This window comes from Bacillus sp. NEB1478, from assembly GCF_031582965.1.
Lineage (GTDB): Bacteria > Bacillota > Bacilli > Bacillales > Fictibacillaceae > Fictibacillus.
In genome coordinates this window covers 576,716-692,058 of sequence record NZ_CP134049.1, presented here as the reverse complement: position 1 = coordinate 692,058, position 115,343 = coordinate 576,716, and the positions used below count along the sequence as shown (strand labels likewise).

At 38.9% G+C, this 115,343-nt stretch carries 87 protein-coding genes (2 of these 87 running past the window's edge); 19 read left to right on the top strand and 68 right to left on the bottom strand.

Annotated elements, in window-relative coordinates; all coding sequences use genetic code 11:
- From RGB74_RS03200 to RGB74_RS03185, 4 genes are all read right to left on the bottom strand, one after another.
- A protein-coding gene (locus RGB74_RS03200) for a nucleotide sugar dehydrogenase (RefSeq protein ID WP_310761555.1) crosses the window boundary here: on the bottom strand, positions 1-1,061 show its 5' portion. The gene continues 277 nt to the left of window position 1, outside the view; 1,061 of the gene's 1,338 nt are visible here — the first part of the coding sequence; the start codon lies at positions 1,059-1,061; its stop codon lies off the left edge, out of view.
- A gap of 31 nt (positions 1,062-1,092) precedes the next feature.
- The gene (locus RGB74_RS03195; RefSeq protein WP_310761554.1) at positions 1,093-2,106 is read right to left on the bottom strand and encodes a Gfo/Idh/MocA family protein; all 1,014 of its coding nucleotides are present in this window, start codon (positions 2,104-2,106) and stop codon (positions 1,093-1,095) included.
- Positions 2,107-2,330: 224 nt separating this feature from the next.
- Complete coding sequence (locus RGB74_RS03190) at positions 2,331-3,656, bottom strand: flippase (protein WP_310761553.1); 1,326 nt, start codon at positions 3,654-3,656, stop codon at positions 2,331-2,333.
- The gene (locus tag RGB74_RS03185; RefSeq protein ID WP_310761552.1) at positions 3,649-4,932 is read right to left on the bottom strand and encodes a glycosyltransferase; all 1,284 of its coding nucleotides are present in this window, start codon (positions 4,930-4,932) and stop codon (positions 3,649-3,651) included. Before RGB74_RS03185 ends, RGB74_RS03190 begins: the two co-directional genes overlap by 8 nt.
- Positions 4,933-5,225: 293 nt before the next feature.
- Between RGB74_RS03185 and RGB74_RS03180 the strand changes: the two genes are divergently transcribed.
- Positions 5,226-6,698, top strand: coding sequence for an N-acetylmuramoyl-L-alanine amidase (locus RGB74_RS03180; RefSeq protein ID WP_310761551.1), 1,473 nt, complete (start codon positions 5,226-5,228; stop codon positions 6,696-6,698).
- Positions 6,699-6,749: 51 nt separating this feature from the next.
- Here RGB74_RS03180 and RGB74_RS03175 read toward each other — a convergent pair whose 3' ends face one another.
- The 8 genes from RGB74_RS03175 to RGB74_RS03140 all read right to left on the bottom strand — a co-directional run bounded on the left by RGB74_RS03175 (position 6,750) and on the right by RGB74_RS03140 (position 17,199).
- Complete coding sequence (locus RGB74_RS03175) at positions 6,750-8,468, bottom strand: cell wall-binding repeat-containing protein (RefSeq protein ID WP_310761550.1); 1,719 nt, start codon at positions 8,466-8,468, stop codon at positions 6,750-6,752.
- 204 nt (positions 8,469-8,672) lie between these two features.
- The gene (locus RGB74_RS03170) at positions 8,673-9,914 is read right to left on the bottom strand and encodes an O-antigen ligase family protein (RefSeq protein ID WP_310761549.1); all 1,242 of its coding nucleotides are present in this window, start codon (positions 9,912-9,914) and stop codon (positions 8,673-8,675) included.
- 131 nt (positions 9,915-10,045) lie between these two features.
- Positions 10,046-11,368 (bottom strand): UDP-glucose dehydrogenase family protein, encoded by a 1,323-nt coding sequence (locus tag RGB74_RS03165; protein WP_310761548.1) that lies wholly within the window; start codon positions 11,366-11,368, stop codon positions 10,046-10,048.
- A 53-nt stretch (positions 11,369-11,421) separates the two neighbouring features.
- The gene (locus tag RGB74_RS03160; RefSeq protein WP_310761547.1) at positions 11,422-12,555 is read right to left on the bottom strand and encodes a glycosyltransferase; all 1,134 of its coding nucleotides are present in this window, start codon (positions 12,553-12,555) and stop codon (positions 11,422-11,424) included.
- 27 nt (positions 12,556-12,582) lie between these two features.
- Positions 12,583-13,689 carry a hypothetical protein gene (locus RGB74_RS03155; protein WP_310761546.1) on the bottom strand — a complete coding sequence of 369 codons (1,107 nt, stop codon included), beginning with the start codon at positions 13,687-13,689 and terminating at the stop codon, positions 12,583-12,585.
- Positions 13,667-15,148 carry a lipopolysaccharide biosynthesis protein gene (locus tag RGB74_RS03150; RefSeq protein WP_310761545.1) on the bottom strand — a complete coding sequence of 494 codons (1,482 nt, stop codon included), beginning with the start codon at positions 15,146-15,148 and terminating at the stop codon, positions 13,667-13,669. Before RGB74_RS03150 ends, RGB74_RS03155 begins: the two co-directional genes overlap by 23 nt.
- Positions 15,149-15,162: 14 nt before the next feature.
- Complete coding sequence (locus RGB74_RS03145) at positions 15,163-16,410, bottom strand: glycosyltransferase family 4 protein (protein ID WP_310761544.1); 1,248 nt, start codon at positions 16,408-16,410, stop codon at positions 15,163-15,165.
- 21 nt (positions 16,411-16,431) lie between these two features.
- Positions 16,432-17,199: a glycosyltransferase family 2 protein gene (locus tag RGB74_RS03140; protein ID WP_310761542.1), complete on the bottom strand. Its 768-nt coding sequence runs from the start codon at positions 17,197-17,199 to the stop codon at positions 16,432-16,434.
- A gap of 502 nt (positions 17,200-17,701) precedes the next feature.
- Here RGB74_RS03140 and RGB74_RS03135 point away from each other — a divergent pair.
- Positions 17,702-18,643: a polyisoprenyl-teichoic acid--peptidoglycan teichoic acid transferase TagU gene (locus RGB74_RS03135; RefSeq protein ID WP_310761541.1), complete on the top strand. Its 942-nt coding sequence runs from the start codon at positions 17,702-17,704 to the stop codon at positions 18,641-18,643.
- Between the two features lie 47 nt (positions 18,644-18,690).
- Here the strand turns inward: RGB74_RS03135 and galU are convergent, their stop codons facing one another.
- The 3 genes from galU to RGB74_RS03120 form a co-directional block, all read right to left on the bottom strand.
- Positions 18,691-19,581: a UTP--glucose-1-phosphate uridylyltransferase GalU gene (gene galU, locus RGB74_RS03130; RefSeq protein WP_310761540.1), complete on the bottom strand. Its 891-nt coding sequence runs from the start codon at positions 19,579-19,581 to the stop codon at positions 18,691-18,693.
- A 167-nt stretch (positions 19,582-19,748) separates the two neighbouring features.
- Positions 19,749-21,161: a N,N-dimethylformamidase beta subunit family domain-containing protein gene (locus RGB74_RS03125; protein ID WP_310761539.1), complete on the bottom strand. Its 1,413-nt coding sequence runs from the start codon at positions 21,159-21,161 to the stop codon at positions 19,749-19,751.
- A 125-nt stretch (positions 21,162-21,286) separates the two neighbouring features.
- Positions 21,287-24,748, bottom strand: a complete 3,462-nt coding sequence (locus tag RGB74_RS03120) for a S8 family peptidase (RefSeq protein ID WP_310761538.1) — start codon at positions 24,746-24,748, stop codon at positions 21,287-21,289.
- A 299-nt stretch (positions 24,749-25,047) separates the two neighbouring features.
- Here RGB74_RS03120 and RGB74_RS03115 point away from each other — a divergent pair, with 299 nt between their 5' ends.
- Positions 25,048-26,685: a cell wall-binding repeat-containing protein gene (locus tag RGB74_RS03115; protein WP_310761537.1), complete on the top strand. Its 1,638-nt coding sequence runs from the start codon at positions 25,048-25,050 to the stop codon at positions 26,683-26,685.
- Positions 26,686-26,738: 53 nt separating this feature from the next.
- Here the strand turns inward: RGB74_RS03115 and RGB74_RS03110 are convergent, their stop codons facing one another.
- The 8 genes from RGB74_RS03110 to RGB74_RS03075 all read right to left on the bottom strand — a co-directional run bounded on the left by RGB74_RS03110 (position 26,739) and on the right by RGB74_RS03075 (position 40,998).
- Positions 26,739-28,949, bottom strand: coding sequence for a N,N-dimethylformamidase beta subunit family domain-containing protein (locus tag RGB74_RS03110; protein WP_310761536.1), 2,211 nt, complete (start codon positions 28,947-28,949; stop codon positions 26,739-26,741).
- Between the two features lie 149 nt (positions 28,950-29,098).
- Positions 29,099-30,769, bottom strand: a complete 1,671-nt coding sequence (locus RGB74_RS03105) for an N-acetylmuramoyl-L-alanine amidase (RefSeq protein ID WP_310761534.1) — start codon at positions 30,767-30,769, stop codon at positions 29,099-29,101.
- A gap of 194 nt (positions 30,770-30,963) precedes the next feature.
- The gene (locus tag RGB74_RS03100; RefSeq protein WP_310761533.1) at positions 30,964-32,829 is read right to left on the bottom strand and encodes an LTA synthase family protein; all 1,866 of its coding nucleotides are present in this window, start codon (positions 32,827-32,829) and stop codon (positions 30,964-30,966) included.
- A 111-nt stretch (positions 32,830-32,940) separates the two neighbouring features.
- Positions 32,941-33,954, bottom strand: a complete 1,014-nt coding sequence (galE, locus tag RGB74_RS03095) for a UDP-glucose 4-epimerase GalE (protein ID WP_310761532.1) — start codon at positions 33,952-33,954, stop codon at positions 32,941-32,943.
- 167 nt (positions 33,955-34,121) lie between these two features.
- Positions 34,122-34,994, bottom strand: coding sequence for a C40 family peptidase (locus RGB74_RS03090; RefSeq protein WP_310761531.1), 873 nt, complete (start codon positions 34,992-34,994; stop codon positions 34,122-34,124).
- A 257-nt stretch (positions 34,995-35,251) separates the two neighbouring features.
- A complete protein-coding gene (locus tag RGB74_RS03085; protein WP_310761530.1) occupies positions 35,252-37,234 on the bottom strand; it encodes a cell wall-binding repeat-containing protein in 1,983 nt (660 codons plus the stop codon).
- A gap of 153 nt (positions 37,235-37,387) precedes the next feature.
- On the bottom strand, positions 37,388-39,397 hold the full coding sequence (locus tag RGB74_RS03080) for a penicillin-binding transpeptidase domain-containing protein (protein ID WP_310761529.1): 2,010 nt from the start codon (positions 39,395-39,397) through the stop codon (positions 37,388-37,390).
- A 302-nt stretch (positions 39,398-39,699) separates the two neighbouring features.
- Complete coding sequence (locus RGB74_RS03075; RefSeq protein WP_310761528.1) at positions 39,700-40,998, bottom strand: C40 family peptidase; 1,299 nt, start codon at positions 40,996-40,998, stop codon at positions 39,700-39,702.
- Positions 40,999-41,192: 194 nt separating this feature from the next.
- On the opposite strand from RGB74_RS03075, the gene RGB74_RS03070 reads away from it, so the two are divergent.
- Complete coding sequence (locus RGB74_RS03070) at positions 41,193-41,957, top strand: C39 family peptidase (RefSeq protein WP_310761527.1); 765 nt, start codon at positions 41,193-41,195, stop codon at positions 41,955-41,957.
- A 14-nt stretch (positions 41,958-41,971) separates the two neighbouring features.
- Positions 41,972-42,154, top strand: a complete 183-nt coding sequence (locus RGB74_RS03065; RefSeq protein WP_310761526.1) for a hypothetical protein — start codon at positions 41,972-41,974, stop codon at positions 42,152-42,154.
- 182 nt (positions 42,155-42,336) lie between these two features.
- Here the strand turns inward: RGB74_RS03065 and RGB74_RS03060 are convergent, their stop codons facing one another.
- The 3 genes from RGB74_RS03060 to RGB74_RS03050 form a co-directional block, all read right to left on the bottom strand.
- On the bottom strand, positions 42,337-42,579 hold the full coding sequence (locus tag RGB74_RS03060; protein WP_310761525.1) for a DUF2584 family protein: 243 nt from the start codon (positions 42,577-42,579) through the stop codon (positions 42,337-42,339).
- Positions 42,580-42,628: 49 nt separating this feature from the next.
- A complete protein-coding gene (locus RGB74_RS03055) occupies positions 42,629-43,120 on the bottom strand; it encodes a VanZ family protein (protein WP_310761524.1) in 492 nt (163 codons plus the stop codon).
- A 106-nt stretch (positions 43,121-43,226) separates the two neighbouring features.
- Positions 43,227-44,012, bottom strand: a complete 786-nt coding sequence (locus tag RGB74_RS03050; protein ID WP_310761523.1) for an SGNH/GDSL hydrolase family protein — start codon at positions 44,010-44,012, stop codon at positions 43,227-43,229.
- Positions 44,013-44,184: 172 nt separating this feature from the next.
- Here RGB74_RS03050 and RGB74_RS03045 point away from each other — a divergent pair, with 172 nt between their 5' ends.
- A complete protein-coding gene (locus RGB74_RS03045) occupies positions 44,185-44,604 on the top strand; it encodes an organic hydroperoxide resistance protein (protein WP_310761522.1) in 420 nt (139 codons plus the stop codon).
- Between the two features lie 35 nt (positions 44,605-44,639).
- Here RGB74_RS03045 and argH read toward each other — a convergent pair whose 3' ends face one another.
- From argH to mtnK, 6 genes are all read right to left on the bottom strand, one after another.
- A complete protein-coding gene (gene argH / locus RGB74_RS03040) occupies positions 44,640-46,154 on the bottom strand; it encodes an argininosuccinate lyase (RefSeq protein ID WP_310762778.1) in 1,515 nt (504 codons plus the stop codon).
- A gap of 277 nt (positions 46,155-46,431) precedes the next feature.
- On the bottom strand, positions 46,432-46,956 hold the full coding sequence (locus RGB74_RS03035) for a type 1 glutamine amidotransferase domain-containing protein (protein ID WP_310761521.1): 525 nt from the start codon (positions 46,954-46,956) through the stop codon (positions 46,432-46,434).
- A gap of 241 nt (positions 46,957-47,197) precedes the next feature.
- Positions 47,198-47,404 (bottom strand): hypothetical protein, encoded by a 207-nt coding sequence (locus tag RGB74_RS03030; RefSeq protein WP_310761520.1) that lies wholly within the window; start codon positions 47,402-47,404, stop codon positions 47,198-47,200.
- Between the two features lie 306 nt (positions 47,405-47,710).
- The gene (locus tag RGB74_RS03025; RefSeq protein WP_310761519.1) at positions 47,711-48,361 is read right to left on the bottom strand and encodes an L-fuculose-phosphate aldolase; all 651 of its coding nucleotides are present in this window, start codon (positions 48,359-48,361) and stop codon (positions 47,711-47,713) included.
- On the bottom strand, positions 48,345-49,412 hold the full coding sequence (gene mtnA, locus RGB74_RS03020) for an S-methyl-5-thioribose-1-phosphate isomerase (RefSeq protein ID WP_310761518.1): 1,068 nt from the start codon (positions 49,410-49,412) through the stop codon (positions 48,345-48,347). Before mtnA ends, RGB74_RS03025 begins: the two co-directional genes overlap by 17 nt.
- Positions 49,413-50,639 (bottom strand): S-methyl-5-thioribose kinase, encoded by a 1,227-nt coding sequence (gene mtnK / locus RGB74_RS03015; RefSeq protein WP_310761517.1) that lies wholly within the window; start codon positions 50,637-50,639, stop codon positions 49,413-49,415.
- Positions 50,640-50,866: 227 nt separating this feature from the next.
- Between mtnK and RGB74_RS03010 the strand changes: the two genes are divergently transcribed.
- On the top strand, positions 50,867-52,075 hold the full coding sequence (locus RGB74_RS03010; protein WP_310761516.1) for an MFS transporter: 1,209 nt from the start codon (positions 50,867-50,869) through the stop codon (positions 52,073-52,075).
- An 18-nt stretch (positions 52,076-52,093) separates the two neighbouring features.
- A complete protein-coding gene (locus RGB74_RS03005) occupies positions 52,094-52,318 on the top strand; it encodes a hypothetical protein (protein ID WP_310761514.1) in 225 nt (74 codons plus the stop codon).
- Between the two features lie 264 nt (positions 52,319-52,582).
- Here the strand turns inward: RGB74_RS03005 and RGB74_RS03000 are convergent, their stop codons facing one another.
- Complete coding sequence (locus RGB74_RS03000) at positions 52,583-59,353, bottom strand: DUF4350 domain-containing protein (RefSeq protein ID WP_310761513.1); 6,771 nt, start codon at positions 59,351-59,353, stop codon at positions 52,583-52,585.
- Positions 59,354-59,540: 187 nt separating this feature from the next.
- Between RGB74_RS03000 and RGB74_RS02995 the strand changes: the two genes are divergently transcribed.
- Positions 59,541-60,692, top strand: a complete 1,152-nt coding sequence (locus RGB74_RS02995) for a HupE/UreJ family protein (protein WP_310761512.1) — start codon at positions 59,541-59,543, stop codon at positions 60,690-60,692.
- 509 nt (positions 60,693-61,201) lie between these two features.
- On the opposite strand, the gene mngB is transcribed toward RGB74_RS02995, so the two are convergent.
- From mngB to RGB74_RS02875, 24 genes are all read right to left on the bottom strand, one after another.
- On the bottom strand, positions 61,202-63,832 hold the full coding sequence (mngB, locus tag RGB74_RS02990) for a mannosylglycerate hydrolase (RefSeq protein WP_310761511.1): 2,631 nt from the start codon (positions 63,830-63,832) through the stop codon (positions 61,202-61,204).
- Between the two features lie 20 nt (positions 63,833-63,852).
- A complete protein-coding gene (mngA, locus tag RGB74_RS02985; RefSeq protein ID WP_310761510.1) occupies positions 63,853-65,766 on the bottom strand; it encodes a PTS 2-O-a-mannosyl-D-glycerate transporter subunit IIABC in 1,914 nt (637 codons plus the stop codon).
- Positions 65,767-65,880: 114 nt separating this feature from the next.
- Positions 65,881-66,585 carry a GntR family transcriptional regulator gene (locus tag RGB74_RS02980; RefSeq protein WP_310761509.1) on the bottom strand — a complete coding sequence of 235 codons (705 nt, stop codon included), beginning with the start codon at positions 66,583-66,585 and terminating at the stop codon, positions 65,881-65,883.
- A gap of 194 nt (positions 66,586-66,779) precedes the next feature.
- Positions 66,780-69,209, bottom strand: coding sequence for a beta-galactosidase (locus tag RGB74_RS02975; RefSeq protein ID WP_310761508.1), 2,430 nt, complete (start codon positions 69,207-69,209; stop codon positions 66,780-66,782).
- Complete coding sequence (locus RGB74_RS02970; protein ID WP_310761507.1) at positions 69,209-70,426, bottom strand: glucoamylase family protein; 1,218 nt, start codon at positions 70,424-70,426, stop codon at positions 69,209-69,211. Before RGB74_RS02970 ends, RGB74_RS02975 begins: the two co-directional genes overlap by 1 nt.
- Before the next feature lie 24 nt (positions 70,427-70,450).
- The gene (locus RGB74_RS02965) at positions 70,451-71,398 is read right to left on the bottom strand and encodes a carbohydrate ABC transporter permease (protein ID WP_310761506.1); all 948 of its coding nucleotides are present in this window, start codon (positions 71,396-71,398) and stop codon (positions 70,451-70,453) included.
- Between the two features lie 15 nt (positions 71,399-71,413).
- Positions 71,414-72,274, bottom strand: coding sequence for a carbohydrate ABC transporter permease (locus tag RGB74_RS02960; protein WP_310761505.1), 861 nt, complete (start codon positions 72,272-72,274; stop codon positions 71,414-71,416).
- Positions 72,255-74,546 (bottom strand): DUF5696 domain-containing protein, encoded by a 2,292-nt coding sequence (locus RGB74_RS02955; protein WP_310761504.1) that lies wholly within the window; start codon positions 74,544-74,546, stop codon positions 72,255-72,257. Before RGB74_RS02955 ends, RGB74_RS02960 begins: the two co-directional genes overlap by 20 nt.
- The gene (locus RGB74_RS02950; protein WP_310761503.1) at positions 74,539-76,557 is read right to left on the bottom strand and encodes a YIP1 family protein; all 2,019 of its coding nucleotides are present in this window, start codon (positions 76,555-76,557) and stop codon (positions 74,539-74,541) included. The genes RGB74_RS02955 and RGB74_RS02950 overlap by 8 nt, the downstream gene beginning before the upstream one ends.
- A 21-nt stretch (positions 76,558-76,578) precedes the next feature.
- Complete coding sequence (locus RGB74_RS02945) at positions 76,579-77,457, bottom strand: carbohydrate ABC transporter permease (RefSeq protein ID WP_310761502.1); 879 nt, start codon at positions 77,455-77,457, stop codon at positions 76,579-76,581.
- Positions 77,458-77,475: 18 nt separating this feature from the next.
- Positions 77,476-78,366, bottom strand: coding sequence for a carbohydrate ABC transporter permease (locus tag RGB74_RS02940; protein ID WP_310761501.1), 891 nt, complete (start codon positions 78,364-78,366; stop codon positions 77,476-77,478).
- Positions 78,356-81,304, bottom strand: coding sequence for an extracellular solute-binding protein (locus RGB74_RS02935; protein WP_310761500.1), 2,949 nt, complete (start codon positions 81,302-81,304; stop codon positions 78,356-78,358). The genes RGB74_RS02940 and RGB74_RS02935 overlap by 11 nt, the downstream gene beginning before the upstream one ends.
- 29 nt (positions 81,305-81,333) lie before the next feature.
- The gene (locus RGB74_RS02930; RefSeq protein ID WP_310761499.1) at positions 81,334-82,704 is read right to left on the bottom strand and encodes an ABC transporter substrate-binding protein; all 1,371 of its coding nucleotides are present in this window, start codon (positions 82,702-82,704) and stop codon (positions 81,334-81,336) included.
- A gap of 57 nt (positions 82,705-82,761) precedes the next feature.
- Positions 82,762-83,736 (bottom strand): LacI family DNA-binding transcriptional regulator, encoded by a 975-nt coding sequence (locus RGB74_RS02925; protein WP_310761498.1) that lies wholly within the window; start codon positions 83,734-83,736, stop codon positions 82,762-82,764.
- A 506-nt stretch (positions 83,737-84,242) separates the two neighbouring features.
- The gene (locus RGB74_RS02920; RefSeq protein ID WP_310761497.1) at positions 84,243-84,995 is read right to left on the bottom strand and encodes a sugar phosphate isomerase/epimerase family protein; all 753 of its coding nucleotides are present in this window, start codon (positions 84,993-84,995) and stop codon (positions 84,243-84,245) included.
- 18 nt (positions 84,996-85,013) lie between these two features.
- The gene (locus tag RGB74_RS02915; RefSeq protein WP_310761496.1) at positions 85,014-86,072 is read right to left on the bottom strand and encodes a Gfo/Idh/MocA family protein; all 1,059 of its coding nucleotides are present in this window, start codon (positions 86,070-86,072) and stop codon (positions 85,014-85,016) included.
- 14 nt (positions 86,073-86,086) lie between these two features.
- Positions 86,087-86,905 (bottom strand): sugar phosphate isomerase/epimerase family protein, encoded by an 819-nt coding sequence (locus tag RGB74_RS02910; protein ID WP_310761495.1) that lies wholly within the window; start codon positions 86,903-86,905, stop codon positions 86,087-86,089.
- Positions 86,906-87,382: 477 nt separating this feature from the next.
- Complete coding sequence (locus RGB74_RS02905; RefSeq protein ID WP_310761494.1) at positions 87,383-88,450, bottom strand: hypothetical protein; 1,068 nt, start codon at positions 88,448-88,450, stop codon at positions 87,383-87,385.
- Positions 88,451-88,574: 124 nt separating this feature from the next.
- A complete protein-coding gene (locus RGB74_RS02900; protein ID WP_310761493.1) occupies positions 88,575-89,450 on the bottom strand; it encodes an ROK family protein in 876 nt (291 codons plus the stop codon).
- A gap of 202 nt (positions 89,451-89,652) precedes the next feature.
- The gene (locus RGB74_RS02895; RefSeq protein WP_310761492.1) at positions 89,653-90,714 is read right to left on the bottom strand and encodes a BtaManbiosPhlase; all 1,062 of its coding nucleotides are present in this window, start codon (positions 90,712-90,714) and stop codon (positions 89,653-89,655) included.
- A 13-nt stretch (positions 90,715-90,727) separates the two neighbouring features.
- On the bottom strand, positions 90,728-91,651 hold the full coding sequence (locus tag RGB74_RS02890; protein WP_310761491.1) for an MTP-1 family protein: 924 nt from the start codon (positions 91,649-91,651) through the stop codon (positions 90,728-90,730).
- Between the two features lie 17 nt (positions 91,652-91,668).
- Positions 91,669-92,496, bottom strand: a complete 828-nt coding sequence (locus RGB74_RS02885) for a carbohydrate ABC transporter permease (RefSeq protein WP_310761490.1) — start codon at positions 92,494-92,496, stop codon at positions 91,669-91,671.
- Positions 92,483-93,355 (bottom strand): carbohydrate ABC transporter permease, encoded by an 873-nt coding sequence (locus RGB74_RS02880; RefSeq protein WP_310761489.1) that lies wholly within the window; start codon positions 93,353-93,355, stop codon positions 92,483-92,485. The genes RGB74_RS02885 and RGB74_RS02880 overlap by 14 nt, the downstream gene beginning before the upstream one ends.
- Positions 93,352-94,665, bottom strand: coding sequence for an ABC transporter substrate-binding protein (locus RGB74_RS02875; protein ID WP_310761488.1), 1,314 nt, complete (start codon positions 94,663-94,665; stop codon positions 93,352-93,354). Before RGB74_RS02875 ends, RGB74_RS02880 begins: the two co-directional genes overlap by 4 nt.
- 345 nt (positions 94,666-95,010) lie before the next feature.
- On the opposite strand from RGB74_RS02875, the gene RGB74_RS02870 reads away from it, so the two are divergent.
- Both RGB74_RS02870 and RGB74_RS02865 read left to right on the top strand, forming a co-directional pair.
- On the top strand, positions 95,011-96,024 hold the full coding sequence (locus RGB74_RS02870) for a substrate-binding domain-containing protein (RefSeq protein WP_310761487.1): 1,014 nt from the start codon (positions 95,011-95,013) through the stop codon (positions 96,022-96,024).
- 381 nt (positions 96,025-96,405) lie between these two features.
- The gene (locus tag RGB74_RS02865; protein ID WP_310761486.1) at positions 96,406-96,573 is read left to right on the top strand and encodes a hypothetical protein; all 168 of its coding nucleotides are present in this window, start codon (positions 96,406-96,408) and stop codon (positions 96,571-96,573) included.
- On the opposite strand, the gene manA is transcribed toward RGB74_RS02865, so the two are convergent.
- Positions 96,570-97,526 (bottom strand): mannose-6-phosphate isomerase, class I, encoded by a 957-nt coding sequence (gene manA, locus RGB74_RS02860; protein ID WP_310761485.1) that lies wholly within the window; start codon positions 97,524-97,526, stop codon positions 96,570-96,572. The two genes, RGB74_RS02865 and manA, sit on opposite strands and share 4 nt — an antisense overlap.
- Positions 97,527-97,927: 401 nt before the next feature.
- Here manA and pxpB point away from each other — a divergent pair, with 401 nt between their 5' ends.
- From pxpB to RGB74_RS02840, 4 genes are read left to right on the top strand one after another with little or no spacing between them, the layout of a single operon-like run.
- Positions 97,928-98,632 carry a 5-oxoprolinase subunit PxpB gene (gene pxpB / locus RGB74_RS02855; RefSeq protein WP_310761484.1) on the top strand — a complete coding sequence of 235 codons (705 nt, stop codon included), beginning with the start codon at positions 97,928-97,930 and terminating at the stop codon, positions 98,630-98,632.
- Positions 98,625-99,638 carry a 5-oxoprolinase subunit C family protein gene (locus tag RGB74_RS02850; RefSeq protein ID WP_310761483.1) on the top strand — a complete coding sequence of 338 codons (1,014 nt, stop codon included), beginning with the start codon at positions 98,625-98,627 and terminating at the stop codon, positions 99,636-99,638. Before pxpB ends, RGB74_RS02850 begins: the two co-directional genes overlap by 8 nt.
- 24 nt (positions 99,639-99,662) lie before the next feature.
- Positions 99,663-100,853 (top strand): NRAMP family divalent metal transporter, encoded by a 1,191-nt coding sequence (locus tag RGB74_RS02845; protein ID WP_310761482.1) that lies wholly within the window; start codon positions 99,663-99,665, stop codon positions 100,851-100,853.
- Positions 100,854-100,871: 18 nt separating this feature from the next.
- Positions 100,872-101,663, top strand: coding sequence for a putative hydro-lyase (locus tag RGB74_RS02840; protein ID WP_310761481.1), 792 nt, complete (start codon positions 100,872-100,874; stop codon positions 101,661-101,663).
- Positions 101,664-101,864: 201 nt separating this feature from the next.
- On the opposite strand, the gene RGB74_RS02835 is transcribed toward RGB74_RS02840, so the two are convergent.
- The 5 genes from RGB74_RS02835 to RGB74_RS02815 all read right to left on the bottom strand — a co-directional run bounded on the left by RGB74_RS02835 (position 101,865) and on the right by RGB74_RS02815 (position 104,826).
- Positions 101,865-102,563, bottom strand: a complete 699-nt coding sequence (locus RGB74_RS02835) for an LrgB family protein (protein WP_310761480.1) — start codon at positions 102,561-102,563, stop codon at positions 101,865-101,867.
- Entirely contained in the window at positions 102,538-102,927 is a 390-nt protein-coding gene (locus RGB74_RS02830; protein WP_310761479.1) for a CidA/LrgA family holin-like protein, read from the bottom strand. Before RGB74_RS02830 ends, RGB74_RS02835 begins: the two co-directional genes overlap by 26 nt.
- 347 nt (positions 102,928-103,274) lie before the next feature.
- Positions 103,275-103,439 carry a hypothetical protein gene (locus RGB74_RS02825; protein ID WP_310761478.1) on the bottom strand — a complete coding sequence of 55 codons (165 nt, stop codon included), beginning with the start codon at positions 103,437-103,439 and terminating at the stop codon, positions 103,275-103,277.
- A gap of 208 nt (positions 103,440-103,647) precedes the next feature.
- Positions 103,648-104,178 carry an AAA family ATPase gene (locus tag RGB74_RS02820; RefSeq protein WP_310761477.1) on the bottom strand — a complete coding sequence of 177 codons (531 nt, stop codon included), beginning with the start codon at positions 104,176-104,178 and terminating at the stop codon, positions 103,648-103,650.
- A gap of 252 nt (positions 104,179-104,430) precedes the next feature.
- Positions 104,431-104,826 carry a hypothetical protein gene (locus RGB74_RS02815; protein ID WP_310761476.1) on the bottom strand — a complete coding sequence of 132 codons (396 nt, stop codon included), beginning with the start codon at positions 104,824-104,826 and terminating at the stop codon, positions 104,431-104,433.
- A 110-nt stretch (positions 104,827-104,936) separates the two neighbouring features.
- Here RGB74_RS02815 and RGB74_RS02810 point away from each other — a divergent pair, with 110 nt between their 5' ends.
- The 3 genes from RGB74_RS02810 to RGB74_RS02800 all read left to right on the top strand — a co-directional run bounded on the left by RGB74_RS02810 (position 104,937) and on the right by RGB74_RS02800 (position 107,311).
- Positions 104,937-105,290 carry a hypothetical protein gene (locus tag RGB74_RS02810; protein ID WP_310761475.1) on the top strand — a complete coding sequence of 118 codons (354 nt, stop codon included), beginning with the start codon at positions 104,937-104,939 and terminating at the stop codon, positions 105,288-105,290.
- Positions 105,291-105,300: 10 nt separating this feature from the next.
- On the top strand, positions 105,301-105,609 hold the full coding sequence (locus RGB74_RS02805; RefSeq protein ID WP_310761474.1) for a hypothetical protein: 309 nt from the start codon (positions 105,301-105,303) through the stop codon (positions 105,607-105,609).
- 277 nt (positions 105,610-105,886) lie between these two features.
- A complete protein-coding gene (locus RGB74_RS02800) occupies positions 105,887-107,311 on the top strand; it encodes a DHA2 family efflux MFS transporter permease subunit (RefSeq protein WP_310761473.1) in 1,425 nt (474 codons plus the stop codon).
- A gap of 86 nt (positions 107,312-107,397) precedes the next feature.
- Here RGB74_RS02800 and RGB74_RS02795 read toward each other — a convergent pair whose 3' ends face one another.
- Both RGB74_RS02795 and RGB74_RS02790 read right to left on the bottom strand, forming a co-directional pair.
- Positions 107,398-107,994, bottom strand: a complete 597-nt coding sequence (locus tag RGB74_RS02795; protein ID WP_310761472.1) for a hypothetical protein — start codon at positions 107,992-107,994, stop codon at positions 107,398-107,400.
- Between the two features lie 244 nt (positions 107,995-108,238).
- On the bottom strand, positions 108,239-109,006 hold the full coding sequence (locus RGB74_RS02790; RefSeq protein ID WP_310761471.1) for a LamB/YcsF family protein: 768 nt from the start codon (positions 109,004-109,006) through the stop codon (positions 108,239-108,241).
- A 105-nt stretch (positions 109,007-109,111) separates the two neighbouring features.
- Here RGB74_RS02790 and RGB74_RS02785 point away from each other — a divergent pair, with 105 nt between their 5' ends.
- Positions 109,112-109,408, top strand: a complete 297-nt coding sequence (locus RGB74_RS02785; RefSeq protein WP_310761470.1) for a hypothetical protein — start codon at positions 109,112-109,114, stop codon at positions 109,406-109,408.
- Between the two features lie 94 nt (positions 109,409-109,502).
- On the opposite strand, the gene RGB74_RS02780 is transcribed toward RGB74_RS02785, so the two are convergent.
- From RGB74_RS02780 to RGB74_RS02770, 3 genes are all read right to left on the bottom strand, one after another.
- Positions 109,503-110,369 (bottom strand): carbon-nitrogen hydrolase family protein, encoded by an 867-nt coding sequence (locus RGB74_RS02780; RefSeq protein ID WP_310761469.1) that lies wholly within the window; start codon positions 110,367-110,369, stop codon positions 109,503-109,505.
- 32 nt (positions 110,370-110,401) lie between these two features.
- The gene (locus RGB74_RS02775) at positions 110,402-112,381 is read right to left on the bottom strand and encodes a BglG family transcription antiterminator (RefSeq protein ID WP_310761468.1); all 1,980 of its coding nucleotides are present in this window, start codon (positions 112,379-112,381) and stop codon (positions 110,402-110,404) included.
- 329 nt (positions 112,382-112,710) lie between these two features.
- A protein-coding gene (locus RGB74_RS02770) for a glycoside hydrolase family 38 N-terminal domain-containing protein (protein ID WP_310761467.1) crosses the window boundary here: on the bottom strand, positions 112,711-115,343 show its 3' portion. Its footprint extends 7 nt past the window's final position; only the last 2,633 of its 2,640 coding nucleotides appear in the window; its start codon lies off the right edge, out of view; the stop codon is at positions 112,711-112,713.

Below are 115,343 nucleotides of genomic sequence, written 5' to 3'. Positions count from 1 at the left end.
TCACGCATATCGTCGATGTCTTTCTTATAAGCTACTCCAAGTAATACAACTCGAGCTCCATTCAATGCTTTTTTGTCTTCGTTTAGGATTTTCATTGTACGCTCTAGTACAAAATCAGGCATTGAGTTGTTGATTTCACCTGCTGTTTCAATCAAGCGTGTGTGGTAATCGTATTCACGAGCTTTCCATGTTAGGTAGAATGGATCGATTGGGATACAGTGTCCGCCAAGTCCAGGACCAGGATAGAACGCCATGAATCCATAAGGCTTTGTTGCAGCAGCATCGATTACTTCCCACACATTGATGTTCATCTTATTACATAGAATTGCCATTTCGTTCGCAAGTCCGATGTTAATGTTACGGAATGTATTTTCAAGAATTTTTTCCATTTCAGCAACACGAGGGCTTGATACTTCGTGAACGTCGCCTTCTAGTACTGAACGGTACATAGCTGCTGCGATTGAAGTACATTGTTCTGTGATTCCACCTACAACTTTAGGTGTATTTTTCGTGTTATAAACTTTATTCCCTGGATCGACACGCTCTGGTGAATATGCTAAATGAAAGTCTTTCCCTGCTACCAAGCCTGTTTTTTCTAGAATCGGCTGCAATACTTCTTCAGTTGTTCCAGGGTAAGTCGTGCTCTCAAGAACGATAAGCATACCTGGGTGAATGAATTTTGCAATTTCTTTCGCTGAACTTTCAACATATGATGTATCAGGCTGTTGGTACTTGTCCAATGGTGTTGGAACACAGATTGCAACTGCATCCACTTCTTTAATATAAGAATAATCTGTTGTAGCAAAAATTTGTTTTGAAGAAGTTAGTTCAGCCAACTCTTCATCAACAACGTCACCAATGTAGTTAATACCGTCATTAACCAACTGAGTTCTTTTTTCTTGAACATCAAATCCGATAACTTTATAGCCAGCTTTAGCTTTTTCTACTGCTAAAGGCAAACCAACATATCCAAGCCCTACAACACCAATTGTAGCTGTTTTTGATTCGATTTTTCCTAATAATTCTTTTGAAACTGAACTAAATTCTAACTTGTTAGACATTCTTATTCCTCTCTTTCAGGGGGAGATTGATTTATAGTTTAACTGGTTTATTTGTGTCAGCAGATTCGTATAAAGCAAGAACTAGGCTCAATGCACGTTTTCCATCTTCTCCAGTTACGATAGGTTCACGGTCTTCTTTAATAGCTATTACCATATCCTCAATGATGCATTGATGACCTGGCTTACCAAATGGATCAGCTTTTACTGATTCCATAATGTCCGTAACCTGAGCTTCATCCATCTCTTTAACATCCCAGTGCTGGATATAATTAGCTGTTTTTCCGCCAATCTTAATTGTACCCGTTTCACCGAAAATACTCAAAGATTCTTCATAATTTGATGGGTAAATAGTCGTAGCTGCCTCAATTACACCTAAAGAGCCGTTCTTAAAGCGAACAACGCCTGTTGAAACATCTTCAGCTTCAATGTTGCGCAATCTTGTTGCTGCCATACTATATACTTCTTCAACTTCGCCCATCGTCCATAAAAGTAAGTCCAAATTATGGATTGCTTGATTCATTAATACTCCGCCATCGAGTGACTTTGTGCCTCTCCAAGGAGCTTGATCGTAATATTCTTGATTACGATTCCAGCGAACCGTTGCGTTCGCATGGCTCAGTTTTCCAACTAAGTCTCCATCCAACGCTTTTCTTAATTCCATGATTGCAGGACGGAAACGATTTGGATGGACAACAGAAAGCTTAACGTCGTTTTCTTTACAAGCATTAATGATTGCATCCGTGTCTTCTAATGTAAGTGCAATAGGCTTCTCAACAACCACATGTTTCTTTGCATTCGCAATCTGAATAGCAAGAGGTGCATGATAGCCGCTTGGTGTACAAATATTGACAACATCCAGTTCTTCTAATTTGAGAAGCTCAGCTAGATCTGTATATGCTGCTACTCCATATTTTTCTGTGTAATACTCCATGCTCTCCGGAATCATATCGCATACTGCGATAAGTTCGGCGCCTTCAGCCTTTTCAATAGCCTCAGCATGTTTTTTTGCGATGTGACCGCAACCGACAATGGCGAACTTAGTCATTTAGGTAACTCTCCTTTTAACTAAATGTGTGTTAACTAGTTTATTCCAAAACTTATTTTAAACTAATCAACCATAATATCAATAATATTCACTCTCTATCTAATACTACTAAACATGATTTCGTTCAACATTTCACATTTTTGACTTTATTAGTGTACCCGATTTAAAGGTATTTCCTTCCTCTTTTGAATAATTTTTAAATGAAAGGGCTTAATCCTATATTTTTATCTCGATCGAATCTTTTGAAGAAGTGATTTGTAAAAGAGAAAATCACTTTTCTTAACGATAAGGAAGTTCAAGTAATGTTCACCGGTAAGCCTTTTGAATATCCCGATTTTTAATAAAAAGCTGAATAAATAAGTGATTGTTGTCGAGATCGCAGCACCCGTAACACCATATTTAGGGACCATAAACAAGTTTAGAATTACATTGAAAACAACGTTATAAATAGACAGCCACATGTTTAAATCTGGCCTGCCTCTTCCTGCAATATCATTAGAAAGAACCTTCTCAACTGCGAGTAACGCAAAGCCTGGAAGCATAATTTTTAATAATAATGGAGTCTCTTTATATTCTGTAGAAAAGATTGTGTATACAATGAAATCTGATAAAACAAATGCCACTAAAGCCATTAAAATCGTAATCAGAAATACATTTCGGCTAACGATAGATGTAATACGATTACGATCTGCTTCTGAATTAGTCGAGCTGATCTTAGGATAAAGGACGCTTGAAAATGAAACTGCAAAAATAGATAATCTTTCACCTAGGTTCATTGCGGCACTATAGATCCCAACAGCACCCCCTGTTGTGAAATAACCTAAAATAAACACAACAGTTCTATAGTTTAGAAAGCTCGCAAAATTACTGACATGTGCCTTTAATCCATATTTAACGGATGTCTTAAAATACGGCCACGAAAAACTATTCCACCTAAATGATACAGAATGATGCCTCATCAGTTTATAAATCATCGTGATAACCGTGACTGCGTTTCCTAATATAAATGCCGAAAGAGCTCCGCGCAGACCATAATCCAAAACAATAACAAACAAAACAGCTAAACTAAGAATTGATAACTGATTCTGGACCATGAGCGCATTAAAAGTTTTAAAATCTTGAAGACCTTGAAAGACGGTCTGAAAGTATTCTCGTAAAAATAAAAACGGAACAGACAACAAACTCAAATACAATAAGGAAGTTGGCGTATCCTTAAAAAGCTGTTCAGAAAAGAAGAAAACAGCAATTAAACCAACTAGGATACTAAGGAAACTTAACAAAGTACCAATAATAATATTGTTATTAAACACTGTGTTTAGATCCACTTCTTTACGGCTTACGTAGTAAATCGTAGAGGTGTTTACCCCTAATGTCAGAAAGGTAAGCAGTACTGTTGGGAATAAAGTTAATAATGTATACGCTCCGAATCCTTCCTTACCTAAATACCTCCCCAAGACAGAAAGTAAGATCATACCTACAACAATGTTGGAAACTTGCCGCGTAAAAGTTATAAAACTGTTTTTAATAAAACTGCGATCTGTATTACTCATTGTATTTTCCCTCAAATTCTTTTAACTTCTTAGCAAAAAGAGAATAATTTGTTTCTGAATAAAAAGAGTCTTCCCATTTTTTATAAGCTGCTCTACGATAGTTTTCTCTTTCCTCTTGACTTAATGCTGCAAAATGATCAATTTCTTTTGCTAATTCCACAATGTCGAAATCTTTATCTATTAATTTGCCGTTCGTTTCATCCACTAATTCTTTCGTTCCTCCAACATCTGTCGCAAAGGAAGGAATTCCAAAACTATAAGCTTCCATAATAGAAACCGGTATTCCCTCGCTCGAACTTACATTAATAAAAAGATCGACAGGGTGACTTTGATAATATGCTAAAACCTCAGCGTTCTTCTTTCGGCCAAGGAATTCGCATTTAACATTTGCCGGTAATTCTTCTTTAACCTTCTTCTCCAACTCTTCTTTAAGTGGTCCTTCTCCAATATGTGACCAAATGATGGTTTCCTTACAGTGCTTTAAAGTATCTATTAGTAAATCTAGTCTTTTTACCGGAAGCATATTGGAACAAGAGAAGATTCGTAAAATACCATCTTCAGAAGGGGAAGATTTCCCTTCCGTTTTTTTCGTACCTAATCGGCTTACAGAAAACTTCGAAGAAACTTCTGGATATAAGTCACTTAAGTAGTTCCTGCCATCCTGGGATATAACGAAAACTTGATTTAATCTTTTTACAGTTTCCTTCTGTGTCGGCATAAAAGGAGTACTGTGGCGATATGCATAAAGATCGCCTCCATGAGCCCTGCTGACAACTTTTATAGAAGGTTCAATTTCTTTCATCATAGCCAATGCGGTTGCAGATGGACCAAGCCAGTAGGAATAAAAGATGGTGTCAGAAAAATCGAATTGATTTTCTTCAATAATGGATAGCAGATTTTTACGTATTTCCACAGCTAATCCTACCCAGTTAGCAGTTTTAAAAAAGGCAGATAGATAATTTGGAAACAAATATTTGCTCTCTCTCAAAAACCATTGTTTCCCTTGAGAATCTAAGAGCATCTTCTTTATAAGATCTGTTTTTTTAATAGAAGGAAGTTCTGGCTGTAAACCATGGACATGAACATTTTGAGGTATGTCTCGTGGCTGATTAGAATCATCCCGCTTCACATTAACCGGAATGATATGGATCTCTTGAAACTCATTACTTAAATACTTGATTTCCGTCTCAAAGAATTCCTCACCAGGAGGAAAAGGAAATCTGCTTGTTAATACAACTAACTTTTTATTTTTAGTAAGTAATTCATTTGAACTCATTCATTAAAACTCCTATATCAATCAATATAATTTCAAATATCATAACATACTCAAAGAATTTATTCGTTTTTCATCTAAACAATTTGACATGTGTAACGCAAATTTTAATTAACTGAAAACATAGAATTCTGTCTAAATAGAACGAATTGACTATAAAAATGTAGAAATAAGTGCCGATATCATTATTATCGTAGAAAAAATATGTCTTATTTATAAGAGAGGAGCGTAAATTCAAACAGTTACCTAGAGTGTGTAACTAGTTGTGTCGGAATAAATAAACAGGAGTGTACCACATGTTACGTAAATGTATTCTAACTCTCTTTCTGGGTGGAATCTTCCTACTGTTCAATCAGCCTCAAGCGGAAGCTGCTACTCCTCGTATAGATGGAAAAGACAGATTTGAAGTTGCGGTTAATGTTTCAAAAAAAGGATGGTCAACTTCCAATACCGTAGTACTTACCAATTATCTTGCGTATGCTGATGCTCTATCAGCATCACCATTGGCATATAAGAAGAATGCTCCCATATTATTAACTCAAAATCAATTCCTTACCCCATCTACAAAAAATGAAATTTACAGACTGAGAGCAAAAGAAGCTGTGATTATCGGGGGAACCGGCAGTATTTCAAATAACGTCGTGAATGAACTAAAATCGATGGGTCTGAGTGTTACAAGAATAGATGGTAAAGACCGATTTGTTGTTGCTCAAAACATTTCTAAACATTTAACAAATAAAGGTGTAGCGGTTGTTGCCTACGGATTGAACTTTCCGGATGCTCTTGCAATCGCACCATATGCAGCAAGAAACGAATTCCCTATTCTCCTAACTGGAAATGGGACTTTACCTGCACCTACAAAAGCTGCGTTACAAGAAAAGAATATTTCAAAAACGTATATCATAGGTGGAGAAGCGAGCGTAAGCAATTCAGTGAAAAGCCAACTCCCTTCACCGACTAGAATTGGCGGTGCAAACAGATTCGAAGTAGCAGAAAACGTTATTCGCCAGTTAAACCTTCCTACTACTTCGACATACTTAACATCTGGAATGAATTTTGCAGATGCATTAACAGGATCGGTCTTAGCTGCGAAAAACAATTCTCCATTGCTCCTGACAACACCAACATACCTGCCAAATGAAACGAAAAGCATCATACAAGATAAAACAATCAAGTATTTCACAATCTTAGGCGGTACAGGTTCGGTGAACAACAACAGTACGTTACTTCTAGGAAAATCGCTTGTTCTTGATCCTGGACACGGGGGCGATGACCCTGGGGCTCTTGGTAGTGGTGATTTTAATGAAGAGGATGTTGTCCTTGATGTAGGATTGCGTACTCGATCAAAAATGGTAAATGCAGGCGCTAAAATCATTATGACTAGAAGCAATGACACGTTTATTCCATTAACGACCCGAGCTGAAATAGCTAATAATTCTGGTGCGAATGTATTCATCAGTATTCACGCCAACTCAGCTGGAAGTACTGCGAGCGGAACTGAGACTTATTACAACACTGCCTACAATGGTGCAGCTAGTAAAGAGCTTGCCGTTGAAATTCAAAAAGAGATAGTTAAACGTTTAGGGACTAGAGATCGCGGCGTTAAAGAAGCTGATTTTTATGTCATTAAATACACGAAAATCCCAAGTATTCTCGTAGAGCTTGGTTTTATCACAAACTCTTCAGATGCTGCAAAACTAGGTTCATCCACTTATCGTCAAAAATATGCAGATGCTATTTTTTATGGGTCTGTAAATTATTTTAATTAAAAAGGGTTGATCCAAAAAATTTTGGATCAACCTTTTTATTTTTCTCAAATATTAATAATGATACCTTGTGTACAAACTGTTTTCCAATGAATTAAATTGAGAGGCTACAGAATGGAATCCTACGGCATATCTCCCTTGTGTTGGTGAATATTCTTTATAAGAGTTTATAGAATTTAAGATGTATCTTTTGTTATACTCTTTCTCTATTAAACTAGTATACCTTTGAAATGGTATATTAACCTTTGCAAATCGATCTGTGTAAATTGAAACAAAATATAAAGTTTTAAAGGGACTAATAACATCTTCATTTTCCAGTGATTTTAATGATTTCCCTATCTCAGCATGTGGAACATGTGCATCATACATCGACATAGTCCGAAATTCTGCTTTTGGATATTTATTCAAATATTTTTTTATCACTGGCTTGATATTCTTCTGTTTAAATTGATAAAGAGGTACAATATCGGTAAAAATCTGATTTTGTGGAATACCCAATGCTTTAGTTGCATAATTGAAATCTCTGACTCTGACTTCTCCAAAGACTTTCTCAGTCAAATAACCATCTAAAAATTTTTCTTCAATCGGGTTGTGATAGGTATGATGAATACCGCAATGTGCTTTTTGTCCAGTTAGAAGATGCGGTGCAGGATCAGCATCATATACACCATTTAATATCTCTCTTGCACCAGAATCTTCTCCCTTTGATAATAAAACGAGGATTACTTTTCTTCCTCTAGAAATTTGATTCCTAATATCAATCGCATAAGTTAACACTTCATCATCTGCGTGTGGAACTAGATACACGACTGGGTTTGTTAGATTAACGGTAGAAAGTGATGTCTCTATTTTTTCTTGGATGGAGCCTATACCACCCAATATCACAAATTCCTTTACTTGTTTATCTTTAATCACTTTACTTACTGTCGATGGTAAAACATTAGGTTTTGATAGCAGTAATGGTGCATTCTCTTTAGCTGCAAGGACAGATCCTGTTAAGGCATCAGCGAAAGATAATCCTGTGGCTAAATAGGTACCCTCTACATTTGAATATAACTGACGAGTAATATTAGCAGAAACTTCAAATCTATCAATTCCGCCAATACGTTTTGGGTTAGGTAAATGATTAAATACTTCTTTACCAACACTTCCCTCGCCACCAACAACTAACGTATTCTTTTTTCCGACTAAAGCTTTTTGTGTGCTTAATGGTGTTTGTGCAACAGTTGTTAGTAATATAGGATAACCATTCTTTGCAGCATAGGGGGCAATTGATAACGCGTCAGGAAATGTAAGTCCATTTGTTATAATGGCGGTTTGAGTGTTGCCCATGATATCTGAAATGTTTTCTGCAACTTCAAATCTATCTTTTCCACCTATTCGGATTACATCCTTCACCATCTTATTTACTTCACGATATACACTATCTGAAACACTTCCATTTCCCCCTATGATGTAGGCTTTTTTAGGACGAAGTCGAAGAATTTCATTTTTGGTGGCTGCTTGTATTTCATCATTTAGTGTTAAGAGAATTGGTCCATTTACTTTATAGGCTAATGGTGAAGCTGATAAAGCATCCGCAAAAGAGTTATGGTTCGCTATAAGAATAGTTTCAGATCCCTCTGGCCAACCTTTTTTAGAAACGTTGACCGCTACCTCAAATCGATTTTTACCCGCCAGCCTTTCATTTGGATTCCCTGCAGCACTTGGAGTAACAACTAAACACAACCAGATTGTGATGGTTAAAAACAGGATAGCAGACAACCTTAACAAATTTTAGAAACCCCTTCCCATTCTTTTTTTCTTTATTTTTACTTAATTACCATTTTTAAACATTATACCAGAAAAAATAAAAATAATTACTCATGTTAAGGGGATTTATCAGAAATATTACATTCATTACCATGCAATGTATTACTACAATTCCAACACTTTAGATAGCACTAAAAAAAGCCCTCCATAAGAAGGGCTTTTTACTTAAAATTCATTTTCTTTTTGCTTTTTAAATAAAACTAACGCTATTCCCGTATATAACATAATTAACATAGGATAGTTCCAACCACTTAATGTTTCAACTTGATAGCCAACTAGAAAAGAAAAAGCTACGTACTGTAAACCTAGTATACTAAAATTTTTATCTTTTAATCTTACAAAATAATAGGCAATTACGATATATAAAACAATCATTTCTGTAGTTCCTAATATTCCATAATTAACAAGGGAATAAAGGAGATCTTTATCGAGTACGGTTATGGAACCAGGACCTAATCCAAAAACCCATGCCCATATACTGTCTCTTTCACTGATCTTTGCTAAGGCATTTTCCCACATTTCCGTTCTTAAACTGAATGAGTTTACACTTGATAATGATCCAGTTTTGACTACCAATATCAATTGTCTTAAATAAGGGAGCATATGACCAAATTTTAATATTAACCAATAAGCAGCTAATAACGCTAATCCAAGACCAGCAATGAATAATGGTACTTTTACTGTAAAAAACTTTTTATCTTTCTTACTTCGAAATAGTTCGATAAAGATAAAAACACATGGAAACATAAGTAATACTGACCGAGACCCTGAAAGAATCATTAGAATAAAACCGATAAAAAGCCATATCCATTTTATGCGGTTATTCTTTTCAAAAAGATAGATAATTACCGTCATTTGCGTAATAATCCACCCGAACATATTAGGGTTAGCCATAGTACCTGTCGTTCTGACAAGCTTCCAAATCGGATAAGACTTGCTATCATCATATATATATTTAAATATTGATATGTCTAAAAGTTGTGTTATTCCTACTATTATCTGCACAATTATGATGATATAAGCACTTTTTAGCAATCCTTTTTTCAATGTTTCCGAATCTGTTTTTAAAGCTACTAAATAGCCGTATGAAAGTACCATAATGAACAAGATCGGCTTAAAAAAATGCGGAATAGCATTAAAAGAAAGTTGATGAATATTACTTATATAAGAAATAGCCATTAAACCTATATAAATCAGTAAAAGAGTGGCTACAATCCGGAAGTTCTTGTCAAATAAATTTCTTTCAAATTTTCCTTCTTTTATCAGTAAATACCCTGCACCAATTAACACTAGTCCTAAGATTGGAAACGTTATGAATTGGCTTCCTTCAAACCTTGGCATGAGTATAAAAATTAAAGGCAACAGCATTATATATCTTATTAAATTTTTATTTTCAGTTTCATGCATTTAATTAAATCACCCTTCTCTGCTAGTATTATGGACTGCAGTTATGTGATATCGTATTATAAAGCAAATTCTCTTCATACAAAAACTTGCAGAAAATTATCTGCAAGCTTGTAACTATTTGAAGAAAAAATTTAGACTAAAACGTACGGAGATAAAATTTCAGGACGGCCAATTGAATGATATTCAACAGAATGTTTCATTACATTTTCCAACGCGAAGCAATTTCTGCCATCAAATACAATAGGGGTTTTCATCAATTTTCCAAATAAAGACAAATCAATATTTTTGATTTCATCCCACTCAGTAAGAATAAATGCTACGTCTGCATTTTCAAGAGCATTTTCAATGCAATCTGTATAAATCACCTTTGAATTCAATTCTTTTTTTGCATTTTTAGTAGCAATTGGATCATAAGCTAAAACAGTAGCTCCCATTTTAATTAAAGAGTCAGAAACAACAATAGATGGAGCTTCTCTCATATCATCAGTGTTCGGTTTAAATGCTAGTCCAAGTAAAGCAACTTGTTTACCTTTTAAATCTTTTAATCGATTAACAGCTTTTTCTACTAAAAGCTGCTGCTGTTTATTATTAACTGTAATTACAGATTTCAATAGGTCGAATTCATGTTCATAGTTCCCTGCGATTTGTACCAAAGCATGAGTGTCCTTAGGGAAACAAGAACCCCCATAGCCTATACCAGCATTAAGGAATTGGCTGCCAATTCTCTTATCCTGCCCCATTCCTTTCGCTACATCTTCAATATTTGCGCCTACTTTTTCACAAATATTCGAAATTTCATTAATGAAACTGATTTTTGTAGCTAAGAAAGCATTTGATGCATACTTTATCATTTCTGCACTATGAATATCCGTTTTAAAGATTTCAATTCCAAAAGGCTCATAGACTTTAACTAAAGCTTCAACAGCAGTATCATTCTCTGCTCCAATAACAATTCTGTCTCCTTCAAAAGTATCTTTAACTGCTGATCCTTCACGTAAAAATTCAGGATTAGATACGATATCGACCTCAACAGCATTTATTAAATATTTTTTAATAATTTCTTTTATATAAGCATTAGTGCCTACTGGAACTGTACTTTTTGTTACTACAATTGCATCTCTTTCTATATTTTGTGCAATATCTTTCGCTACTTGTTCGATAAATCTCAAATCTGCAGAACCATCAGCCTTCTGTGGGGTTCCTACAGCTATATAGATAATGTCTGAATTCCCAAAACCCTCTTGGTGATTCGTGGTAAAATGTAATCTATCTTCATTGATATTTTTTATCATCAATTCTTCTAAACCTGGCTCATAAATAGGTGAGATACCAAGTCTCATCTTTCTTACTTTATCATCATCAATATCAATACAAGTTACGCTATGACCAACCTCTGACAGACAAACACCAGTAACTAACCCAACATAGCCAGTACCCACTACTGAAATATTCATTGTAATCCCCCATTATAAATTTTAGAAATGTTTATATTTAAATCAACGTCTGATTAATTTATTACTGACTTATAAAGATTAATAAGCTTTAAAGATTGGCTATTCCAGCTTAGGTCTTTTTGAACTGCTTCTTGACCTCTTAACCCCATTTCCCTTGCTTGAGCAGGATTTTCGGCTAAATAAGTAATAGCTTTTTTTATCTCTTCTTTATTAAAAGGATCCACCGCAATACCGCAACCATATTTCTCTACAAAAGATTTCCAAACCGGGAAATCAGAGCAGATAATGGGTAATCCAACATTCATATATTCAAAAAACTTCGTTAGCTCTTTCTTTGTATAGTGTTCAGTAGGTGGGAATAGTGCTAATCCAGCTAACCATTTACCTTCTTGATATTTTTCATTAATTATTTCTCTAGGGACAAAACTATTTATCCCATCTATTACAATGTTTTCTTTCGCATTCCCCGCTGTTGTATAAATTTCTTCAGCTAGTTCACCTGAACATTTGCCAACAAAATTCACGTGTATCTTCTTATCAATTAGAGGTAAACTTCCATGTATTAAGGCTCCTCTATCTTTTGTAACATTCCCTGTATAAATCAACTCATATTTATCTGTAGTTGTCTGTGTTTTAATTTCGTTTTGAAAATCATTATTTTCAATAATAGGGTAATTTAAAATATGTACCCCATTAGGAAACTTTTCTGAATAATATTTTTCAGCTAAAACAATTTCAAAAGATTTAGTAAAACGTTTTTCAATAAAACGGTATATCTTAGACATGATTTTTGCTAATGGTTTAGACAAATATGTCTTCTGTCTAATGCTTGTTTCATAATCTTCATGGATATCATAAATTACAGTATTCTTATTATTTTTGAGAAGGTTGCCTATTATAATTAATTCTGGATCATGAAAGTGATATACATCTGCTTCTAATCTCTTTGCTTGTTTATAAGCAAGAAAACTAGATTTAAAAATTCTTGTAAATCTATTCTTAACTTTAGGTAAGGTGATAATTTTAAATGGATAATAAGCCTTTTCCGTTAAATCAGGATGTTCAGTAATTATTAATGTTACATCAAATCCTTCGTCATGAAGGGATCTACATTCTTTGTGAAAAATCCTTGGATCAAAAGGATGATGAACAGTTGAAATATGCACTATTTTTTTACTTTTATTCATGTTATTACCTACTTTTTAAATTAAATATTATCCATCGATATTATCTAAATAAACTTTTAAAAGATCATTTGGATTACAGTTCTTAGGAACAAGAATTCTTCTAATATCAGCTGATTCAACGGCTTTCTTTAATACTTCTTTAGTCTTTTCTCTTGTTGAAAAAACACTATCTTCATTAGGTACAAATGTATCAAGAGCAAGCATTTGTGATGTGAAAGGCTGAAACTCGTATAACAGGATTTGAGAGTGAGTTAGTGCAAAATCTTCTGATGAAATTTTTTGTACAGATGCAATGTCATCTGTCGATCTTCTAACATCCAACACTCTTTTAATAGTTATTGGATTGTTATTTTCCACTGAATTTCCAATAAAGCTGAGCGGAACTCTTCTTCGGACTTTTGTAGGGCCAAGAAGACTTTCACGTATTTTCCATACAATTTTTCTAGACAATGGGAGTGTTCCAAAAATACGGTCTTTCAACTGCTTATTGCCTACTAAGTTATAAGCATAAACTTGCGCACGTTTTGGATAAGAAAATGCTTTTCCGTCTTCATTTACAACTAATAAATCATCGCTGCCCATAGACCATCCATTTTTTAATAATTGGGTTCCAAGAGAGCTTTTTCCACTTCCACCCCAGCCTGTAACAAGTAATCCTTCATTTTTATCATTTACTAAAAGTGCACCATGCACAAAAGATTGTCCTTTTTTAACTTGTACTTGTTGCAAAGTAGGTTCAAATACATTATATACAAAGTCTTTTATGGCAGTTTCGTTAAATGAAAGATAGTCTCTTGAATATAATCTGTATAGCTCATTTAAGAGTTTGTATGGCCTTGTAAAATAAAAAGTAGTTTTATTTTTTTCTTTCTCAATTGAAACTTTTCTTTTACGAGCAATTAAACCTGACGTAGAAATACTTAATATTTTTTTATCATAGGTAAAATTTGATCCTAGCATTTCTTTATTGTTATGATTTGCAGGTTCTTTTGCATCTGTAATTAAATAACTTGCATCAATATTATTTTTATCACCTTTACTAAAATAGGAAAACTCTTCATTAAAATATTCGTCTCCTAATTTTGATGAAATAGCTAGCTCCACATTTAGTTTACCTACTTTTATATATTTCATCGTTAACCCCTCTAAATTGCTTTTTTCTCTTAAATGATGCTGCTTTATCGATAACCCAATAAAGCATTTGTTTATTAAAAATGTAAGTTGCAAACAGATAAAACATAAAACCGAGCAGAACGAGTATGATAAGTGTTAGTGTAAAGTTAAACTCATTTGATATCATTGGTTTTATTAAATATAGAAGCACACTCATTAATATCGTAGAATAAAATGCATTTTTAAGTGACTTTATAAAAACATTAAACTTTAAATTGATTATTTTAAAAAGTGTCGTTGTCATAACAATATTAAAAATGATAGTGTTAATTAATACAGCATACGCTACTCCAATTAATCCATAAGCGTTCCCTAATATTAATATTAGAATAATAAAACTGATTAGTGAATAAACATTCACTTTTAATTCTATGTCTGGGCGCCCTATACCTTTATATACTGATCCCACGACTGTCCCAATCGATGTAATCATTCCTGCTAGCATTAATACTTGAAGCACAGGAATCACTTCCAACCAACGATCTCCATATAAAACCATAATGAATTCATCAGCTACACAGGCTATTCCCATACATAAGGGAAAAGTTATAAATGAAATTTTCCTTATTATATTTGTATATATAATTCCTACTTTATTAAAATCATTTTGATTTCTAGCGATTTCAGGAAAAGCTACATTTGCAATTGCCTGTGAAAAGTAAAATCTAGCAACCGTACTCCATTGAAAAGCAATTGTATAGATTCCTAGGCTACTGCTGCCAAGTATTTTCCCAATAATTAAATAATCTACATTATTTCTAGCAAAGTTTATTATTCTTGTACCTTGGACGTTTAAACTATATGGCAATATATCTTTTGCTAACTTGAAATCTGGTTTTCCCTTTACATTGTTAAATCCAGCTACTAGGAATAGGCTTAATGATTGTATTGCTGGTCTAAATAAGATACTTAAACCTACTGCAAGCATCCAATAGCCTAATAATGCGAGTATGATTGAAAAGAGGCTGGTAGTAACTTCTGCAACTAAATCAATACTGGTCAACTTTTTAAACTTTTTATCTCTAGTTAACAACCCTCGTTCGGTAATCCCTAAAGCGCCTATAAAAATACCAATAGATGAAAAATATAAAAGTGTTTTAACTGCAGACTGTTTATAAAAATCTGCTATAAACGGTGCGAGAATAATTAAAAGAACAATTAATAACAACGAAAAGATTATGTTCATGTAAAACGTTGTTACTACAAGCGTTTTATTGATTGATTTTCTCTGAATAAGAACGGAGCTAAGTCCGGCTTCCTGAACCACATAGATGAAGCCGACAATAACCATTGCCATCCCAACAATTCCAAAGATTTCAGGTGTAAGCAGTCTAGCCAATAAAATAGAAGTTAATAATCCTATAATTCTTACTCCTATGGTTCCACTTAATGACCAAATTACATTATTAAAAAAACTCATTATTTATCCTATCCTTAGCTAACTAATTGTTTTTTCATTAATTCTGCTAATCTCTCGACATTACTTTCTAATAAAAATTCTTGTTTCAAGTGTTCTGCAGCTTTCTTTGTTAAATCTGTTTTTATTTCAGGATGTTTTATTAAAGAACTAATTTTTTCATATAGACTTATTGAATCATTTGGCTTGGCTAATAATCCTGTTTGTTGATCAATAATAAGTTCTGGTATTCCAGATAGTTCCGTTGTAACTACTGGAACATAATTAGCAATAGCTTCCATAAGAACTACAGGTATTCCATCCATGTCTCCATTTTCAGCTTCTTTACATGGTAGAACAAACATATCAGCTCTTTTAAATTCATTTTGAATATCACTTGAAGGAAGAGCACCTAAGAAATTGACATGATCTAATAGATGACTATCTCTAACTCTTTTTACAAGTTCATCATTTAGTCCGCCATCTCCAACAATATTGCATGTGAAATTATATCCATTGTCTTTAAGCAGTTTTAATGCATCGACAAGAATATCAAATCCTTTTTTCTCTACCATCCGTCCAATGGTCAAAATCGAAATAGGCTGATCTGGTTTGTTTAATGAGTTATTAACTTGTTCATTTACTAGGTTCTTCTCAATTCCGCATCGAATTACATGTAAGTTTTCTACACTTTGTTTTCCATAAGTTTTTTCAAGCAAATTATAATTAAATTTTGAAATAGTCACGGCAAACTTACTTCGTTCTAACTTTTCTTTAATTAACTGCGGATTTACAAAAATGTCAACTGCATGAGACGTGAAACTAATACTATTGTCATTAAGCAAACTTATGAAATAGGCCACGTTCGTAGGATTATGAGCAAATTGTGCATGAAGATGAATATTCTTATCCAATTTCAAATGCTGTACAGCCCAACCAGCTTTTAATAAATCTAATAAAATTTTAAAGTTTCCAGATGATAAGGCCTTAATTACTGCTTTTAAATATTTGGCAGGTCGTTTTAAACCTAACAAAAGATTGGTTGTTAATAAGGAAAATAATTTTGTTTTATCACTTGCAACATCGGGGATATAATTAACTGCATCCATAAATGCTTCAGTACCATGTTGTTTTATTTCTTGAGAGCTGCTTTTTAATGCACAAATCTTTAATTGGAATCCCAGTGATTTCAGATGGGTAATTTCTCTTAAAACAAATGTTTGACTTGTCGATGGGAAATAAGAAACAACATACATAATTGTTTTGTTTTTATTATTTTGATTCATGTTTTTACCATAATCCTAACTTTAATTTTTTTTATATGCGTTCCATGCATAGTTAAAAAAACACCATGCAGATTTAGGTAACGATAATTTCTCTATATTTCTATACACACGCCAATTCATTTTTGCTGCTTTTATTTTATTACTAGAAATTGAACCGTTAACTTTTCTATAATAAGCAAGTTCTTCCTGAATTCCATAAGCACTAAACCCTTTTTTTAATATACTCAGCCACAATACAAAATCTTGTCTTGTTCGAAGATTTGGCATTTTAAACTTACCTGTTTTTTCTACATCAATCATTACAGTCAGACAACCAATTATTGTATTTTTAAGCAATCCGTTATAATCAATTTGTTCCGGAATTTTTATTAATTTATCAGTATGGCTGCCGTTTTCGTTTATTATTCGATATTGACAAAATGAAAATGCGATATCGTTTTCCAGCATAAAATTGACTTGTTTATATAATTTTTTAGAATGCCATAAATCATCACTATCTAAAAAGGCAATATACTTACCTTTTGCTTGATGAAGTGCTGTGTTTCTAGCTACAGCAGTGCCGTTATTTTTATCCTGCAAAATTGTCTTAATTCTAGAATCCCTTTTTGAAAGATTAGTTAAGTAATCTCTGGTACCATCGATAGAAAAATCGTCAACAATAATCCATTCCCAATTGGAATAACTTTGACTGATTACAGATTCAACTGTTTGATCAATAAATTTAAGACTGTTAAAAGTAGGTGTAATAATAGAGATTAAGGGAGTTATAGAAGTTTTATTTTGATGCATTTCAAGTACTCCTTATAATTAACAAATTTTAGACCCCCTTAATAAGATCTTGTTGGGAGTCTATGAAAGATATTCATTTAACTTACTTTGCACCATACCCCTTCAAAACAACTTCATCTCACCTTAATTTTTAGAGTCTAACATTCTCACCCAGATATACTTCCTTTTAAACACTAAAACTTTAGATGCCTAAGATTGTTTTGCGAACGTGTAATCGCCATTAAATGTATCATTCAAAGATTGAAATGGAACCTTCTAATTCCACATCGACATAAAATAAGTATTTCTTCAAAATTTAAACAAATTTTACAACCATAATAATATTAACACTAAGGTAATAAAATTTAAACAAAAGTTTAATATTCTATCGGAATATAATTTCAAAAAATAAATTGAAAAAAAATAGTTCGGATAATATAATAATATAGTTGTAAAAGTATGTAAATACATGCTATAAATTGTCATAATAAATAGAAAAAGTTAAATAAAAAGGAATGATATAATGGCGAACCGGTCTGAAAGAAAAAAAGGAAAAAGAAAGAAAAAAACATTAAAAATAATAAGTATTATTTTTTGTGTTTTAGTATTAGCTGGAGCTGGATATGCTTATTTCGTTTATTCTTCTGTTAAAGATACAGTTGGAAAAATGCACGATGAAAGTGAATGGAGCGGTTCTGAAAAAAGGGACGGTAAATTAAACCTATCGAATCAAGACCCTCTATCTATTCTAATTCTCGGTGTAGATGAAAGAAAAGGTGACCGCGGCCGTTCAGACACAACAATTGTTGTAACAGTTAATCCAAAAAATAATTCTATGTATATGACAAGTATCCCACGTGATACTCGAACAGAGATTATTGGCAAGGGTACACAAGATAAAATAAATCATGCTTACGCATTCGGCGGTACCAAGATGGCAATAGAAACAGTTGAAAACTTTCTGAACATACCAATTGATTACTTTATGAAAGTTAACATGGAGAGTTTTAAAGGAATTGTCAATGCTTTAGGTGGCGTAACTGTTGACAATGAAAGATTAGCATTTAATTACGAAGGCTATAATTTTCCAAAAGGCACATTAAATCTCGACGGTGAAGAAGCTCTTGCATATTCTAGAATGAGGAAACAGGATCCTAGAGGTGATTTTGGAAGAAATGAAAGACAGAGACAGGTTATCAATTCTATTATTGATGAAGGTGCCCAATTATCCTCAATTACAAAACTTGGTGATATTTTAGGTGTAATGGGTGACAATATCACGACTAATATGGCTTTTGATGAAATGAAAGATATACAAGCAAATTATAAGGGCGCTAGGAAAAGTGTACAATCCTTAGAGATTAAGGGAAAAGGTGGTAAGATTGATGGGATCTACTACTTTAATGTTAGTGAAGAAGAAAGAAACCGAATAACTTCCGTTTTAAAAGAACATCTGGAGCTGTAAAAGAAAGAGGGAAATCTCATCATGAGATTTCCCTCTTCTTCGTGTAATCAATTGACAGCAAATAAGCTTTTACTTTGCTCAACTAGTTTTTCCAATTCAGGCAACAAGTTCTTACTTATTTCCCGATCTCTTAGAGCAAAATCAAGTGTCGTCATAATAAATCCTAGTTTTTCTCCAACGTCATATCTTGTTCCCTCAAAGTCATAGGCAAACACACGCTGGAACGTATTTAACTTTTGTATAGCGTCTGTTAACTGAATCTCTCCGCCTGCTCCGATTTCTTGTTGACCCAAGAACTGAAAAATCTCTGGAGTTAATAGATATCTGCCCATAATAGCCAAATTGGAAGGAGCAGTTCCAAGCGCAGGTTTTTCTACAAAATTATGTACGCCATAGAGACGTCCATCTTTGGTCATTGGATCAATGATACCATAACGGCTTGTCTGTTCTTCAGCTACCTCTTGAACCCCGATAATAGAGGATCCTGTTTTTTCATATTGCTCAATTAATTGTTTTAAGCAAGGCTTTTCACCTTTTACAATATCGTCACCTAGTAATACAGCAAACGGTTCGTCTCCAATAAACTTTCTTGCACACCAAACTGCATGTCCAAGTCCTTTTGGTTCTTTTTGACGTATATAATGAATATCTGCCATTTTCGATGTATGCTGCACTTTTTCCAGCAATTCTGTTTTGCCTTTTTCAAAAAGATTCTGTTCAAGCTCAAATGCATGATCAAAATGATCTTCTATAGCTCTCTTTCCTTTACCAGTTACAATAATAATATCTTCAATACCTGATTCGATAGCTTCTTCCACAATATATTGAATAGTAGGTTTATCTACAATAGGTAACATTTCTTTAGGCATAGCCTTTGTGGCAGGTAAAAATCTTGTGCCCAATCCTGCTGCTGGGATAATTGCCTTTTTAACTTTCATCTTTCTTGACCCCTCTATTTTGTTATTTCAGGAAAATTCATTAAATACTTTCCAAGTTATTCTATCACATTTTTTAGGATTAAGTACCTGTTTTTAAATAACTTTCAAATAATTTACAACTTAAGAATGCATCAAAAAAACCTCTCATAATGAGAGGGAATAATTAATCAATCTTTTAATAACCCGTTTAATGCATTAATCGTAATTTGTTCAATTTGCTTATTCGGCTCCGCAAATGTCTCGTGACCAAATGAATCTAAAAACCAGTTCCAAAAAAATGTACCTGTTGCAAATACTTTGCCTCCGCCTGGCTTTTTATACCAGATTACATGCGACACTGAATCCGCACCGTATAATCGCACTGGCGAAGTTGCAAGTATGTCAGCATCTTCTTCAGGTCCATCATAGCGATCGACCTCCCCACCGACTACACCGGGAATTTGATCACCTTTTTTCAATCCTGTTCCTTTAAAGATCCAGTGTGATGGATTAGATATTACGAGCGGCTGTTGTTTTTGCTCGGGAATTCCTCTGTACATTAAACCGAGCACTTCTGTTTCCGGACGGCTTACAGGTGCATTTCGAAACTTTGTAGTAACTTCTTTCGGATGTGTTTTTAAATATGGATCTTCAGCTGCTCGGTTTTTATACCCGACCATTATTCGATCCTTTTCATTAAGCCTTACTTGCCAGTATGCAACATTTGCATTAAAAACGGCTAAATTCATCCGGTTGTTTGTTTCCTTTTGAATACTATCCCTCATCGCTTTTGTCCAATACTCATCATGACCGGGAATAATTAATAATTTTGTTTTAAGACTTGATAAAAGACCATTATCTATATCAGTATCTGTAAAATAGGTCATTTGATAACCCCTTTTTTCCATCCAACGAACCATGTTATATTCGTATGTTAAAAACTCTCCAGAACCTCTCCCATTATTATAAGGACGGTCGAATGATACGTTTAAGGCAGCTTCTTTATTTGTACTATTATACCCATAAAGACTCTTACCTCCCCAATTATTGTAAGCTTGATACGTATTTGTTGAAATCAGCATCCCTATCTGTGCTTTAGGGCTTTTTTCTTTTACAACGAATGTAATGTATTTTTCCTTTTGATTGGAATTAATTAATTTTGCTAAATAAACACCGGATTTCCATGATTTATTTATTTTAACCGATAGAGTACGTTTCCAATTTGCCTTCATCGTTTTTTCGTCTGGTGAGGCTTCTTGTAAAAACGGAGACAAGTTATTTATTGTAGTTACCAGTTTTGCTCCCTTTTCTCTATAATATCCCATACGGTAGATTTCAATTTTGTAAGAATCCGTACTATTAATATATAAATCTAACTTCTTACCTGGGAAAACAGAAGTTTGGGATGCATACCCCTGGAGTCCTGGCCCAGCTGGTTTTGTTATCTCCCATTGGTATGGTCTCTTAGGTACTTCGTCTTTAAAATCTTTCTCACCACTAAGCACAGTGAAATTATTTACAAGCGTGCCTACAGTTGAATGCTCTTGAGCCGTAAGTGTGCCTGTAAGAAAAGTTAATAAAGCAATCCATTTAAGTAACATGTTATATTCCCCCTATTTTATATAATAATAGGGAAAACACTCCTAGTATACTTTTATTTACAAAAATACTAATTATTGTCACATAAAAAAGACGACTCATTCATATCTGAGTCGTCTTTTTTCGATCAATAATATACGTTTAAAGAATAAGGGTTGAGGCTTGCGTTTCGGTTTGTATCCTTAACCTCAATATAGTAAGTTCCCTTTTTCAGGTTTGTACGCAATATTTCTGAATCTCCCAATCGATAATAATCGGCTTTTTGTACCAACTGACCATCTTTATAAATTGAGATTATTCCATCAATATCATTTTTAAAACCAAAAGTGACTTGAACAGCTCTATCTTGATCAACATTCAGCGTATACCAATCAGAATCCCCGTTAGGAACACTGGCATTCAAATATCCTTGCGCGGTATATTTTTTAGAGCTTTCTTTTTTAAAGGTTAGCGGCTTTGATGGCTTGTTATTTTTAATAACCGATCCGTCATCTTCGTCCTTTGTATTTACAGGAGCGATAGTCGCAGAATATGGAAGTAAGGTTGGATTAATCCCTTCCGTAAATCCAATAATAGCAATTACATATCCTTTTCCTTTTTTAGCAAGGAATGATCCACTCGTGTTACCCGATTCCCAGCCTCGTTCTATAAACCTCATCGTATCGTATTCATTATCATCAAGTTTACGATTATTATTCGTGTCTTCAAAGATAACGGCTGCACTGTAAAAGTTGTCTAATAACTCAGCTGGATATTTTTTCAATAAATCTTTTGTTACACTTGACCGGTCAATATTTACACCGAATAAGGTATCAAGTTTATTTGGTTTTAAATAAAACACATCTTGATCATTCGGCATAGCAAAATTACCTGTGAATTTACTGGCTGGTAAATATTTAGCATTGTCTAAGCTATCATTATTTTCGTATTTATCTTCAGGGTTATTTACCTTTAAACCTGATGTAAACGAGTAGCTATTATACAACACGCCATTTTCGCTAAACTGATCATTCATTACTCTGATATAATACGGTTTTCCTTTTTTTAATCCTACGTTTAATTCGTTTTTGAGGTTAACACCGTACCAATCCCAAGTATAATTGCCGCCAATTTGACTAAAGAACTCAAAGGATTCACCGTCATATTCCTCTTTAACTAGTTGATATACTTCTACCATGGGCTTGGATGTAAAATTAAAACCATATATTCCTGTCACACCAGGATTTACTACATACCAATCTTCATCTTCTAAGTTTTGTAAATAGCCAGTTTTAGATTTACCTATTTCATATTTCAATGCGGACTCTTTAATTAGTTCAAAGTCTATTTCGCCTTCATCTTCTTCACCTTCCTCTGCCTTGCCAAGTTTATGAAGAAGATCTCTAGATTCTTGTTTTAATTTAACATAGTCTTCTGTATTGATTGCCCCATCTTCATAATCATCCTCAGTCATATCCTGGTTTAATGGATAATTATCTTCATCTGCAGGTAGTACTTTTCCTTCTGCAGACAATACATATGGCAGATTAGAAGAAGCCGGCTTATTTGGAACAAAGACCATATCTTCATTCATATAGAAATCGTATTCCCAATCATAATAATTTCTCATATTTGAAACTGAAATGGCATATTCCATTTCGGGTTCAGCTTCAAACACTAATGTTTCTCCTTCTCCATATCCTAGAGAATTAGAATAAAACATTGGTTCAGCCGGCTCATCTTCTGATTCTGTAGACGTCAATTGATCAGCAAGATAAACATTGAGACTCGTATCAACTCCTGGTACTCCGGTTAACTTTAAACGTACAAGCTGCTTGTTTTTTACAGAAAATTTAAAGTAATCTTCGTCTCCTTCACTTCCCGTTAAGGTTAAGGATTTACTTTTTGAAGAATAAGGAAGAGAATTAATGACGACAGGATGAGCCAAGTCGACATTATCTTCTAATAGCTTACTGTCTTTTTGAATATTTAATGTGAAGTGTGACAAGCCTTTTCCAGAATCATCAAAGCTTCCATTTACATCTTTTATGCCGATTGCCAATGTCCCCGAATAAGGTACCTTATATAGCTTGCCTTCTGTTTTCCCTTCTCTCACTTGGTTGACATCAATATATTTATTACCCTCTTTTGAATATAAGTTCATCTTGTACTTATAATCATAAGCAGCAGCACCAATTAGAGATGTTTGAATATACTCACCTTTTTTCACTTCAAATTTGATCCATTGAATCTCATTAGCTTTTGTAATTTTTCCGCTATACGAATACTTTCCGGTTAAATTAATCTTTTTTGCTTTTGCCAGTATGTCTGTCTGTGTTACTGGATTTTTAACGGAAGCTGGTATTTTCTTAACATCATAACTTAACGCTGCTACCGGATTTACTAACCCGTTTGCGTATCTTACATCAAAACCTCTCGTACCAAGATCCTTTGCGGTATGCTCAAGCACATACTCTACTTGTGCAGGGGTTAAGTTTGGATTCTTTGCTAAAAGAAGTGATGCGACACCAGCTACTACTGGTGTGGCCATTGATGTACCGCTCAAATAATCAAAGCTAGATTTACGCTCTAACTCATAAATCGGTGCATAAATTTTTTCACCCGGTGCAACTAAATCAACAGAAGGTCCATAGGATGAATAGCTGGAGAGCTTATTTGCGCTGTTTGTTGAACCAACTGAAATTACACCTTCATAAGCAGCAGGGTAACTTAATGAGTCATTGCCTTCATTACCAGCAGCAGCCACAACCGTCACCTTAGCGTTAATTGCTTTTTTCACAGCATCTTCAATTAATGGTGAAGGCATAGAGCCGCCAAGACTCATATTTATAACTTTAGCTCCATGATTTACCGCATAAAGAATCGCATCTGCAATAGCAAAATCATATGCTCCACCATCACGGTCAAACACATCGATATTTAATATTTTGGCATTAGGATTTACTCCATAACCTCCAACACCATTGTTCTTTTTAGCAGCTATAATACCGGAAACATGTGTACCATGAAAATCCGGCGTAGGCTGATTTGTAGGATTTACTGTATTATAGCCTGGCAATAGTTGTCCTTGAAGTTCAGGGTGGTCTCTATCCGCCCCTTGGTCGATAACCGCTACTTTAACAGAAGCATTGCCAGCAAGCTGTTGCGCTTTTTCCAATTGCAATAGAGACAAGTGATATTGTTTTGATGCTTTAGGATCGTTTGTCGTTTGTGTCGTATACATAACACTTGGACTTACAACTTCTACTTTCCCCAATTTTTTATAAGCTTTTAAAACTTGATCCATCGTGCCTTTTTTCTTTATTTTTACTACTGTATAGTTTAAAGAAGGTACACTTCTAATAGGTGTCGCTCCTGCACGACTATGCTCATTTAGTGTAATGGAGTGATTATATTTAATAATAAGTGTATCTTTACTGAAAGAGGGCTGGTCTTTTTTCTTCGCATCAAGCTTAGTATTAATAAATTGATTTAATAACCTATTTTCATTTTTCACACTGTTTAATGCTGAGGCTTTTAAAGGTATTCCTGTTGCTACTAAACTAGTACTTAAGCCCAGTACAGCAAGTTGCTTCTTCCACTTATTCAATCTCTTTCCCCCTGCCATAATTTTACTTATTATGTAAAAATAAGCTAAGTTGAGTATAGCAGAAAACTTAAAGAATCACAGGTACTAAAGACCCATAAAAATACAATAAATGTAATTATTTAGCAAAAAGTCATGCCATTAGGCTCTCCATATAGATTTAGTCTAAATGAATTTTAGTATTGAATCTTTTTTGTTAAAAAATAGATTATATTAGTAATTTCTTCCTATTGTATTCGTGTTATTTTCCTATATTATTATCTTGCATGCCATTGGTATAGCTCATAAAAAGGGGAACAATCATGAAGTCTAAAAAACTAGCAAGTGCTGTTTCTTTTACCTTATTAACCTCACTATTCTTAACAAATGCGGTAAGCGCGAATAGTAACAATGATTCTGTACAAATTCACTCATTATCAGAAAGAAATATGGTTCAGAATACAAAATCAAGCTTGCAAGCCTTGCAAACTTCGGTAACCTATAAAAATAATATCGATACTTATACGATGCATGAATACTACTTTTCAACCAATGGCGGACACTTTGATATTACGCAGAAATACAGTGAAACAGATGAAATCTACTTTTCTATTATTGATATAAATACGGAAGAACCGCTTGAATTTGATGATCCTTATTCATTTGATCTGCCTGCAGGTGAGTATTTATTGGAAGTAGAAGGGTATAGTGATAACCCAATAGGCTACGAGTATAATCTTTCCGGCTCTTTTGCGGAACTGCCTATTACACAGTTGCCTTCTTTAGCGGTAACTTCACCTGCTACTCATGAAGTACGATTAGCAAAAGGCAGTACTACTATGAATGTTAAGGGGACTACAGATGCTGACGCCCTGGACTTGTATTTTAATTACAATGATCCAAAAGAACTTAATGCTTCATTTAATGAAACGTTAAATGTACAGCCAGGTTTTAATACATTTTCTTTAAATGCATTAGACAGTACAACTTTAAATGCAGTTTGGTCCTCATATAATGTAATATCTCCAGGGCTTAAACGCATTGGCGGAAAAGATCGTTATGAAGTATCAACGGGAATCAGCCAAGAACTTGATAAAATCGATGCTTATTCCGATACTGTCATAATCACGCGCGGAGACCTTTATACAGATGCATTATCTGGAGGTCCTTTAGCTGCATCAGAAGGAGCACCCGTATTATTAACAGCAACAAAAGCGCTACCTTCTAACACGGTTACTGAACTAAAAAGACTCAAACCGGGTAAAGCCATTATTTTAGGTGGTACAGGCTCTGTTTCAACAAACGTAGAAAACCAGCTTAAATCATTGGGAATTCAAACGATAGAAAGAATTGGCGGAAAAGACCGTTTCGCAGTTTCTGCAGGTGTAGCCGAAAAAGTTGCCGATTATACAGATACAGCCATTATTGCCAGCGGTATGAACTTTCCTGATGCTCTCTCTGCCTCAGGTATGGCTGGTTACATGGGGATGCCAATCTTATTAGTAGGTACTAATTCAGTTCCTGATTCCATTCAAACCTTTATTAAAAATAACGCTGACATCAAACATTTCATCATCGTCGGTGGACCTGCAACAGTTTCTGATAACGTAAAGGCAAAAATCTCTCAATTGCGAACCGGTGCTAAGGTTGAAAGAATCGGCGGGCTGAACCGTTATCAAGTTTCTGTTAATATAGCTAATTATGGTATAAATAATTTTGGTATGGATTTAAGTACGTTAGTTGTTGCTAGAGGTGACGTTTTTGCTGATGCGTTATCAGGGAGTCCACTCGCAGCTTACATGGGTGCACCAATCCTATTAACAACTTCTAACAAATTAGAAGGAAATATTAATAATTATCTAACTCAAAACAAAGGTGAAACAGATTACACGTACATTCTTGGTGGAACAGGTTCGATCACTCCTGCTGTTGAACAACAGTTATCAAGCTTTATTAAATAAAATGAAAGAGGATGAATTTAAACAGCTGTTTAAATTCATCCTCTTTTTATATGTTATTTCTCTAATAATTTAGTAAATGCATTTGTTGTTATTTTTTCAATTGCTTTATTTGGCTTAGCAAACGATTCATGTCCAAAAGAATCTAAGAACCAATTCCAATAAAAAGTTCCCACCGCAAAAACTTTTCCACCTGTTGGTTTGTTATACCAAATAACATGCGACATGGAACTTTCCCCATATAAATTAACCGGAGACGCAGCTATGATTTCTACACCTTCCATTTGTCCATCATAACTATCGACTTCACCACCAACAACTCCTGGTATTTTATCTCCTTTTTTTAGACTTGTACCGTTAAACAGCCAATGAGCAGGATTAGATATGACTAGAGGCTGCTGCTTTTGTTCTGGTATACCAGAATACATTAATCCTAAAACCTCTTTTTCTGGACGGTTAACAGGTTCATCTCTAAATTTAGTTGTAACTTCTTGAGGATGTGTTTTCAAATACGGATCTTCTTTTGCTCTATATTTATATCCAACCATCAGCCTGTCATTTTGTTGTAAACGTACTTGCCAATAAGCGACATTCGCATTAAATACTGCTAAGTTTTTTCGGCTTTTCGTCTCATTTTGAATGCTGTCTCTCATGGCTTTTGTCCAATACTCTGCGTGACCAGGTATGAGTATTAATTTAGAGTTTAAATTACTTAATAATCCATTATCAATATCTGTATCTGTAAAATAAGTCATTTGATAACCCTGTTTTTCCATCCAGCGAATCAAATTGTATTCATAAGCAAAAAATTCCCCTGATCCTCTTCCATTATTGTACGGTCGATCAAATGATAGATTTACTGCAGCATCACCATTCGTACTATTGTAACCATAAAGACTTTTTCCACCCCAGTTATTGTAGGCTTGATATGTATTCGTTGCAATCATAACCCCAATCGTTGCTTCAGGATGCTTATCTTTTACAACAAAAGTAATATAACTTTCTTTTTGGCTTGTATTCGTTAATTTAGCTAAGTAAACACCAGTTCTCCAGGTATCATTTATCTTTAATGAAACGGTTGGACTCCAGTTTGCTTTCATTGTGCTTGGATCTGCAGCAAAGGATTGCTTTTTGGGTTTTAAATTGTTAATCGTTTTTACAAGTTCAGCACCTTCCTCATCATAATATCCCATTCTGAAAACCTGAATTTTATAGGGCTCTACACTATGAATAAAAAGGTTTAATTGTTCTCCAGGGAAGACAGATGTAGCCGATGCATAACCTTGTAGTGATGTTCCAGATGGTTTTGAAATTTCCCATTGATGAGGAATATTTAAAACGTTATCACCTACAGATCCATCCCCGCCAAGAATTGTAAAGTTATTAATGCTTTTCTCATAAATGACCTCTTTAGTTTCGATAGGTAAATGGTCTGGCAAAGTTAATAAAATAGGTGCATTTTGTTTGGCAGCAAGAACTGAACCTGTTAAAGCATCGGCAAAAGTCATACCCGTAGATAAGAATGCATTGTCGGTTGGCAAATTCAGCTTTTTTACAATATTTGAGGCAACTTCAAAACGATTCTTTCCACCTATTCTAGTAGGAGAGGGCACAGAATTTTCTACGGTCTTCCCAACACTTCCTTCTCCTCCTATTATATAAGTTCGTTTAACATTCTTTTCTCGCAATGCTTTTTTAGTATAATCTGGAACTTTATCTGTTAGCGTCAATAAGATAGGTGCTTCTTCTTGGGCAGCATAGGGAGCAATGGCTAATGCGTCTGGGAAATTCAAACCATATGCAATAATCGCTTTTCCAGTTGTTGCTAGTTTTTTTGAAATTTTATAGGATACTTCAAAGCGATCTTTACCGGCAATTCTTTCAACTTCTATCCCCAATGCTTTTACTTCATTTTCAACACTGTTTGATATACTGCCAGTTCCACCGATAATTACTATTTTATTCGGATGTAGCCTAGTAATCTCTTTTTTTGTGGAGAGTGTTAACTTATTGGGTTGCGTTAATAAAATAGGTGCATTGATTTTATACGCTAATGGTGCTGCAGAAAGCGCATCAGCATATGCTGTATAATTTGAAAGTACAACCGTTTCTGATGATTTCGGCCATCCTTTTTTGGATACATTTACGGCCACTTCAAAACGATCTGCACCAGAAATACGATTTTTCTGAATTTCGTGAGCTTCTATTTTAATTGTTGTTATAAAAAACAATAAAGGTAATATAACCACTAATAATCTATAAAACATTCTCTTCCCCCTTTTTTATTTAACAATAATATAATAATAGCTACCGGTAAGGATGTATACATAAAATTACAATATATTTAATTTATTGGTATAACTGTTAAAAAGAGTAGTATTAAACAAGTGTTTAATACTACTCTTTTATAAAGTGATTATCTGTAAAAATTTTCAACCGCTTTTGCCAGCGATAAACTTCTATTATTTTGTACGCTTTTTTGTGAGAGTAAAGATAATTCTTTACTATTTGAAATATACCCTAATTCTATAAGGATAGATGGCATTTTAGTCCATCTTGTTACATATAAGTTATGATCTTTAATGTATCCAGAACCTATTCCGTTATATTTAACAGCACTTGATACTTGTGGTGCAAGTTTAGAACTTGTTACAGCTGCTGGAGACGGTGAAATCGTATCATACGCTATGATATCTCCTTGATAACTCATACTCTTCGTTATATTCCCGTCTCTATAATAAAACAATTTTTGTTCCGTATCTTCTCTAACAAAAGGATACGTTTTTCCACGATATTTCACGTACGCATCTTTTGTTTCAATTGCAGGACGATAGCTGCTGTAGTGAACACTTTGTCCTGTAGCTGACTTATCGACAGAAGAATCATGATGAATACTAATAAACAAATCAGCTTTTTTATTGTTTGCAAATATCGCTCTGTCTTCTAAAGAAATATAGCGGTCATTAGAAGGGTCACGAGTATAAATTACTTCAGCACCTAGCTCTTTTAAATGTCCTGCAAGTAATTTTGTGAAATCTCGATTTAAATTCTTTTCATAATACTTGCCGTTTACAGCTCCCGGATCTGAACCGCCATGTCCAGCATCTAGAACAATTCGCTTGCCAGCTAATGGGAGCTCATTTTTCAATTGAGAAACAACTGAACTGTTTACAGATCCAGTCCCACCGAAAACTATAAAACTACTAACCTGTTTGCTATCAATAAATTGTTTTGTAACGGGTGGAATTTTATTTGCCTGTGTTAATAATAATGGCATGTTTTGCTTAGTAGCCAAAACTGAACCTGTTAACGCATCAGCAAATGTCATTCCGTTTGAAATTGCAACTTTTGTTGTTGGTAAGTTAAACTTTTTCGCCACATTAACAGCAACTTCGAATCGGTCTTTTCCACCAACTCGGTACGGATTCTTTAGCTTTTTCTCGATTGCGGATGATACACTGCCTGTTCCCCCTACAATAATCGTTTGCTGCGGATTTTTTTCTTTAATTGCTAGTTGGGTTTTAGTAGGCAGATTGTCTCTCGTAGATAAAAGGATTGGATATTGATGTTTGGAAGCATACGGAGAAATACTTAAGGCATCTGCAAAAGTTGTTCCATTTGTAATGATGACTTTCCCCTCAGCCCCTAGTTTTCTAGAAACATTATAAGCTACTTCAAATCGGTCAGCCCCGCCAATTCTTTCAACTTTCACATGAAGTGATGAGAGTCTGGAAACGACCTTTTGGCTCACACTGCCAGTTCCGCCAATGATGATAGCTTTTGTAGCTTTCAATCTTTTAATTTCTGCTTCTGTTTTAGCGTTTAGCTGACCAGGGTTCGTTAATAGAATAGGTGCATTTACTTTATATGCAAATGGCGATGCAGATAACGCATCTGCAAAAGCCTCGTAATTAACGATTAGAACAGTTGAATTGCCGCCAGCCCAGCCTTTTTTTGAAACGTTTACTGCTACATCAAAACGGTCTCTTCCGTCAATACGTTCTACAGTTGCATTACTAGCACTGACTACAGAGTTAGACATTATCATCATGACTAAAACTAATAAAATACTAAACTTTTTTTTCATATTTCCCCCTAAAAATTGTTTTACTTGTTAATTATAACGTTTATTGAAAAAATTTGTTAATAATATTAAGGGAATTTTCCTATTGAAATTGAGGTTGTTAAAAGGAAGATTACGAGAAATATGTGAATTTTTTTATTTCTAAAAAAAAAAATAACTCAAAAGCAGTTTTTTCCACTTTTGAGCCATTTCCTTAGTTAAAAAGGCTTTTCATTTTGATCGGGTAAATTATTCAAATAATAATCTGCTAAGTTTAGGAGCTTTAAAATCGTTTCTTTTTTCTGCTCGGACTCACTATTTACTTCATAAAATGAACTTGGATTTGTTACGGCAGTTTTACTTTGCATATTGAAAACTTGTCCTCTGCCTACTGTTTCACGATTAACAAATAGAAAGTCTTTGTCAATATAAGAACCTGCTGGTAGATAGTATCTCATACCTAATAAGTTTTGGTTTGGATAGTTTAGTAAGTCCTGCCCAAAGTGAATTTGATCTTGAAGTTCAATTCCTAATAAGTTCGTGATTGTTGGCATAATATCAATTTGTCCGCCAACATGAGTAAATTCCTTTTTATAATCACCGGGTATATGGATAAGTAAAGGTATATTAAATCGGTCGACAAGTCCATAAGGATGACCTAAAAGCTTTTTAATTAATTCCTTGTCTTTAGTATCTTCTGGCTTGGGATGATATCCTGAGTGATCACCGTAAATAGCTATAATGGAGTCGTTCCATATACCTTTTTGCTTCAGGCCATCAATAAATTTTCCTAAAGCATAGTCAGCATAATGGGTAGCTGTAAGGTAATTTCCAATCTTAGTATCCTGATACATTGATGATAATTTTATTAACTGCTTATCTTTTGGCAGTTCGAATGGTGTATGGCTCGTCATACTCAAAACATGAGAATAAATACGGCCATGCTTTTCATTTAAATGGACTAACTCCTCAAGTGTCTTCTCATATAAGACTTCATCTGATGGACCGAATCCAACAAGGTCCTTTTTCCCAAAGAATTCTTCTTCATAATATTTATCAAAACCTAATGCGGGGTAAAGCTTAATTCGGTTCCAATATTCAACATTATCAGCATGAAATGTGGATGTATAATAACCTTCTCGGTTAAGCAGCCGTGGCAAGCTAGGAATAATTTTGTTCTCATACACTTTTGATGATGGCTTATTCCCTGCAGGATAAAGAGACGTATTAATTAAAAACTCTGCATCAGACGTATTTCCAGCACCAATTTGCTGATAGATGTTGTTGAAGTAAAAGCTTTCTTTCGACAAGCGGTTTAGCGTTGGAGTGATTTCCTGACCTTCCACTTTTAAATTTATCAACATATCTTGAAAGGACTCTAATTGAATGATGATAACATTTTTATTTTTGGCAGCACCGAAATAGTTTAAGTCCTTTTGATTCAATTCTTCAATATTCTTCAATGAGTAAATCTTTTCGTTTGAGATTCCCTCAGAACTAGCAAGTGCAGGTAAAGTCTTATCTTGATAATATTGAATCAATTCATACTGTAAGAGTCCTTTGTCATTTGCTAAAGCAATAACATCCGTTATTTGTTCATTTTTATTTAAATAGAATTGTATTGAAATCCCAAAGATACAAACTAAAACGATTCCAGAAAATAAACTTGCTCTTACTTCAATTTTCCTCTTACTAATCACTGTAATAACAAACAGTAACAAAACATCAATAAATACAGTAAAATATTCAGGTTTAATTAGATCAAAAACATCTTCTTTTACTGTGCCTAGTTGATTAACCTGGAATAAATCGAAATAAGTGGGCAGTATTTGATAGTATTTTACATACACAATTAAAACAAAAAAGAAAATACTTACTATTAAATTAACTACTAATAAATTAAACTTCTTTCCAAATGGAATTAGAATGGCAAGCGATATAAAAAGGAGAAAAAAAGGCATATCATACATGAGAGAATGAAGGGGATTCATTTCACCAAATAATATATATCTAATGGCCAACAACTTTAAAAATATAACAAGGGAATAAATAAAGATAGGATGTCCTATCATTTTTTTATACAAACCATAATCAAACCTTTCAAAAATTAATAAAAGCACCATTTAATGTTAAACTATTTCACTTGAAAATTAAAGGAAAAAAAAGACAGCCGATTAATCGACTGTCCTTTTTATTTAGTTGCCATATCCATTTTTATTATTTTCCTGCCAATTCCAAGAATCACGAAGCATATCTTCAAGCGTATGTTCAGCTGCCCATCCAAGTTCATGTTTTGCTTTTGATGGGTCTGCATAGCTGACAGCAATATCCCCAGGTCGGCGGTCTGTAATTTCATACGGTATTGTAATTCCTGTAACACTTTCGAATGTTTTAACGATGTCTAAAACACTATAACCTTTACCTGTACCTAAATTATAAGCGTCAACTCCATCATTTGTTAAAACTTTATCCAGAGCCTTAAGGTGCCCTTTTGCTAAATCCACAACATGGATATAGTCACGTACACCAGTACCATCTTGTGTATCATAATCATCGCCAAACACTTTCAATTTATCAAGTTTGCCGACAGCAACTTGTGTAATATAAGGAGTTAAATTGTTAGGGATTCCACTTGGATTTTCACCAATAAGCCCACTTTCATGAGCCCCAACCGGGTTGAAATAACGAAGTAAAGCAATACTCCACTCATTATCCGAAACATAAAGATCTCTAAAGATTTGCTCAAGCATTAACTTTGTCCATCCGTATGGATTTGTCGCGCCTAGTGGAGTATCTTCTGTTAACGGGACTGTATCCGCTGTACCATACACAGTCGCTGATGAACTGAATACCATTTTCTTAACACCGTGTTCTTTCATTACTTCACTTAATACAAGTGTTCCGGTAATGTTATTATGATAATAGAAAAGAGGTTTGGCTACAGATTCACCTACAGCTTTTAATCCTGCAAAATGAACAACCGCTTCTATTTGGTTTTCTTCAAACACTTTTGAGAGACTTTCTTTATCTAGAAGATCCGCATGATAGGATTTAATTTCTTTCCCTGTAATTTTTTGAATACGATTAATCACTTCTGGTTTACTATTCGCATAATTATCTACTACAATAACTTCGAAACCTTGATTTAATAACTCAACAACAGTATGACTTCCTATGTATCCCGCTCCACCTGTAACGAGTATGGCCATTTTTCATATACCCCCAATTATTAACTAAAATCTATTATTCCCATTTTAACAGAGACAAACTAAAGAAGTACATAAAATTACATTGAATGTTTACTAAACGATTAAAGTGGGAATAGTTTAAAAGAATCTAAAAGAAAAAACAGCCCTATTGAGAGCTGTTTGTATTATTATTTTACAATTTTTAGTTTTTGACCCGGATAGATCTTGTTAGATTTCAAGTTATTGCTATCTACTAATTGTTTTACTGTTATACCGTAGCTGTGGCTGATTCCCCAAAGTGTATTACCTGATTTTACTGTATAAGTAATAGTTGCTGAAGCTGAAGCAACTTTTGTTGGAGGAGCACTCACAGTTTTAGTAGCTGCAGATGTTTGTCCGCTCACTTTTAATGATTGACCAATATAAAGATTAGTAGACTTTAATAAGTTTAACTTTTGAATGTTTGCAACAGTCGTGTTGTACTTACGGCTGATCCCCCAAAGAGTATCTCCCTTTTGAACCTTATGTACACGAGACTGTACAGAACCATCAGCATTATAGACCACTGTTGGTTTTGGAGCTGCAGCAACCACTTTAGCTGCTTCTGCTTTATTGTTGATTACTCGTCTAGCTGTTACATAACGAGATCCCCAGTAATATGGTGAAAAAGCATCCGCAAATGCAACACCTTTTCCTTGTGCATTCAACATTTGTCCATTTCCAGCATAGATACCTACATGGTTAATTGTGCCATTAAAATCAGTGTCATAGAATACAAGATCACCTTTTTGAAGGTTAGCTTTAGAAACAGCCGTTCCTACTGATGCTTGTCCAACACTTGTTCTAGGAAGAGTAATCCCATGTTTTGAAAAAACGTAAGATGTAAAAGAAGAACAATCGAATGAGCTTGTGTTTCCAAATGCTGATCCATATCTATAAGGTGTTCCTAAATAATTATCCCCAGTGTTAATAATGTCATCACCAAGTGAAGCATGTACTAAACCGCCGTTTGACAATATTACTCCTGCTGCTAGTGCTAAAGACATAACTTTCTTCTTCATGAATGTATGTACCTCCAATTGATTATGTTATGTTTCCGTTTAACCAATTGGGTTCAAGTTGCATTAGTAGATTAGTAAATAAGTATTAGTTAAAATCGGATATGTAATGTATGTTTCTACCTTTTTCTTGACCCCATCGCCCTATGTCTATGGTAGCATATTTATCCATGTCATTTTATTACATGTTTATTACATATCCGACGTCATTTTTGTAATTTTTGTAACAATTTGATAAAAACTGTCGTTTTCTAGTGATATTATTGATTTTCCAATCTTGTTTGAATAGCCCCAGAAACTGAACCATTTCCGCCTAATATAGTCATTTGTAACGTTCCTTTTTCTTTTACCAATGTCGAAACAATGTCAGGTAATCGATCTCTTCCTGTTAGTAATAAAGGCGCATTATTTTTAGCAGCTAAGACTGATCCTGTAAGAGCATCAGCAAAAGTCAGACCTGTAGCCAAAAAGGCCTGATTCGCAGGTAATCTTAGGTCTTTAATAATATTAGTCGAAACTTCAAAACGATTTTTACCGCCAATTCTCATTGGATTAGGTAAATGCTTATATACGTCTTCACTCACACTTGCAGGTCCGCCAACTACGATTGTCTTTTTAACACCCTGTAAAGCATTGCTTGTTTCAGCAGGCAATCGATTTGGTATAGTTAGCAATATAGGAAATTTATTTCTTGCTGCATATGGTGCGATTGCAAGTGCATCAGGAAAGTTTAAGCCATTTGCAACAATGGCTGTTTCTGCTCCACCAATTTCTTTTGCAATGTTAAAAGAAACTTCGAAGCGGTCTTTGCCAGCGATTCTTCTAACGTTTTTTACCAATGAATCTACTTCATTGAAAACCTTATTAGATACACTTCCACTTCCTCCAACTACTATTACCTCTTCTGGATTCAGCTTAGTGATTTCATTCTTCGTTTCTGTAGTTAGTTTATCTGCTTGGGTGAGCAAAATAGGTGCATTATACTGATAAGCTAATGGCGATGCTGCAAGCGCATCTGCAAAAGCGTCGTGATTTGCTATTATTACGATATTACTGCTACTGTCAGAAGCAAATCCTCTTTCAGCCACATTTACAGCTACCTCAAAACGGTTTTTCCCTGCTAATCTTTGTACTTTTCCTTTATTGGATGGTGATTGAATTAAACCATAGCCGTAAAAAGGATCTTTCCCGTTTGCACCAAGCTCCAATGTAAGCTCTTGTAATTTGGAACGAAGTGTACTGTTGGAAGCACCTGGATAGCGCTCTTTTAAGAGTGCAAGATCTCCCGTTACAAAAGAAGAAGCAACTGAAGTTCCGCTCATTCTCGCATATCCATTATTTAAATACGTACTATAGATGTTTCCACCTGGTGCTGAAATCTCAACAGTTGATCCTGTTGCTGAATTTGTTAATCTTCTATTTGAAGAATCTATTGCTGCTGCTGCAATGACAGTATTGTAGCGAGCAGGATATTCTACCGTATCTCCACTGCCGTTAGATCTGCCATGATTACCTGCTGCACCTACAATAAGAATGCCGCTATTATAAGCTTTTTGTAAAACCGCTCTTAATGCTTGTGAATCTACTTGTTCTTCTAGTGAAAGACTGAGGTTAATAATATCCATCTTATTAGTAATGGACCATTCAATCCCTTTTATAAGGGTATCAATTTCACCTTCACCTGTTTTATCAAGAACTTTCACAGCATAAAGACTTGCGTTTGGTGCAATTCCAACAGAACCAAAACTATTATTTTTCGCACCGATAATGCCTGCCATATGTGTGCCATGTCCGTTATCGTCATAATATGATTTCGTATAGGATTTAAAAGAAACACCACCAGAAATTTGAAGATCATTATGTGGTGATATACCTGTATCAAGAATGGCAATCTTTACACCTTTACCTGTAAAATTAGAACTCCAAGCCCTTGGAGTAGCCGTTTTGTTAATTCCCCAATCAACAACTTGTCCTTCAGCTTGAATTTTTTGATTGATTTGTACAGATTTAATACTAGAATCATTTTTTAATAGAGTTAACTTGTTCGCTGGAATTGTTGCTGTTACCATCGGAAGCTGTTTAAACGTATGTTTAACTCGGCCACCATTTTTTTCTACGATATCTTTATTAATTTCTTTATTGAATAAGATAATTACATCTTCTTGCTTACTATCAGCATTAACATTATTAATTTGTGAAAAGAAAACAGTGATCAATAACAAACACAGTGCTATTTTTTTCATTTATATCTCCCTTTACATATACTGGTAATCTTTTCTGCAAGTCTATTAATTAAAGGAAAATGAAGAAATCTAATAAACCATCCCAAAATTAATATTTTGCACAATAATAATAGTATAAAATAAAACCTCCCATTAAAGGAGGTTTTAGGAAATTTATTTTATGTTTTCTTCAAATACTTTTTTCACTTTAGGTACAAGGTAATGGCTGCCGCCTCTGTCTTCTACGCTTTCGACCATCATTGTTACTAAAAGTGATGGGTTCTGGGTGTTATATGCTACGAACCAGCCAAGTTCTTTCCCTTTTTCGCCTTTTGTCGCTTTTAGTTCTGCTGTTCCTGTCTTACCAGCGAGCGGCAGTTTCGGCATGGCTGCGGCATGTGCGGTTCCTTTTGGATTGGTTACCACTTTTACAAGATCCGCATTAATGAGTTGGGCTGTTTCTGGTGAAATGACATTTTCCTTCCAGATAGCAGAACCTGTTTTCGCTTGATCTAATTTTGGAGCGATCAAGTTACCATTGTTGATAAATGGTGTGTAAGCTAATCCTAAATGAAGGGCACTCATCTGGATCTTTCCTTGGCCATAGCCGCTGTCTGCGAGTTGTACTTCACTCATGCCTTCTTCACCGATCGTTGAGTTGCCAAACGGAAATGAGATTGGCAGCTTCTCACCGAATCCAAATTTCTTCAGCCCGCTCACAAATTTTTCTTGTCCCAGTTTAAGAGCTTGCTGCGCAAAATAAATATTATCTGAGTAGATCAGCGCTTTTTCTAAATTCACAGCTGGTACATCGCTAACTCGGGTCACATGATACTTGCCCCAAGATGCATCTTTCTGCCACGTCTTTCCTTTTATCTGAAATACCTTATTTGGATCGAGTGTACCGTTTTCCAGCCCGATTGCTGCTGTTACTGGTTTGAGTGTCGAACCAGGTGCGAACGTGTATCTAAACCGGTTCATCTTAGGATTGTTTGGATCGCTCGCCCACTTGTTTCTCAACTCCCTCGATATTCCAAATGTATACTGATTCGGATCATAAGAAGGACTGTTCACTAACGCCAATACTTCCCCCGTTTTTGGGTGGATCGCGGAAGACGTGCCAATATCCCCTTTTAACTGATTGTAGATGGAATGTTGAACTTGACTATTAATCGTAGTCTTGACGTCTTTTCCATTCACAACATCGCTTTCGGCAAGAGTTGATTTTTCTTCTTTTTTACTGTTTAAAATCTTAATCGTCCCGCCGCTTGTTCCTCGTAGTTGATCTTCATATACTTGTTCCAGACCTGCTTTTCCAATCGAATCTTGTGAGGAGTATCCTTTTCCTTTAAGATTCTTTAGTTCTTCTGCATTCACAGGGCCGATATAGCCTGTAAGATGCGCTGCTGCTTCTTTTAAAGGATATAGACGCGTTTCTTTTTTCTGAGACTTTACTCCATCCAATGCCACTGCCTTGTGGATATTTGGGTCATCCGTTGCCATTTTTTTAATTGGAACACTGTATTCAGGCTTAACCCATGATTGATTTAATTTTGCTTCAATTTCTTCTGGAGACATGCCTAAAATTTTAGCTAACGGTATGATTGTTTTGTTTTTATCTTTCGGTAGCTCCTGAGGAACGATCAGCACCTCGTATGCTTCCCCATCAAAAGCGAGCGGATTTCCTTCACGGTCTACAATCGCTCCTCGTTTTGGAGAGATCGTCGAAGCCGAGATCGTATCCCCTTTTTTCATCTCAGGGAAGATGTGTGAGGGATTCCACTGAATCTTCCATTCTTGCGTATCTTTATCTTCCACGAGTTTCATGCCCATTTTATGTGTATAGGAGATCGGACCTGCGAGCGTATCCATCTTAACCGTGTAAGGAAGAGTGACTTTCTCGCTTTCATCCTCATCCTTTGTCTTTTGCTTTTTCATTTGAATGGCTAGATTAGTAGCTTCTATTCCCCCATAGATGCCTTTGTAGCGTTTTACGAATTCTTCCTTCGTTATTTCTTTTTGAGATTCAGAATCTAGCATTTCATACATTTTGTCAAAATCTTGTTTCTGCCATGAACTTAAATACTTTCTCAATGTATTCTCCGGCTTCGGCGGCTCAGAACATGCCGTCAATAGCCCGAAACATAGTACGGCCATTACAATCATTTTATAAAAATTCTTCAAACCATTTCTCCTTTCAAAACTCTAGTAAATTTAAACATTTGTTTAAAGATAAGACTGTTTTCTAAAGGATTTTTGTTATTTAAGAGTTCTTTTTAAAGTAAATAAAAAGTAGATTGAAGCGGAAATCATCCACTAGTCTCTTCTTAAATAAAAACAAAGTATACCAAAACAGCCCATGATAAAGAAAGTAAATCACTCTAACTGCTAGTATAACAAATGTTATGGCAATATATGACTGATAAACTCATGACGAAAAAAACACCTTTAGAGTTTTAGGGCTCTACAGGTGCTTGTTTGTTCTTTTAATAGTTAATGTGCTTTGATCCAAGATAGCGGTCTTGCCAATACTTATATGTGATATTACTTAATGTAACACCAGTACTGGACCCACTATGAACGAACTGGTTGTTGCCAATATAGATTCCTAGATGTGAAGGACCTGAAGTATACGTTTCAAAAAAGACCAGATCTCCTACAGCAGGTTCTTTTACTGAACTCGTCGCATTCCACATTTGAGCAACGGTTCTCGGAAGCTGTACGCCTTCTTTTGCAAATACATATTGAATGAAACCGCTGCAGTCAAATCCGTTTGGAGTAGTCCCGCCCCATTGATAAGGAGTACCCATTAATTCTGCAGCATTCGCGATAACATTAATCGTGATCTGATCTGCCGTTTTCGGTGTTTTTCCTTTTTGCTTTTCCACTTCATCCAGTTTGGTCAAAAAGGTATTGTTCACAATTCCTGTCACAGGCAGTCCGTACGTTTTTTGAAACTTTTCAACACTTTCCTCTGTTACGGTACCAAAATAGTCGGTAATCATCGGATATGTAAAAAAGCCAAGGTTCTTAAGTCGTGTTTGCAGTTTGATAACTTCAGCACTTCTCATCCCGAACTTCAAGTCTTTCGTTGAAGACTGAGGTGGTGTGCTTTGTGTTGGTGGTGCCGGTGTTGGTTCTGGTTTTGGCGCAGGTGCTGGTGCTGGTGCTGGTTTTGGTGGAGCTGGATTTTTCTTTTCCGCAACAGCTTTTTGAAGACGATCTAATGTCGTTGCATCTGCAACTCCTGTCGCTTTAAGCTTTTGGCTGATTTGAAACTTACGAACAGCTTCAGTCGTAATTGGACCATAGTAATCTGTAACTTTATAAAAGGTAAAAAAGCCTAAAAATTTTAAATCGGTTTGAAGATTCACCACATCTTGCCCAGTAGATTCTAACTTTAATACTTTAGTAGAAGCTTCTGTAACTTTAACAGGCGGCTTCGGCACAACCACGTTCGTTGCGGGTTTCTCTTCTTGATAGGATTTTTCCAGCAGTTTTCCGTACGTTTTTTTACCGACTATACCGTCGACAACCAGACCGTTCGCTTTCTGAAAATCCATTACCGCTTGCTTCGTAACAGGACCAAAATACGTCGTGGTTTCTGGATCTTTGAAATACCCTTTTTCTTTTAGTAAAAATTGCAGTTCTTTTACATCGCTATGGGTGATTCCCTGTTTAAGTGTTGTATCACCTAAAGAGGCTTCACCAACAAGAGGAACAGCTAAAAAAGCACCAGCAAAAGCAGAAGTCATGACTAACTTTTTTACAACTGTGTTTTCCATTTTTTCCTCCTTTTTCTAATTTACTTTCTCTTTCGTTTTATATCGACAATTTCCTTCTAAAATATATAAAAAGAACAACAAAAAATGACGAAAATAAAAAATAGGGCAAAAGTGTGAGAAATACCATAATATGCTTAAAGTTTCACATGTTTTGGTAATATTAAAGAAAATAGTAAATTTCAAAGGAGCTTATCTTGAAAAAATTACTTTTCATTCTAGTCCTCGCTTTTATGGTCGGAGCTTTCTATGGCTACTACCAAGATAAAAAAACGGAAGCGCAAGAAGAAGGAAAAATGGATACACTGCTTTCAAACAAAAATACTAATCAAGACAAAGCAAATGTAACAAAGGAGAATGGCGTAACCTTAATTAAAAATGTTCCTTTGATTATGCAAATGCCAGAACTGGATCGAGGCTGTGAGGTTACATCTTTAGCCATGCTACTGCAATACGCAAAGGTCGATGTAGATAAAATGGAGTTAGCCAAAAAGATCAAGAAACTAGACACACCGTATGAACATAAGAACGGTGTCTATTATTACGGAAACCCGAATGACGGATTTGTTGGAGACATTTATACGTTTGATAAAATGGGATATGGCGTCTATCATAAACCAATAGCCTCTTTAGGAGAGAAATATTTACCAGATAGAATAAAAGATATCAGCGGACAATCATTTAAGGATGTACTTCGAAATATTGAAAAGGGCAAGCCCGTTTGGATTATTACGAATGCCACTTTTAAGAAGTTGCCAGAAAATGAGTTCCGTACATGGAACACGCCATCAGGAAAAGTTCAGATTACATGGAAAGAACATTCTGTTGTGATTACAGGATTTGATGAGGAAAATGTTTATATTAACGATCCATTAGTTAATAAACCCAATCGGAAGTTGCCGAAAGATGCTTTTCAAAAAGCATGGGAGCAGATGGGGTCACAAGCGATAACCATTCATTAATGGGAGGAGATAGTTTGAGCAGGTCAACTGCATTTTTAGTTCTATTAGGAGTACTATTTACTTTTTCGATACTGTCGTGGTTTATTTCATTTAATGATGTTACTAAAGACATCGTTTATTTTACCGGCTTACTCATCGCCATTCTCTTACGTTTCTTTTATAAAAGAAAATCTGAAATGAACGATAAAAAGCACTGAGACGGCCCAGTGCTTTTAGTAAAGATGTTTGATCAAACGAAGGAGCAACCGAGGAATAAAGGATAGAATCGCCCATAGAATTTCAAAAATGATTTCAAATATGGCGTAGTCTCTTATATCCAATAAAAACTCTCGAAAAACTCCTGGGTCTTTCTTTTTCTTTTTATCTTGCTTCATTTCCATTAGTTAACACTGTGAAGATCAATCAATTCATAGACAAGTCGTGTGGTGTCTTCCTTCCACGTTAACTCTTTTACAACAGCTTTCCCAGTCGGGGAGCTGTTTTCGTTTTTTTGTAATGTAAATGGATGATCTAAAATAAAAAGCTGATAGCCGGAAAGTGTAATTTGAAATTTGTTTCCTTCAATGCGTTTTTCCTTTCCACCCGTAACAACGTTGGAATGCACCGTAATCGGCATTTGCATAGTATCACCTTCAAATTAGTTTTTCTTTTTATTGTAGCACTCCGTGTTTCTAAATGGTTCGATTTCGGTGAAAATTTCTATAAATGAACAGCGCGATCGTTATCCCTATAAATGCACCGACTGAATCGATCATGACATCTTCAACATGTGGTGTACGGTTAACTGTAAAGCTTTGATGAAATTCGTCTGAAGCTGCATAAAGGATCGCTAAAACGAGCGACGTAATAAAAGTTAAACCTTTGTTTAAATTTAATTTTAGGGCACGGAATAATAAGAATCCTAAACCAAAATATACTGAGAAATGCGCTGCTTTTCGAATAAAAAACTCGATAAATTGAGCTGGTCCTAATTTCTCGATACTAACTTCATCACCTGCATAATTAAAGACAGTCGAAGAAAATAGTGAGCTTATAAAATCCATATCTAAAAATTGTGAGATCGTTGGCCGCAAATCCTGCTTTTCATAAGGCTGCGAGCTCGCATAAAAAATCATCCCAGCCCATAATAAGACGGGAAGCCAATAAATGAAGAATTTTTTCATCGTTAATCACCTGTTTATATTCGGAATGATACTATCTTATCACATTAAGTCCTTATCACATTTAGTCATAAAAAACCCTGCCGTAATCAGCAGGATTTCTCACATTCTATTTAAATAAATTAAACATATATTCTGCCCAAATTGTGTTTCCTTTTTCGTTAGGCTCATAGTTTTTTGTGACATAATTATAAATCTCTTCTGAATTAACATCTGGCCAAGCAACCCAATGGTCCACATAAGGAATCTCATTTTCAGATGCATACTTTTCTAAATCCTTAACCTGGATCGCATATGTTTGCGGCTTATGGATTGGATTCGGTGGCTGGAGCAAAATGATCGCCTCGGGATTCGCTGCTTTTATAGCTGTAATCATTTGATCAAGTACATATAGAGTATCCTTCATGGGAACGATCTCGTTATTATCGTTCAACAATACTGGTTCAATGAGAACGATATCAGATTTCTGTTTGATTAAATCTTTATAACTCTGTTCTTTTGGAAATTCCAAGCTAGTTTGTTCACCGAAGCTGGTTGTTGTGATTGAGATGTCTTTTCCGTATGAAGCCATCATTTTATCAGTAAAAAGTTTTACCCATGATCCTGGTTCTGCAGAAGTCAGGTTTGACCCTACGAGTGTAAAAGTTAACGCTTCCCCAGCTTCTTTTTTCTTTTGATATCGTTCAGCGATGCCATTTGGAGCGTTTGTAAAATGGTCGCTTGTCTGTTTTTGAACAGCTGTACTTTTCGTTTGAGGCTGCACTTCAGGTTCATTTTTCATCTTTAACTTTGCAGCATGAGCAGTCTTCTCAAGTTTGTAATTATAGTAAAAATGTCCGCCTATCACACTAAGAAAACATATTAGTATGATGAACACAGTTAAAAATCGTTTCAACCGTCTCACCCCTTATATAATCTAACTACTATCATAATGGGTAAAATTTTCTAATACAAGAAAATGTTGAAAAATGCAGAAGGGTATCGAATGCCGTCATGTTTAAATAAATTCACGAAAGGAATATTAAAAAAGGTACAGGTAAACGAATTCTCTAAGGAGTGATTTTGTAATGGGCGAAGCATTATTCAAAGGTACAGCAAAAGCGAAGGGCGGACGTAATGGCCACGTGACATCTGGCGATGGTTTAATTGATGTCGATCTCGTTATGCCAACTGAAAAAACAGATAAAAAAGGTACGAATCCAGAAGAACTGTTTGCGGCTACTTATTCATCGTGTTATGACGGAGCGCTGAATTTAGTTGCTAAGAAAATGAAAAAAAATATCGACTCCACCACTACTGCTGAAATTAGTTTTTTGAAAGACGAGGCAGATGGAGGATTTAAAATCGCCGCTGTATTAAATATAGAGATCAATGGCGTTACACAGGAAGAAGCAGAAGAATTGGCGAAGGAAGCTCATAAAGTTTGTCCTTATTCAAAAGCCACTCGTGGAAATATTGATGTGGAATTAAGACCAAAAGCAATCTAATAAGTGGTAAAACCAGGCTGAAGATGGCCTGGTTTTTATTTATTTTCATTTATTAACCTCTTAACCGCTTCGTTTAATCCGTTTTTCGCCTCTTTTAATCGTGTGATTTCCTTTTTGAACCGATTCTTACTATTCATTAATTCTTTCCCTCGTTCATCTGCCATTCTTCTTACTTCATCCGGATTTGGTCCGCCTTGTATTGTTCGCCGGTTAACGAAATCGATCGGACACACTGCTCGATTCCATTCTTGTTGGGTCAGTAATGCATTTGCATTTTTGGTGATGATTTCATTTGCCCGTTTAAGCGGAAGATCGCTCAGCTCGATGTTGCAGAGTGTGCATTCATTTGCGATCGTACTGGCAATTTGATGCGCCAGCCGGAAAGGAACTTGTTTTTCGCGTGTGAGTATATCCGCAAGCTCGGTGATCGTTATGCAACCCGTTTTTGCTCGGTTTAAAGCGGCTTCTTTATCGACTTCCATCGTTCGAATGACTGCATGCATCAGATGGATAACCCGGTTCGCTTTTTCAAAACTCCGATACAGATGAGGCTGCAAGTCATCCTCGGTATCTACGATGTCTCCAAAAGGAGTGTTGTGGATCATCTGGATGGCAGCAGTTGCTTCTCCTGCTGAACTGCTCGCCAATGAGCGCGAATGCTCGATGGATACGGGGTTTCTTTTTTGCGGCATAATGCTGCTGATCTGGACATAAGGATCAGCTACTCGGACCAAACCGAATTCACGGGTCGCAAGCTGAAGGAAGTCTTGAATCCACCTGCCGCAATTGACCATCATCGTTAGGACGGATGTCGCTGATTCCAGTAAATAATCGGCGCCGGCAATGCTATCATACGAATTTTCCACAAGATCATGAAACCCGAGAAGCTCACATACTCTTTTTCTATTGATCGGAAACCCCGTAGTGGATAAGGCAGCGGCCCCTAATGGAGAACGATTCACGGTATCATATGCGCTCCACAATCTTTTCAAATCGCGAATGAGAACATCAAATATAGCGGTTAAATAATGACCGAGTGTTGTAGGCTGTGCGGGCTGCGTATGGGTATAAGCGGTCATGATGGTTTCGGCATGCTTGTGGATTTGTTCGAGTAAGGCATCTGCTAACAGTTGTGAGCTTTGAATTAGGTTAAGAATGTGATTCCGCAGGACAAGTCTGTACATGGCGACACCCATGTCGTTTCGGCTCCTTGCAATATGGATGTTCCCCGCAAGTTCTGGACCAATTTCGCTACTGATTCGGTGTTCCATCATAAAAAACAAATCTTCAAATTGCGGATCGTATTCGAGTTTTCGACAGTCGATTTTGGCGACCTTCTCGACCGCCTTCAAAATATGTCCTGCTTCTTTTTTATCGAGGATCGATTGCTCTGTAAGCATCACCACATGAGCACGATGAATTTCAAACATTTGTTTAAATAAAAAGTCACGCTGATCATTAAAGACAGGACGAAGCAATTGCTCAACATACGTTTTACCGGGAAAACAAGTACCTTCCCCTTTTATGAATGAATCCTTATCAGGCATGATTTTCTCTCCTTATTGAAAGGCGATTCGGACGTAAAACAAATTAATATATAGTTTATGTATGGGTTTGGGATTGGGTACTCAGGTAGCGGTTTACGGTACGTGTTATTTTTGCTGTTACACGATTCCACATAAATGCCTCGTGAAGCTAAATAAACACCTTTCGAATCCCCATAAAACATTCACAACGCCACATAAAACTCTTTTTTTATCCAAGTTCAAAAAAATAAAAAAAGGCTCACCTAAATTAGGTCAGCCCATTCGTTATTTAACTTAATATCTACTTTTCAGCCAAAACCTCTACAAATTCTCTCATATAATCCGGTAGATCTGGTGGCCGGCGGCTCGAAACAAGATGGCCATCAACGACTACAGGTTCATCGATCCATTCTGCACCTGCGTTTTCCATGTCATCCTTAATGCCCGGTGTACTTGTAACTTTTTTTCCGTTCAGCACTTTTGCTGAAACCAGCACCCAGCCGGCGTGACAGATTTGGCCGATCGGTTTCTTATTATTCTCCATATACTGCACCATCTCTAACACTTCCGGAAAACGGCGCAGCTTGTCCGGCGCCCATCCCCCCGGAACGAGGATGGCGTCATAATCTGCAGGATTTACATCACCAAATGCATAGTCAGCTTCAGCTGGAACACCGTATTTTCCAATGTATGTTTCCCCTGCCTTTTCACCCACAAGCTCAACGATCGCACCTTCTTCACGCAATCGAAGAATCGGATACCACAGCTCCAGATCTTCAAAATCATGATGAACAAAGCTGATTACTTTTTTATCTTTTAAACGCATGTTTAACAGCACCTCCAATGACTAAACTAGCTATTTACATATACTCTATCACTTTTCCCATAAAAACGTTTTACAAACTTCAGTCAGCAAAACTCAAGATATAAGGTTAATTGAAAGGCGGAATTTAAACATATGTTTAAAAATAATAAGTTAAAACCCGGATTATTTGTCCGGGTTTCTTTGTGTTTTATGAATTTTTCAACCCGGTATGTGGGATTAAGCATGAGGCTTTCTTAAGGAGTTAATTTTGTTTCAATTGAATGATTTCACGGTCATGCTCGGCAATTTTAAATTCATAATACTTAAGATCATTTTTCCGAACCATGTTTTCTTCAATGTTTGTTACACTTTTTTTTAAGTCAGTTACATCTTTTTGTAATTCTAAAATTCCTTGTTGGTTTTGTTTAGTCAATTTCACTAGCAATTCCAGCATTTCTTTATCGCTCATACTTTCCACCTCCTTTTATTCTAGTTTATCAAAGTTTACAACCTATTACTTCTGTGAAAATTAAACAAATGTTTAATTTTGATATTATTAACTTCTAATGATTTTTTTTATTTCTTCAATATCATGCAATATATTTTTTGCAATTTTAATCATTTCTTCATACATTTTTTCCATTTCATTTTCTTTGTTAACATTTTTTGACATAAAAATCACCTCTTTATATAAAGTCATAGACCATTTACTATATCAAAGTCCTATCCTTAATTCTCCTGCCAAAGTTATACAAATGTTTAAAAAACCACACCTTTAAGATGTGGTTTTCTGCCCGTATTCTTTGAATTTTTCTGTCATGAGTTCCATTTCTTCATCATCTAAAATAACGGGTTCGCCAATGCATTTCGTCCGGTAATAAATTTCACAGCAGAACTCGATTTCTTCTGCGATGTTAAATGCGTTGGCTATGTTCTGTGCGCCTGAAAGGAAACCATGATTCGCCAGCAATACCGCCTTGCGGTTTTCCATTGCGTTAAACGCATTTTCTGCAAGTTCCGGCGTTCCGAAACTCGCATACTCGGCGCAACGGACATCTCTGCCAGCGTGTGCCACGAGGTAAGAAACGGCTGGAAGATCCCAACGCATAGCGGATATCGTTGTTGCGAACGGTGAATGTGTGTGAACGACCGCGTTGATGTCATCTCTTCGCTTATAAAAAATGGAGTGCATCGATAATTCGCTTGATGGTTTACGGTCACCATCCATGGCCTCGCCGTCTAAATCCACAACGACCACATCTTCAGCCGTCATCACATCATAGTCGATTCCGCTTGGGCTGATCGCGATCAATCCACTATCACGATTAAAAATACTAATGTTCCCGCCCGTTCCTTTTGTGAGTCCGCGCTGAATCATTTGCTGGCAGTAATAGACGACTTGTTCACGTTCATGTTGTAATAGCATCAGGTGCTCCTTTAAACAGTTTTTGCAGATTTTCTTCGTATGGTGCCTGAACGATTCCTTTTTCCGTAACGATTGCTGTGATGAATTCGTTTGGAGTCACATCAAACGCCGGGTTATATACCTTTACGCCTTTTGGTGCAGTGTAGACGCCAAAGCGGTTCGTCACTTCTTCCTCCCCGCGTTCTTCAATCGGAATTTCCTTGCCTGTCGGTGTCCGGAGATCGATCGTTGGTGTTGGTGCCGCTACGTAAAAAGGAATATCAAAGTTTTTCGCTAAAATGGCGACACCCATCGTACCGATTTTATTCGCAGCATCACCATTCGCTGCCACTCGGTCACAACCGACGATAACTGCCTGAATTTTACCTTGTGACATGACCATCGCCGCCATGTTATCTGTAATCACTGTAACATCGATTCCCGCTCTTTGAAGTTCCAGTGCAGTTAGTGTTGATCCTTGGAGGCGCGGACGTGTTTCATCAGCGTAAACTTTGATGTCCCAGCCTTTTTCTTTTGCAAGGTACATCGGAGAAGTCGCCGTTCCATACTTCGTAGTGGCAAGCGCCCCAGCATTGCAGTGCGTTAAGATGCCCATTCCATCGGATAAAAGGGTTAGGAGATGTTCACCGATCATGCGGTTGATCTCTTCGTCTTCTTTATGAATGGCGATCGCTTCTTGAAGAAGTTCGTTTTTGATCTCGGAAACTTTTAAATGAGCAAGCGAGTTCGCTTTCTCTTCCATACGCTCTAATGCCCAAAAAAGGTTGACCGCTGTTGGTCTTGAAGTCGCGAGATAATCGGATTTTTCTTTTAGGATTGCGAAAAATTCGTCGCAGCTGTTTTCTGGAGCATTTTTTACTCCTAAATAAAGTCCGTATGCGGCTGACACACCGATTGCCGGAGCACCGCGCACTTTCATCGTTACAATCGCATCCCACACACTTTCGATGGTTTGATAGGAATCATATCGTATTTCGTTTGGAAGAGTTGTTTGGTCGAGCAAGATGAGCTCGCCGTCTTTCCACTGAATCGGTATTAATTGTTCTGTCATTTACATCACCTTTGAGCCTTTCACCATTTTTTCTGCTTCCATCATCGTTGCAATAAAATCTTTCCCGTTTGAATGAAGGGCACGTTTTTTAATAAACGAAATTGCTGCGGTTAAACAAATACGCTCAGCTTCGATTCGTTGATCTGAGTCTGAAATAGACGTAATATCTTTCACTTTTGCCAATCCTATTATTCTTCTAACGAGTTCGAGACCCGTGACAGCAGCTGTATCTGCTAAAACTTCTTGAAGGTACCACTCTTTAAAAGCTGGCTGTTTCGCTGTCAGTTCCGTCACATGGTTCTCCCATTGAGTGAGGAATTTTTCCTTAAATAGATCGATTACCTGTTCAATCGTTTTTTCAACCCAAGCGGTAAATTCGGTATTTCCGTGAGCCCGTCCGTTTGCCCATGCAAAGAAAAGATTAGCTATTACGTTTCCGATGTCATACCCCATAGGTCCATAAAAGGCAAACTCTGGATCAATCACTTTTGTACGGTCTTTCGAGATAAAAATAGAACCAGTATGAAGATCACCGTGCAATAAAGACTGCGCATGATTCATAAAACTAAATTTAAGCTTTGCCGCTTCTAATTTTAATTCTTTATCGTTATAAATGGTAGACCGAATCCACTCTTCGTTTCCGGCTGTGAGATCATTTCTGTTGTTTTGATCGTAAAATGGCTCCGTGTACACGAGGTCTTCGGTAATCTCACAAAGCTCTGTGTTTATGTAATTCTGTACAAGTCTTTTTTTCTCTTTATGTTCCATGACCACGTCTGAAGTTAAAAGCAGATTTTGCACCATGAATGTCGTGATGTGGTCCGCAAACGCCGGGAATGTTTCATGGTTGAGAAGCGCCGTCCTCATAATCGTATACTCCGAAAGATCCTCCATTACGCAGCATCCCATCGCTTCATCGAACAAATAAACAGTCGGAACCAATCCCGGCGATAATTGATCTTGCAGCTGAAGGACATTGGATTCAATGCGGATGCGGTCTGTTGAAAGCTTGAACTCATCCGAAATTCGAGCGGTGTGCCCGGCTTGTTTAACAATGACTGAAGTACCGTGCTTTTCATCCACAACACGAAACACATAGTTCAAGTTTCCATCGCCGATCTCTTTACATACCAGCTCCGCATCACTTTGGAAAATAGTAAGTTTTTCTTTTACAAATTCTATAACATCTGATGAATTCATTAAAAAATACGCAGAAAAACGCGACATCCAGCTTCCCCCTCAATCTTAGCGCTCAACCATTAAAGAAAGCGCTTACAATATACATTATCAAGATATAACTTGGAGACATGTAAGTCAATTGAAAAACATAAGCAACTATCTTCTCTTTCCTCCCTCGATATGTTAATATTTTTGAGTTAAAGACTATCTAAAAATTCACAAAATGTATAATTTATATAGTTTCCAATATTACAGCATAAGGAAGTGTTCGCATTATGGCGATTTGGAAGCGAAATTTATGGGTGCTGTGGGTCGGCGTTTTCTTCACTTCAGCCAGCTACTCCATGGTCGTTCCTTTTTTACCTCTTTTTCTTCTTCAAATTGGTGTTCATGACCACATTGAAATCTGGTCTGGTCTCATATTCAGTTCTGCGTTTTTAGCTGGTGCAATCGCCTCGCCGTATTGGGGTATGATGGCTGATAAATATGGAAGAAAACCGATGATCATCCGTGCCGGAATTTTTCTTTTCATCATTTATACATTAACCGCATTTGTGACAAATGCTTATCAGTTGATCGGATTGCGCATCGCACAAGGTCTCTTAACGGGATACATTCCAGGGGCGATTGCATTGATCGGAACGAATACTCCGAAAAAACGAGTCGGCTATGCGATGGCGATGATCTCGACTGCCGGAGCGTCTGGCGGAATCATGGGACCTCTCTTAGGCGGAGGTCTGGCGGAATTGTTCGGCAACCGCTGGGCATTTGCGAGCGGTGGGTTTTTATCATTAATCTCTACACTTTTGGTTATCTTTTGGGTGAAGGAAGAAAAATTTACACCGAGTACGGAAAAAGGGTCCGTTCTGAAAGACTTACGGGTCGCAGCGGCGAACAAGCCTTTTATGAGTGTTCTGTTTTTATCGATTATAACGGGAATTTCCGTTTTAACGATCGAGCCTGTACTTCCTCTTCATATTTTAAAAATCAGCGGATCTTCAGCCGATAACACGGCATTGATCGCAGGCATTGTTTTTTCATTGCCAGGTATCGCCAGTATAATTTTTGCCGCCTATTGGGGAAGGATGTCAGACCGGATCGGATTTGCGAAAGTGTTAATGATTGGATTGCTCGGCGGAGGAATTGGAACAATTGCTCAAGCTTGGTTCGATGGAATCTGGGGCTTCTCATCTGTTCGCTTTCTGTATGGAATTTTCTTTTGCGGAGTGTTTCCCGCCTTAAACGGGCTAATTATCCAGACTACCGCTGATGAGTTCAGGGGCCGTGCATTCGGATTACAGCAGACCGCAACTCAGATCGGGGCGATGCTCGGACCGCTGATCGGTGGAATCATCGGAGGATTTTTTCCGGTTTCAATGGTGTTCGTCATAACTGGATTGATGCTGTTGGCAGCGATGTTCATGGCGTATAAATTTAGAGCAAATAATGAGAATAAAGAGCTTAGGGAAGCTTCTGGTGCTTAGTTGAAAGGAGTGTTTTCGATGGGGACTTGCAATATTGATCATTCATTGGAAGATGTGAAGAAAAAATTAGCTGATCAAACTGAGTTTATGCCAAGTGAATTGGTGGAGCAAGTTGATGCGGCGTTAACTTCAAAATCTGATCAGGATTTCCTGAACGAAGTCTTTCATTTGTTGAAAAAGTACGATCTTGCTGATGAGGAAGAAAAGTTATTGCGTAACGAAAAATTGAGTGCATTAATATAGTAAAAACCCGGATTTTCTCCGGGTTTTTATTATGGATTTTTAACTCGGCTGATTGTGAATCAAATGTGCAGAGCTGTTACACGAATCCACATAAAACCCCACTTTTCGCACATAAACGCACTTTACATAAAAAAAACAGGACCGATTCCGGATCCACGATCAGCTGTTCATCCACTTTTGTGTTTTTTGTTTGTTTCCGTTCATTTTTGAGGTGAAAAAGACTGACACCAAAATTTCTTTTTGGGTCAGTCTTTCCATCCTCATTTACTTCTTTTTAGCTTTCTCTTTTTCTTTCTTTTTCAGCTCATCAGATATTTTCTGAAGTTCTTTTACATCAACTTTCTTTTCTTTTACCTTTTTAATCATCTCATCCATTTGTTTGGATGTTTTAATGTTGTACTTTACAAGGTCCAGAAGCGACTCTCTGCATACATTATCTTTGCTTAGGTTTGTATACAATCTTACATATGCTTCTATTACTGTATCGTAGCTGTCCTGAGATTTCTTGGCTTTGTTAAACTCATTGATGACAGCTTGATATTTTCCGAGAACAACAGCCACTTTATCTTGGCTTACTTTATCATTTTTATCCGGCTTGATTGCGGAAGCATCTTTATTGATTTGCTCAAGGGCTTTTTTTGCGTCCTTTTCATTATTTAATTTCTCGTCTAAATCCGCTTGCGATTTAGAAGATTTTTTCTGTAATGCTTCTTTTTCTTTCTTCTCTCTTGCTTTACGTGCTTCCTCAGATTCTTTTATCGTTAATTTGAAGGATTTCGTTTTTTCGATATTACCCGCTTTATCAGTACTGCTGTACTCAATCTTGTATTCTCCGATTTCTTTAAGCTTAAAGGCCGCACTGTACGTTTTCCATGATTGTCCGTTAATGCGATAATGAATGGAATTAACTCCAGACAAATCATCTTTAGCAGTAAGTGTGATTGTAACTTGCTCCGTATAGATATTTTCTTTTTTCACAGGAGATAGCTTAGCTGTAGTCTCTGCCGCTTTAGTATCAATCGTAAGCGCCAATGATTTCGTGCTTTCAACATTTCCTGCTTTATCTGTACTGCGGTACTCAATCTTGTATTTCCCTGCTGTTTTCAGTGTGAAAGATGCAGTGTACGTTTTCCACTCTTTTCCATCAATACGGTATTGAGTTGATTTCACACCCGATAATTTATCAGTCGCAGATAGTTTTACTGTTACAGTCTGATTAAAAATATTCCCCGATTTTTCAGGTGATGTTTTTACTGTCGTCACTGGTGCAGTTGAATCTACCGTTACTGACAACGACTTGGTACTTTCAACATTTCCTGCTTTATCCGTACTGCGATACTCAACTGTATATTTCCCTGACTCTAGTTTGAATGGAGTACTGTACGTTTTCCACTCTTTTCCGTCAATGCGGTATTGCGTAGATTTCACACCCGATAAAACATCTTTTGCTGACAAGCTGATCGTTATAGGCTTCGCAAAAATGTTTCCTTCTGAAACTGGCGATGTTTTCGCTGAAGTTACAGGAGCATCCATATCAATCGTAAATTCTATTGTTTTAGTTACCTCTTTATTACCTGCTTGATCAGTACTACGGTATTCAACTTTGTATATACCAGACTTATTTACTGTGAATGGTACATTGTACGTGTTCCAAGCTTGCCCGTTCACACGATATTCAGAAGACATTACTCCTGACTTATCATCTTGAGCAGCTAAAGTAACTGTTACTGGTTTTGTAAACAGCTTATCAGTCTGCACGGGTGATAATTTAACGGTAGTCGTTGGTGCTGTCGTATCGGGAACCACCGGACTCTTAATTTCAAACTCTGTTACTTTGCTATCTTCTACATTGTTCGCAAAATCTGTACTGCGATATTCGATTTTGTACGATCCCACATCACTCACTGTGAATGGTGCTGTATAATCGATCCACTCTTTTTCGTTTATGCGGTATTGAGTAGATTGCACGCCTGATTCATCATCTTCAGCGGACAATGTTACCAATACTGGTTCTGTAAACGGTTTGTCCGTAAGCTCCGGTGATGTTACTGCTGTTGTTACAGGTGCTGATGTGTCAGGAACGACCTGACTCTTAATCTCAAACTCTAGTACCTTAGTATCTTCCATATTACCTGCAAAGTCTGTGCTTCTGTACTCGATTTTATAAACACTTTCTTCACTTAACGTGAATGGTGCTGTGTAATCGATCCATTCCTGCTCATTGATGCGATATTGCGTTGATTTAACTCCAGAATTATCATCTGATGCTGTGAATGTAATAGTCACTGGTTCTGTAAATGGACCATCCGTCTGCTCTAGCGATGTCGCAGCTTCTGTCACTGGTTTTACTAGATCAGCGGTTCCAGTTACTTCTTTTGTATCACGCACACGTATACGGTTTCCGCCTGCATATTTTCCGCTTAATCCTACAGCTTCTAAAAAGTCTCCAGTATTAAGAGCAGGGACAGGACCTGTTTGGTTGACAATATATCCGTCAGTAAATACTAAAATGTCACCAGAACCGTCGTTCACAATGTACGAATTCTCATCAAATTTCGAAACGACTCTTCCATTTATTTTTATGAGAAGTCCTTGATTTTCTTCAAGAGATGCCTCCATTGTTGTGACCGTTTTTGGTATCAGAGGTGTTCCTTCTCCAATTTTGATAACATCCATTGCAAAGTTATCAAATTCAAGCTCTTTGTTGTTTTCAAATGTTTTTACATGGCCATAGATTCTTACTTTATCGCCCAGCTTCAAGCTTCCGTCCGGCACTTCGTTAAATGCCATGATTCCGCCCGTTTCATCTTCTACATAAAAAGCATCATAGAAGGATCCAGCTGCACTTGTAACTGTACCTTCAACTACTGCAGGTGTGCCATCTGCCATTTTGCGAACATCCCCGATTGAAGTAACACGGTTCATTTCTCTTTGTGCAAGCCAGTTGATCACATTAAGTCCGAGTTCATTGTTTCCTTTTGGACTATAAGACTCGTCCATTTGTTTATCGTTCACGAAGTTCATTCCTGAAACGACGATGCGACCTTGTCCGACTGTTTCAGCTGCAATCGCCGGAATTGCAGATCCGCCAGTTGCATCAGAAGCAATGTCGTACACATTAAATCCGCTTGTAACAGAAGTTTGGTATGTGGTTTCGTTTCCCTTTGCGAGAATCGTGACTGTGTCACTGTCTGTTAAAGGCTGATGACCCACTTTTTCTAGGCTCGTTCCAGAATAATATTCTACTGTTGAAACGCGGTCTGTAAGGTTGTTTTTAACAAGACCTGGATGCAGTCTCACAGCAAATTTATATTTTTGATCTGTCCAGAAGTTTCCATCCTTACTGTCATCGTTAATTTGGTCGTTATTAATTTGAACCGTGGCACCCATCTGTTCCAACATATCGTTATTTACAGCTGGATTGTTGTTATAGTTACTTTTATCAGTGAGGAAGAGTGATCCTCCAGTTTTTACATAGTTAGCAACCGCTGTTTTTTCGTCAGCTGTTAAGGCTGTGAAAGGATGTGTAATCACTAAAATGCTTGCGTTTGCCAGCACTTCTGCTGTAATCGGCGCTTTATTCTCAGCAACCGTGTAGCCTTCCTGCTGAACCATTTTTGTGAAAGCTTTGAAATTGTCTTTGTATGTTCCAGTATCCGTCGTTGTGTTTTCATTTTTATGAGCCGCATCAATCAGAACGGTTTTTCCTAAAGACTCTTTTACGTTTACATCGAGAATCTCTTTATTGTCCGCTGGCTCGTCTCCGGTTGGAGTATCAACGACTGCAATGATTTTATGCTCACCGTTAATTGGGCTCTGCCATGTTACAGAGGCTGACTGCACACTTTTAGCCGCAATGCTTGGAATTGCTTTGCTGCCGATTAAATGAGCTTCGTCTTCTATATCATAATAAAATTTAACCGTTAAATTCGTTAAATCCTTCGTACCTAAGTTAGAGATTCCTGCAGACAAGTTAGCCGGGTTCCCTACGATTGCCACTCCGTCTGTCAGATTAACACCGCTAACACGTACGTCAACCTCTTTTTCCTGTGACCAGATCGGTGCGCTGTAAATACGTTCTCCATCTTTTTGCGTCACTTTCACTACAAACCATTGCTGGCCGCCAGTAACCGTAATTTCTGGATTCCAGGTGAAATCTTTTGTGCCTGGAGTGATAGAATCTACAACTTTAGCTCCATTCGTTAAAAGCTCTACTTTTTCAATCTCATCGTTGGATTGATAGGTTGCTGGCAAAAATTCGAACCCTTTTACACTGCGGGACTCAGCTACGTTGTCTGATCCTTTAATATCAAAAGTAATCGTATTGCCGTCTACTACTGAACCCATGTATTTTCCGTTAGCTAAAACATCAAGTGTAAAGTTAGGGTCTTCTTCCATATAAACACGGCGATTTTTCATCGCATGTAATAATGAAGCCTGGGAGTTGTTATCTGTAACGATAACTGTCCGTTTCATTGTTTGCCCCCAAGTTCCATCATGGTTGTCTTCACCAAACGTAGGTGCGACATGCCATCCAAGGTCTAATGCACTGTAAAATTTCTTATCCGCATTTGCATAAGCATAGTTTCCAGAGCCGTTTCCTACTTCGAGCATCGTGAACAGCTTATCTACATTTTTATCATATGGCATGAAATTGTTGAACGCATTAGCTGACATATCAGGGTGGTTAAACTGTGCAGCAACGTCATCATATGTTAACACCCAAGCATAATAGCTGTTCAGATCCTGATACATTTTTGTGTTTAGGTTACGGTCTATAAAATTCTCCGTACCGAATACGTTTGAATGTCCCCAAGTCGTAGAAGTCATCTCAAACGCCGGGAATACAGAAAAGTTGTCATTAGAGTACTGCTTCGCAAGATCCTTAGTCAGCTGCCATTCTGTACCGCCCGTTCTTTCCGGCTTTCCTTTATGGTCTACCGTATCAGATCCCAGTTTTTCTGGATCGATATCATGAGAGTGGTCTGAAAAAGCAAACCAGTCATAACCATGAGCGATTGCTGCCTTTAATGCATCCTCTGGTGATCCCGTACCATCATGAGAAATGTTCGTATGATTATGTGTAGTTCCTCTTAAATGCGGCCCGCCTGTAAAAGGTGCTTTTACCGTAAATGACCATGTGAACTCACTGGTGTTTCCTAATTGATCTGCGCCGCTTACTTTCACAGTGTGGAGTCCCACCGGCAGATTTTCAGTCAGCGTTAACACTACCTGTTTATCATTGATGACAGCTTGTGACGTAACCTCTTGCTCGTCTAAAAATACTTTTCCTTTTGCTGCATCAACTTCACTTGGATCGTTCCATTGCACAGAAATCACAGGCTTGTAATTTTCTACAATCGAATCCTTGCCTGGTGTTTCGCCAATGAAAACGGGACCTTCTTTATCATCCACAACAGATACGGTTTGCGTTTCTGTTTTTTTCGTATCTGTCTGATTTTTCGCTTCGATATAATAATCAAAACCGCCTACAGGAATTTGATCTGCAGCTACAGTGACTGTATATTCGTGATTGCCTTGATCAGTCATCACAATGGACTGATACTCACTTTCTCCTGTCTTTTTATAATAAAAAGTTACAGAATCTGCTCCCTGTACATCAGCTGTAAAAGTAAAATCAGCGTTTGTGTACACTTTTGTTACCGGTGTATGCGTAATAGAAAGCGGGAAAAATTCTTTTAGATCTCCCGTGCTTCTAGGCAAAATTTGATAGCCTGATAAATAAGGAGCTGCAGATTTGTATTGACTTAGCAGACCCGTAAATTCATAGCTGCTGTTAAGCTTGAAGTCTGTTGCGGCAGCTATGGCAGTATTCGCTAACACACGAACGGTAACTGTTTTTCCTGCCTCATCCGTAATGGTAACGTTTGTTCCGCCTGAAGTATCCGGTGCCGCTGGAATATTTGTCACTTTTCCTTTAACGGCTACCAGCTTACCTTCCTGTAATTCAGCTTTATTTCCATCGTTAAGATCAACAATAGTCATAGCTGTTGGAGCAGGCACCTCTTCCGTTCCGATTTTTTCGATCGAAGTCGGCTTTAATTCCGTTAATCCATTATAGAAATCAATCGTTCCTGTAATTTTCAGCTTGTCTCCTTTAACTACATCAGGAGTAGTTCCGCCAAATACATTGATTCCTCCCGTATCATCTTGAACGTAAAAACTGCTATTCTTTGAATCAACGATTTTATCATCTACAGTTACAACTGCTTCAATCGTAGCAGTTTGTCCAAGTCGTTTAGGTTTTCCATTCGCGTCCATCTCTCTAACCGCACTAATTTTTGCAGTGCCAGTTAAAGGAGGAAGCTGCTCACCAGGATCTGTTGGTGTCGAAGGTTGATTAGATGAGTTCAACGGGTTTGCAACCGCTTTCAAAAAATCGGCAGCGTTATCATTCGTATCCCATCCATTTCCTTTGCTTCCGTCTTGGGCAGGATCAGATCCGTCGTTAGCTTTTCGCACGACGCTTTCTGTGTTTGTAGGTGCAACTGTTGGTGCTGTACCTTCAAATGCACTCGCTGTCGTACCAAAACCAACATAATCAACAATTGAAGTGTCATTTGATTTAGCAGTCTTTGGCAATGCTGTTGTACTATTTACAAGAGCTACTTTACCAGCTGTTCCTGATAAAGCTATCGTCCCTACTGCCTCAGGTGTCGGAAGGTCTACAGTTCCTCCAGTTCCATTCTTTTCTTGAATTAAGTAATAACTATGAGGTTTAATAATTCCTGTGAGGGTCGTAACTAAATAATTCCCTGTTGTACTTGCTGTTGCTGAATCGTATTGCACAGACCATCCATTCAAATCTACTTCAGCATCGGTAGGATTATAGAGTTCTATAAAATCATTTTTATAGACTGCTCCGTTGTTTCCTCCTCCACCATAAACTTCACTAATTACCACATGGCTAGCTGCTTCTGCATGAACAGAAGGCAATTTCGCGAATGGTACTAAAGTATTAGATAGTAATACTCCAGTTAGGGTGATCCCTAGCCATTTTTTCCTTATTTTCATTAAAACCTGTACCCCCAATTGGTTTAATATGCCTAGCTTAAATAGAATAGCAAATAAATCGACAAAAATATTCATTTATTTCAAAAAATTAAAAAGTTTACATTTTTATTAAAAATCCACTTTACTTTGGAAAAAATTTTCGCCATGATAAGGATTGTGATTCATTTTTCAAGGGGGATAAAAAGCGATGAAACAAAAAGGATTAAAGGTTTTTTTCATCAGTTTTTTTGCAATTACTTTACTTTTGCTTCAGGCTCAAAATATTGCGTTCGCACATCCATTAAGTGCTGCCTTTACGAATATAAATATAAGTAATAATCAAACAATATTAACTTATTCAATAGATTCATTATCTGTAATCGAAGGAATTGGCGGAGACAAGAATGAAGACGGAAAACTCACTGATAAAGAGTTAAAAGCCATTAGCAATCGTATAGAAGAATGGGTTGAGGACAGTCTGGTTCTAGAAATGAACGATCAACAGCAAAGGGCTGAACTAGAAAAGCTGTATTTGGAAAAAAGAGCAGACAAAGAAGTAGTTACCTTGCAATTTAGACTGCCAGGTTTTGAAGAAAGCCAGACAGTACGTTTGTTGGACGGTATTTTCACATCCGGAAACACCGCATCTTCTTATACTAACTTTTTAACGATCAATTACGATGGTCAAATCAGCGAATCTGTTCTTCAAGGAAAAAATCGTGAATGGACGATGCTGTTAACGGCAAGCCAGCAAGAGCAGCAATCACAAACTGCTGAATCGGTGTCTGTAGACAATGTATCAGCTGAAACAAACCATAACTCTTGGACTTCATTCCTTGTTCTCGGCATGAATCATATTTTAACTGGTTATGATCACTTGCTCTTTTTATTTGCATTATTAATCCGTAAACAAACATTTAAGCAATACGCAGCATTGATTACCGCGTTTACTCTGGCACACAGTGTAACGTTAACTCTTTCGGTACTTGGTTTGATCAATTTATCTTCAAGTATTGTTGAGCCGATTATTGCACTGAGCATCTGTTATGTGGCTGTGGAAAATATCTTTAGAAAAGAAATAAGGTTCAGATGGGCTGTCACATTTTTATTCGGTTTAATTCACGGCATGGGATTTGCAGGTTTATTAAAAGAGATGTCCCTTCCTAAAGAAGGCATTGCAACTTCATTAATCAGCTTTAATGCAGGTATTGAGGTCGTCCAGCTTGCTCTCGTGCTGTTGATACTTCCGTTACTTTCATGGTTTCAAAGAAGTCCATCATACAAAAAAGGGATGGTGGCCGGCTCTATCTTAATCTTAGGAATGGGTGCATTTTGGCTGATTCAGAGGTTAGTTGCTTAATTGGTATTTGAATAATAAATGAAGCACCCGCTCCTAGTAAAGGAAGGGTGCTTTTTTACGTTACGTTTTATTTTAGCTGTTCTCCGATTCCACTAAAAGTGGTTTTTGTCCACATAAAAGTTTGATGAGTCTATATAAATGTCGGGTTCAAACATAAACCCAAACTTTTCAGACATAAACACTTTTCCATAAGGCTCTTTTCTAAAAGATTGTTGCTTTTGGGTCATTTCTGTATAGAGTCCTCATTGACAAGTTGATTGGAGTGCAAGGTGCGAGACTCCTCGAAAATGAAAATCATATTTTCTTCGTGCGATATATCTCTGCCGATGCCTTCCTTGTCCTGCGGGAGCAGCGGGACAGGAGAAACATTGTAAGTGCGAAGCGCCAAGATGGCTCACCGCACGCCCCGCGGAAAGCGAGCAACCTGGAACGGAAATCAACTACTTCTAAGAACAACAAAGAATACCTAAACAGTCTTCCAAAAAAAAAGGAACGATTCCGCATCGTTCCTACCTTTCTATATAGAATTTATACGTTTTTTGGCTGCAATGGTTATGTTTTATCGTGTATTTGCCTTCTATACAGTCAATGTTCTGAATGGTTTCTTCATTCAAATTAACTTCTTCGCTTTTCTGAACTTCGGCATTAAATGTTAAACAACTGTTTAACTCATTTGTCCGGGATGGATTAAACAATCTGACGATCAGACCTTCGTCTTTTTCACTTTTCTTAACAACAGAAAGAACGGTATTGTCATCATTTTGCTCAAATAATGAAAATTCCGATGGAGTACTAAAATCAACTGGGTTTAATCTCATCGCGTCGTGAGCGATTTTATTGTATGTCAGCATAGGCGTCAAATACTCTTTCGCACGCTGCGGAACTTTTCCAGAAATCGTGTCCCCTTCATGAGTTGTTATGGCAAAATCAAGTTTAATTTCACCTTTCATTTGGGAGTCTGGTGTGGGCAGTGCTATTCCCGATGGACGGTTCGGACGGCGCAGCAGATCAGCTTTTCCTAAAACACCAACGCTTCTGAATTGAGTTAACGCGATAGTATCAAATGCATTTCCAATAACCTCATATTCTCTAGTGCTGTTAGAAAGAAGAGCAAAACCTTGTTCTGTATTGTGAAGTCCAACATAACTAAGCATCGGATTGATTGCATCTGGCCGTTCATCCCAGCCTTCTTCCTCCCAAACAGCCATTGTCGGTTCAACCACTTTACGTTGGATAGAGCCAAATTGATGGTCACTTACAGAAACATCACTGCTATACCCTGTTGGGAAAAGAACACGCAATCGGTGATCTTCAGCTTGATTGTCGTACTTCGCCTGGATATCGATGCGCTTTGTCCCTCTTTTTAAAGTAATGATAAACGCTACACCAACAGATCCATCTCGTTTTTGAAGTTTACGGCTCTCCAGGTTTTTTGGCACGGTTAAGTTATAGGAAATCTTAGCAGTCTCAGTGAATGATGTTTTGCTACACGAAATGTCTGCATTTACATCTTCATTTGTGACGATAAAATCATCTTTTAATGGAGAAAAGTCATACGTATCCCCTTCATCTGCTCCGTCTTCAACGAGTAATAAGTTTTCAAATTTCTTTTCAAGGTCCTTATCAAATACGTTCATTGTTCCATTATCGTTAAACGTAATTTCATAAAATTCGTTTTCGAGCTTTGTCGTTTTTTCTAACGCTTTTGCTTTCGAATATTCACCGCGCTCGATTTTATAAGTTTTGTATCCAAATGCGGGTACTTCATCTTTAAATTGAATTTGATATTTGATGAAAGGATCATAGTTTCCATAATGAACGATTTGCCGGTCGATCAGCCCTGGGTCAATCACTTCTTCATGAACAATTTCATAATCAACTTGAGTCCCCTGATTATCCATGAGTACAAATTCTTTTTCTTTCGATATCAAAGTGGATTCAATTACTTCATTTCGCATATACGGCAATAGGTTAAAAACAGCTAGTTTATCTTGATGAGGTACATTTGGTACCGCATCGACAATTCTTCTTTTATAAAAATCAATGAGTCGATCCACTTTTTCTTCGACGAGTCTGAACCTTTCCATGATTTCTTGATGAACCTTATCTGAACAACAGCACCCAATACTATCATGCGCATGATTCTTCATCATTTCTTTCCAGATCAATTCGATTAAGCCGTGGTGATACTCAAAACCTAGCACGTGAGCGATCGAAGCAAGTGGTTCTAATAGATTTGTGATTCGGTTCTCCAAATACGCATTTTTCGCTTTAATATCCATCCGAGATGAGTAGATACTTTTATGCACGCGCATGTACTTTCCTTCCAAGAACTCACCTTGTACCGCTTCGAATGAATCTTGGTGCTCTTCTATGGAATCAAAAAGTTTGTCGTAATTGCTTAAAAAGAAATCTTTTTCAGGGTATAGTTCTTTTAGCTTTTCGATCACTTCGAAAATATTTTGCTGAATCGGCATCTGGTCATGACCATTCGGAATAAGAACATGAGGTGTCGTTGCTCTGCCGTCTAATTCATTAAAATTTTTGTCCATTCGCTCTTTAAGTGCTTCCTTTTCTTCCGGCAAGTACTTTCCAATCGCATACCCGAGAGGCATCAAGAGAGTTGTCACTTGATCTCCGCCTGCGCTTTTCCAGGTGAACTCCGAATTTTTCGTACCGTTATATTCGGTCATCCCACGCCAAAAAATGGCGCGATTGATTCCAAATCCATTATATATGTGGGGCATTTGCTCGGATTGTCCGAACGAGTCTGGCAAATATCCGATCTTCATCGGATTCCCAAACTCCGCAGAATCCTTCAACCCGTATAATAGATTTCGGACGATTGACTCACCGCCGACAACCATCTCATCTGTTTGGGTATACCATGGTCCGATGATTAATTTTCCTTGCTGAACAAGCTTTTTCACACGTTCTTTGTTTTCAGGTTTTACAGCAAAATAATCCTCCAGTACAACGGTTTGACCATCTAAAACGAAATAAGGATAGTTTTCGTCTGTTTCCAGTCTTGTTAAAATTTCCTCCATATTATTAATCAGTAAAATTCGTGATTCTTCTGTTGTGAAATACCATTCTCTATCCCAATGCATGTGAGGAACGATGTGTACGTTTTGGGTCATATTCTTCTCCTTTTCATGAGTCAGGCTGTTTGCTTTTGTAGTTTTTTATGTCGCTGCATTTTTAAGATGACTAGAATTGTAGTTGATATGAATGTTCCGATGAGCGCTGCGCCAAACCAGATTCCCATGGCTGTCAGCAACGCTTTTCCTTTTAAGAAGAACAGCGAGAAGATTCCTGCACCAGGCACCGGTAAACCAATTCCGAAGTACGCTACGATTGCACCTGTCACAGCCGATCCGACGACAAATGAAAAAATGACGCGTACGGGATCTTTCAGCATGAAAGGGATGGCTCCTTCCGTAATCCCTGCCAACCCTAGTATCCAAGTTGATTTTCCAACTTCAATCTCGTATTCTTCAAAATACTTTTTGAATAGGACCGTTGCGAATGTCACTGTAAAAGCAGATACCATTTTTACGGATGCAAATGCTGCATAAGGCAGGAAATTCCCATCTGCCATTACTCCGATACAAAAGGCATATGCTGCTTTATTAACGGGTCCGCCTAAGTCAAAAGAAGCCATTATTCCGAGTACTGCTCCTAAAATAATTGCGTTAGATCCTGAAAGACCTTCAAGCCAACCAACCAAAGCATCATTTAGTGCGACGATTGGTTTTCCGATGACGAGAAACATAAGTGCACTGATGATTAGTGTTCCAAATACAGGATAGACCCAGAAGGAAACGAAGCCAGAAAAAACCCCAGAAGTCTTAATGTTATTTTTCATCCATTTCATTAAATAACCGGCAACTAAACCACCTAGGAGACCTCCAACAAACCCTGTATTAATCAGACTTGCGGCAAGACCTGCAGCAAAACCAGGTGCTAAACCAGGTTTATCTGCGATCGAATACGATATATAAGCTGCTAATACAGGTACCATCAATGTTCCTAGCATGCCTCCACCTAATTCACGGAAAAGGTTGAGCAGTGTTCCTGCTGTGTCATATTGTTTTTGCAGATCAAATGCTTGTGCGATAAATAAGGAAACGGCGAGCAGCATACCACCGGCAATAATGAGAGGAACGATGTAGGAAATTCCTGTTAATACGGCTTGTTTAATTTCCTGGCCGACTGATTCTTTGCCTTGGTTCACTTTTTTCGTCGTGCTTTTTTGTTTTACATCATCTGTTTTTTTGGGCAGTGCTAATGCATCTTTAATCAGCTTTTCAGCGTTTTTTAATGGTGCGGCAACTGACGCTTCTAATATGGGCAGAGCTTCAAACCGATCTGCGTTTTTTACCTGTACGTCATTTGCGAAAATAACAGCTTCTGCTGATTCTAATTCTTCTTCTGTAAATGGATCCTCTATCCCGTTTGCGCCTTGTTTTTCTACGCGGACGAAGATGCCTTGATCACGGCCGGCACGTTCAAGTGCTTCAGCTGCCATATAAGTGTGAGCGATTCCTGCCGGACATGCTGTAACGGCTAACATTAAACGGTTGTTTAACTTCTGATTTGTATTTTCTTTTTTATCTTCATAATCGAGATTTTGTAAAAATTCCTCAGAGCTCGCTGAATCAACGAGGCGTTCTCGATATGCGTCATCTACTAGTCTTTTACTTAACTCTGATAGGATTGTTAAATGAGTTGAACCCGCTTCTCCATCTGGTATTGCCAAAAGGAATACGAGATTTACACGATTTGATGGATCTAGACTTTCCCAATCATCTAACGGATTTTCCAAAACGGCTACCGCAAAGCTTGCTTCTTTTACACTGCTTGATTTGCCATGCGGAATGGCTAAACCTTTTTCCATTCCGGTGACACCCTCTGATTCCCTTTTCATCACATCTTTATAAAAGTGGTCTGCTGATGTAATCTTGCCTTGCTGCTCAAGTCTTTGAACTAGATCAGTAATCACTTCCGTTTTGCTTTTATAGGAAGCTTGAAGAATGACTAACTCTTCAGAAGTTAACTTTGAAAGCTCCATAAAACTCCCTCCGTTTCTTGAAGTTGTATACGATGTATATACTTGTATAGCCAACTAATAGTTTAAAAAAATTATGAAGCATTCACTTGTTTTTGTCAACGCTTTCATAAGATTTTATTTATCGTATATTTCGAGAAAACGGAAATGCTTTTGATTGTAGAATATTTTCGTATACTCAAATATTAAACCGTTCTCTAAGCTTGACGTGAGCTCTACCTTGAATACCGGCGTATGTTCATTTAATTGCAGCTGGCGTTGAATGTGTTCATCTGGAATTACAGCAAAGAACTCTTTTTCGTTACCTTTTATGTTGTGACCTAATGAATGAACGTAATCATATTTGGAGATTGAAAGATCTTGCTGTTGCAGATCTGGAAACAGATAGACCGGCATATATGTGATTTCAAAAACTGCTGGAATTCCATCTACATACCGCAGGCGCTCAATATAATAAACTTCTTCTTCATCCATTTTGAGCTTTTGCTGAATCATTTGATTGTGAGTCTTTTTTTCGAATTTGAGCACAACTGTATAAGGAACTTTATTGTTATAAAGTGTCCGTTCATTAAAGCCCATGGAACCGTCAAAATAAATCTTAATTTTTTCTTTTTGATTGGTAACGTACGTCCCTTTTCCCGCCTGTTTATATAAATAATTACGAGAAACTAAGCTGTCAACAGCCTTCCTTGCTGTCATTCGGCTAACTTGGAACATTTCAGCCAGTTCGTTTTCAGAAGGAACTTTATCATCTGGTCGGAACTCGCCGATTTTGATTTTGTTTAAAAGATATTCACAGATTTCTTGATATAGTTTTGCCATAATTTACATTCACCCGTATTTATTCTATCACATTGCCGATGAATCTTCATGGGAGGAGGCGTGTCGGTGAGGTTGAGTTTACGGTACGTGTTATTATAGTTTGTTACACGAGTCCACATAAATCGCTTCGTTTCCCAAATAAACGTCTTCACACACAAAAAGAAGGAACGATTCAAGGATCGTTCCCTCCACTTTTAATGTTTTAAGCTCAATTCAAACTCCACGACTAGCTTATCGTCGACTTTAGCGTGTTTTCGGCTTGTAATTTTCGTAAATCCATCTCGTTTTTTTTCAACAAAATAGTGTTCATTTGCTGAGAATTCCAAGTCACCTTCAAATACGATTACGTCCTCGGGCTGAGTTAAGCGGAATTCGATGCTTCCTTCACTGATCGACGCGATTTCAGCGGTCGAATACGCAATCTTACGTCCATCTAGATCAACGTTCAATGGAAGCATTACACCATCTTTACTTTGCAAAAGAACTTCTCTCCCATCAAACAGCGCTTCACCATTTTCATAGACCTTAAACGTTTTATCCAATCCGTCCAGGTTCAAGAGATGCAGGAACCTCTCACCTTCAGCGTTCGAGGTCGATGTCATAAAAATTCCGTGGTGCTTGAAATCGTGTGTCAAGCCAGCTTTTGCACCGAGCTTTTTAAACACTTGTTTAAAAAAGTCGAGATCACATGCATAAGCTGCTGCGATTACAATGGCCTCGCCTTCTCCAACCTCCACGTCAAAACCGCAAATATCGTCCGTTCCATACACTTTTAAAATCGGCAGTACTGCCCCATCCGCCTCAAATACTTGTGCAAAGTGAGTTCTCACTTCTGGCCGTGGTGCTGCCCAATTCTCCGCGTACAGTGATAGGAAGTGGAGGTGGCTGTCACGCTCAACGCCTTTTACTTTAACCCTCAAAGCCTCTGCAAGAATCGTACACGATTTTCCTTCCATATCATAAAGCGGAACTTCTCCGTATAATAAAACTTTTCCGCCTTTGTTCAGATAATGAACGAGCTTGCTTTGGATCGCACTGTCCATGTAACGAGCGGAAGGCAATACTAACACTGGTGTTTTTTCAACCGACAGAGGCTGATTTTGCACATCAGTAGCACTAAATCGATAGCCCAATAAAAGCATGGCACGGGCGACGATTTCCCATGCACCCGCACCGCGGTTCGCCTCGATGTTGCTCACGATTTCTTTCATCACATCGCTGCTCGGATATTTATACTCGGTCATGTAGTAGTCGGGAATGAACGCGAATGAGATGTTATCACGATCCTCATCCATCGCCGCAACTTTATCCGCAACTGACATGATGTTCTTGATTCCGCGCGCCATGCGAGGGAAGGTGTAATTGTACTCGCCTTCAGGACTGATCGGAGCCGCGAAACCGTGGCGTTCACCTGTAAAAGCAATCCGGTCGTTGCCATCGCCGACACTCGAATCCAACCGATAGTTTCGGCCGCCAGTAAACAAATAATAGTTGATGAGGCGGTTCCCTTGCGCGAGGCACATTCTCATTTTAAAATCGGCTGCAGACGGATCTAAACGGCCTCCGTAGTTGTTGCCGAAGTTAGCGTCACCACAGTTAAATTCCACTGATGTTAATGGCTGATCAGGGTTATGAACCGCGTCCATCAAGCCGTTGATCACATAGAGATCCTGAAATGTCGTCATGTCGAGATCGCCAAAATAAATGTCTGATCCTGATAGATAACCAGATTCCTGCGTATAAGATTCATAGAGCTGGCTGATGCCGATTGGATACGTTAGTCCGCGACCGCCGCCTGTTCCGTGAATGTTTACGACGAACGGGATGTCACGCACACCGAATTCTTCAGCAAAATTCCGTAAAGTATCTATATATCTAGCAAATCGGTTACGCATGTAATACCCGAGATCTTTCATCAATTCCGCTGCGTATTCTTCTTTTGGAGAACGGATCGCCGTGTTGCGAGATTCATTGTCTTTAAAGTTAAACGGATAACGTCCACTCAATTCTGCACCATATTTTCCAGACAGCCACTCAGAAAAATCATCGATCACAAAGTCTGTCAGATCAGGCGTGTTGCTGACCCACGAAAGCATTCCTACTTCGTTATCTAGCTGAAAGGCGATGATGTTTCCTCCATTACAATAAAGTCTTGGTGTCACAACCTCCATTAATGCTTCATACCAATTCCGGACTGCACTCAAAAAGTTCGGAGCTAAATAATCAACGGTAGATGTCGGCGCTTGTTTTCCGTCCCACCCAACGGGAATGATCTCAGGATGCTTTTTATAAACCCAATACGGAAGTCCTTCGTTTTTCATTTCCGCCATAATGAACGGACCTGGACGAACAAAGAAGTAAAAGTCGTTCTCTTTACAAAGATCGATAAAAGCGACTAAATCCAATTCAGGACGTGTCTTGCCTGTAAAATCAAACTGACCTTCAACCGGTTCATGGATCAGCCACGGAATATAAGTCGCTACTGCATTGCAGCCAGCTTCTCTTAGCTTGTCCAGTCGGTCTTGCCATTCGCTGCGGTCGAGACGATAGTAGTGAATCTCACCGCACATGATCAATTGAGGTTTGCCATCGATCAGGATTTGTTTGTTTTTAATCTCAATCATTAGATTCGGCTCTCCTCTTTCTTTTTCCAGCCTAGCATCTCGATACCAAGCTGAACGTATTTATTTTTCATATACAGATCCCACACGAGTCCAGTTTGGTAGTTTTCGATCATCAACAATGTGATACCCTTGTCGATGCCGATTACGTGATCGGAATACCAAGGCGGGCTAACGTCTAAATTATACGAATCCCAAAAACCGTATTCACCCCAAAGCTGTGGGTGGTTTTCATAAAAATACTTCATGGCAGCGATTGATTCTTCCGGAGTGAAAACGATCGAACCTGTTGCTCCAGTTGGTGCCACTGTTCCTTCTAATTCCGGTTCACAGTTCGGATGATAAGGTGGTGCACCTGGCACGCGATAGCCGGTTGGGCTCGCGCTCGCTGTCAGTCCCCAAGAATTTTCATGATAGGTTTTGAATTCACTGGACTTATCAATACAAAATTGACGGTTCGCGAGTGTAGCTTTTACAGAATTCTCGAACCATTCGTTTCCGTCACCGTCTACCACACCTCGGAAATCGATAAACGCGTGTGAGTATTGATGGACGAACAGAGCTCCGCCAGGGGAATTCACGTACTCATAGTCGCCGTACGTTCCTTTTCGGCGGTCAAAGCCTTCATAAATTTTCGCAGGAACAGGGTGTGTTGGTGAAGCGACACCTAGCACGTACTGTATCATCTGTTCAGCGTACATATCCCAATGGCCGAACCCGCCACGCTCAGGTGTGTAGCCCATGTAATATTGGTTCACTTTTTCGTCGTAAAAAATGGTCCAATCGACACGTGCAAAAATTTGTTCAAAAAGCGCTGCAATCTCTCCGCCAAAATATTCAGCAGAAGTGATCGCGCCGCTTAAGAACAACGTCGTGTCAATAATGGAAGCACAATCGTAAAACGCTTCATTTTTCTTCCCAGTCTGCATGTCTAAAAAGTGATAGAAAAACCCGCTCTCTTGCTCTACGTTGTTAAGAAAAGTTTCGAGCGTTCCTTTTGTGCGCTCATAGCCTTGTTCTCGTGTGATCCAGCCGCGTTCGATCCCGATGATAATCGCGGTTAAGCCGAATCCAACTGAAGCGATGCTCGCCACTTTTTTATTTTTTGATTGATCGAGAATCAGTCCGTATCCTGGGCTGTATTTATCCGAGTTCGCCTCGTTCCAGAAAAAATCAAAACACCCTTTTGCTTCTGCTTCTAACAGTTTTTGAGTATCCATCAAATTTCTCCTCCTATTTATACGTTATTCTCCAGTGATTCCTGATCGGTCAACACCTTCGACAAACCAGCGCTGTGTAATAAAATACACGATTAATAGCGGTAAAATAGATAAAACAGTGCCTGCCATCTTGATGCCTTCGTTCAGTTGATTTCCGCCGAGTCCCATTTCAGCCGGGAACATTTTTTGATAGGTGGCAACGAACTTTTGCAGCTGAAGCGGCAGTGTTGTGAGCGCATCTCCAAAGTAGATCGATGCAAGATACGTTTCATTCCAGTACCAAACGAACGAGAATAAAAACGAAATGATGATCGCAGGAACGGCCATCGGCAGTGCGATCGTAAAGAAAATGCGGAAGTGACCCGCTCCGTCCAGCTGTGCTGCTTCTTCCAGTGCTTTTGGCACCGCTCTAAAAAACTGATAAAAGATCAAGATGAAAATTGCGCTGTTTAGCCCTTGTCCAAACGTCGCAGGAAGCATGAACGCTTTTAAGCTGCCGAGAATGTTGAGCTCATTGAAAAAGATGTACCTCGGAATGAGCGTTACTTGCGGCGGGATGATAAAAGTCGTCAGCACTAAAACAAATATGATTTTCTTTCCTTTGAATTCAAAACGTGCAAGCCCGTAACCGACAACCGCAGCGACTGCAGTTTGCGCCAATGCTGGAAGAACCGTTACATAAAGCGTTTCAACCAAGGTGGAAAAGAAATTCAGGACCTGGTTCGCCTGCACGTAGTTTCCGGTATAAAACTGAGTCGGAAACCAGTTCACGAGCGGATTCAGCAGATCATCGAGACTTTTGAAGCTATAAACGCCCATATAGAGAAGCGGAAACAGATACACAAAGCCGATGCCCACTAAGAGCCCATAGATCAGGATTTTAAAAAGCAGTCCATCTGTGCCTTGCATACCTAAAAACATTCTTTTCGATTTGAAATAATATTTCTCCAGCTGCTGTGTTTTTGTCTGCATCTTCCACACCTCCTTTTACGTGTAGTTTTTCTTGCCCTTTAGCGTCATGGCACCGACTGTTATTACAAGTGCGAGTGCGATGATCAAAAAGTAAATCCACGATAGTGCTGATGCGTAGCCGAAACCAGTGTCCACTTTGAACATATTTTTCTGAATATGCTCAATGATCGGGTTCAATGAAAAGATCGAATACATAACGATTGTATAAATCAAGTTGACAATGATCATCGGAACTAAGCTTGGAAGGGTGATTTTCCAGAAAAACTCCCAATTGCTTGCCCCATCAATTTTTGCTGCTTCAAAGATTTGTTTGTCCATCTTTTGCAGAGCTGCGAGAAAAATTAAGATTTGCACGCCTGAATACCACAAGATCACGATCAGATTTTTGATTAAATACAGAAGGATTCCGTTAAAAAATCCGTCTGGGTTTTCGTTCAACGCTTGATAGATCGCATATTGTTCGATTGAAGGAATCGTTGTGATCCCCTGATCGATCAGTTCTTTAATCACAGGTCCGCTCGCAATGATTACCGGCAGAAAAAAAATCGTCCGGAACATGCCGCGAAATTTGATTTTTTGGTTGAGCAGAAGTGCGATGATTAACGAAAATACGATAATAATCGGAACGGAAATGACCATTTCCCTCAGGTACGTGGTCACTTTCTCTACAAACGTTCCGTCGACCGTAAACGCATATTGATAGTTTTGAAACTTAACGAACGTCGTCTGGATGCCGCTCGTCGTGATTTTCACCTTTTGAAAACTTAAATATAGAGAATACAGAAGAGGAAAAGCGGTAAAGATCAAGAAACCGATGATCCATGGCGAAACAAAAAGCAAACCCGCGATGCTGTTCTTATTTTTCAATCGTTTCATCCGCTAGTTCCCCCCTCTCGATGACTTCAAAATCCTTTGCCGCGACTTCAATACTGCTTGATTGATACGCAGAATCCGTATAATTGACGATGATTTTTGTTCCGTTTGAATACATCACTTCAACGATTCCGGTTTTCGGTACGCTGCGGCTTTCGATCGTTTCTCCTTCAACAGTACCTAGGCTGTTCTTCACTTTTTTATATTGCTCGGCGATGTCGTCTTTCCAAATGCTAAACTCGGATGTGTAGACGTCTTTGGACGGTGTTTTCATCAATAGATGTGAAGGCTCGTCCGTTAATAAAAACGAAGGATATGCGCCATACTCGATCATCCGTAAGACTTGATCTTCCGGATCGCTATAAAAGTTAGAAAATGGCGCGTAATAAGGCATGTAGCCTTTTAATACGATCTGCATGAATGGAACGGTGTCTGATTCGTAGACATAGTTGGACGAATACATCGGGATGTCTAGATATCGGTCTGTTGTGTTCCACAGGTATGTGTTCGGTTCGTATAATGCGACGTTCCCTAATCTTTTGTTGAAGTTTTGAAACACGTTTTCATATGTCTCAATCGTGCTGTTTCGCTGTGAAGATTTTTTGTCGCTGAAATCCGAGAACAGTGTGTACCCGCTCGTATCGACAGCTAAATTTGAGATGTCGTAATCTTTGTAATCCGATATATCATTCTTTGCAGCTTCGAGCGTTTTTTGAGGTGATAAGTAAAAGACTTTGTTATCGTTTTCCGTGTGAGAGATCGTCTCAGAACTTGCCTTTTTCGCGACGTCCTTACTTCCGGAAAATCCTGATGCTCCCTCAAACGCTTTTGTATAATCCGTATGGAAGTACATCGGAACGTTTTCTTTTTTGAGCTTTTTGATCGTGTCTTGCACTTCCCCTTTATCCCCTAGTTTCTTTTCAAACGGGAATCTTGCTGGGAGAGTTCCAGTTAGACCGCCTTTTGACCATCCCTTGTACACGACGAACATATTGTCTACGTCATTCTTTTTCAGCTCATTTGTCATTTTCGGAATGCTTGTGATGGGTGTCATCGGTAAAACAGAATCCCACAACAATCCTTCTTTTACTTCACCACCTAAAAACTCAAGGCGGACACCCGTTTTGTCTTTTTCTTTCTTCAACTGATCTGTTTTTATTAAATAATCTTGGTAAGATCGTGCCATCCCTACGTAATCGGCATCATTCTTTCGTAAAAACATGTAGCGCAGCTTGATGTTAAAATGATTGGCGTTTTTCTGATAGACTGTGATTCCCTTTAAATTCTTACTCGTCGGCTGGTAGTAGGAATGTCTGTAATGAAACTGTGACGAGATCCAGTTAAAATCGGTTGAAACGCCTGCCGGATACGCGGTGATATCACCATACGAGTAGCCTTCTTCAACGATCGTTAAGAATGCGTTTTGCTTCACGCCATGAACGGCCCCGAAAACGGGCATTTTAATCGGCTCGACTGGCGAAACTTTTTCATCTTGTTTTTCCGTTTTTTGAAAAGCGTCATCGTTCCCGTAGATTGCACCCGTAAACGGAGCGTCTGCGGTTTTGCCGCTCTTGTTGTACCGAATCAATGCACCGCTTCCGTCCGGGATGAACATATAGCCGTTTATATCGTTTTCGTTCACCGCTCCTAAAAACGGATACACTTTCAGCGAGATTAGCTTTGTGCGTCTGCCGTCATCCAGTTTGTTATAAGGAATCGAGACGACTAAACTATCCTTATCAAGTTCAACATCCATCTGAAACTCGATCTTCGCCTGATTAAAATCAACATTGGCGGTAAAACCTTTTTGGGTCACTCTTACTCTTGGTCTTGTGTTGTTAGAGGTGATGCTCTCGGTTCTCACTTTTCCTCTGCGGTCCGTGTATTCTACAGTTAAAGCGGACTGTGCCATCTGTTCCCACGTTTTGTTCAAGCGGTACTTTTCAGGATGATCAAGACCCGAATTCCATACATACTTTGTTTTTTTGTCTTGAATTTTAATCGCGAGCGACTCTTTGTTCACATAAAGGACGAGATTTTCGTTCTCAGCTGCTTTTTCGAACCCTTCAAATGAAGTTTCTTGTTTAGGGGTCTGTCCCGGGGTCAGACCCCCTGTTTCTGGTTTAGTGAATTGAGATGTTGTGTATTTCATTTCGTTTTGATTTTTTTCAGTTAAGACGGGAGGTTTGTCTGCTGTTTTCTTGTCATTTTGTGCGGCTAAAGCAGTAATTGGCAAAAGCAGCACAGTAAGTATGATTAAGAGTTTTTTATACACGCAAAACAACCTCCTTTATGATGGAATAAACAAAGTCATACACTTGGTCGATCAAGACAAACACGATGAAAACAACAAGAAGCATGATCGCCATTCCGAACAGTGTGACTAAAATGTTACGGATCGTATCTGAAACCGAATAGTTGTGGATTTCCTTGATCATGATGAACAGAATAATCAAGCACCACGCATAGATGATTCGGATCGAGAACACATACACAAATGATTCATTGTACGTCAGTATGTTTGAGATCAGCACGATCGGAAGGCTGAACACGACATAAGGAGCAAGCGCATAGATCGTACCGATGTAAATGTCCTTGAATCTGCCTTCACCGTCATTGATCGTACTGACTAAATAGTTGATCGTAATAAACAGGAATAGTGGAACCGAGATCTTCAGCAGCTCGGTTAATAGACTTGCATCTCCCGCCGGGGGCATGAAGATGAATCCTGTGTAAAAACGGCTCACGATAAATTCGATCAGTAAAAGAACGTAAAGAATCGTGGCAGATGCGACAGATGCGTATCGTTTTCGTTTCAAATAATAAAAGCTATCGATCGGGTGCTTGAAAAACTGGAACAAGAATAATAGTTCTCTGAGCAGTTTTCGCTTTTTTACGGCCGCCCATTTTCTTCTCGAACCATCCATGATGTTTCTCTTTTTATCCAGCCACTTCAGTACGTAATAGAGAGCAATGAGCGCGATGAAGATAAACAGGACGGTTTCCAGGTTTTCCTGCATCCACGCGTGACGCACTTCCCAGAACGAATCAGAATAACCGTACACATCATTAGCAAACTCAAACTCTTTTAATGCTTTGTCATAGTCTTGCTGTTTGTAATACGCCGATCCCATTGCTGAATGCGCGAGACCGAACGAAGAGTTCAGCTCCAGAACGGATTCCCAATATTTACGGCTCTCGATATACTTGCCTTCTTTAAAGAGTGCGATTCCTTGATGCACTTGTTTTGAAAAGGCAGTAGATTCGAATACGGAAATCAAACCTCGTTCTTTATCTGTTACATATAGGCGTCCGTTTTTGTCGACTGCGATCCCTGTTGGCTGTTTGAACAGGCCGAGACGATTTGATCCATCATCTTTTCCGCCAAAAATAAATAATAGATTGCCGAAGCTGTCATGTTCATAGATTTCACCTGAACTGCTGACAACGAACATGTTTCCGTCCTTATCAACCGCAATATCTTGAAAGGACGTAATGATTGATACATCTTCATAGAGCATGTTCTTTCCGGCGACGTTCAGCTTTTTGATGACTTCGTTCTTCGTTCCTTCCGTTACCGAGTAGATAAGCCCTTTGCTGTCGATCGCGATGTTATCCGGGGCTGGCGGGAGCTTCATGAACATGCGCGCTTTCTGGCTCTCAGACGTTAACAGCTTAGAAACAAAATTTTTAAAACTAGCTTCCGTACTATTTACACCGTAGTATCCGAGAAACGTATCTTCACGGCTGAGCTGGATAATCCCGTTCGTCGATCCTTCAGAGATGACAAATAGATTGCCGCGGCGGTCCACACCAACTTTTTGCGGTTTAAAAGAAGAACTTTTTCCGAAAAGCGGTGAATCCGGCTTTCCGTATTCTTTTTCAAGCTTCCCATCTTTAGAAAAGCGGAACACTTTTTCTTTTTCATAATCCGCCACATAGACCGCGCCATCTTTATCGACATACACCCCTGTTGGATTTTGAAGAATGCCCGCGCCGATCTCAGCTGTCTTTTTTCCGTTCTGATCGGCAACAAATACTTTTTTGGCACCAGAATCGACCACATAAATTTTACCGTCATCATCCACAAAGATGTCTTCCGGACTTGTGATGTCAGCGTCCTCCAACAAGTTTCCGAGTGGTGTATAAGCGGTCTGGGTTTCAATAACTTTTCCATCGGCTGACAATGTTTCTGTCTGATATGGGACAGAAGCTGAAGCAATGGACTGTAACGGAACCAGTATGAATACAATAGCGGCTAAAATGATTCTTGCGTAATGCTTCATTTCTCCCCCCTCCTTAACGATTTACTTAATTCCAGAATGCGCCATTGTGTTCATAACCTGGCTCTGCAGAATGATAAAGATAATTAAGTTCGGAACAAACATGATTAGTGATGCTGCTGCAGCCATCCCTTGCCCGGCCACATTATTCCCCGTCACTTGTGAAGTGAGTGTCGACATGTAAAACGAGAAAGTTTTTAGCGTTTCATCGTTCACATAAAGTGACGAGCTTTCAATACTGTTCCAGACGAGCTGAAAAGACAGGATGGCAATTGTTGCGATTGCCGGTTTGACGAGAGGAACGATGATCTTCGTGAATATTTTAAAATCGGACGCTCCATCCAGCTTCGCGGCTTCTATCAATTCATCCGGAATCTGGTCGATGAACTGCTTTACTAAAAACAGACCGATCGGCATCGCTAAGAGCGGCAGAATATGCACAGTAAATGTATTGATAAGCTGTAATTTTTCAATTATAAGATACCTTGGAATTGCAACGGCTGCTGGAACGAACATTAAGGCAAGCGTGTTGATTTCAAAGATCGCTTTTTTCATTTTGAAATCTTTCTTAGATAACGCGTATCCAGCCATCGTGCTGATGACAACGGTTAAAAAAACGACGATAACGGTGATGACAACGCTGTTAAATAAAAAGCGCGACATCGGAACGCCTGTATCATTTGTTTTTGTGAACAGATCGGTAAAGTTTTGCATTGTCGGCTTGTCCACAAAGAACCTTGGCGGATAGGCGAACAATTCATCGATCGGTTTAAACGCGTGGAAAAAAATAAAAACAATCGGCAAAGCCATAAACACAGCCAATGGGATCAAAAAGAGAAGGAACTTGATCTGACTTTTATGAAACTTTGACGGATTCATCTTCGTTCCTTGAAAGGATGACATGTCGTTCACTCCTTGTTGTTAGTCTTTTTCTCCAAACAATCTCCAGGCTACTTTCGAAAACGCATAGACAACGATTAAAAGAACAACGGAAATCGCTGCCGCATAGCCCATTTCGTAGCGGATGAATCCATAGTCTTCCAGATGGTTTACCATGAGCTGTCCTGCGTTTTGCGGAGTCGGGTTTGCGCCTGATAGAGCTACCCCGATCGCACCTGCCTGAAACGTTCCAACGACCGCCATCACTGCGCCAAATAGCATTTGCGGCTTCATGGATGGGATCGTGATATAGATGATTTCTTGAAACCGGTTGTTGATTCCGTCGATATATCCGGCTTCATAAATTTCGGTATTGATGTTCAGTACACCTGAGAGCATGGCCAGGAATCCGACACCCATGCTTCCCCAAAGTGTGACAAAAATCATGATTTTCATTAAATATTCGGGAGACTGCAGCCATTGGATCGGCTCAAACAAAACGCCCATTGTGATTAATAAGCTGTTTAAATATCCCGTTTCATCCCCGCTGAAAATGATCGTCCATACAACGGCCATCGCAACACCTGCAGTCATTGACGGCGAATAGATGATCAGCGCCAGAACCGTCCTCATTTTACTCGGGATTTGAGCAAGCGCCCACGCGAGTATAAAGGAAAGAATATACCCGCCAGGACCTACGATCAGTGCGAAGGTCAGCGTGTTCGGCAATACTTTCTGCATGAAAACCTCATCTTGCGTGATGAGACCCACATAGTTGCTCAATCCGATGAACGTCGGTTTTTCGATCGCATTAAAGTACGTAAACGATAAAAGGATCGCTGCTGCAACAGGTATGATGATAAACGTCGTAAAAAAGATAATGTATGGACTTAAGAAGACCCAATGTGAATGATCCCGTTTTTTATTTATCATCTTTATCACCTGCCCAACTTTCCACTTCTTCTATCGTAGGGATCGGATACGGCTTGACCATTTTTCCGTCCTTCATATACCCGAACTCCTCCATTTTCCGGCTGATTTCCCGATTGATCGAGATCACAGAGTCATCCACTGCTGACCGTGTATTCACACCGTCAAATACGATTCGGTTCCATATGTTGCTCAGCTCCCGCTCGATCATATAGGAGCCAGGGTTTTTCGGAACTTCGTGCAAATACTCCCACTGCTTTAGAATCGTTTCTTTATCTTGCTCAGGCCAAGGAAGCTTTTTGAATGCTTCAATGTTCGACGTGTTCCACATGTATTCCGGTCCATACATCGTTTGCAGTGATGTTGCGAACTCGGTTTGTGTATCTTCAGAAAGCCACCATTTTAAAAGCTTCCACGATTTTTGTTTATCCTTCGTGCCTTTAAAGATCATCGCGGACTGGCCAGATCCCGGTGCCCATCGTGCAACGGTTCCATCTTTTTGCTTCACACCAGGCTGCGGAGCGATATTCCACCACCCTGCGATCTCTGGAGCAGCTGACTTTAGCTGTATATACGTTGTAAAATTCGCGATCCCAATCGGCAGCGTTGAGTATCTGAAATGATTGTAAAAGTTCGGTACTTGAAGCGGCATGCTGTAAATCGTGTTCAGATCTGTCATGAACTGGATCCCTTTTAACGATGCTTCACTTCCAATCGCCGTACTCATGCCGTTTTTCCCATACAGATCACCATTGAATTGATAGATGAATGGCGTCGTTGCCTGGAACGGCTTAAACCCTGTCGCACCAGCCATCGGTGTATAATAGTTCATTCCATAGCGCTGCAGCTCAGGCAAAATGCTGATCACGTCATCCCACGTATCAGGAACAGGAAGATTCAGCGCTTCCAATATATCTCTTCTATAAAATTGAACGAAAAAGTCTTGTGTTTCAGGCATCGCATACACTTTATCTCCCACCATCATCGGCAGGAACGAGCCTGGTGAAAACTGCTTACTGAACGCTTCAAAGTCATCAAATTGATGAAGATCAACCGAAGCTCCTCGAATCGAAAGCTCGTAAGGTAGCCAGTTGCTTATGCCAAGCGCAAGGTCAGGTTGCTTATGAGCTGCACTCGCTAAAATGAGTTTCTGCTCTTCTGGCATGATCGAGTATTTTACTTTTATCCCTGTTTTCGGTGTAAAGTTCTGATCGGACAAGTTTTGAAGAAGCTCTACATAATGACGCGGGCGATTCACCCACACCTCTAGCGTCTGATCATCTGTTTCTTTCGCCGAATAATTATCGGAAAAGAAAGAAAGGAAGAACTTTTTAACGCTGTCGAATAATTTTTCCCAAAATCCCGCTTCCGCGTCCGGAAGTTCCTTGTCACCGTGTACATAAAAACGATCGATCTGCAGCGGCTGTTTTGGCAGTTCTTCTAGTAAGTTACCAAGCATTTGAGCGGCAGACGAAGATCCTTCTGAAAGCTCTGTAAGTCTGCTCGGAATCTCATTCGGCTTTTTGCTTAACGCTCTGAGCTTTTTGACCGCCATTTCAAGAGAAACGATATCTTTTGAATCTTCTTTCGATGTATCGAGACTTCTTAAATAATCACGTTCTTTTTGGAGGCGATCTGCCCACCCGGCTAACGTTTTATCAATATCAGGAATGAACTCGCTGATCTTCCATCCACGTGAAGCATCTGTTTGATTACCCGTCAACTTGCGGATCTCGAGTGTGAGCTCTTCCATCTCTCTCATAATGTCGTTCGTTGTATGAATAACCGGTTCAACTGGTGATGCATCTGCTTCTAATCCGATTTCGTGCTCCCCTTTTGTCAGGTAAAACAAATAAGGCTTGTCCTTTTTGTCAGTTAATGTGACGTTCGACCAGTTTTTATTGAAAGCAAAGGAAACCGGAGCTACTTCTGAAAAAGGAATTTCCCCATCGATCAGCAGTTTTCTGAACACTGGCCCGCCTGTTTTCTTATTTTGCAGCACCTTGAACGTCAGCTTGTAAAAACCTTCTTTCTCAACGTTTACTTTCCAGTTGACTGTTTGTCCGCTTGAGTTCCATGAATCGCCGCCAAGTACGTTAAGCAGCAGATGTTTCGTGTCCTTCGGCATGGCTGATGAGTCATTAGCCGCTAAAGGCCGTATGTAAGAACTGTTTTTCGTATAGTTTTGTTCCGCTTCTTGCGTAATGGTCGTGTCTGCTTGTTTTTTATTTTGGTAGTTTGCTAGATATTCTTTATAAGCTGGCAGTTTAATAGGAGAATGAACGTACACTTTTCCGAGCAGCATCTCACCGCTAAGGTTCGCGAGCTCGATCGTGTTCTTTCCTTTTTTGAGTTCATATTTTAACGGCTCAGACTGCAGCTGGCTCGCATCTTCCGCACTTAAGCGCATCCATTTTGGAACGGTTACCTGCTTCGGAATCATGTCATTCCCGAACCGGTCTTTTTTGAAAGTTTTGCGGTCGTTTTCCCACACGGATGGAAAGACTATCCTTCTGCTCTCGTAAAATGGATATTGCCCGTTTACCCGGATTGCGCCCTCTATTGGAACAACCTCTTTGCTTAATGGATAATAATCAAATGAAAGCTCGTACAATCCGTCTTTTGGTGCTGTGATCTCATAGGTAACGGATTCTTGGTTATGCCAATAGAAAACACGATTCAAGTATCCCTTGCTTTTCGCTTTCGGCAGGAGATTTTTCTTGTTCACATTTAGGAATTGGGAAGGAGATACGGACGTCTCAAAATCTGAGACGCCCTTTTTCCCTTCTTTTTCCCACGTTTTGAGGACGGTATGATAGTTTTCTTCCACGACTTGTTTGACTGGCTTATCCTTACTGTTATTTTCAGCAGATGCGAAACCATGTGGAAAGATCAAAAACAGCATAATAACCGACCAAACGAATCTTTTAAAAAACTTCATACTTGTTTTACCTCCCCTAAACGTTGGCTTTATTTATCTTTTAAAGCCTCTTGTGCTTCTTTGCTTTTCTGGTCTGCTAATTGATCAAGCTGTTTTGCATAATCTTCAATTTTCAAATCGCCTTTTACGATGTTATCCATCAATACAGCTACTTTCGCGTTCGGCTCTTCTCCAACTTTTACACCTGTTGGCGCTTCCCATCTAGCATCTACGTAGCCTGGCACCGTTTTAACCGGCTCAACAAGCGCGTTATCTAAATTGTCATACGCTGTTTTGATTCCCGGTACTTCCAGCATGTCAAAATATTGATCAAGGATTTCTTTGTCAGCGTTGATCGGCAGCGTGTTCAGGGCTTTTCCTTCTTTGTCTGCAATATTCATACGCTTCGTGAAGCCTTCTTTACCGAATGACATCCATTTCGAAAACAAGTAAGCTTCTTTAGCGTGCTTGCTCGTTTTAGAGATTCCAACAAAGTCATTTGTCAGACCCGTCATTCCGCCTGGCAATCCGATATAATCCCAATCAAAGCTTGCGTTTTCAACTAAGTTCGTCGTTCCCCATGTCCCGTCAAACTTAAGTGCGATTCCGCCGTTCATCCATACTTCTTCTGGGTTTTCACCTTTAAAACTAGCTTTTTGATCGTCTTTCAACGTTTCATAAGCGTATCCGTTTGTTGCGAATTCTTTTGCAAGGTTCATACCTGTGATGAATTCCTTGCTGTCGAGTGAATATTGACCGTCTTTCAATGTGTACCAGCCCATATCTTTGTTCACAGCTGCTGGATACCAATCTTCAACTGAAAACGGCTGGTTAAGCCCTGCTACACCTTTGTTTACGTTTGTTACATCTTTAACAGCTTTCGTGAACTCATCAACAGACATTCCGTATTCCGGATAATCCAAGTTCGCTGCGTTGAAAAGATCTTTGTTCACAAAATAACCTAAGAAATGCTGTGCGTAAGGAACGGCATATACTTTACCGTTGTACATCGCAGATTCTTGAACGGCTTTTGGCACGTTTGCAAAATCTTTATCGTCTTTTGTCATTTTTGTAATATCCATCAACCAGTCGTTAGATAATGAAAGTGGAATTTGCGGCAATGCGAAAACATCCGGCATCTTACCAGCACTAGCTGCTGCTGATAATGTTCCATTCCAATCTGTCGTGCTGATCGACTCATCAATTTTTACAGTGATGTTCGGATATTTCTTTTCGAACGCCTTGATCATCTGGCGGTCTAGATTGTTTTCTTTTTCCGTTCCAAGTGTCCAGCTTGCAAACTTAATCGTTACTTTTTCTTTGCCAGCTTCCCCATCCGTACTTGCTTTCTCATCAGAACTGCAGGCAGCCATTGAGAAAACGAGTCCTAAAACTACTAAAAGCGATAAAATCTTTTTCATTGCTATCACTCCCCAATTCTTAATTTTAAAATTTATTTTAAAATGAAACTCAAGTCATCACCCGGAAGTCCGCTGCATCCATTCCACTTGGATCGGATTTGGTTCGGATTCCTGAGGCTGACCGAGCATTTTAAACAAAGTTTGTGCAGCAGTAATTCCCCATTCTTTTCGAGGTACCTTGATCGTCGTTAGTGGAGGGCTGAAATACTGCGAAACGTAAATATCGTCAAATCCGATGATCGCAATATCGCCGGGCACCTTTACATTCATTTCTTGAATGGCTCTGACCGCCCCCATCGCCATCTCATCGTTGGCACAAATAAATGCTGTCGGAATCTGGCGTGGCTCGCTGCTTATGTAGTCGCGCATCTCGGTGTATCCGCTCGACTCGGTAAAATCAGCGCGTAGCAGGTGTTTTTCGGATGAAAATTGGAGATCGTGTTGTTCGAGCGCCTCTTTGAAGCCTTTTAACCGAGCCTCGCCATCGTATGACTCCTCGGAACCCGCCATGTAGCCGATCGTTCGGTGTCCTTTTTTGATGAGGTGATCGACCGCCATCTTGGAGCCCAACTCATTCGGCAAGAGCACAGGATGGATGTGCTCGTTCTGAAGTTCGCGATCTAGCACAACACAAGGAAGTTTCTCGTTCGCGAGTGATTCCAGAAATTCATCTTCCATGTGGTAATTGAGGATGATTGCGCCATCTACATACCGCTCAACGAGGAGCCGATGCGTGTCATCTGATGCGTACACAACAAACTCGTACCCGTTTTGAATGACGACATCCTGAATGCCCTCCATCATGTCGGTGAAAAATGGACCTGTAAAACCGCTCAAAAACAATCCGATGATGTTCGTTTTGTTTTCTTTCAGGTTTTTGGCCAGCCCGTTCGTGCGATACCCGATCTCCTTCGCCGCATCGAGAACTTTTTGCTTCGTGTAGGGCGTAATAAGAGGGCTTCCGTTCATTGAGTAGGATGCGGTTGAGACGCTGACACCGGCGCGTTTCGCAACATCTTTTAAAGTGACCAACTACCACCCTCCTTTGGGAACGTCCAGAAGTGTTGAAAGGAACAGGACGAGCGCGCGCGTAGAAACGTTTCGATAAATAAGTAAAAAAATGTATTTTGGTTCTCATTGAAACGTTTCAATAAACAAGAAAAAAATAAAAACCTTTACAAATTATTGAAACGTTTCAATAAAGTTATTATAAGCATTATTGTAAACGGTTACAATAGTACTTTTTGAATATTTTGAAATATAATGATATTTTAAAACATCTATTTAATTTTAGGTAGGAAGTGAATTTGCCACACCCGAAATTTTTTTCAGATATGTTTTACGATAAAAGTCCTTGTTTTGTCCTTGCCAGATCTCCTCCCGCACGGGATCGTCATGTTCTACTCTAATGACGCCTCTTTATCCGATCTCGGTCAGCTCAGACATAAATTTTGTCCAATTCAGATTGCCTAAACCATGCAATCGGTATTTACACCAACTATAATCAGACAATATTCCCACTCTCGTAAGTCATATGCCTATTTAGCTAACAACCTCTGAATATATTCGTAACTTGTTTGTAAACTATCAAACGGATCCCCTGGACACTCATCCTGCTCCACTATATACCATTCAATCCCTGATTTTTCTCCCCAATCGATGATCGGCTTAAAATCTATTGATCCTGTCCCAAGTGCCGCAAATGTCTCTTGCTCATCATTCGTCATATCTTTTAAATGAATAATCGGCATCCGGTTCGCATATTGACTGATAAAAGACAATGGATCTTTTCCTGCTTTTTTGATCCAATACACATCGATCTCTGCTAACACACGATTCTGTTCTGCTGGATCTAGTATATATTCCAGCGCTGATTGTCCATTGATGAGCGTGTTAAATTCAAAATCATGGTTATGATAGCTGACCCGAATATCCTTATGCTTTTTCGCTATTTGGTTAAGTACTTGTTTCACATGCTCATACCCTTCAACTGCCCGCATCTCTTCCGTCATATAAGGAAAAACAATATCTCTTGTATCATAAAGCCTTGCTTCCTTAATAACATTCCCTATGTCATTTTCCATTCGATCGATCGAAACGTGCATGCCCGCTGCTTTTAGTCCTAATTCATTCAACGTTTGAGCAACATTAAGAGGATCATATTTTGGGGGAAGGGCAGATATTTGAACACTGCTCCACCCCATTTTTTTCAGGTCTTTTAAAACGCCGAACAAATCTTGCTCAATCTCATTACGAAGTGTATAAAGCTGTACTCCAAACTTTTCTATCATTCTAAAACTCTCCTTTATTTAGCGGTTTGCCTCCACTGTTTTATAAGGCAGTTTGATTTCTTTTCCTGTTTTAGCAGATTCATAAATAGCCAGTATAATCTCGAGTGGTTTTAAACCTTCTTCTCCGTTTACAAGAGGTTCTCTATCTTCACGTATTGCATGCATCATGTCTTCGATCTGCAAACGATGTGCATAGCCAAAAACAGTTGATGGATCATGTGCGTCTAAATCTTTTTCAGCTAAATTGTTGATTTGTTCTTCTGGATCCTTCGATTTTACAAATAAATGAGTGAGTTTATCGTGCTCTATAACGGCTGAACCGTTTGTACCAAAAACTTCGAGACGAGCAGAAAGTCCAGGAAACGCACTTGTAGTACCGACAATCGTTCCTAGCGCACCGTTTTTGAATTTTACCGTCGAAACCGCTACATCTTCTACTTCAATACGTTCATGTGCGAGGGTTGCCGTGTGAGCAAAAACGCTGTCAACTGGACCAACCAAATATTGAAGCAAGTCAATCGTATGGATTGACTGGTTCATCAACGCTCCCCCTCCATCCATCGCCCACGTTCCCCGCCAAGCGCCACTGTCGTAATACCCTTGTGTCCGGTACCAATTTACAGCACACTCCCCGAGCACTAAGCGCCCAAACTTACCTTCCTCAATACTCTTCTTTACTTTTACCGTTGACATATCGAATCGATGCTGCGAGATAACGGCAAGCTTCACACCAGCATCCCTGCATGCTTGAATCATTGAGGTTGCTTTTTCATATGTCACATCGATCGGCTTTTCAGCAATAATGTGTTTCCCGTGCCGTGCAGCTTCAATGACGACCTCTGCTCGCATGCCGCTGGGCGTTAAGATGTTCACAATATCGATGTCATCTCTTTTAAGAAGCTCGAGGTAATCCGAATACCAATCAACACCATAGGTTTGGGCTACTGATTTCGCACAATCTTCGACCACATCGGCTACAGCTACCAGCTTCGCTCCCTTAATTTTACTGATCTCCTCTGCATGAGTATGGCTGATCACGCCACATCCAATAATGCCAAATCGAAACTCTGTTGTCATTTTCATCCTCCTTCTTACACTTGGACTTTTGATAAGATATTTCTTAAAGCTTGAGCTGCCTGCCGGAAAAGCTGTGACCCATTGTACCCAGCGAATTCACCTTCAGGAGCTAAATGATGTTCCAATGATAAAAAGCCGTCATAACCTTCGCTTTTCAATTTGCCTATCAATTCTTCAATCTCACCGTCTCCATAGCCTGCAGGCACCACTTTTCCGTTACTAAATTGCGCATCTTTTATATGCACATATTCAATATAGGGTTGCAGGATGGGATAAGCGTCGGTATAGGGCTTTACCCCGCATTGAACAAAATTGGCCATATCAAAAACAGCCCGGAAGTTTGCAGATTCAACGGTTTTTAGAAGGTCTAAACAGCGCTCTGCATCATCACCATATATCCCTTTCTCATTTTCATGAAGCAAGGTGACGTTTGCTTGTTCTGCCTTCTTCACCATGTCTCTTGTCCGGCTGATCACTTCATCTCTGTAGATGTAAGGATCGTCTTCTTTTGGAATAAAAAAAGAAAAAACGCGAATGTACGGGGTGTTAAAATCTTTTGCCAGACTGATTACTTGATCTAATTCTTTCAACTGTGAAGAAAAGTCCTCACGAATGTCTATTTTTCCGATCGGTGACGCGATGCAGGAGACTTGAAAACCTCTTCTGCCGATTTCTTTTTTGATGATTGACCATTCTTGCTCTGTTAGTTCAATTACATTCTTACCCCACACACCGCGAAGATCCAAATGCTTAATGCCCTCTGCTTCCAGTACGTCTAGCTGTACTCCTAGCTCTGAAGAAACTTCATCTCCAAAGCCTGTTAACATCATCATGAAAAAAGTCCCTCCTTTACTGTGTTTCCGAAAGAATCGTCGTTTTGGTGAAACGTTTCGAAGATCAGCATGAAGTCTACTGTATTTTTGTAAAATTTAGATTAGTTGAATTATTTATCATTATAATTTTATTGGAAATGGATAACAACTAAAGATTTGTAGGTAATTAGGGGTGTTTTGGTAGATCGATGGCTCTGAAGGCAATGCGGATGGTTTTTTCGTGTTTTTGTACCAGAGATATGCGCTGTTACTAAATACAAGCATCACAAATCGTCAATGCTGTAATTTTCTCCAAATTCCCTCCCGTCACTCTGCTAAATAACTTCTAAATGCTCTTAACCTTCCGGATTCTAGTTCAGGAAGACATAAAAAATATGACTTCGATAGTCTTTAATTTAAACAATTGTTTAAATGAGAACTCTTGTTTTGTTTATTAACTTAAAAAAAGACTCATTTAAAATGAGTCTTTACATATTCTTACTTTTCAATTTTTGCAGTCCATTTTCCATCAGCAGTAATAACAAATGCATATGCTCCATCTGTTCCTAGCTGATTTCTCATTGAACCATTATAGTTTCCGATTTCATTCACTAGAAGGTCTTCACCATTTAATAACACAGCAAAGTTGCTTTCACCTTGGTGTGTGAATGTAAACTTATGGTTTCCAGAACTCGTATTGAAGAAAACAACATCATCACCAGAACCAGTTAAAGTAGTTGGCGCATCAGGTATATCAACTGGTGGGGTCTGATAGATATTAAAGTTCCAAGTTCCATCTGCTGTAACATTTAAGAAGTAATCTCCGTCGTTCGGAATCTGGGCGAATGTTTTACCTTTATAATTCCCAATTTCGTTGACGAGCAACTCCATATCATTTCCGTTTTCATCTTGAAGCTGTACTGCGAAGTTTGAACCGCCAGTGTGCGATCCATCGAAAATAGCCCAACCAGCTTTTAAAGGTATCGCATCTGTTGCCGTATCACCTTTTCCGGTAGCCGTTTGTTTAGATTCTTCTCGTTCTTTTATTGCCTGTTCCTTGTCAGCTGCTTCAGCTTTTGCAAGCATTTGTTTTTCATAGTTGCTCACTTCATCCATATTTGAAAATTGAACAACTTCAATAATTTTAACTCCGTCTGTACTGGCTACAATAATTCCATCCTTCGCTTCCAGTACATACCCTACATTCCCATTCCCAATCGAAATGCTGTTTGGCTGATCAACGTTCAGCTTCTTCTTTTCTTTTTTGAAGTTTTTATCCGTTATCCCTTTTGAAATCACTTCTTTAACTTCTGCAACTGTTGATTTTTCTTTTGATTTATTTGCTGCTTTTTTCTCTTTCTTTTCTTCTTGATATGTATTTTTTTCGTCTGCAGTAGTTTTGGAAGCTGTATCGCTGTCCGAATTTACAACACCTACGATAAATAAGACGAAGGCTACAAAACTAATAATAAAACTTCGCTTCGCATTTCCGTTTTTCTTAAAAAGTGAAACCACACCCATTATTAAAAATACAAGAAATCCCATTAGACCGATAAATGCTATCATTCTTTGTTCCCCTTTTTTCTCATTAGTTATATTACAATACTGTAACAACTTTGTAATATTACCATAATATTATTGAAAAAAATATGGGAAACATTGATATTTAGTCAGCTAAATATTACCAGCTTTATATATTAATATATTTTCTAGCAAGTGCTATGGCTCCGCATAATCCTGCTTGATCTCCTAAATCCGGCGGTACAATGTAGTCGTCGATATTTTCGAGGATGTTCTCATGCTGGATATATCCATTTAATAAATTAACTACATTTTCTCTTATTAACGGGAAAAGGTGTGCTTGTTTCATGACTCCTCCGCCTAAAATAAGACGTTTTGGAGAAAGCACCAAAATATAGTTTACGAGCGCTTGCGCGAGGTAATAGGCCTCGAGTTCCCAAACTTTCTGGTTCGTGGCTAATTCCGTCCCCTTTTGCCCCCATCTTGCTTCAATTGCCGGCCCTGCTGCCATTCCTTCCAGGCAATCCCCGTGAAAAGGACAGCTTCCGTTAAACAAATCATCCTCATGACGGCGAACGAGGATATGTCCCATCTCAGGGTGAAGCATTCCGTGTATGAGCTTGCCTTCCGTTATCGCGCCAACACCGATTCCCGTACCGACCGTCATGTAAAGGCAGCTATCAAGGCCTTTCGCCGCTCCCCATTCCATCTCACCAAGAGCTGCCGCGTTTACATCGGTATCGAATCCGATCGGAACGTTGATATGTTTTCTGAGCTCACCAACAAGATTATAGTAATTCCAGTTCTTTTTCGGCGTGCTTGTGATAAACCCGTATGTTGCGCTGTCCGGATTGAGATCAACCGGACCAAATGATCCAACACCAAGTGCGGCGATGGGCTTTTCTTTAAAAAAGTCGATGACGTTACTGAGTGTTTCTTCAGGTGTGGTAGTTGGAATAGTAATTCTTTCGGTGATTTCCCCGTGTTCATTACCGATTCCGCATACGAATTTTGTGCCTCCTGCTTCAATTGCGCCTAAGATCATGGTGGTCGCTCCTTTCGTTAAAGGGATTTTATCATTAATTGCTTTAGGTTGGTTGTTTTACGGTCGCTGTTACAAGTTTACTCATAGAAAAGCTTTTTCGCTCATAGAATTCTTGTCTTGCTCATATAATCCCTGTTTTGCTCATAGAGAAATTCAAGCTGCAAAAAAGAAGCCAAAACCTCCGTTTTGGCCACTACTTCATCTATAAATACGTCAATGAGTCCAAAATCTCCTGTAAACTGAGTTCAGCGCACGCCATTGAGGTGTCTGCAACGCCGTAATACATTTTCACGACGTCTCCTTCGACTAAAACACCGCAAGAAAAGACGACATTGCCGAAGAATCCTTCTACTTCATAATCGGCTTCCGGCTCGAGTACTGGTTTTTCTGATCTAGCAATCACTTTTGACGGATTCTCTAAATCTAGCAAAACAGCGCCCATGCAATAGCGGTCTTCTTTTGAAGCGCCGTGATACAGCTCCAGCCAGCCTTTTTCTGTCTTGATCGGAACTGCCCCGCCGCCGATTCTCCCGTTATCCCACATTCCTTCACGCAATCCGATCAGGTGCTTGTGATTGCCCCAGTGCATGAGATTCGTGGATTCAGCGATCCAGATTTCCGGTCTGCCGGTGCTTTTTGGAACAGGACGGTGAAGCGCATAATAGTTTCCGTTCATTTTTTCAGGAAAAATTAACACATCTTTGTTTTCGGGACAAAAGATCATCCCATGGTGATCCACGTTTACAAAATCCTTCGTCGAAACGAGCGATTCGCCAACGCCAGACGGGGAAACCGCGCTGTAATAAATATAATATGTGTCACCCATTTGTGTAACCCGCGGATCCTCGATACCGAAAGTCTCAAGTTCGTTCGAAGGATAAATAAACGGCTCATCTTCTATCGTGAAGTTGCGTCCGTCCTTGCTGCGAGCGAGACGAATATACGAAAGGGAAGTTAAATAAGAAAAGCTTTTGCCATTTTTCTTTTCACAAATCACGCGCGGATCGGAAAAATCGTACTGTTCGTCGTCCAAGTTAAACTCATGAATCTCCAGTTCATGGGATTCATGGTTATAAACAGGCGCTTTTACTACGTTCTGGTCATCGCTGATCGGACGTTCAGCAACGCGCAAAAGCATGATTACTTCATCTTCAAATTTGGCGATCCCGGCATTGAAGGCGCCGATTACTTCAAAATCGTCACGATGCGGTTTTACGTCAGCAGGCGTAACGAGAGGGTTTTCTTCATATCGATACACATTCATGTTGCATGTCCCCTTATTTTTCAAATTGGTTAAACGGATCGGAAATTGTGATTCTATGTGCTTCAGCATCACTGATTCCCGCATAAAAATCTGCAGTTCCGTCTTCTTTACGAACAAGTCCGCCGCTAAAAACGACATCTACTAAATCCGGTCGTTTCGAGACTCCTTGTAAAAAATCGCCGCGTATCGCAATCAACTGAATTTCCGAGTGCTCGCCGGTCTCCGGATTTAGCAAAAATACCATCGGATAATAATGACGATTTTCTTCCTCATCAAAGCAAGCGATGTGACCAAGAACACCGATCATTCCGTTGTCTAAAATGTGCAGCTCATTTGCGCCGCCCCATTCACCCTCTGCAAACTGACCTTCCAATAACGGTGCAGCCTCAACGATTTCCACACTCACCTTATCTAATGAAGAAACTCGTACAAAACCGATTTTACCGCGGCCGCCTTTTTCGCCTTGAGGTCGTGTCAGCACAGCGACACTTCCGTCTTTTAACTCAGCAATCCGAAGATCCTTCATCCCGTCCGGTCCTTTGAAAAACGGTTTCAGTTCTGAAATGGATGTTCCTTTATAAAAAGCCGTACGCCAGCTGAGTAAACCTGCGTTCGTCGGGTGCGGAAAAATCTCAACACCGCCAAGGACTAGTTCTCCAGCAATCCGAGTCACAAACGGGTCCTGCAGTTCCAGAACAGGAGCACCCTCTCTCGGTGTCCAAACGCCATCTCGGTTCACGAAAAAGTACACTTCTGAATGTTCTGAGTCACGTGATTCCACGCGCCCAGCGATGATGGTTTCGCCGTCATCTTCAAACGGAGCTGTAATGTTATAAACATCTCGTTCACTGACACCTGTAAACTTCAATTTTGTTGGGTTTACCGGCTGACTTTTCTCCAAAAATTCTTCCACTAATACCGCACAAGTTTTAGTCATTTAATTTCTCCTTCGATCTATTTAAGCGTGAATTGCATGCCTTCTTTAAATTGTTTAGAAAAACATAAGAATAAGATGATGATCGGAACCGTAAGCAAGACGGATGCAGCGTACATCGGGCCAGGGTATCCGCCATAAGGACCGAACATTTGCGATAATAAAACGTTCAGCGTCAGCATGCTGTCACTTCGAACGACGATCATATCCCACAATAATTCCGTCCATCTTTCCATGAATAGAAATAGGAAAACGACGGTCGTGATTGATTTTGACATCGGAAGCACGATTTTATATAAAATTTGAAAGTTTGATGCACCATCAAGCTTTGCTGCTTCAATGAAGGTGTCCGGAATCGCCCTGAAAAAGTTCGTATACATGAATACAGCCCATAAACTCAATGCTTTTGGCAAAATCATCGCCATGTATGTGTCATATAACCCTGCGTTCTGAACGATTAAAAATGTCGGGATCAGCAAGATGATCGCTGGGAAAAACATTTGAAACAATACCGCATTGTTGATGAAATTCCGTCCGCGAAAGTTCATTTTCGCAAGTGCAAATGCGACCATCGCCCCTGTTGCCATCATAAGGCCGGTCGAAATAGTCGACACGATCACACTGTTTAAGAAAGCGTGAAGCCAAGGTCTCGCGACTCCAGCTTCCCCGCCAGAGAACAGCCATTCATATGATCGAAGTGTGAAGTCAGTTGGCACCATTTTTTTATCCACTTGCGTCCAGTCGGCGAACGAGTTCATAACCATGTAGAGATACGGAAAAACCATAACGATAAGCAGCGCGAATGCGATGATATAGCGAAAAGTTAAATTTTTCTTAGACCCAACCATTACGTTTCCCCCACATCTCTAGTAGTTTTCTGATGATTAAAATTGCAGCGAACGTCACGATCGAAGCAATAATGGCAACAGCTGACGCATAACCTGCACTCAAGTTTGTAAACGCTTGTTTAAAGATCTCCATCTGCCACGTGTTTGTTGCATAGTTCGGACCCCCGCCAGTTAACTGGTAAACCTCTGTGAAAATCCCGAAAGATACACCGATTGATAAAATCAATACGGTAAAAAGTGCTGGATACAACAGCGGTAACGTTATTTTCCAAAAACGTTGTGAAGAAGAAACACCATCGATCGCGGCTGCTTCATACACATCTTTACTGATGCTCCCAAAGCCAGCTGTCAGAATGAGCGCGTAGTAACCGGTGAATTTCCACGCAATGATCGCCGCAACGACCAATAACGCCGAAAGTGGCGTACTCAGCCAGTCGATCTCAATACCGATTCCGCGTAAGAAGACGTTAAATGCACTATTTTGTGATAATAGCCCTTTTACGATTAAGGAAGAAACAACGCCTGACGCCAAATACGGAAGGAAGAATCCAATCAAAAACAGTCCTTTAAATCTTGGAAGTCCATGGATCACGAGCGCCACCAATGTTGAAGAGACGATAACCATCGGAACAAAAGCTGCCATAAACTTGAATGTTACGAAAAATGCAGCTTGAACACCTGGATGTTTCACCGCTTCTATAAAATTATCAATCCCTTTAAAGTTGTAAACCGGAGAGATCAAGTTCCAGTCCGTCATGGATAAATAAAGTGACCAGAGCAGCGGAACCGCGAAAAAAATTACCGCATATAAAAGGTAAGGACTGGCGAATAGCCAGCCCGTCCCGTTTGTTTTCTTCATTTCTTAAGTTCCTCCTTTATGGCCTTTTTCATCTCTTTCCAGCCTTTTTCAGGATCGACTTCTCCCTTCACGACAGGGTTAACGGCTAAACGCCCAATATGTGTTTGAAGCTCATTGAATTTTGCATTGTCAATCGCCGGAATCGCATTCGGAACAGCTTCCGCATACGGCTTCAGCTCCGGATTTTTTTCAAAGAACGCTTTGAATGATTCATTGCTTGAAAGATCGTCACGTGCTGGCGGAAGCTTCGTCGTTTCGAGCCACTTCAGATCGTTTTCTGGGTTCGAATATACGAAATTCATAAACTTCATAGCAGCTTTACGCTCTTCTTCTGTAGCAGATGCGTACACAGCGATCCCTTTCGTATCAGCGAACGTGCTCACATTTTTCGTTCTCTGTCCGTCTGGAACAGGAGGCAGAGATAGCGCAAAGTTCTTGTTGTACTCCATCTCAGGGAACTTTTCTTCCCAATAGCTGAACGTCCATGGACCAAGGTCAGTAAAGATACCAAGTGCACTCTCGAACGGATCAGTCGCTTGCTTCGTTAATAGACCATCTTCTTTTCGAATATCATCCATAAATTTCAGAACTTCTACTCCAGCTTTATCTTTTGCGACAAACTTGTCACCTTCAATAAAATTGTTGCCGCCTGATGCTGCGTCATACAGCATAAAGAAGTCAAACCAGCGCTTCCAAGCGGTCGGATCTGCAAGGTCACCCTTCGCCCACAAATATTTATCCGGGTATTTCGCTTTTAGTTTTTTCGTTACATCGATCACTTCGCTGTATGTTTTCGGAGGTTCGTTAACTCCTAGTTCTTTTAAAACATCGATTCTCCAACCGAACAGCATTGGATTCGAATAGATCGGCATGACATATTGATTGTCATCTGAGAATTTCCAGGTCTTGATCGTATCTGTCATGTTACGTTTTTCGATAAGTTTGTCCCAGCCTTCAATCTCATTAAGCGGAACGAGCGCTTTACTTTCAGCTAGCTGTGCAGCAAAACCACGGTTGATGTTTTCAGACATCGTCGGTGCACTCTTGCCGGCAATCGCCGATTGGATGCTCGCTTCAGAAGTCGGACTCTCTTTAATAGGACTTACTTTAACGTCGATTTTCGGGTTTTTCTTTTCAAATTCCTTCGCCATCTCTTTCCAATACACTTGCTGCGTCGGGTTTGGAGCAGCCCAGAATTCAATCGTCGTTTTACCGTCAGCTGATTTACTGTCCCCTTTTGAACAGCCAGCAAGTGCTGAGGCTGCAAGTGAAGCGGTTAAAATCAGAGACGCGGTTCTTTTAAATTTCATCCTTATTTCCCCCTTAACGATTTTGGTAGCGCTATCATTTTCTGCAAAAAAAATAATTCAAAAACATTACAACTTCTCTAATTCGTAATTACAAGTATATTTTGTAACCTTACGTAAAGTGATTATCACATGAAACTATAATGGTGTCAAATTATTTTTCTGACAATTCGGTTATATCAAACACCAATAAAATCCCATATAAGATTACTCTTAACAGTTGTGTTGGTTCATATTTGATCATTATTCCTGTCACCTTACACTTCAATTGTTTACTTTATCTGCCTTTTCAAGTATATTTATTTTGTAACGTGACAAGATTATTAATCCGGAAGGTTTGTATACTATATGGCGAAGAAAATATCGATGCAGGACATTGCTGATAAGCTGAATATCTCAAAAAACTCTGTATCTCAAGCATTGTCAGGAAAACCAGGTGTCAGTCCTGCTACACGAAAAAAAATAGAAGAGACAGCGAGGGAGCTAGGTTACGCCTATCAAAACCAGCCAGCGAAATCAAAGTCATTATTGACCGGAAACATCGGACTGATCGCATCAGATCTGGCTTTTTCATTGCAAAGCTTTTTCGGAAAAATCTACTTAAGTATTGAAAAAGAAGCGGCAAACCAAGGGCTCAATGTGCTCATACAGTCGATCAGCAATGACGCTAAGGAAAGTCTGATCCTTCCATCTTTTATTGAAAACAAACAAGTTGATGGCGTGCTCGTTTTGTCGCACATCAGTACGGAGTATATTAATAAAATAATCGCGACTGGCATTCCAACGGTGACAATTGACCACCATCACCCGCTCATTCAAGCGGATGCCATTTTGACGAACAATCGATTCGGAGCATATACCGCGGTAAAGCATTTGATCGATCTTGGTCATAAAAAAATCTCGTTTGTCGGGAATGCCAAGCTTTCGCCAAGTTATCAAGAGAGATTGGAAGGGTATTTGCTCGCTCTTCAAGAACACAATCTATCGGTGGAAAATGAGATTATTTTCTCATCTGTTATGGAAAGAGAAGATTCAGTGCGGGACCTTATGGATTCAGCTGCCGGGCATCCTACGGCGTGGTTTTGTGTGAATGACGGACTTGGATTTTTCGTTCAATCTGCTCTTCAGCAAAAAGGATTGAACGTTCCGGGGGATGTTTCGGTAAGCAGCTTTGATAATGGACAGCTTTCCAGACTCGCGAACCCAAAGATCACGACAATGGATATCGACCTAGAGCTTTATGGAAGAAAAGGGATCGAACAGCTTGTCTGGCGTCTGGATCATCCTGATGAACCGATGACAGAACTGCTGTTGCCTGCCCAACTGATAAAACGTGAATCGACTGCAGAAGTTACGAAGTAAAAGGAGGAAGCCCCTTGGGATCAAGGGGCTTTTCTTTATGGAATGGAGGGGTTTTACGGTACCGTGTTCTTTTATCTAGGCTCTTTTATAAAAGAATGTTGCGAGGAGGCAATTTTGTCATTAACTGCAATGACAAGTTGATTGGAGTGTAAGGTGCGAGACTCCTCGAAAATGAAAATCACATTTTCTTCGTGCGATGTAACGCGGCCGTTGCTTTCCTTGTCCTGCGGGATGAGTGGGACAGTCCGAAAAGCGGAAGCGGCTTGTTCAGCCCCGACAAGCAAAAGGAAAGGGGCTAAGAAGGCGCTTTTTGCCTTCAGGACACTTTCACTTTTGACCTCGAGGGGCTAGCCGCTGCAGCTAGACAGGAGAGACCATTCAATGTCGCAAAGCGGCGAGTGGGCTCACCGCACACCCAGCGGAAAGCGAGCAACCTGGAACGGAGATCAACCTCTTTCAAAAGCAACAAAGTTTACGAAAACAGCCAATCAAAAAAAAGGAAGCCAAAACCGCAGTTTTGGCCTCCTCATTAAGCATATTTTCTATTAAACAGTCGGATGCGAGGCGATAAATCTTGCATTTCCGCGTAAACCGAACCGGCTCACCGTAGATGGCACGATAAAGTGATCGCCTTTTTCAAATGGAAACGTCTCCTCACCAATATTCACTTCCCCCTGCCCTTCAAGCACACTTACGAGCAGGTAAAGCGGATTATCGATTTTCGCAGCAGTCCCCTCTAACGTCCAGCGATAAACAGTAAAATAGTTTTCTTGGACGAGTTTTCTTACGTTCAAATCGCTGACAGCTGTGCGCACGGGGCTGAAGCTTGCATCCTCATGCGGTATCATTGCTACTTCAATCGATTTTTCAATATGAAGTTCGCGCGGATTTCCAGAGTCATCGCGGCGATCATAGTCATACACGCGATACGTTACATCTGAACTCTGCTGGGTTTCGAGGATCATCGTCCCCGCACCGATCGCATGGATCGTTCCGTTCGGTACATACACGAAGTCCCCAGGCTGGATCTCAACTGTACGAAGCAGCTCGTCCCATTTGTTTTCCTCAACCATCTGCTTAAATTCTTCTCTGGAATCAGCGTGATGGCCATATACAAGCTTTGCGCCAGGGTCACAATCGATGACATACCAGCATTCTGTTTTACCGAACGCTTCCCCTTCAACTTCGCGCGCATACGCATCGTCAGGGTGAACTTGAACAGAAAGGTCAGTCTTTGCATCTAAAATTTTAACCAATAACGGAAAGTCGGCTCCATCTTGATTGCCGAACAATTCACGGTGCTCGTTCCACAAGACGTCGAGCGTTTTGCCCGCTAATGGTCCGTTCATGACCGTACTCGGACCGTTCGGATGAGCAGAGATTCCCCAGCACTCTCCCGTCGTTTCAGTCGGAATTTCATAGCCAAATTCCTCGCGAAGCTTTGTTCCGCCCCAGATTCGGTCCTTGAAAACAGGTTTTAAAAAAATCGGCTCATTATACATGATGTCACACTCCCCATTTAGGATGATAGGTACTTTTTCGAATAGAATAAACCGCCATATAACTAGGATTCTACCTACTAGTTTAAACGCTTGTTTAAATTTAAGCTACCTGTATGTACTTAAGAGCTGAAACATAAGCAAAGAGTTTTAGGAAAAAAGCTTCACAAAATGACGAAAATAAAGACTAACGATTAAAAATTAGTACTTAGGATTCGAAACCTTTTAAATCGGGAATAAATAGAAATGTGCAAAATCCATATTTTCGGACTAGAAATAATTGCATGTGTGAATGTTTAAGTTTGCATTGAATTTTTATACATGCTTCTTTATACTTCATTAACATATACGAAATTTAATAAACATTCAGATTATTTACATATATAGACAGGAGCTTTGCGTTCATGGATTTTACTTTGGAGCCTTTAGGCGATACCGCCGTCATTATTGAACTTGGAACAGATATTAACCTCGACACACACCAAAAAGTGAAAACGGTCTCACAAGCACTCGATGAAAAACCTTTTGATTGGATGATCGAATACGTACCAGGATTTACAACGGTTTCTGTATTTTATGATCCTATGAAAATCGATTCTGAAAGTCTGCCTTACGATCATGTCACGGAACAGCTTGCTTCGTTTTTAGAGGAACTAAACGCCGGAGAAGATACCGAAACAAGAGTTGTTACCATTCCGGTCTGCTATGGCGGGGAGTTTGGGCCTGACTTGGAGGAAGTAGCAAAACACAATGGCTTGACTCCTGAAGAAGTCATTGAGATTCATTCAAAAGGTGAATACCTCGTCTACATGATCGGTTTTGCACCAGGATTCCCTTATATCGGAGGAATGTCAGATACAATTGCTGCTCCGAGAAGAAAAGATCCGCGATTGAAGATTCCTGCCGGTTCAGTCGGAATTGCAGGAAAACAAACAGGTGTGTACCCAATCGAAACGCCTGGCGGCTGGCAGCTAATCGGCAAAACGCCTCGAAAGCTTTTTCTCCCAAACGGCGAATCGCCTAGTTTATTAAAAGCAGGAGACAAAATCAAATTCGAGCCCATCACCATAGAAGAATTTGAGAACTGGGAGGAGAACAAGAATGATTAAAATTACAAAGCCTGGACTCCTTACAAGTGTGCAAGATTTGGGACGGTACGGTTATCAAAAATTCGGCGTGATCGCAAGCGGTGTGATGGATCAAACCGCACACCGGATAGCAAACCTTTTAGTTGGCAATGATGAAAATGAAGCCACATTGGAATTGACTTTACTTGGTCCTGATATGGAATTTGAAAAAGATGCGCTCATTGCAATTTGCGGCGGAGACCTCTCCCCTAAAATCGATGGTAATTCTGTGAAACTATGGAGACCTGTGTTCGTTCGTGCCGGCAGCAAACTGAAGTTCGGGGGATGCAAAACCGGATGCCGAGCTTACTTGGCTGCAGCGGGCGGCTTTGTAGTGGATAACGTGATGGAAAGCAAATCCACATATGTACGCGCTGGAATCGGCGGCTTTAACGGAAGAACATTATTAGCAGATGATGTGCTCGAGGTTGGGCAACAAAGCGAGCTCTCTCAGCAAATTGCAAGTTTATTATCTGATCAAAAAGAAGAAGAAAAATTTGCCCAAGTGCCGTGGTCGATTGCCTCAGAATTTATGGCACTGCCTGAATCAAAGCCAAAAGCGAGAGTCATAAAAGGCAGACAGTATAATTGGTTTTCCGAAGACAGCCAGACAAAATTTTTCTCTGAACCTTTTGAAATTACATCAAAATCAGACCGAATGGGTTACCGATTGAGCGGATCAAAGCTGGAACTCGAAAACGAACAAGAAATGCTATCAGAGGCGGTAACTTTTGGAACAATCCAAGTGCCATCAGAAGGAAACCCGATCATCCTTTTAGCTGACCGGCAAACAACAGGCGGCTATCCAAAAATCGGACAGATCGCCAGCGTCGACCATTCCTTAATGGCACAGCTCAAGCCCGGCGACAAAATAAGCTTTGTTGAAATCTCGCATGAAGAAGCTCAGAAACTCTATTTAAATCGAGAAGATCAGATCCAGCAGCTTAAACAGGGTATCTCACTTAAAATAAAACAACAATCGAAGTAATCAATTGAATGTAGGAGGATTTACATGAAGAAAGAATCGAAAGCAAGTATACTGCTGGGCGCCGCTTTCCTAATGGCGACATCGGCAATCGGACCAGGATTTTTAACACAGACGACGCACTTTACATCTCTGCTCGCAGCCAGTTTTGGTTTTGTTATTTTAGTTTCCATCCTTATTGATATTGGCGCGCAGATGAATGTATGGCGAATCATCGCTGTTTCTGAAAAAAGAGCACAGGACATCGCAAACGGTGTTTTGCCTGGTCTCGGAATCTTCCTTGCCATTTTAGTCGTAATCGGCGGTCTAGCCTTTAACATCGGTAACGTCGCGGGAGCAGGACTTGGACTTAACGTTATTTTCGGTGTTTCCCCTAAAATGGGAGCTCTGCTTAGCGGGATTATTGCCATTTTAGTATTCGTTGTACGTGAAGCAGGTAAAGCGATGGACCGTTTTGCACAAATCGCAGGATTCGTCATGATCGGACTCACCGTATATGTCATGTTCACAGCTAGTCCTCCAGTTGGAGAAGCCGTTGTAAAAACGTTCGCACCTGACACGATCGACATTATTGCAATCGTAACATTAGTCGGTGGAACAGTCGGTGGATACATCACATTTGCTGGTGCTCACAGACTTTTAGATGCAGGGATTAAAGGTAAAGAAGCAATTGGCGAAGTAACTAGAAGCTCCGTTTCAGCAATTGGAATCGCGTCTATCATGCGTATTTTCTTATTCTTGGCTGCCCTCGGAATTGTTTCTCAAGGATTGAAGCTTAACCCGGCAAACCCGCCAGCCTCTGTTTTCCAGCTAGCTGCCGGTGATATTGGCTATAAAATGTTCGGTATTATCATGTGGTCTGCTGCCCTCACTTCTGTCATTGGCGCAGCCTATACATCGGTATCGTTCATTCGTACATTCAACGCTACATTAGAAAAATATCATAAGTGGATCATTATCGGATTCATCGCCTTCTCAACACTCGTATTTGTTATGATCGGACAGCCCGTAAAAATCCTGATTGCAGTAGGTGCATTAAATGGACTTATCTTGCCGATTTCATTAGGTGTAATGCTTATTGCTGCCCACAAGAAAAAGATTGTGGGAGACTACAAACACCCTGTCTGGATGACCATTTTCGGTGTTATTATCGTCATCATGATGGCAGGTATGAGCATTTATACGATCAGCCAAGAACTTCCGAAACTATTTGCATAAAACAACTAGGGGGATAACATGCAGTCTTTTGAAAGAATGAATCCAAACGAAGCCCGTGAATTGATCAGACGCGGTGACTGGGTAAAACCGACGAGTGGACTATCAGGCGGCTATACACAAGCAAATCTAGCCGTCTTGCCGAAAGAGTTGGCATTTGAGTTTCTCTTGTTTTGCCAGCGAAACCCGAAACCATGTCCGGTATTGGATGTAACAGAACCCGGTTCAGCGGTCCCTGCGATCGTCGCACCTAACGCCGATCTGCGTGTGGATATTCCGAAATACCGCGTGTACCGGCATGGCGTGTTAGATGAGGAACGAACGGATATCAAGGATTTATGGGATGATTCGATGGTTGGATTTCTGCTCGGTTGCAGTTTCACGTTTGAACACGCATTGCTGAACAATGATATTTCGGTTCGGCACATCGAACAAGAATGCAACGTACCCATGTACAAAACGAACATTCAGTGTGTGAAAGCTGGACGCTTTGAAGGTCCGATGGTCGTAAGCATGCGTCCTATTCCTGAAAAAGATGTAGTGCGAGCCGTTCAAGTGACGAGCCGCTTCCCATCTGTCCATGGCGCTCCCATTCACATCGGAAATCCTGAGAGCATTGGAATTCGTGATATCGGGAATCCCGATTTCGGTGATCCAGTTGAGATTCGCAGTGGTGAAGTTCCCGTGTTCTGGGCATGCGGAGTCACACCTCAAGCTGTAGCCATGCATGTGAAGCCAGAGATCATGATCACCCACGCCCCAGGTCACATGTTCATTACGGACGTGCGGGATGAGAAGTTTGGGGTCCTTTAAAGCTTATTTGGGACAATATTTTGATAAGGTGGCCAAAACCGTGGTTTTGGCTTCTTTTTTATTTGATGAAAAAGTATGAAATAACGCAAAAGTGCTTTATATGGATTAAGGAGAAGTTTATGTGGCGTCAAGGTAAGAATCCATAAGGAAAGAGGCCATCCCCTGTGTGTCATAAGAATGACCATGGGAACAGTCTCTTTATTAAAGAAGATCTGACTGCAGCACTGGAAAAATTGTAAACGCCAGAATGATCGTAATGACCGCTGCAACAATCATGGCAAGACTCGCAAACGTCCCTTCCAGCTCGCCGAATTCAAACGCTCTCGATGTTCCCGTTCCATGCGCTCCCATACCAAGCATTAATCCTTTGGATGTGGATTTTTTTATCGAAAGAATACGAATAAGCACCGGTCCGATTACCGTTCCCGTCAATCCTGTCACGATTACAAAGACCGCGGTCATGGTCGGAATCCCTCCGATGGTTTTGGAAATATCCATGGCGATCGGTGTCGTGATGGAGCGTGGAACCAAACTATTGATCAAGGAAGGACTTAGATGAAGCCAAAGCGCAAACAAAAATGTTGAAACGATGGCAACAGACGAACCGGTAATCAGGCTGAGTATGATTTCAACAATGTGTTTTTTTAGCAGATGAAAATGTTTATACATCGGAACAGCAAACGCGACCGTTGCAGGTCCCAATAATTCAGTTAGCCATTTCGTCCCTTCAGCGTAAATTGAATAAGGCGTATGGGAAATACCCAATAACACGATAAGAAGGAACGGTGTGATTAAAATGGGCGATAAAAGCACAAGAGTCCAGTGGGAATAGATTTTTTTACACATATAAAAGATGAAGGTCGTCAGGCAAAAGCTAATTATTTCTAGAGTCAGAGTCACTGGAAACATCCTTTCTAAGCTTGGAGAAAAGTTCCGATGAAAGTCCTGTACAAGCCATTACAGCAATTGTACTTAATACTATGACAAGGACGAGCTTGATGCCGTATACACTTAAGATCTTTTCATATTGAATAATGCCGACTGCTGATGGGACAAAGAAAAGAAGAAGTTCAGACAAAAGAAATGTAGCACCGAGCTCGACCCATTCCAATTTCACGACTTTAAATTGAAGAAGTAAAAATAAAAGAATTAACCCAACGATGCTGCCTGGTATAGGAAGGTGCAAGTATTTGGTTATAGCATTTCCGATGAGATAAAAGAAAATCAGAATGCCGACTTGTAACACTCTTATTAATACACCCATTTAGCTGCCCCTTCCTGAATGTGAATATAATCACAAATAGTTATGTAAAAAATATGTTTTCAATGGAATGTTATTAATGTAACGCAGTTTTTGTTGTACGTAAAATACAAATGATTTATTGAAACTATTCTATTTATCTATACTTTGTGTTTAGTGATCTCTTTATAATTTCGAAGGATAAAATGGAAAATAACTACAGTAATAACAGTCACATTAGCAGTTGAAATCGCTTCATAATATTAAATAACATAAAAAAAACCAGATTTCTGTCTGGTCTTTTTATACATATTCCATTAATATACCCGTTCATAGTAAAAGGTTAGACAGATTTCCTGGTTTCGTTCCGACTATTTTGTTGACCGGCTGCTTTCTGGAGGTTCTTGCATACACATATACTTAATATCACTATGTTTTACCTTTGTTTTAAGCCCTTTTCTTTTATTCTTTCTATCAACTAAAACAGCCAAAGCAATAACAAGGACCAATGGAATTACAAGAAACAACCAGAACATACTAACAACCCCCAAAATCATATATTTTATCCATATTTTACTAGTTCAATATTTATCACAAATATCCTTCAATTCTCCCCTATCCTGCGACTCTAAATACCAAATACTTCAAAATATGGAGATTAACTCTTAATCTTTTTATTCAAATAAAAAGACACTTACCTAATGATAGATAAGCATCCGATCGTTGAAAAATTTCCTTTTTGTTTCAAAAATGAATAAGCTTTTTCTTTATGTTATCAATAATAACTGCAACGCTAACATTTTCAGTGTCGATATACTCTTCAAAGTTGTATTCACTAAAAGCTTTTAAACATTTTTCAGTTTGTTGAAAACACCAGTTTCCTTCTTCCTCTCCCCGATTCCTAAGTCTTTCGTAAATCGTATCCTTACTTGCAGTTAAACAAAAGTGGTATGTTTGTTTATCGATATTTTGAAATCCATTTTTAATATAATCCAGGTATTCGGGATTACGAATAGTCATAGGTACGATTAAATTAACTTTATAATGAGCAACTAATCGTTCGGCTACCTTAACAGTTAACTCTTTCCACAAGTGCAAATCTTGAAAGTCCCCAGTTTTGGATTCAAGTTGCTTTACTTCGTCAGGGATAACATTTCTTAACATAAAACCTATCTCTTCAGGATCATATAACATAGAATTTTTTACCTCATTTAGAAGTTCATTAGTGATCGTGGTTTTCCCAATACCAAATGGCCCATTTATCATTATTATCATAAAATTTTCACCTCATTATAAAAAAAGTTTAGTTTCAATGCCCGTTAACTGAATAAAGTTCATTATTTTTAACCTAATTATAAATTCGATTGAGCTATCATTTAACCTTTTTTCACCGTAATTGGTAAGTTATTAAACAAGTAATTAAGGAGATAAAATAACTTGTTTTTAACTAAAATCCTTATATATCAAAGAAAAAACCGCAGCGAATTTCACTACGATTTAGCTTTTTTTGTTCTCGATTAAAGAATTTTATAAAGCAGGTAAATCTGTTCTTGTCTTTTCACCATCGCTAGTTGCTTTTATGGTTAAGCTACCGCTGTAATCGATGCCCATTTTCAAAGAAAACTCACCATTTTCATCTGGCATGACTGAGTTTTCGAAAAGAATCTTTCCGTTATCACCAATGATACTAAAAGTGACATTACCGTTAGCTCCTTTTCCTGCGATTCCTAGTTGGTTCTTTTCTATCCTTCTTGATTCAGTGATTTTGAACTGCCCATTAAAATCTTCCTCAGGTGCCAATTGATCGTTCACTTCTATTGTCTTAATCTGTTCTGTTTCTTTTTTTATTTCTGTTTCTTTTTTCAACGAACATCCTGCCAAAATCAATCCAAATAAAATCAATGCCAAAAATGAACGTTTCATATGAACCTCCCTTAAAGTAGACACCCTCTCATTATAAAATAAATATCCATAGTTTTACATCATAAAATGGATTATTATGGAATAAAGGTGTTGTTACAGGGGGAATCCATATGTCACAATCCGATGTTATTTCCCTCATGTTCTTATGGGGTATTGCAGCGTTCATTTTCCTAAAAAAACTAACCAAAGAGGATAAATCAGAGTTTTGGAAAAGCATCAAAAAGCCTTCTGTTTATTTTGAAGATGTGTTTAGACATTTAGGCACGCTTCTGCTTTTCACCGGAATCATAGCGGATTTTCCTGTACTGAAGAAAATCGGTATTTTCGTGATTTTGGCGAGTATCTTTGCGCTCGGTGTTAATACGTGGGAGTTGAACAAAAGGAAGAGTACGATCGCCATGTTCATCCCTTTGATTTTTGCTATGTTTTACATCTTTTTTTCATTTAAAGATTATCTATTCTAGAGGTGTTCATATGGATTGGTCGATGTTCATCGGACTTGCTGTTGCATTAGCATTGCTGCGCTGGGTAAAGAATGAGTTGAAATTACGCTCATTTCTTAAAGAACTCATTGTATTAAGTGCCTTTGTGTTCGTATTCAACTTAATTAGTGATTTTATTAAAAGTAAGATGACTCTTCCCTTTTCTATTAGGAATCCATTCTCTGAAACAATTCAATTGTGGATTGGTGTGATTGTATTTTTTGCGTTAACTTGTATTCTTGCATTTAGCGGTTGGAGAAATAACGGTAAAAAATCAGCAGATACAAAGAGTGACAGATAACGCAGAAAGGCGTTCCTTAAATGGAAAGCCTTTTTTATTTTATGGCTCTGTTAAAGCTTGGCGGTTCGTCAGCGGAAAGGGAATGGATTTTCGGACTTCCAAGGATGATCAACACGATCAAATAATAGAGCTTATTTTATTAATAGGCCAAGAGCGATTTATTGTTATTTTTGTGGGAAAACGTGTAAGCTTGTAAACATTAGTAATCAAGATCCAGTGATAAAATTTTAATACTAGATTTTACCGATTAAATGCTTCTAGGAATGAGGGACAGGTGATGGAGACTGCACCAGGCTATAAACAATCTACGATAGTGACCCTTCTGTTGGCAGGAACATTTATCGCGATCTTAAATCAGACGTTAATGATTACTGCCATACCGCCAATTATGGATGAAATGCATATTACGGCAAACAGTGCGCAATGGCTGACGACTGTCTTTATGCTAGTAAATGGCATTATGATCCCTGTGAGCGCCTTTTTGTTAGAACGTTTCACAACAAGGCAGCTTTTTATATCGGCAATGAGTATCTTCGCCTTCGGTACATTAGTGGCGGGATTAGCTCCAAATTTCGAGATGCTGCTGCTTGGAAGAGTTATTCAATCGAGTGGAGCAGGTGTCATGCTTCCGCTTATGCAAACCGTATTCTTAATGATTTTTCCGGTGAATAAGCGCGGATCTGCGATGGGGCTTGTCGGACTCGTTATTTCCTTTGCACCGGCAATCGGTCCAGCACTATCAGGCTGGGTGACCTCTCATTATTCTTGGAGAGTCTTGTTTTTCATTATCCTGCCAATCGCGCTTATCGATATTTTGGTAGCCTATTTTGCTTTGAAAAATGTAACGGAGATTACCAAGCCGAAAGTTGATATTCCATCGATCATCCTTTCATCATTCGGATTCGGGGGCTTGCTTTATGGGTTTACGTGCGCTGGTAATAATGGATGGTTAGCTTCGAGTACACTCATTTGGCTAGGAATCGGATTGTTAGCACTCGTAATCTTTATTACGAGACAATTACGTTTAAAACATCCGATGCTTGAGTTCAGAGTGTTTAAGAATTCGATTTTCCCTCTGACGGTAGCTATTGGAATGATTACCTTCATGGGACTGATCGGGGCAGAAACGATTATCCCGCTGTTCATGCAAAACATGAGGGATTTTACAGCGTTTGAAGCTGGCTTAGCTATTTTACCGGGAGCCTTGATTACCGGATTGATGTCGCCAATAACAGGAAGAATTTTTGACAAAGTTGGTGCTAGATGGCTTGCTTTTACCGGCTTAACGATTATAACGGTTTCTTCATTCGCCCTCTCAAATTTAAGTCCATCAACGTCCTTTACTTTTATCATGGTCATGTATGGGGTGCGGATGTTCGGATTATCGATGGTCATGATGCCGGTAGCTACAGCAGGGCTTAACCGGTTACCTGAACGGTTGATTCCTCACGGAGCAGCAATGGATAATACGATGAAAATGATTGCAGCGTCAGTCGGAACTGCCATTCTAGTCACTGTCATGACGATGTCAGCCGATCATGCGAAGGATCGTCCAGAAATCCCCCATCCGGATATGTATGGAGCGAATATGGCTTTTATTGTCGTCTCTGTTCTTTCTTTACTAGGGATTATCATTTCACTTTTTATTAAAAACGATAAGGCACCGGAAGAAGATTCCAAACAACAAACAGCTGACAAGTAACATAAAAAAACATGTTCATCTCACCGAACTGCACCACATTTGTTAGACATTCGCTAACAAAGGGTTGCAGTTTTTTTTGACTAAATTTAGCGCTCCAAAAGAGTTTCCTTATAATGGATGGCAGATAAGAGCTTTAACCCTTTTAATGTTCTGATCTGCTCGTTTACAATAGCAAATGCCACATCTTTATGACCAGCGATTGCATGTTCTTCTGCTTCCAGCCAGGTAAGATAAGCGGCGTCTTTTAATCGACTTTTATACTCGTCATATTCTTGCTGATTTTCTTGTTTTTGTGCAATAACTGCTCCGTAATAATACTTGAAATCATTATTCTTCATCGTGCTGAGAACGCTTTTGGCTTCTTCATATTTTTGTTGCTTCGTCCACAGCATCACTTTTGCCATATCCTTAACAGCTTTTTGTTTAATTTTTGCGAGTGAGTTTTCCGCTTTATCTACATTCTCAAAAAGAAGTTCAAAGATAAATCGGTAATAAGGAAGTCTGGATTTCTCTAGATGCCTCTTTACTTTTTCAGCGTCTTTCTCCCAAACCAACGGATAGATTCGGGTGAGAACGATCCATGTGAAAAATGCTAAGATCACCGGAATGAAGCTCCATTTCGGGAAATCCAATGCCGCCATTGCGAATGAGGCTAAAAACAAAAATACGTAAGCCCAGATCATTTTCGTTCCTTCTTTCTATATTGATATTTTCATATTACACAAGTGCAGGCGAAATGAGGAGAGGCTATGTGTGTCGAGTTTTGGCGGCTCGTGGTTATTTGTACAAAAAGTGTGCGTATAAGCGAAAAAAGTGTGCGATCCCCGTTTAAAAGTGTGGGAATAACTAATAAAATGGGGAATCTCATCTTAAACAAGCCCAACAAAATAAAAAAGCTGAACCATTAAGGCCAGCCTCTCCTCTAAATTATAGACTTTCACCGATTTTGCGTACGGTAATCCCTGAATTCTCTAGTGTTTCTCTGATTTTCTTCGCAAACGATAATGCGTGTGCTCCGTCTCCGTGAATGCAAACTGTATCTGCTTTTATATCCACATCAACATCTTGCTGTGTGAGCACTTTTCCCTCTTTTGCCATGCGGATTACTTGTGCAACAGCCTCATCATCGTTCTCAATCATACAGTTTGGCAGTTTCCGCGAAGTCAATGTGCAATCCTGCTGATACGTTCTGTCTGCAAAAACTTCGGATGCAGTTCGAAGTCCGATCTTTTCGCCTGTTTTTACAAGTTCACTGTTCGCGAGCCCAAAAAGAATCAGCTCAGGATTAACTTTATAAACTGCTTCAGCAATCGCTTCGGACAAATCGTTGTTCACGGCAGCCATGTTGTAAAGTGCCCCATGAGGCTTTACGTGCTGAAGCTTTCCGCCTTCTGCTTTTACAAACGCCCATAATGAACCGATCTGATAAACGACCATCTCATATGCTTCTTGTGGTGTTATATCGATATTACGGCGGCCGAACCCAGCAAGGTCGGGCAATCCTGGGTGAACTCCGATTCCCACGTTATGTTCGAGCGCCAGTTTAACCGTTTTAAACATCGTTGCCGGGTCACCTGCATGAAAACCACACGCAACGTTAGCTGATGTTACGTATTTTACAATCTCTTCATCCGTACCGATCCGGTAAGCTCCGAAACTTTCACCCATATCGCAGTTAATATCAATGACACTCATGCAATGACCTCCTGTATGTTAAACACTTGTTTAATTTACCCCAACTGTACGATAAGAATGAACTATTGTAAAATGATAAGTAAGACGAGTTAGGAGGTGAAAAATGTGGAAAAAGTATTGAACGAAATCTTGTTAAAACTCAGCAATCTTGAAAATGGACAAATGGAATTTAGAGAAGGACAAAAAGGTTTGGAAGTCAGACAAACATCTTTCGAATCAAGTGTTCATGAAATACGTGATAGTGTCCATGACATACGTGATATAGTGACTCGTATTGAAATTGGCCAAAATGAAGATGTTATTGCATTATTAAAGTTATTCAACAACAATATTGATTCAAAAACAGAAGTGCTAAACAAAAGATTATTTCGAGTAGAATCAAAATTGGAAGCCTCTAAATAGACCCCGAAAGTATCAACTCTAAGTTTATCAATCAAAAATCTCAAACCTTAAATAAGTAGGAAGCCCCTTGAGAGCAAGGGGCTATCATTATTCATCATGTGATTTTCCGATGCAGTTCAGCAAGTTGTTCGTACATTCGGGTTGTTAAATCTCTTAGCACAGGAAAGTAAGGACGTATTTTATTAGGTTGCTGAATGTCTACATCCCCAATTGTGATACATTCACCTTCGTACGGCGCATTACATATCATTGGTGTTCCCGGTATTTTCGATTCTGGCTCCCCTGCACCAATAATACAGCCGCCGCCCCAGTACTCAGTCTCTCCTTCTTTACCGACTAAGTTTGTATAAACAAGATTAACGGTATTTTCCATCGCTCTTACTTTTACGATAGGCTCAAAAATATCCTTCTCAAATGCTGGAGATCCAGAAATACCTATAATGATTTCTGCTCCTTGTAAAGTAAGCATTCTTGCTAGTTCAGGAAAGAATAGATCATAGCAAATGAGGAGACCGATCTTGCCAATTTTCGTATCAAAGACATTGAGATCTTCCCCTGCTTTAAAGTACCGTCTGTCAGGAAATGCTCCAGGTCCAGACTGATCAGTTGCGTGTCCTGGGAGTGTATTCTTTCTCCACTTGCCAACAAATCCTTCAGGCCCTACAAGCGCTGCAGCATTATAGAGAATTCCGTTCAAGCTTTTTTCCGGCATTCCCCATGTAATGTAGATATCATACTGAATCGCTAATTCTTCAAAAAAACGGGTAGCATCGCCGGGAATGGCTTCAGCTACGTCAAAAAAATCATCTCCGCAGTTGTAGCCAGTCAAAGCAAGTTCCGGGAAAACGACTAATTTAGCACCCTCTTCTGCAGCTTCTATCGTAAATTTCTTCATCTTTTCCAGGTTCACGTTTTTTTGACCTGTTGCTGGTGTAATCTGTCCGATCGCTACTTTTACCATGATGAAGCCCTCCCCATATTCATTAAAGTTATTTATTTCATTTTTGCTATTTTCGACATGACCTCTGTAAAATCGGATGTATTACAAAGCTCGGCAACTAGCTTTTTGTCCTGAACAAGATCCCACAGTCTAGTAAAAAGAAGGTTGAATTTCTCTTTGTCCTTTTCGTTTAATGCAAGCAGCAAAACAAATTGAACTTGATGTTCTCCCCATTTTATTGGTTTTTTTAATAGACCAATCGCAATGCAAGAGTCGTATGCATTCGGATTCAGAGGATGAGGAATCGCAACAAAATTACCGATTGAAGTTGATGAAATTTCTTCCCTTTCCAGAACAGAGTCTAAGTAAGTTTCATCAACGTACCCTTTCGACTCGAGACTTTTAGCCATCGTTTGAATAACACTAATCGGTTCTTTTTTATCGATAGCTGTAAAAAATAATTCTTCATTAAATAATTTACTAATTTCTTCAAATGTTTTTTCTTTTTCTTCACCCAGATATTCATTCGATATATAATCATTTACTTTGCTTACATCTTCCTCTGTTAATAAGGCATTAATCTCCAGGATTGGAATGGCCCTTTCTTCAGAGATAGGGATTGTACTTAAAATTAGATCAACGTCATCCTGTTTAATATCTTTTATTGAATAAGATGGATAAGTACCAACAATCGTTATTCCTGGAAACTTGTTTTCGATGCTCGCTGCAAGCAATTTGGCCGTTCCTAATCCTGATGCGCAAACCACGGCAACACGTCTTACTTTTCTTTTTTTCTTATTTTTCATCCGTTCAATCGCTGCTGCTAAATGGACGGCAATATACCCGATCTCATCTTCATTTATCATGACATCTGACTTTTGTTGAATGATGTTTGAAGCAGCAATCGCTAATTCAAAAGAAAAGGGATAGCTTGCTTTTATTTCTTTTAACATGGGATTTCGAAGGTTCATTTTGTATTTCATCCGGTTCATGGCAGATCTTAAATGGAGACCTAATCCGTAGATGAATTCTTTATCGCCTTTAAGGTCCAGCTCGTAAACGCTATTTATTTCAATCAAAATATCGGTGATCAGTTCGTGATTGCTTTCTCCTATCAGCTCAATAAAATCATCCTTTAGCAGCTGACCGTCTTGAAAGCGTTTCGCTCCCATCAGGTGGATCGTGATATAACCCGTCTCCCCAGAAGGGAATTTGATACAAAAAGCTTCTTCTAATGAAGCAACTATTCGGTAAGCCGTATCATATTCTTTCTGATTTTGAAGATGATTCAGATCAAGACTTTCCAGTTCAATGTTTTTTCCTTTTTTAATACGCTGTATGCCAATCGCAATGTGCATGATCAGGTTATTTAGTGGGAGATCAGCAATGTTAAAAGGCAATTCCTTTAGATGTTCTTTTGTGATGGATGTGATTAAATCAATGTCGATTCCTTCAACAAAGTGATTACTATCATTCTCATCATGGAACTGAGATGGTTCATTTTTAAAATCGGATAAACAAGCGGATAAACAAAACCTGATGTTCATCTCATTTCCGACTAATTTTATCCCATAATTCGGCTTCTTAAATAGAGAGACATTAAATTCACTCAATAACTTTTCTACTTGTTTTAAATCATTATCAACCGTAGATTTACTTACATATAATTCATTTGCTATTTGTTCAATTGTAATAAAATCATCAGCCATAACAATACTTTTCAAGATATATAGCACTCTTTCTTCAGGTAAGACGGGCAATTTCTTCTGAGAAATTTCATTAATGCCAAACAGCTCTTCGATCAATTCACGTATTTCTTGATCTGGTTTAGGCTCGATAAAATAGCCAACTCCCCTTTGTGCATCAATTTTTACGCCAATCTTATTTAATTCCTGATTTAATACGGTTATATCATTTCGGACCGTTCGTGAAGTAACGCCTAAAAGTCTTGAAAAATAGGCACTAGTAACAGGTTCATGGTTCATGAGCAACTCTTTCATTATTTCTTTTAAACGATTGTTTAAAAAAACCAATAAAATAACCTCCTTTCTTTAAAAGACATGTTTGTGCTTATTATTGCCATTTATATCATCCTTAAAGTAGAGTGGTTGCTTTCCGATACAGGATGCTCGCTTTCCGCGGGGCGGGCGGTGAGCCTCCATGGCGCCTTGCGCCGGCGGGGTCTCACCTGTCCCGCTGCTCCCGCAGGACAAGGAAAGCAACGGCCGCGTTACATCGCACGAAGAAAATGTGATTTCCATTTTCGAGGAGTCTCGCCCCTTACGTCCAATCAACCTTTTTTTATTCTTTAGAAAAGTACCTTTAGTAAAATAACAAAGTATACGATAAAACGCTTAAACCATCATCTGCTTAACTTCAAAGTTATGATTTCATTACTGGAGATATTTTGAAGCTCAATCATCCCTTGGTTGATTTCAACTCCATCTTTACATTCAGTGTCCGTAATCTCGTTTAGATTCACTCGTTCAACATTTGTAAAAAACGATGTGTTTATAAAAGCCTTCACTGAAGAAATCTCATGGTTGGTTGTATTGTAGATTCGCACGATCATACTTTCATCATTCTCACTTTTTTTTACCGCACTAATCGCCATATCGTTATGATCTAACTGAAAGAAACGATCGTGATCTTGGAAAGCTGAAGATTCTGAGTATCCATTCACTTGAACCGCTAGCATAGGTGCTATATACTCATTTGCCTTCATGCCTACTTTTGCATCGACTTCATTTCCTGCATGAGGAATGATTGAATATTCCATAACGTGTGTTCCTAATAGACTGCTATCGGGAGTTTCAACATGCAGACCTGACCGTCTTCCGGGTCTGTCTACGAGATCTTGTTTTCCCATATAATCTGTACCGCATAACAAGGTGAGAGCAACTGTTGGTTCTTCGGCATTTAGAATCTCATATTGAGGAAGTCCTTTATTCAGAATCGTTATTCCACAGTCATCATCTGATACGTTCACAAATTTTTGCTGCGGGTAGATAGGATAATATTTTTCTTCCCATTTTTCTGTTTCCCAGTATTCAACTTGCGGCAAGTAATTTTCACGTTGAATCGTACCGAATTGTTGATCAGCGGTATGGGTTTCCGTTTTTAAACCTGTCTCAAAATGGGCACGAATCCGGTGATTTTTTACTGAATTGTGAATCACCGTTTTGAAGTCGATGCGATCTTCATGACGGTTAACAGTCATGTAAGTTTCGATCGTCATTGGTCTTCTTTCCTTCACTCTTCCATTTACATCTGTATCGATCGGAACATCAATCGTGTGTACAACTTTTACAGTGGCAAAGATAGGTCCATTATGAATGAGCGATATTTCAGGAGCTGAATTCTTGGTCGAAATCACCACATCTTCTCGTGGCGGAGAATAATCGTACTCATCCCCAGCATTCCCGCTCTCTTCAAATACATTTAGATGATGAAATTCTTTATTCGTTGAACGCTCTCTAACCGTCAATGAGCCATTTTCCTGAATCTTAGCTTCAAAGAAATCGTTTGAGAACACACCGTCTTGATAAACAAAAGATGATTTTTCCGGATTTTGTTCATTTTCTTTTATATAAAAGGTTTCGTAACCTAACCCATCTATTTTGGCTAAAAATCTAATTTTTGATGTCCAAACGAATTGATCCTCATTTTTTACACCGATCTCAATCTGCTTGTCATTTAAATTTTCCTTTTTCGATTCCACAACCTGATAAGGAATCACATTTCCGTCTCTGTCTGTCATGGCAAATTGCTCATTTTTAAGTTGAACTGTAGCTTCCACCAAATTGCTTCTTTTAGATCCTAAGGTGCTGAAAACGATTAATGGAATACCTTTACTGTTATCGAATTTGATTTTTTCTATTAGTTTATCCAATGCACTGCTTTGAACTGAATCACCAATTTGCTTTGCATATTGATACCGAAGCTCCATTTCCTTATGAGTAGCATCTGTACACACATTACAAATCGAATCATGTGCATGGTTCTGAAGGATATATTTCCAACCTTGATTCGTCATCGCGTTATCATAGCTGTTCCCAAGAAGATACGACATTGAATGAATCGGCTCTAAATAATTTTCATATAAATTTTGCACCTCAAAGTTTTGCTTCTTTAAGTCCAGCCTTGTTGATGCAATACTTACGTGTACGCGCATGTTCTTCCCTTTTCTGAATTCTCCCTGCAGTATTTCCAGTTTTTCAGATTCTTGTCTTACAGCATCAAAATAATCTTGAAGCTTACTAATCTGAATGAATTGCTCTTTATCTTGAGAAGAAAAATGATCGTTCAAATGGTCCACGATTTCAGGCAAATCCTTGTTCGCACTCCTTTGGTCAAATCCACACATCAACAGCATATTTGGTGAATTTGTCATATCTTTCAACTCGTCCATATTCTCGTCTAAAATTTGCAAATTCTCATCTAGATTCGTCGATAGCATTCTACCGTTTCCATAACCTAAAGGAAGATGTGTGGTTAACACTTTCGAGCCATCAGGACCTCTCCACCAAAAATCGGTTTTCGTTGTTTCTTCATTCGTGATCCCTCTCCAAAAAAGGGCATTTTTAATTCCAAATCCGTTTAAAACTTGAGGAATTTGTTCAGCTTGTCCAAATGAATCAGGCAGATAACCAATTTGCATAGAAGGACCAAAATGACTAGCGATCTTTTGTCCAATCAATAAGTTTCGAATGAGTGATTCTCCACTTGGAATAAACTCATCAGGCTGTATATACCAAGGTCCTATTATTAATTTTTCTTCTGAAACTAGCTTCGCAATCGCTTCTTTTTTTTCAGGTTTGATCTCCAAATAATCTTCCAATACTATGGTTTGTCCATCTAATAGGAAGGATGAATACTTGGGTGTGTTTTCTAACAGTTCCATAAGCTCATCCATAAATTGCACTAGTCTAACTCTGTATTGCTGATAGGTTTGGTGCCACTCCCGATCCCAATGGGTATGTGAAATAACATGAT

Bases quoted from the DNA above. Each gene is read 5' to 3' on its own strand.
- RGB74_RS03195 (WP_310761554.1), bottom strand. From the start codon at position 2,106: ATGACTAAGTTCGCCATTGTCGGTTGCGGTCACATCGCAAAAAAACAT.
- RGB74_RS03190 (WP_310761553.1), bottom strand. From the start codon at position 3,656: ATGAGTAATACAGATCGCAGTTTTATTAAAAACAGTTTTATAACTTTT.
- RGB74_RS03185 (WP_310761552.1), bottom strand. From the start codon at position 4,932: ATGAGTTCAAATGAATTACTTACTAAAAATAAAAAGTTAGTTGTATTA.
- RGB74_RS03180 (WP_310761551.1), top strand. From the start codon at position 5,226: ATGTTACGTAAATGTATTCTAACTCTCTTTCTGGGTGGAATCTTCCTA.
- RGB74_RS03170 (WP_310761549.1), bottom strand. From the start codon at position 9,914: ATGCATGAAACTGAAAATAAAAATTTAATAAGATATATAATGCTGTTG.
- RGB74_RS03165 (WP_310761548.1), bottom strand. From the start codon at position 11,368: ATGAATATTTCAGTAGTGGGTACTGGCTATGTTGGGTTAGTTACTGGT.
- RGB74_RS03160 (WP_310761547.1), bottom strand. From the start codon at position 12,555: ATGAATAAAAGTAAAAAAATAGTGCATATTTCAACTGTTCATCATCCT.
- RGB74_RS03155 (WP_310761546.1), bottom strand. From the start codon at position 13,689: ATGAAATATATAAAAGTAGGTAAACTAAATGTGGAGCTAGCTATTTCA.
- RGB74_RS03150 (WP_310761545.1), bottom strand. From the start codon at position 15,148: ATGAGTTTTTTTAATAATGTAATTTGGTCATTAAGTGGAACCATAGGA.
- RGB74_RS03145 (WP_310761544.1), bottom strand. From the start codon at position 16,410: ATGAATCAAAATAATAAAAACAAAACAATTATGTATGTTGTTTCTTAT.
- RGB74_RS03140 (WP_310761542.1), bottom strand. From the start codon at position 17,199: ATGCATCAAAATAAAACTTCTATAACTCCCTTAATCTCTATTATTACA.
- RGB74_RS03135 (WP_310761541.1), top strand. From the start codon at position 17,702: ATGGCGAACCGGTCTGAAAGAAAAAAAGGAAAAAGAAAGAAAAAAACA.
- galU (WP_310761540.1), bottom strand. From the start codon at position 19,581: ATGAAAGTTAAAAAGGCAATTATCCCAGCAGCAGGATTGGGCACAAGA.
- RGB74_RS03125 (WP_310761539.1), bottom strand. From the start codon at position 21,161: ATGTTACTTAAATGGATTGCTTTATTAACTTTTCTTACAGGCACACTT.
- RGB74_RS03115 (WP_310761537.1), top strand. From the start codon at position 25,048: ATGAAGTCTAAAAAACTAGCAAGTGCTGTTTCTTTTACCTTATTAACC.
- RGB74_RS03110 (WP_310761536.1), bottom strand. From the start codon at position 28,949: ATGTTTTATAGATTATTAGTGGTTATATTACCTTTATTGTTTTTTATA.
- RGB74_RS03105 (WP_310761534.1), bottom strand. From the start codon at position 30,769: ATGAAAAAAAAGTTTAGTATTTTATTAGTTTTAGTCATGATGATAATG.
- galE (WP_310761532.1), bottom strand. From the start codon at position 33,954: ATGGCCATACTCGTTACAGGTGGAGCGGGATACATAGGAAGTCATACT.
- RGB74_RS03090 (WP_310761531.1), bottom strand. From the start codon at position 34,994: ATGAAGAAGAAAGTTATGTCTTTAGCACTAGCAGCAGGAGTAATATTG.
- RGB74_RS03085 (WP_310761530.1), bottom strand. From the start codon at position 37,234: ATGAAAAAAATAGCACTGTGTTTGTTATTGATCACTGTTTTCTTTTCA.
- RGB74_RS03075 (WP_310761528.1), bottom strand. From the start codon at position 40,998: ATGGAAAACACAGTTGTAAAAAAGTTAGTCATGACTTCTGCTTTTGCT.
- RGB74_RS03060 (WP_310761525.1), bottom strand. From the start codon at position 42,579: ATGCAAATGCCGATTACGGTGCATTCCAACGTTGTTACGGGTGGAAAG.
- RGB74_RS03055 (WP_310761524.1), bottom strand. From the start codon at position 43,120: ATGAAAAAATTCTTCATTTATTGGCTTCCCGTCTTATTATGGGCTGGG.
- RGB74_RS03045 (WP_310761522.1), top strand. From the start codon at position 44,185: ATGGGCGAAGCATTATTCAAAGGTACAGCAAAAGCGAAGGGCGGACGT.
- RGB74_RS03035 (WP_310761521.1), bottom strand. From the start codon at position 46,956: ATGCGTTTAAAAGATAAAAAAGTAATCAGCTTTGTTCATCATGATTTT.
- RGB74_RS03030 (WP_310761520.1), bottom strand. From the start codon at position 47,404: ATGAGCGATAAAGAAATGCTGGAATTGCTAGTGAAATTGACTAAACAA.
- RGB74_RS03025 (WP_310761519.1), bottom strand. From the start codon at position 48,361: ATGCTATTACAACATGAACGTGAACAAGTCGTCTATTACTGCCAGCAA.
- mtnA (WP_310761518.1), bottom strand. From the start codon at position 49,412: ATGACAGAACAATTAATACCGATTCAGTGGAAAGACGGCGAGCTCATC.
- mtnK (WP_310761517.1), bottom strand. From the start codon at position 50,639: ATGTCGCGTTTTTCTGCGTATTTTTTAATGAATTCATCAGATGTTATA.
- RGB74_RS03010 (WP_310761516.1), top strand. From the start codon at position 50,867: ATGGCGATTTGGAAGCGAAATTTATGGGTGCTGTGGGTCGGCGTTTTC.
- RGB74_RS03005 (WP_310761514.1), top strand. From the start codon at position 52,094: ATGGGGACTTGCAATATTGATCATTCATTGGAAGATGTGAAGAAAAAA.
- RGB74_RS03000 (WP_310761513.1), bottom strand. From the start codon at position 59,353: ATGAAAATAAGGAAAAAATGGCTAGGGATCACCCTAACTGGAGTATTA.
- RGB74_RS02995 (WP_310761512.1), top strand. From the start codon at position 59,541: ATGAAACAAAAAGGATTAAAGGTTTTTTTCATCAGTTTTTTTGCAATT.
- mngB (WP_310761511.1), bottom strand. From the start codon at position 63,832: ATGACCCAAAACGTACACATCGTTCCTCACATGCATTGGGATAGAGAA.
- mngA (WP_310761510.1), bottom strand. From the start codon at position 65,766: ATGGAGCTTTCAAAGTTAACTTCTGAAGAGTTAGTCATTCTTCAAGCT.
- RGB74_RS02980 (WP_310761509.1), bottom strand. From the start codon at position 66,585: ATGGCAAAACTATATCAAGAAATCTGTGAATATCTTTTAAACAAAATC.
- RGB74_RS02975 (WP_310761508.1), bottom strand. From the start codon at position 69,209: ATGATTGAGATTAAAAACAAACAAATCCTGATCGATGGCAAACCTCAA.
- RGB74_RS02970 (WP_310761507.1), bottom strand. From the start codon at position 70,426: ATGGATACTCAAAAACTGTTAGAAGCAGAAGCAAAAGGGTGTTTTGAT.
- RGB74_RS02965 (WP_310761506.1), bottom strand. From the start codon at position 71,398: ATGCAGACAAAAACACAGCAGCTGGAGAAATATTATTTCAAATCGAAA.
- RGB74_RS02960 (WP_310761505.1), bottom strand. From the start codon at position 72,274: ATGAAACGATTGAAAAATAAGAACAGCATCGCGGGTTTGCTTTTTGTT.
- RGB74_RS02950 (WP_310761503.1), bottom strand. From the start codon at position 76,557: ATGAAGCATTACGCAAGAATCATTTTAGCCGCTATTGTATTCATACTG.
- RGB74_RS02945 (WP_310761502.1), bottom strand. From the start codon at position 77,457: ATGTCATCCTTTCAAGGAACGAAGATGAATCCGTCAAAGTTTCATAAA.
- RGB74_RS02940 (WP_310761501.1), bottom strand. From the start codon at position 78,366: ATGATAAATAAAAAACGGGATCATTCACATTGGGTCTTCTTAAGTCCA.
- RGB74_RS02935 (WP_310761500.1), bottom strand. From the start codon at position 81,304: ATGAAGTTTTTTAAAAGATTCGTTTGGTCGGTTATTATGCTGTTTTTG.
- RGB74_RS02930 (WP_310761499.1), bottom strand. From the start codon at position 82,704: ATGAAAAAGATTTTATCGCTTTTAGTAGTTTTAGGACTCGTTTTCTCA.
- RGB74_RS02920 (WP_310761497.1), bottom strand. From the start codon at position 84,995: ATGATAGAAAAGTTTGGAGTACAGCTTTATACACTTCGTAATGAGATT.
- RGB74_RS02915 (WP_310761496.1), bottom strand. From the start codon at position 86,072: ATGACAACAGAGTTTCGATTTGGCATTATTGGATGTGGCGTGATCAGC.
- RGB74_RS02910 (WP_310761495.1), bottom strand. From the start codon at position 86,905: ATGATGATGTTAACAGGCTTTGGAGATGAAGTTTCTTCAGAGCTAGGA.
- RGB74_RS02905 (WP_310761494.1), bottom strand. From the start codon at position 88,450: ATGATAGCATTTATCGGTCTAATGGGATTTCTTGTATTTTTAATAATG.
- RGB74_RS02900 (WP_310761493.1), bottom strand. From the start codon at position 89,450: ATGATCTTAGGCGCAATTGAAGCAGGAGGCACAAAATTCGTATGCGGA.
- RGB74_RS02895 (WP_310761492.1), bottom strand. From the start codon at position 90,714: ATGAATGTGTATCGATATGAAGAAAACCCTCTCGTTACGCCTGCTGAC.
- RGB74_RS02890 (WP_310761491.1), bottom strand. From the start codon at position 91,651: ATGACTAAAACTTGTGCGGTATTAGTGGAAGAATTTTTGGAGAAAAGT.
- RGB74_RS02885 (WP_310761490.1), bottom strand. From the start codon at position 92,496: ATGGTTGGGTCTAAGAAAAATTTAACTTTTCGCTATATCATCGCATTC.
- RGB74_RS02880 (WP_310761489.1), bottom strand. From the start codon at position 93,355: ATGAAGAAAACAAACGGGACGGGCTGGCTATTCGCCAGTCCTTACCTT.
- RGB74_RS02875 (WP_310761488.1), bottom strand. From the start codon at position 94,665: ATGAAATTTAAAAGAACCGCGTCTCTGATTTTAACCGCTTCACTTGCA.
- RGB74_RS02870 (WP_310761487.1), top strand. From the start codon at position 95,011: ATGGCGAAGAAAATATCGATGCAGGACATTGCTGATAAGCTGAATATC.
- RGB74_RS02865 (WP_310761486.1), top strand. From the start codon at position 96,406: ATGTCGCAAAGCGGCGAGTGGGCTCACCGCACACCCAGCGGAAAGCGA.
- manA (WP_310761485.1), bottom strand. From the start codon at position 97,526: ATGTATAATGAGCCGATTTTTTTAAAACCTGTTTTCAAGGACCGAATC.
- pxpB (WP_310761484.1), top strand. From the start codon at position 97,928: ATGGATTTTACTTTGGAGCCTTTAGGCGATACCGCCGTCATTATTGAA.
- RGB74_RS02850 (WP_310761483.1), top strand. From the start codon at position 98,625: ATGATTAAAATTACAAAGCCTGGACTCCTTACAAGTGTGCAAGATTTG.
- RGB74_RS02845 (WP_310761482.1), top strand. From the start codon at position 99,663: ATGAAGAAAGAATCGAAAGCAAGTATACTGCTGGGCGCCGCTTTCCTA.
- RGB74_RS02840 (WP_310761481.1), top strand. From the start codon at position 100,872: ATGCAGTCTTTTGAAAGAATGAATCCAAACGAAGCCCGTGAATTGATC.
- RGB74_RS02830 (WP_310761479.1), bottom strand. From the start codon at position 102,927: ATGGGTGTATTAATAAGAGTGTTACAAGTCGGCATTCTGATTTTCTTT.
- RGB74_RS02825 (WP_310761478.1), bottom strand. From the start codon at position 103,439: ATGTTCTGGTTGTTTCTTGTAATTCCATTGGTCCTTGTTATTGCTTTG.
- RGB74_RS02820 (WP_310761477.1), bottom strand. From the start codon at position 104,178: ATGATAATAATGATAAATGGGCCATTTGGTATTGGGAAAACCACGATC.
- RGB74_RS02815 (WP_310761476.1), bottom strand. From the start codon at position 104,826: ATGAAACGTTCATTTTTGGCATTGATTTTATTTGGATTGATTTTGGCA.
- RGB74_RS02810 (WP_310761475.1), top strand. From the start codon at position 104,937: ATGTCACAATCCGATGTTATTTCCCTCATGTTCTTATGGGGTATTGCA.
- RGB74_RS02805 (WP_310761474.1), top strand. From the start codon at position 105,301: ATGGATTGGTCGATGTTCATCGGACTTGCTGTTGCATTAGCATTGCTG.
- RGB74_RS02800 (WP_310761473.1), top strand. From the start codon at position 105,887: ATGGAGACTGCACCAGGCTATAAACAATCTACGATAGTGACCCTTCTG.
- RGB74_RS02795 (WP_310761472.1), bottom strand. From the start codon at position 107,994: ATGATCTGGGCTTACGTATTTTTGTTTTTAGCCTCATTCGCAATGGCG.
- RGB74_RS02790 (WP_310761471.1), bottom strand. From the start codon at position 109,006: ATGAGTGTCATTGATATTAACTGCGATATGGGTGAAAGTTTCGGAGCT.
- RGB74_RS02780 (WP_310761469.1), bottom strand. From the start codon at position 110,369: ATGGTAAAAGTAGCGATCGGACAGATTACACCAGCAACAGGTCAAAAA.